At 67.1% G+C, this 115,343-nt stretch carries 88 protein-coding genes and 3 tRNA genes (2 of these 91 only partly in view); 38 read left to right on the top strand and 53 right to left on the bottom strand.

Annotation, left to right across the window (positions count from 1 at the left end):
* On the top strand, positions 1-553 hold the 3' end of the coding sequence (locus ACE37B_RS10395; protein WP_409923257.1) for a glycosyltransferase. 566 nt of this gene lie to the left of the window's left edge; only the last 553 of its 1,119 coding nucleotides appear in the window; the start codon falls outside the window, past its left edge; its stop codon occupies positions 551-553.
* A 27-nt stretch (positions 554-580) separates the two neighbouring features.
* Positions 581-1,162: a copper resistance protein CopC gene (locus ACE37B_RS10400; protein WP_409923258.1), complete on the top strand. Its 582-nt coding sequence runs from the start codon at positions 581-583 to the stop codon at positions 1,160-1,162.
* 69 nt (positions 1,163-1,231) lie between these two features.
* Here the strand turns inward: ACE37B_RS10400 and ACE37B_RS10405 are convergent, their stop codons facing one another.
* From ACE37B_RS10405 to orn, 3 genes are all read right to left on the bottom strand, one after another.
* Positions 1,232-2,206, bottom strand: a complete 975-nt coding sequence (locus ACE37B_RS10405) for an NAD(P)H-quinone oxidoreductase (RefSeq protein WP_409923259.1) — start codon at positions 2,204-2,206, stop codon at positions 1,232-1,234.
* 150 nt (positions 2,207-2,356) lie between these two features.
* Positions 2,357-3,304, bottom strand: coding sequence for a hypothetical protein (locus ACE37B_RS10410; RefSeq protein ID WP_409923260.1), 948 nt, complete (start codon positions 3,302-3,304; stop codon positions 2,357-2,359).
* Between the two features lie 6 nt (positions 3,305-3,310).
* Positions 3,311-3,883: an oligoribonuclease gene (gene orn / locus ACE37B_RS10415; RefSeq protein WP_409923261.1), complete on the bottom strand. Its 573-nt coding sequence runs from the start codon at positions 3,881-3,883 to the stop codon at positions 3,311-3,313.
* An 82-nt stretch (positions 3,884-3,965) separates the two neighbouring features.
* Between orn and ACE37B_RS10420 the strand changes: the two genes are divergently transcribed.
* Entirely contained in the window at positions 3,966-4,619 is a 654-nt protein-coding gene (locus ACE37B_RS10420) for a poly-gamma-glutamate hydrolase family protein (RefSeq protein WP_409923262.1), read from the top strand.
* Here the strand turns inward: ACE37B_RS10420 and ACE37B_RS10425 are convergent.
* From ACE37B_RS10425 to ACE37B_RS10495, 15 genes are all read right to left on the bottom strand, one after another.
* On the bottom strand, positions 4,616-5,743 hold the full coding sequence (locus ACE37B_RS10425) for a sensor histidine kinase (protein WP_409923263.1): 1,128 nt from the start codon (positions 5,741-5,743) through the stop codon (positions 4,616-4,618). The genes ACE37B_RS10420 and ACE37B_RS10425 overlap by 4 nt on opposite strands.
* Complete coding sequence (locus tag ACE37B_RS10430; RefSeq protein WP_409923264.1) at positions 5,740-6,429, bottom strand: response regulator transcription factor; 690 nt, start codon at positions 6,427-6,429, stop codon at positions 5,740-5,742. Before ACE37B_RS10430 ends, ACE37B_RS10425 begins: the two co-directional genes overlap by 4 nt.
* Before the next feature lie 132 nt (positions 6,430-6,561).
* The gene (gene pdxH, locus ACE37B_RS10435; protein WP_409923265.1) at positions 6,562-7,224 is read right to left on the bottom strand and encodes a pyridoxamine 5'-phosphate oxidase; all 663 of its coding nucleotides are present in this window, start codon (positions 7,222-7,224) and stop codon (positions 6,562-6,564) included.
* A 52-nt stretch (positions 7,225-7,276) separates the two neighbouring features.
* Positions 7,277-8,578, bottom strand: coding sequence for a serine--tRNA ligase (serS, locus tag ACE37B_RS10440; RefSeq protein WP_409923266.1), 1,302 nt, complete (start codon positions 8,576-8,578; stop codon positions 7,277-7,279).
* A gap of 173 nt (positions 8,579-8,751) precedes the next feature.
* Positions 8,752-9,681 carry a cytochrome c oxidase assembly protein gene (locus tag ACE37B_RS10445; protein WP_409923267.1) on the bottom strand — a complete coding sequence of 310 codons (930 nt, stop codon included), beginning with the start codon at positions 9,679-9,681 and terminating at the stop codon, positions 8,752-8,754.
* Between the two features lie 77 nt (positions 9,682-9,758).
* A complete protein-coding gene (locus tag ACE37B_RS10450; RefSeq protein ID WP_409923268.1) occupies positions 9,759-10,109 on the bottom strand; it encodes a cytochrome C oxidase subunit IV family protein in 351 nt (116 codons plus the stop codon).
* Positions 10,110-10,134: 25 nt separating this feature from the next.
* Positions 10,135-10,827, bottom strand: a complete 693-nt coding sequence (locus ACE37B_RS10455; protein ID WP_409923269.1) for a heme-copper oxidase subunit III — start codon at positions 10,825-10,827, stop codon at positions 10,135-10,137.
* Positions 10,820-12,817, bottom strand: coding sequence for a cytochrome c oxidase subunit I (gene ctaD, locus ACE37B_RS10460; protein ID WP_409923270.1), 1,998 nt, complete (start codon positions 12,815-12,817; stop codon positions 10,820-10,822). The genes ACE37B_RS10455 and ctaD overlap by 8 nt, the downstream gene beginning before the upstream one ends.
* Positions 12,818-12,834: 17 nt before the next feature.
* Complete coding sequence (coxB, locus tag ACE37B_RS10465) at positions 12,835-14,055, bottom strand: cytochrome c oxidase subunit II (protein WP_409923271.1); 1,221 nt, start codon at positions 14,053-14,055, stop codon at positions 12,835-12,837.
* 74 nt (positions 14,056-14,129) lie between these two features.
* A complete protein-coding gene (locus ACE37B_RS10470) occupies positions 14,130-15,383 on the bottom strand; it encodes a hypothetical protein (protein WP_409923272.1) in 1,254 nt (417 codons plus the stop codon).
* A gap of 13 nt (positions 15,384-15,396) precedes the next feature.
* Positions 15,397-15,975: a cytochrome c oxidase subunit 3 gene (locus ACE37B_RS10475; protein WP_409923273.1), complete on the bottom strand. Its 579-nt coding sequence runs from the start codon at positions 15,973-15,975 to the stop codon at positions 15,397-15,399.
* Positions 15,975-17,660, bottom strand: a complete 1,686-nt coding sequence (locus ACE37B_RS10480) for a cbb3-type cytochrome c oxidase subunit I (RefSeq protein ID WP_409923274.1) — start codon at positions 17,658-17,660, stop codon at positions 15,975-15,977. The genes ACE37B_RS10475 and ACE37B_RS10480 overlap by 1 nt, the downstream gene beginning before the upstream one ends.
* A 267-nt stretch (positions 17,661-17,927) precedes the next feature.
* On the bottom strand, positions 17,928-18,881 hold the full coding sequence (locus tag ACE37B_RS10485; protein WP_409923275.1) for a heme o synthase: 954 nt from the start codon (positions 18,879-18,881) through the stop codon (positions 17,928-17,930).
* Between the two features lie 164 nt (positions 18,882-19,045).
* A complete protein-coding gene (locus ACE37B_RS10490) occupies positions 19,046-19,750 on the bottom strand; it encodes a hypothetical protein (RefSeq protein WP_409923276.1) in 705 nt (234 codons plus the stop codon).
* 120 nt (positions 19,751-19,870) lie between these two features.
* On the bottom strand, positions 19,871-20,293 hold the full coding sequence (locus ACE37B_RS10495; RefSeq protein WP_409923277.1) for a LysM peptidoglycan-binding domain-containing protein: 423 nt from the start codon (positions 20,291-20,293) through the stop codon (positions 19,871-19,873).
* Between the two features lie 150 nt (positions 20,294-20,443).
* Here ACE37B_RS10495 and ACE37B_RS10500 point away from each other — a divergent pair, with 150 nt between their 5' ends.
* Complete coding sequence (locus ACE37B_RS10500; protein WP_409923278.1) at positions 20,444-21,460, top strand: alpha/beta fold hydrolase; 1,017 nt, start codon at positions 20,444-20,446, stop codon at positions 21,458-21,460.
* A 23-nt stretch (positions 21,461-21,483) separates the two neighbouring features.
* The gene (locus ACE37B_RS10505) at positions 21,484-22,185 is read left to right on the top strand and encodes an alpha/beta hydrolase (protein ID WP_409923279.1); all 702 of its coding nucleotides are present in this window, start codon (positions 21,484-21,486) and stop codon (positions 22,183-22,185) included.
* 130 nt (positions 22,186-22,315) lie between these two features.
* Here the strand turns inward: ACE37B_RS10505 and ACE37B_RS10510 are convergent, their stop codons facing one another.
* Positions 22,316-23,092 (bottom strand): enoyl-CoA hydratase/isomerase family protein, encoded by a 777-nt coding sequence (locus ACE37B_RS10510; protein ID WP_409923280.1) that lies wholly within the window; start codon positions 23,090-23,092, stop codon positions 22,316-22,318.
* Positions 23,093-23,234: 142 nt separating this feature from the next.
* Between ACE37B_RS10510 and ACE37B_RS10515 the strand changes: the two genes are divergently transcribed.
* Complete coding sequence (locus ACE37B_RS10515) at positions 23,235-23,711, top strand: sterol desaturase family protein (protein ID WP_409923281.1); 477 nt, start codon at positions 23,235-23,237, stop codon at positions 23,709-23,711.
* Positions 23,712-23,774: 63 nt separating this feature from the next.
* Here ACE37B_RS10515 and ACE37B_RS10520 read toward each other — a convergent pair whose 3' ends face one another.
* Both ACE37B_RS10520 and ACE37B_RS10525 read right to left on the bottom strand, forming a co-directional pair.
* Complete coding sequence (locus ACE37B_RS10520; protein ID WP_409923282.1) at positions 23,775-24,734, bottom strand: DegV family protein; 960 nt, start codon at positions 24,732-24,734, stop codon at positions 23,775-23,777.
* A 3-nt stretch (positions 24,735-24,737) separates the two neighbouring features.
* On the bottom strand, positions 24,738-25,448 hold the full coding sequence (locus tag ACE37B_RS10525) for a glycerol-3-phosphate acyltransferase (RefSeq protein WP_409923283.1): 711 nt from the start codon (positions 25,446-25,448) through the stop codon (positions 24,738-24,740).
* Between the two features lie 184 nt (positions 25,449-25,632).
* Between ACE37B_RS10525 and ACE37B_RS10530 the strand changes: the two genes are divergently transcribed.
* From ACE37B_RS10530 to ACE37B_RS10540, 3 genes are all read left to right on the top strand, one after another.
* Positions 25,633-25,705 (top strand) — tRNA-Glu (locus ACE37B_RS10530).
* 68 nt (positions 25,706-25,773) lie between these two features.
* A tRNA-Asp gene (locus tag ACE37B_RS10535) sits at positions 25,774-25,848 on the top strand.
* An 89-nt stretch (positions 25,849-25,937) separates the two neighbouring features.
* A tRNA-Phe gene (locus ACE37B_RS10540) sits at positions 25,938-26,010 on the top strand.
* Between the two features lie 63 nt (positions 26,011-26,073).
* On the opposite strand, the gene ACE37B_RS10545 is transcribed toward ACE37B_RS10540, so the two are convergent.
* On the bottom strand, positions 26,074-28,266 hold the full coding sequence (locus ACE37B_RS10545; RefSeq protein WP_409923284.1) for a cyclic nucleotide-binding domain-containing protein: 2,193 nt from the start codon (positions 28,264-28,266) through the stop codon (positions 26,074-26,076).
* 56 nt (positions 28,267-28,322) lie between these two features.
* Between ACE37B_RS10545 and ACE37B_RS10550 the strand changes: the two genes are divergently transcribed.
* Positions 28,323-32,036, top strand: coding sequence for a tetratricopeptide repeat protein (locus tag ACE37B_RS10550; RefSeq protein WP_409923285.1), 3,714 nt, complete (start codon positions 28,323-28,325; stop codon positions 32,034-32,036).
* Positions 32,037-32,052: 16 nt separating this feature from the next.
* Here ACE37B_RS10550 and ACE37B_RS10555 read toward each other — a convergent pair whose 3' ends face one another.
* From ACE37B_RS10555 to ACE37B_RS10575, 5 genes are all read right to left on the bottom strand, one after another.
* Positions 32,053-40,713, bottom strand: a complete 8,661-nt coding sequence (locus tag ACE37B_RS10555; protein WP_409923286.1) for an HYR domain-containing protein — start codon at positions 40,711-40,713, stop codon at positions 32,053-32,055.
* A 122-nt stretch (positions 40,714-40,835) separates the two neighbouring features.
* On the bottom strand, positions 40,836-42,935 hold the full coding sequence (locus ACE37B_RS10560; protein ID WP_409923287.1) for a 3-hydroxyacyl-CoA dehydrogenase NAD-binding domain-containing protein: 2,100 nt from the start codon (positions 42,933-42,935) through the stop codon (positions 40,836-40,838).
* Between the two features lie 95 nt (positions 42,936-43,030).
* A complete protein-coding gene (locus ACE37B_RS10565; RefSeq protein WP_409923288.1) occupies positions 43,031-43,636 on the bottom strand; it encodes a nucleoside deaminase in 606 nt (201 codons plus the stop codon).
* Between the two features lie 113 nt (positions 43,637-43,749).
* Complete coding sequence (gene aqpZ / locus ACE37B_RS10570; protein WP_409923289.1) at positions 43,750-44,511, bottom strand: aquaporin Z; 762 nt, start codon at positions 44,509-44,511, stop codon at positions 43,750-43,752.
* A gap of 131 nt (positions 44,512-44,642) precedes the next feature.
* Entirely contained in the window at positions 44,643-48,074 is a 3,432-nt protein-coding gene (locus ACE37B_RS10575) for an efflux RND transporter permease subunit (protein ID WP_409923290.1), read from the bottom strand.
* A 214-nt stretch (positions 48,075-48,288) separates the two neighbouring features.
* On the opposite strand from ACE37B_RS10575, the gene ACE37B_RS10580 reads away from it, so the two are divergent.
* On the top strand, positions 48,289-49,722 hold the full coding sequence (locus tag ACE37B_RS10580; protein ID WP_409923291.1) for an FAD-binding oxidoreductase: 1,434 nt from the start codon (positions 48,289-48,291) through the stop codon (positions 49,720-49,722).
* 61 nt (positions 49,723-49,783) lie between these two features.
* On the opposite strand, the gene pyrE is transcribed toward ACE37B_RS10580, so the two are convergent.
* From pyrE to ACE37B_RS10595, 3 genes are all read right to left on the bottom strand, one after another.
* Positions 49,784-50,404 carry an orotate phosphoribosyltransferase gene (gene pyrE / locus ACE37B_RS10585; protein WP_409923292.1) on the bottom strand — a complete coding sequence of 207 codons (621 nt, stop codon included), beginning with the start codon at positions 50,402-50,404 and terminating at the stop codon, positions 49,784-49,786.
* A 19-nt stretch (positions 50,405-50,423) separates the two neighbouring features.
* Entirely contained in the window at positions 50,424-52,067 is a 1,644-nt protein-coding gene (locus ACE37B_RS10590; RefSeq protein WP_409923293.1) for an L-serine ammonia-lyase, iron-sulfur-dependent, subunit alpha, read from the bottom strand.
* Positions 52,068-52,179: 112 nt separating this feature from the next.
* Positions 52,180-52,989, bottom strand: coding sequence for an acyl-CoA thioesterase (locus tag ACE37B_RS10595; RefSeq protein ID WP_409923294.1), 810 nt, complete (start codon positions 52,987-52,989; stop codon positions 52,180-52,182).
* Positions 52,990-53,028: 39 nt separating this feature from the next.
* On the opposite strand from ACE37B_RS10595, the gene ACE37B_RS10600 reads away from it, so the two are divergent.
* Positions 53,029-53,442: a hypothetical protein gene (locus tag ACE37B_RS10600; RefSeq protein ID WP_409923295.1), complete on the top strand. Its 414-nt coding sequence runs from the start codon at positions 53,029-53,031 to the stop codon at positions 53,440-53,442.
* Positions 53,443-53,547: 105 nt separating this feature from the next.
* Here the strand turns inward: ACE37B_RS10600 and purB are convergent, their stop codons facing one another.
* A complete protein-coding gene (gene purB, locus ACE37B_RS10605) occupies positions 53,548-54,858 on the bottom strand; it encodes an adenylosuccinate lyase (RefSeq protein ID WP_409923296.1) in 1,311 nt (436 codons plus the stop codon).
* The gene (locus ACE37B_RS10610) at positions 54,843-56,120 is read right to left on the bottom strand and encodes an adenylosuccinate synthase (RefSeq protein ID WP_409923297.1); all 1,278 of its coding nucleotides are present in this window, start codon (positions 56,118-56,120) and stop codon (positions 54,843-54,845) included. Before ACE37B_RS10610 ends, purB begins: the two co-directional genes overlap by 16 nt.
* A gap of 183 nt (positions 56,121-56,303) precedes the next feature.
* Here ACE37B_RS10610 and ACE37B_RS10615 point away from each other — a divergent pair, with 183 nt between their 5' ends.
* The 4 genes from ACE37B_RS10615 (at position 56,304) to ACE37B_RS10630 (ending at position 60,921) form a co-directional block, all read left to right on the top strand.
* Positions 56,304-57,725 (top strand): sulfatase, encoded by a 1,422-nt coding sequence (locus ACE37B_RS10615; protein ID WP_409923298.1) that lies wholly within the window; start codon positions 56,304-56,306, stop codon positions 57,723-57,725.
* Between the two features lie 82 nt (positions 57,726-57,807).
* On the top strand, positions 57,808-59,121 hold the full coding sequence (hisD, locus tag ACE37B_RS10620; protein ID WP_409923668.1) for a histidinol dehydrogenase: 1,314 nt from the start codon (positions 57,808-57,810) through the stop codon (positions 59,119-59,121).
* A 104-nt stretch (positions 59,122-59,225) separates the two neighbouring features.
* Positions 59,226-59,954, top strand: a complete 729-nt coding sequence (locus ACE37B_RS10625; RefSeq protein ID WP_409923299.1) for a response regulator transcription factor — start codon at positions 59,226-59,228, stop codon at positions 59,952-59,954.
* 1 nt (position 59,955) lies between these two features.
* A complete protein-coding gene (locus tag ACE37B_RS10630) occupies positions 59,956-60,921 on the top strand; it encodes a sensor histidine kinase (RefSeq protein WP_409923300.1) in 966 nt (321 codons plus the stop codon).
* Positions 60,922-61,180: 259 nt separating this feature from the next.
* On the opposite strand, the gene ACE37B_RS10635 is transcribed toward ACE37B_RS10630, so the two are convergent.
* Together ACE37B_RS10635 and ACE37B_RS10640 are read right to left on the bottom strand one after the other, a co-directional pair.
* Entirely contained in the window at positions 61,181-63,694 is a 2,514-nt protein-coding gene (locus ACE37B_RS10635) for an ATP-dependent Clp protease ATP-binding subunit (RefSeq protein ID WP_409923301.1), read from the bottom strand.
* Between the two features lie 184 nt (positions 63,695-63,878).
* A complete protein-coding gene (locus ACE37B_RS10640) occupies positions 63,879-64,667 on the bottom strand; it encodes a heme-dependent oxidative N-demethylase family protein (RefSeq protein ID WP_409923302.1) in 789 nt (262 codons plus the stop codon).
* A gap of 151 nt (positions 64,668-64,818) precedes the next feature.
* Between ACE37B_RS10640 and ACE37B_RS10645 the strand changes: the two genes are divergently transcribed.
* The 6 genes from ACE37B_RS10645 (at position 64,819) to ACE37B_RS10670 (ending at position 73,814) form a co-directional block, all read left to right on the top strand.
* Complete coding sequence (locus ACE37B_RS10645) at positions 64,819-67,956, top strand: DEAD/DEAH box helicase (RefSeq protein ID WP_409923303.1); 3,138 nt, start codon at positions 64,819-64,821, stop codon at positions 67,954-67,956.
* The gene (locus ACE37B_RS10650) at positions 67,953-68,669 is read left to right on the top strand and encodes an SWIM zinc finger family protein (RefSeq protein ID WP_409923304.1); all 717 of its coding nucleotides are present in this window, start codon (positions 67,953-67,955) and stop codon (positions 68,667-68,669) included. Before ACE37B_RS10645 ends, ACE37B_RS10650 begins: the two co-directional genes overlap by 4 nt.
* A gap of 3 nt (positions 68,670-68,672) precedes the next feature.
* Positions 68,673-69,518 carry an HAD family hydrolase gene (locus tag ACE37B_RS10655; protein ID WP_409923305.1) on the top strand — a complete coding sequence of 282 codons (846 nt, stop codon included), beginning with the start codon at positions 68,673-68,675 and terminating at the stop codon, positions 69,516-69,518.
* Positions 69,519-69,585: 67 nt separating this feature from the next.
* Entirely contained in the window at positions 69,586-70,536 is a 951-nt protein-coding gene (locus ACE37B_RS10660; protein WP_409923306.1) for an AAA family ATPase, read from the top strand.
* 36 nt (positions 70,537-70,572) lie between these two features.
* On the top strand, positions 70,573-71,694 hold the full coding sequence (locus ACE37B_RS10665) for a DUF58 domain-containing protein (RefSeq protein ID WP_409923307.1): 1,122 nt from the start codon (positions 70,573-70,575) through the stop codon (positions 71,692-71,694).
* A complete protein-coding gene (locus ACE37B_RS10670; protein WP_409923308.1) occupies positions 71,694-73,814 on the top strand; it encodes a transglutaminase domain-containing protein in 2,121 nt (706 codons plus the stop codon). Before ACE37B_RS10665 ends, ACE37B_RS10670 begins: the two co-directional genes overlap by 1 nt.
* Positions 73,815-73,829: 15 nt before the next feature.
* On the opposite strand, the gene ACE37B_RS10675 is transcribed toward ACE37B_RS10670, so the two are convergent.
* Entirely contained in the window at positions 73,830-78,635 is a 4,806-nt protein-coding gene (locus tag ACE37B_RS10675) for an Ig-like domain-containing protein (RefSeq protein ID WP_409923309.1), read from the bottom strand.
* Positions 78,636-78,877: 242 nt separating this feature from the next.
* On the opposite strand from ACE37B_RS10675, the gene ACE37B_RS10680 reads away from it, so the two are divergent.
* Genes ACE37B_RS10680 through ACE37B_RS10695 form a run of 4 tightly spaced genes read left to right on the top strand, consistent with a single transcriptional unit; the run spans position 78,878 to position 88,727 of the window.
* Positions 78,878-82,219: a hypothetical protein gene (locus ACE37B_RS10680; protein ID WP_409923310.1), complete on the top strand. Its 3,342-nt coding sequence runs from the start codon at positions 78,878-78,880 to the stop codon at positions 82,217-82,219.
* Positions 82,216-83,250, top strand: coding sequence for a hypothetical protein (locus ACE37B_RS10685; RefSeq protein ID WP_409923311.1), 1,035 nt, complete (start codon positions 82,216-82,218; stop codon positions 83,248-83,250). The genes ACE37B_RS10680 and ACE37B_RS10685 overlap by 4 nt, the downstream gene beginning before the upstream one ends.
* A gap of 54 nt (positions 83,251-83,304) precedes the next feature.
* Entirely contained in the window at positions 83,305-87,711 is a 4,407-nt protein-coding gene (locus ACE37B_RS10690; protein ID WP_409923312.1) for an FtsK/SpoIIIE domain-containing protein, read from the top strand.
* A 17-nt stretch (positions 87,712-87,728) separates the two neighbouring features.
* Positions 87,729-88,727, top strand: coding sequence for a hypothetical protein (locus tag ACE37B_RS10695; RefSeq protein ID WP_409923313.1), 999 nt, complete (start codon positions 87,729-87,731; stop codon positions 88,725-88,727).
* 42 nt (positions 88,728-88,769) lie between these two features.
* Here ACE37B_RS10695 and ACE37B_RS10700 read toward each other — a convergent pair whose 3' ends face one another.
* From ACE37B_RS10700 to cdd, 15 genes are all read right to left on the bottom strand, one after another.
* Complete coding sequence (locus ACE37B_RS10700) at positions 88,770-89,417, bottom strand: hypothetical protein (protein WP_409923314.1); 648 nt, start codon at positions 89,415-89,417, stop codon at positions 88,770-88,772.
* Between the two features lie 59 nt (positions 89,418-89,476).
* Positions 89,477-89,710, bottom strand: a complete 234-nt coding sequence (locus ACE37B_RS10705; RefSeq protein ID WP_409923315.1) for a hypothetical protein — start codon at positions 89,708-89,710, stop codon at positions 89,477-89,479.
* A 4-nt stretch (positions 89,711-89,714) separates the two neighbouring features.
* Positions 89,715-90,338: a hypothetical protein gene (locus ACE37B_RS10710; protein WP_409923316.1), complete on the bottom strand. Its 624-nt coding sequence runs from the start codon at positions 90,336-90,338 to the stop codon at positions 89,715-89,717.
* Positions 90,335-91,690, bottom strand: coding sequence for a hypothetical protein (locus ACE37B_RS10715; protein WP_409923317.1), 1,356 nt, complete (start codon positions 91,688-91,690; stop codon positions 90,335-90,337). The genes ACE37B_RS10710 and ACE37B_RS10715 overlap by 4 nt, the downstream gene beginning before the upstream one ends.
* 148 nt (positions 91,691-91,838) lie before the next feature.
* Entirely contained in the window at positions 91,839-92,243 is a 405-nt protein-coding gene (locus tag ACE37B_RS10720) for a hypothetical protein (protein ID WP_409923318.1), read from the bottom strand.
* A gap of 27 nt (positions 92,244-92,270) precedes the next feature.
* The gene (locus ACE37B_RS10725; protein ID WP_409923319.1) at positions 92,271-92,774 is read right to left on the bottom strand and encodes a hypothetical protein; all 504 of its coding nucleotides are present in this window, start codon (positions 92,772-92,774) and stop codon (positions 92,271-92,273) included.
* 76 nt (positions 92,775-92,850) lie between these two features.
* Positions 92,851-93,333 (bottom strand): hypothetical protein, encoded by a 483-nt coding sequence (locus ACE37B_RS10730; protein WP_409923320.1) that lies wholly within the window; start codon positions 93,331-93,333, stop codon positions 92,851-92,853.
* Positions 93,334-93,489: 156 nt separating this feature from the next.
* The gene (locus ACE37B_RS10735; protein ID WP_409923321.1) at positions 93,490-93,900 is read right to left on the bottom strand and encodes a heat shock protein transcriptional repressor HspR; all 411 of its coding nucleotides are present in this window, start codon (positions 93,898-93,900) and stop codon (positions 93,490-93,492) included.
* On the bottom strand, positions 93,900-95,027 hold the full coding sequence (gene dnaJ / locus ACE37B_RS10740; RefSeq protein ID WP_409923322.1) for a molecular chaperone DnaJ: 1,128 nt from the start codon (positions 95,025-95,027) through the stop codon (positions 93,900-93,902). The genes ACE37B_RS10735 and dnaJ overlap by 1 nt, the downstream gene beginning before the upstream one ends.
* 158 nt (positions 95,028-95,185) lie before the next feature.
* Positions 95,186-95,887, bottom strand: coding sequence for a nucleotide exchange factor GrpE (locus ACE37B_RS10745; RefSeq protein ID WP_409923323.1), 702 nt, complete (start codon positions 95,885-95,887; stop codon positions 95,186-95,188).
* An 8-nt stretch (positions 95,888-95,895) separates the two neighbouring features.
* Positions 95,896-97,752 (bottom strand): molecular chaperone DnaK, encoded by a 1,857-nt coding sequence (gene dnaK / locus ACE37B_RS10750; RefSeq protein WP_409923324.1) that lies wholly within the window; start codon positions 97,750-97,752, stop codon positions 95,896-95,898.
* Between the two features lie 247 nt (positions 97,753-97,999).
* Positions 98,000-98,395 carry a cytidine deaminase gene (locus ACE37B_RS10755; protein ID WP_409923669.1) on the bottom strand — a complete coding sequence of 132 codons (396 nt, stop codon included), beginning with the start codon at positions 98,393-98,395 and terminating at the stop codon, positions 98,000-98,002.
* A 298-nt stretch (positions 98,396-98,693) separates the two neighbouring features.
* On the bottom strand, positions 98,694-100,553 hold the full coding sequence (locus ACE37B_RS10760; RefSeq protein ID WP_409923325.1) for a flavin-containing monooxygenase: 1,860 nt from the start codon (positions 100,551-100,553) through the stop codon (positions 98,694-98,696).
* The gene (locus tag ACE37B_RS10765; protein WP_409923326.1) at positions 100,550-101,233 is read right to left on the bottom strand and encodes a nitroreductase family protein; all 684 of its coding nucleotides are present in this window, start codon (positions 101,231-101,233) and stop codon (positions 100,550-100,552) included. The genes ACE37B_RS10760 and ACE37B_RS10765 overlap by 4 nt, the downstream gene beginning before the upstream one ends.
* Positions 101,234-101,463: 230 nt before the next feature.
* Positions 101,464-101,943 (bottom strand): cytidine deaminase, encoded by a 480-nt coding sequence (gene cdd / locus ACE37B_RS10770; protein ID WP_409923327.1) that lies wholly within the window; start codon positions 101,941-101,943, stop codon positions 101,464-101,466.
* A 92-nt stretch (positions 101,944-102,035) separates the two neighbouring features.
* Here cdd and ACE37B_RS10775 point away from each other — a divergent pair, with 92 nt between their 5' ends.
* Together ACE37B_RS10775 and gpmI are read left to right on the top strand one after the other, a co-directional pair.
* A complete protein-coding gene (locus tag ACE37B_RS10775; protein WP_409923328.1) occupies positions 102,036-102,488 on the top strand; it encodes an FHA domain-containing protein in 453 nt (150 codons plus the stop codon).
* A 159-nt stretch (positions 102,489-102,647) separates the two neighbouring features.
* A complete protein-coding gene (gene gpmI / locus ACE37B_RS10780) occupies positions 102,648-104,297 on the top strand; it encodes a 2,3-bisphosphoglycerate-independent phosphoglycerate mutase (RefSeq protein ID WP_409923329.1) in 1,650 nt (549 codons plus the stop codon).
* A 59-nt stretch (positions 104,298-104,356) separates the two neighbouring features.
* Here gpmI and ACE37B_RS10785 read toward each other — a convergent pair whose 3' ends face one another.
* Together ACE37B_RS10785 and ACE37B_RS10790 are read right to left on the bottom strand one after the other, a co-directional pair.
* Complete coding sequence (locus tag ACE37B_RS10785; protein ID WP_409923330.1) at positions 104,357-105,655, bottom strand: hypothetical protein; 1,299 nt, start codon at positions 105,653-105,655, stop codon at positions 104,357-104,359.
* A gap of 241 nt (positions 105,656-105,896) precedes the next feature.
* The gene (locus ACE37B_RS10790; protein ID WP_409923331.1) at positions 105,897-107,750 is read right to left on the bottom strand and encodes an aryl-sulfate sulfotransferase; all 1,854 of its coding nucleotides are present in this window, start codon (positions 107,748-107,750) and stop codon (positions 105,897-105,899) included.
* A 178-nt stretch (positions 107,751-107,928) separates the two neighbouring features.
* Between ACE37B_RS10790 and ACE37B_RS10795 the strand changes: the two genes are divergently transcribed.
* The 4 genes from ACE37B_RS10795 (at position 107,929) to ACE37B_RS10810 (ending at position 111,165) form a co-directional block, all read left to right on the top strand.
* A complete protein-coding gene (locus ACE37B_RS10795) occupies positions 107,929-108,354 on the top strand; it encodes a hypothetical protein (RefSeq protein ID WP_409923332.1) in 426 nt (141 codons plus the stop codon).
* A complete protein-coding gene (locus ACE37B_RS10800; protein WP_409923333.1) occupies positions 108,354-109,790 on the top strand; it encodes an alpha/beta hydrolase in 1,437 nt (478 codons plus the stop codon). The genes ACE37B_RS10795 and ACE37B_RS10800 overlap by 1 nt, the downstream gene beginning before the upstream one ends.
* A gap of 42 nt (positions 109,791-109,832) precedes the next feature.
* The gene (locus tag ACE37B_RS10805; protein WP_409923334.1) at positions 109,833-110,333 is read left to right on the top strand and encodes a hypothetical protein; all 501 of its coding nucleotides are present in this window, start codon (positions 109,833-109,835) and stop codon (positions 110,331-110,333) included.
* Between the two features lie 76 nt (positions 110,334-110,409).
* Entirely contained in the window at positions 110,410-111,165 is a 756-nt protein-coding gene (locus tag ACE37B_RS10810; RefSeq protein WP_409923335.1) for a hypothetical protein, read from the top strand.
* 100 nt (positions 111,166-111,265) lie between these two features.
* Here the strand turns inward: ACE37B_RS10810 and ACE37B_RS10815 are convergent, their stop codons facing one another.
* Complete coding sequence (locus ACE37B_RS10815; RefSeq protein ID WP_409923336.1) at positions 111,266-111,421, bottom strand: hypothetical protein; 156 nt, start codon at positions 111,419-111,421, stop codon at positions 111,266-111,268.
* 188 nt (positions 111,422-111,609) lie between these two features.
* Between ACE37B_RS10815 and ACE37B_RS10820 the strand changes: the two genes are divergently transcribed.
* The 6 genes from ACE37B_RS10820 to ACE37B_RS10845 form a co-directional block, all read left to right on the top strand.
* Entirely contained in the window at positions 111,610-111,885 is a 276-nt protein-coding gene (locus ACE37B_RS10820) for a pentapeptide repeat-containing protein (RefSeq protein ID WP_409923337.1), read from the top strand.
* A 116-nt stretch (positions 111,886-112,001) separates the two neighbouring features.
* On the top strand, positions 112,002-112,151 hold the full coding sequence (locus ACE37B_RS10825) for a hypothetical protein (RefSeq protein WP_409923338.1): 150 nt from the start codon (positions 112,002-112,004) through the stop codon (positions 112,149-112,151).
* Positions 112,152-112,163: 12 nt separating this feature from the next.
* A complete protein-coding gene (locus ACE37B_RS10830; protein WP_409923339.1) occupies positions 112,164-113,603 on the top strand; it encodes a sensor histidine kinase in 1,440 nt (479 codons plus the stop codon).
* A gap of 32 nt (positions 113,604-113,635) precedes the next feature.
* Positions 113,636-114,304: a response regulator transcription factor gene (locus ACE37B_RS10835; protein WP_409923340.1), complete on the top strand. Its 669-nt coding sequence runs from the start codon at positions 113,636-113,638 to the stop codon at positions 114,302-114,304.
* Positions 114,305-114,381: 77 nt separating this feature from the next.
* On the top strand, positions 114,382-115,038 hold the full coding sequence (locus ACE37B_RS10840; protein WP_409923341.1) for a 7TM domain-containing protein: 657 nt from the start codon (positions 114,382-114,384) through the stop codon (positions 115,036-115,038).
* Positions 115,035-115,343, top strand: the beginning of a protein-coding gene (locus ACE37B_RS10845) for a sugar-transfer associated ATP-grasp domain-containing protein (protein WP_409923342.1). 546 nt of this gene lie beyond the right edge of the window; only the first 309 of its 855 coding nucleotides appear in the window; its start codon is at positions 115,035-115,037; the stop codon falls past the right edge of the window. Before ACE37B_RS10840 ends, ACE37B_RS10845 begins: the two co-directional genes overlap by 4 nt.

A 115,343-nucleotide genomic window follows, 5' to 3' on the forward strand; every position in this document is an offset into this window, starting at 1 on the left:
GTTGATGGGCTGCGGTGCCTTCACCGTCGCCGGGGAACGCGCGGCGGCGACCGTCGCCTTCGGCCCCGTGATCGCCGTGGATCGCGACGCGTATCTTCGCGCCGGTGGTCACGCTTGCCCTGACGTTCGCTCCCGGCACACCGAAGACATCGCGCTGGCACGGGCGGTCGGCGAGTCGGACCTGTTCGTAGGCCGGCCCGGAGAAACGACGTTTCGGATGTATCCGGGCGGCCTTGCCGACCTCGTACGAGGCTGGGGGCGCAGTCTCGCGACCGGGGCACGGTTCACCCCCTGGTGGCTTGCGCTGGCAACCGCTGCATGGATCGCGTCGCTCGCTGGTGGTTGGATCGCCGCACCGCTCGTCTACCCGCTCAGCGCGATCCAAGTCGCCGTGCTCGGTCGGCGAGCGGGCACGATCCGGCCGGCCGCGGCTGTGCTCTACCCGGTCCTGGTCGTGTGCTTCTCGATCATCTTCGTCCGCAGCGCGTTCGCGGTGGTGTTCGGGCGACAGGTGACGTGGAAGGGTCGCGGCGTCGAGACGCGCCCGGGATGAGCGGTGCGCTGCTGATTGAATGAGGCCATGCCCCGGTCCACTGTCGCATTCTCCACGCCGCCGAGACGTCGTTGGTCACTCCGGAGCCTCGCTCCGGCGATCGCCGCCACGACGTTGGCGTTGCTCGCTGCCACCGCCGGCACCGTCGCCGCTCATGACGAGATCGAGAGCTCGAACCCGCCGAACCGGGCGGTCATCGATGAACCGATTTCGTCGGTCGAGGTCGACTTCGGCATCGAGATCTCCGACAACGTGGAGTTGTTCCTCATCTACGACCGCGGTGACGGCACCTTCGAAGACATCGGCGGTGAGACCGTCCGTACCGGAGCGACGACCGCTCGGGTCGACTTCCCCGAACTCGACGAGAACGGCACCTACTTCGTTCGCTACATCGCGCCGGTTCCGGCAGACGGACACGTGATGCAGGGCGCGACGTCGTTCACCTGGGGCGATCCGAGCGGCAGCAGCGACGGATTCCCGTTGCTCCCGTTCCTCGCCGCAGCGATCGTCATCTTGGCGATCGGCGGTTGGTTCACCTACCGCCGAGCACTCGTCCCGGTCGACGACGACGCAGACGACGCCGTGTCACCCGCCGTCGACGCCACCTGATCACGACCTGCTCGCGACACCCGAGCGACCGGAGACCGTGGCGGACCTCACCGCGGACGGCAAACGGCTTCAGAGGTCGATCAGGATCTTGCCGACGTTGGCGTTGGACTCCATGTAGCGATGCGCATCGGCGATGTCGTCGATGGCGAATCGGGAATCGATCACCGGACGCAGCGCTCCCGATTCGAACAGCGGGATGATCTCGCTGATGAACCGTTGACAGAGCGCCAGCTTGCGTTCGAGTGGTCGGGCGCGAAGCGTCGTACCGATCCACGTGACCCGCTTCATCAGCAACAGCCCCATGTTGACGGGGGCCGAGCCACCGCCCATCAGGCCGACCTGGACGATCGCGCCGTCCATCGCTACCGCATGCAAGTTACGGTCGGCTTCGTCGCCGCCAACCACGTCGAGGATGACGTCGACGCCACCGGGAAGCTCATTTCGTAGTGCCGCCAACCAGTTGGCCGGGCTGCGTTCGAGGACCAGGTCGGCGCCGAGCGCACGACACGCGTCAGCCTTTCCGACCGAACAGGTCACCGCGATGCGAGCACCGATCGCCTTGGCGATCTGGATCGCTGCGGTGCCGACGCCGGACGCTCCAGCGTGCACCAGCGCCCATCGGCCGCTCGTCAGGCCGCCCTGCACGACCAGGGCATCCCACGCGGTCAAGAACACCTCGGCGATGGCCGCAGCGTCGGCCAACTCGACGGTGCTCGGCACCGGAAGCGCTTGGCGGGCATGCGTGACGACGCGTTCGGCGTAGCAGCCGCCCGACTCGATCCCCATCACCCGATCGCCGACCTGCCACTCCGTCACCTCAGCGCCGAGCGCAGCGACCCTACCGGCGAACTCGAGGCCCGGGATCTCGACCGCAGGGCGGCGAGGGTCGGGGTAGCCACCCTGGCGCTGGAGCGTGTCGGCACGGTTGAGGGCCGTGTGCTCCACATCGACCAGGATCTGGTCGGGACCGGACACCGGATCGTCGACCTCCTCGAGGCTCAGAACCTCGGGCCCTCCGTGTTCGTGCAGGACGACAGCTCGCATGCCAGCCGACGCTACCGCTCCTGGCCGCCCGCCCCGCAGTGCGAGGGACCGGGTGATGAGATGCGGGCTCAGAACCTCACAACGAGCCCGCATCTCATCGGCCGCGACCGTAGCGAGCAGCGACGATCCAGCCCGTCGATTATCCGATGATCATGGGGCAAGGAAGCCGATCACCGTCTCGAACACGATGTCGTCGGGCGGGCCCCCGGGAGCAACGGTGCGTACCTGGTGAGGCTGCTCGGTCGACGCCGTCCACAGCGCCACCATCACTTCGGCGAAATCTTCGCTCGGTTGGCCGCTCCACGCTTCGATGGAGTGGTCACCTTCCGAACGCCACGGCGTCGACGGGCCGTAGCCCCGAAAGCTGGTGTATGCAGCGCGTTCGTCGTCGTCGAGTCGTTCGGCATCGAGGACATGCGCCCACTCGTGCAGCAGCGTCACCACGAAATCCTCGACCGAGCGTCCGCGGTTGGCGAAGACGGTGATCGTCTTGGTGACGGGGTCCGTGGTTCCTCCGATGCTGGCGAACGGGCCCGACACTTCGACCGACCAGTCCGGGAACTCGGCTTGTGCGTCGAACATCGTCGCGGCGATCGAACGCGCCTGGGCGATCTTCGCTTCGACCTCCCCGATCGATTCGGCATCTGCCGCGAGCGTGAACACTCGAGAGCACGAGTCGCGGACACACACCGTGTGCGCGCCTTCGTCGTCGATCGTGACCCGCAACGAGAAACGTCCGTCAGCGTCGATCGTGAACGAGTCGATCACGGCGAGTTCGCCGTCGACGGTGACGATGTCGTCGACAAGGGCACCCGTGCCGGTGATCTCGGCGGTCGCGTTGGCCGGGCTCCACGCACGGTCGACGACGATCGGTGTCACCGGCAGCGTCGTCGCCGCGCTCGACCCGCTGCTCGATGTTTCGCGAGCGACTGATACATCGCCGCCAGCATCGTCGCCAACACCGGTGTGTTCGTCGACCACGGCATCGACGAACACGACCGGATCGGTCTCACTGCACCCCGCTGCGGTGAGCGCCAGCACGCCGGCGAACGCCACGACGGGGCCGGCCCGACCCCGGAGTCCGACGCGCCGAGTCACCGTCGATCAACCGTCGGTCGGCGGCGCGTCGTCGTTCACTGTCGGAGGTGCCACGAACACGTGCTCGCGGTAATAGACCAACTCGCGTACCGACTCGCGGATGTCGTCGAGCGCTCGATGCGAGCCATGTCCGTGCGGCCGCGACGACGCAACCTCGGGATACCACCGCTTGACGAGTTCCTTCACGCTCGACACGTCGATCGAGCGGTAGTGGAGGTACTCCTCGATCTCGGGCAGATACGCAGCGAGGAAGCGCCGGTCGGTGCCGATCGAGTTGCCGCACAGCGGCACCGTGCGCGCCTCGGGCACGTGCTCCTTGATGAAGGCGAGGGTCGCCACGCCGGCTTCTTCGAGCGTGACCGTCGACGCCGTGATCTGGTCGAGCAGACCCGACTTCGTGTGCATCTCGACGACGAACGGATCCATACGCTCGAGCGCGTCGAGCGGCGCCTGGACGACGAGGTCGGGCCCTTCCGCGACGATGTTCAATTCGTCATCGGTGATGAGCGTCGCCACCTCCACGATCACGTCAGACGTGTGGTCGAGTCCGGTCATTTCGAGGTCCATCCACACCAGCATGCGACGTGCATCGTAGGCCGAGCTGACGTCGACATGGTCGCACCGTTCCGCGCGGCGGACACGGCAGGTGCATGATGTGTCGATGTCGGAGTTCGCCAAGATTCTCGCTACGCCCGGCGTGGAGGAGATCTGCGAGCTCCGAGGCCGTCTCGGCTTCATGGCATACCACGGCGGCAACCTCGAATGGCTCACCGATGTGATCGCCACACATGCCGCTCGGCGCTCCCGTGCGTCGCTCTATGCCGTGATCCAGCCACCAGGGATGCGCGACCACCTTCCATCGACTCGCGTCCGACCGGAGGAGTCACCGGCGTTGGCCGAGTTCGTCGAGCACGTTGACGTCGTCGTCACGATTCACGGGTTCGGGCGTCGTGGGCTGTTCAGTTCGCTGCTGCTCGGCGGCCAGAACCGCTCGTTCGCCGAACACATCGGCGACGCGTTGCGTCGCCATCTGCCGTCGTATGACATCCGTACCGACCTCAACGCGATCCCCCAGCGACTACGCGGGCTCCACGACCGGAACCCGGTCAATCTGCCTCGCGAACGTGGCGTGCAGATCGAACTGCCGCCGCGGGTGCGCGGCACGAGTCCGATGTGGTGGGACTGGGAGCGCGATGACCTCACGCCCCATACCGAATGGCTGATCGATGGTCTCGTCGACGCCGCCAACACGTGGGCAGGTTCCGGTGCGACGGCGCCGGTCACGCTGCCCGTGACCGAGGCGTCGTCGAGCTAGCCCGCCGTTGCCAGCGTCGATGCGGCGCCGTGCACGTCGACGGGCAGGGTGACGAGGACCACGCCGCCGGGACCTTCGCCGAGGCTGACCGTCCCGCGGTGCGCGGCGACAATCCCCTTGGCGATCGACAGACCCAGGCCGGCGGTACCGGTTCGCGTGTCTCGGGCCTCGTCAGCGCGAGTGAACGGTTCGAACGCGTGGGCTCGGAAATCTGTCGGGAACCCCGGTCCTTCGTCGATCACCTGCATCGTTGCTCGACCGTTGCGCTCGGCGATGCGAACCAGCACGACAGAGCCGTCTGGCGCATACCGGATGGCGTTGTCCAGCAGATTGCGGATCACTCGGGCGAGCTGCGACCCGTCGACATCGGCCATCACCCGCGAGTCGGCGTCGAGCAGCAGACGTACCGAGCGCGGCTCGGCCAGCGGACGCAGCGTCTCCATCGCCTCGTCGGCGAGTTCGTTGAGGTCCAGACGCGTCGTGTTGAGGTGCAATGTGCCGCTCACCAGACGCGTGTACAACTGCAGGTCGTCGACCAGTGAGGTGAGCGCACGCACCTGACGTTCCATTCCGGACAGGTACAGATCGGGGTCGGGTGCGACACCATCGCGAATCGCTTCGACCGCGGCCCGCAGCGCAGCGAGCGGCGTGCGGAGGTCATGCGAGATCGACGAGAGCATCAGTGACCGTTCGTACTCGACCGCGTCGAGACGAGCGACCATCACGTCGAACATCTCCGCGGCCTCGCCGAGTTCGTCGTTGCGGCGCACACCCGTACGCGCCGTCAAGTCACCGTCGGCGACGCGCATGGCGGCGTCGCAGATCCGCTTGGCGTCGCGTGCGACCGGTCGGGCGAGCAGCACGGCGACAACGGCCGCTCCGAGCACCGCGGGGATGAGCACCCACATCAACAGCCGCAGGTCGTGGCTGTTGATGAACATGGTCTGCGCAGCGATCGCGATCATCATGATCGCGACGCCGAGGACCGCCAGCGTCGCCCCGAGGAATCGCCGACCCAATCGGTTCATGCCGTGCGCGCGATGTCGGATCGCCGACAGGTCGCCGTGAGACATCCCCGCCGGAGCCGCCGGAGCCCCGGAGAACGATGCGTCGGCCAGGCTCATGTCTCGAATCGGTAGCCCACACCCCACACCGTCGTAATCCAACGGGGCTTTTCGGGGTCGGCTTCGATCTTGTTGCGGATACGTCGAACGTGCACGGTGACCGTTGCAGGGTCCTGCCAGTCGGGCGACGACTGCCAGACGTGCTCGAGCAATTGGGCGCGTGAGAAGACCTGACGCGGCGAGCCGGCGAGGAAGGCGAGCACGTCGAATTCCTTCGGGGTCATGTCGATGATCTTGCCGCCGAGCTTCACCTCGCGGCTGAGAGGATCGATGAAGAGCCCGTCGTACTCGATCGGCTGAGGCGAAGCGACGCTGCGGCCGTTCGTTCGCCGAAGCACGCCGTTGACGCGTGCCGCCAACTCGCGCGGCGAGAACGGCTTGACCACGTAGTCGTCGGCGCCGAGTTCCAGGCCGGCGACTCGGTCGGACTCCTCGGCTCGAGCAGTCAGCATGATCACCGGGATGCTGCTCGTCGAACGCACCCGCCGGAGGATGTCGAGTCCGTTGACACCGGGCAGCATCATGTCGAGCACGATCAGATCGGGCGGCTCCGAATCGAGCAAGGCGAGGGCGGTGGAGCCGTCAGCGGCCTCCAAGACCTCGTGCCCGTCGCGGCGGAGATACCCCACGACGACTTCGCGCACCGTGGGTTCGTCGTCGACGACCAAGACTTTCGTTCCCGTCATGGAGAGAGCCTCGCCGGTCGCGACCCGGTGTTCAACACTCTCGACGGCCCGTTTTCACATTGGTTCCTCATCGCTCACCACCAAATTGGTGTCGGTGAGTGCGCCGCGCCAGGCACTCCCCGCCGCGCGGACTCACGGTGCGAGCCGTTCGATGATCCAGGCGGCCGCCGCAGAGGCCCCCGTCGAGTCGGACCGTCGGTAGCGAAGACGGTCGTGCAGACGACTCGGACGCCCCTGCCAGAACTCGAACTCGGTCGGCACCAAGCGCCAGCCACCCCAGAAGTCGGGTCGACCGACATCCAGATCGGCGAACTCTTCGTCGGCGACGATGACCCGCTCTTCGAGTTCGTCGCGACTCGCCAGCACCTCGCTCTGTGGTGATGCCCACGCCCCGAGGCGGCTCGTGCGGGGGCGAGAGGCGAAGTAGGCGTCGCTCTCCGCGGTGGATGCTCGCTCGACCGAACCCCGCACGCGAACCTGTCGATGCAGATCGAGCCATCCGAACACCGCGGACGCGTACGGATGTGCGTCGAGTTGACGGCTCTTCGCGCTGCGATAGTTCGTGAAGAACGAAAAGCCCGCAGCGTCGGCGCCTCGAACGAGGACGATCCGTGCGTCGGGAGCCCCGTCGAGACCGATGGTGCCGAGTGTCATCGCATTCGGTTCGGCCAGACCCGCGTCGTGCGCCTCGTCGTGCCACCGACGCCACTGCGTCATCGGGTCGGGGTCGAGGGCGTCGACGTCGAGGCCCGCCGTTTCGTACTGGACACGGCGCTCTCGGATGATGTCGCTCACCCGATCAGTCTTTCACCCCGTCGGTCGAGGCGGGACCACCAGCGTCGACCGATCAACGAATCTCGGTGATGCCGCGCATGTAGGGCAGGAGAGCCTCGGGAACGGCGACACTGCCGTCCTCGTTGCGGTAGTTCTCGATGATCGCTGCCCAGACCCGGGGCACGGCGAGCGCGGATCCGTTGAGCGTGTGTGCGAACTCGGTGCCCTTGACGGGTTTGCCGTCGGCGTCACGCCGCTTTACTCGGATGCCGGCCCGTCGGGCCTGGTAGTCGCCCAGCCAGCTCACCGACGACACCTCGAGCCAGGCGTCGGCACCCGGCGCATAGACCTCGACGTCGTACGTGCGGTGGTGGCTCTGGCCCATGTCGCCGGTGCAGATCTCGATCACGCGGTACGGGAGCTCCAGCTCGGCGACGGCGCGCTCGGCACGCGCCACCATGTCGTCGAGGAGATCGGGCGCCTGGTCGGCCGTCGAGTAGGCCATCATCTCGACCTTGTCGAACTCGTGAGAGCGCAGCATGCCCCGCGTGTCACGCCCGGCGGATCCGGCTTCTCGTCGGTACGACGAGCTGTGCGCCATCAGCCGGATCGGGAGTTCGGCCTCGTCGATGGTCTCGTTGGCATAGATCGACGTCAACGGTGCCTCCGCGGTCGGGCTCGCCCAGAGGTCGTCACGCTCGATCGCGTACGCGTCGTCGGCGAACTTCGGGAGCTGGCCGGTGGCGGTCAGGGTCGCGGTACTGACCAGCGACGGCGCCCGGATCTCCTCGTGGACATCGGCATTGAGGTCGAGTCCGAACTGGCACAGGGCACGTGCGAGGGTCGCACCCGCTCCTCGCTGCATCGTGAACATCGCGCCGGAGATCTTCGTCGCGCGTTCGCTGTCGAGGATGCCGAGATCCTGCGCCGTTTCCCAATGAGGCACACGCTGATGATCGGGGTAGTCGTCGAGCAACCCGATCGGTCCGATGACGACCGGATTGTCGGCATCACTCGCACCGTCGGGTGCCTCCGGATGCGGCATGTTGGGAATCGCGAGCAGCAATTCGTGCAGGGTCGCGGCGACGCTGTCGTATTCGTCGGCCAGCGCCTTTTCCTGGCCGCCGAGTCCACGGCTGGATTCCTGCACCGCTTCGGCATCGGCGACATTGCCCTCGCGCCGGAGTTGGCCGACTTCCTTCGACAGCCGGTTCACCTCGGCACGCAGATCGTCGCGCTCACGCTGGATGTCGACAAGACGCTGGTCGAGGCTTGCTGCACGGTCGACATCGTCGAGCAACTCGGGGGCCCCACGGCGTCCCAGCGCTGCCTTCACTCCGGCCGGGTCGGTTCGCAACAGGCGTTGATCGATCACGACGCCGAGGCTACCCGTCGGGCACAGCTCACCTGCCGACGCGTGACCCCGCCAACAAGCATCCGAACCCCAACACGTAGGGTCTGACCCCAGATGTTGATCACCTAGGGTCTGACCCCAGATGTTGATCACCTAGGGTCTGACCCCAGGTGTTGATCGACTCGCGGTGTTGATCAGTCTTCGAGCGGGGCGCGGCTTCCGGCGAACGCCTTCTCGACGTCGTCGGTGGTGAGCGGCGATTCGGTCGACGCCAGGATCTCCGCGTCGGGCATCGAACCCGGTCGGCGTGCGTAGTCGTGCTCGTTGCGATAGTCGACCGCGAAGCGCTTGAAGAAGATGAACACCACGATCGTCCACAAGAAGATCCCGCCGGCCAGTTTCATCGTCGCACCGGCGAGCTGCTGGTCGATCTCGACGCTCCAGCCGAACACTCGGACGGGAATGTCATACGACTTGTAGACGGTGCCCTCGGCGAACGTCAACCACGCAGCCGGAACCGTCGGCACGACCGACTGCAAGAACAGATAGATGCACTTGGCGAGCGGACCCATGCGGAATTCCGGGATCGGCCCGCAGACCGGCATCCACATCAGCAGCGAGAGCATCACGACGGCGAAATGCAAACCGTAGTGCAACGGCCCGTTCTCGACGGATGCGCTCACCATGCCCGGGATGTGGGTGACCATGATGACCACGTTGAACAGCACCGCGGCAACCACCGGACGAGCCAAGAAACGCACGGCCCGATACAGACCGCCGTCGCCGATCAGGACACGCATCAGCCACGTCGGCGTGGCGAGCAGCACGAGGGGCGGCATGAAGTAGCTCAGCACCATGTGTTGCAACATGTGCGCCGAATACAGGTACTCCTCGGCGATGTCGTGCATCGGCCAGTCGGAGGCGATCCACATCATCGCCATGGCCCCGGCGAAGGCGTACTTGTTCCCTCGCGTCACCACTGGCTCGCCGGGCGGCACGGCGTTGGGTCCGATCTTGCGGACCATGTAGACGTATGCAGACGTCAGGAAGGCCACCAGGACCCAGACCTCCGGGTGCCATTGGAAGCGCCAGGGATCTACCTGGTCGGCGAGTTGGGCGAGCACAGGAGCAGCCTAGATCTCGACGCCACGCAGGTCGCTTCGTGCAACCGTGACGTTTGGCGTACGGGCCGACACCGGCGTCAGCTGTCGAAGAACTGGAACGTCAACAGCGCAGCTGCGTAGACGCCGACGGCGAGAAACAGCCCAGCGTAGAACATCCAGGTGAAGATGCGGTTGTCGAACTTCAGGTGCATGAAGAAGCTGGCGACCACGAAGAACTTGATCACCATCAGTCCGAGCAGTAGCGGGATGAACAGCGGTCCGAGGTCGATGTAGCTCGCGGCGACTTCCGCCGCGGTGACCACCGCGAGGAACAGTGCGAGCACGATGTATCGATTGTCACTGATGTGCCCGTGCGAGTCATCGTGATCGGCGTGATCGGCGTGATCGGCGTGGTTCTCGGTGTCGGCGGGCTCTTCGACGGTGGTCATGATGCGGTCCTTGGTTGCAGCCGGATCAGGCGGGGATCAGGTAGACGAGAGTGAAGATGATGATCCAGACGATGTCGACGAAGTGCCAGTACAGGCCGACCATCTCGACGGTCTCGGCCTTGTTGCCCTTGATACGACCCTTCACCAGCATGCCCATCAAGGCCAGCAACATGATGATGCCGATCGACACGTGCACGCCATGGAAGCCGGTGAGTGTGTAGAAGCTGGACGCGAAGAGGCTCTCCGTGTAGCCGAGGCCCTCCCGGTAGAACGTGGTGAACTCGTAGACCTGACCGGCGACGAACAGCGCGCCGAGTGTGGCGGTGACCACGAGCCAGATGTTGGTGTTTCGGTCGTCCTTGCGGTGTGCGGCCGACACGGCGAGCACCATCGTCAACGACGACATCAGCAGCACGAACGACGACGCCGACGTGAACGGGATGTCCCAGAGCTGATCCGGACCCACGTCTTCGCTGTGCCGGTTGCGGTACAGCATGTAGGTCGAGATCAAGCCGCCGAACAGCAGACACTCCGAGCCCAAGAACAGCCACATGGCCAGCTTGGTGTTGGAGAGGCCGAGTGACGTCGGGTGCAGACCGTGCCCGTCATGGTCGCCGTGATCGTCACCGGCGTGCACATCGTGGTCGTGAACGTCGTCGAGATGATCGCTGACGATCTCTGCCGCGTCGCTCACGGTCTCCTTGACGAGATCAGACATTCGCCAGTTCCTTGCTCATCTCGCCGCCAGCGGTTGGCGGGTCGTAATCGGTCTCGTCAGCGTCGGCAGGTTCGAGCGCCCAGCCGAACAGGGCTGCGATGGCGATAGCTGCGCCAGCGATGATCAGCCACGTCGTGTAGATGACGCCGTACGCCATGATCGGCAGCGCGAACGCCAGGACCATCGGCCAGTACGACGGCGCCGGCAGGTGGATGTGCTTGTCGGCGTTGGCTTCCTCTTCGGCGACGAGTTCTTCGAGCGTGGCCCGCTGGACGTACTCGTGGGCGCCGTTCTGTCCGACGTCTTCGTACTTGCGGTGGAAGACCTCGTCGAGTGCGTGCACCGTCGGCTGACGATCGAAGTTGTGTTCCTTCGGTGGGCTCGTGGTGAGCCATTCGAGCGATCGAGCGTCCCACGGGTCGAGTGGCGCTGGCGGGTGCTTCCGGCTGACCCAGACGTTGATGAAGAACAGCAGGACGCCGATACCGAGCACGAAGGTGCCGATGGTCGCGACCAGGTTCCACATGCCGAGGTTGAAGAAGCCCTCGCCGGCGCGTGCCTCCGTCCAGACGTACATGCGGCGCGGCTGTCCCTGCAGGCCGATGATGTGCATCGGACCGAAGGTCAGGTTCATGCCGACGATCATCAGCCAGAAGTTCCACTTGCCCCAGGTCTCACTGAGGATCTTGCCGAAGATCTTCGGCCACCAGTAGTAGATGCCGGCGAACAAGCCGAGCACCGCACCGCCGAAGATGACGTAGTGGAAGTGCGCCACGATGTAGTACGTGTCGGTCTGCTGCGTGTCGGACGGAGCCACCGCGTGGGTCACGCCGGAGAGGCCACCGATGGTGAACTGCACGATGAGACCGACAGCGAAGAGCATCGCCGTGGTGAAGCGCAGCTTGCCGCCCCACATGGTGAGCGTCCAGTTGATGATCTTGACGCCGGTCGGCACCGCGATCGCCATCGTGGCCACCGAGAAGACGGCGACCGACACCGGCCCGAGACCCGATGCAAACATGTGGTGCGCCCACACACCCCAACCGACGAAGCCGATCGCCGCACCAGAGAACACGACGAACGGGTAGCCGAACAACGGCTTCTTGGAGAAGACGGGGAGGACCTCGGAGATGATGCCGAAACTCGGCAGCACCAGGATGTACACCTCGGGGTGCCCGAAGATCCAGAACAAATGCTGCCACAGCAGCGGGTCGGCACCTTCGGAGACGGTGAAGAACGTTGCGTCGTAGCTCCGCTGGAACATCAACAAGAACAGCGCGACGGTGATGACCGGGATGGCGAACAGGAGCAGGAACTGCACCACCAGCGCCATCCAGGTGAAGATCGGGACTCGCATCATCGACATGCCGGGCGCCCGCATGTTGAGCACGGTCACGATCAAGTTGATCGCGCCCACGAGCGAGGCGATGCCGGTGATCTGGAGCCCGAGCGCCCAGAAGTCGACACCGTTGGTGGGCGAGAAGGGCACGTCGGAGTTCGGTGCGTACATGAACCAGCCGCCATCGGCGGCCCCACCGAGGATCCACGAAGTGTTCAAGAAGATGCCACCGAAGACGAACACCCACAGGCTCAGTGCGTTGAGTCGGGGGAATGCGACGTCACGCGCTCCGATCTGTAGCGGGATCATGTAGTTGGCGAACGCTGCGGCCATCGGCATCACGAAGAGGAACACCATCGTGGTGGCGTGCATCGTGAACATCTGGTTGTACTTGTCAGCCGACAGGATCGACCCGTCAGGTCCCGCGAGTTGCAGACGAATGAGTCCGGCTTCGAGTCCACCGATGACGAAGAACGTCATCGCCACGACGCCGTACATGATGCCGATTTTCTTGTGGTCGACGGTGAACGCCCACGATCGCCATCCGGTCGTTTCGACCGGTCGGCGCAGATACCCGTAGGACGCCGCAGGCGTGACCGGGGCAGCGTCGAAGGCGAGTGTGTCGCTCGCTGGACGTTCGATGATGGCCATGATTCAGCTCTTTCTGATCACTTGCGCTCGAGGAGGTAGGCGAGCAGTTCGTCGATCTGGGTCTCGCTCAACGCCAGGTAGGGCATGCCGCGGAAAAGACCATCGGTCTCTTCGAGGCGCTCGGCGTCGGCATACATCGGCTTCTTCGCTGGCGAGTCGCGGAGCCACTCGCGCAGGTCGATTTCGTTCAGACACTCGTCGGTGACACCAGCGAGGTACTTGTCGCCGAACGATTCGGGATCCGACTCCCACACGTCTTCGCGACATTCGCTGTTCAGCAGGTCCCACGTGGCACCGGCGAAGGTGTTGCGGGTCATCAGGTTGGTCAGATTCGGAGCAGCGCCGGAATAGACCTGCAGGTCGGGACGAGCGATCACCGGCTGGCCAGCGTCGTCGGTCAGACCGTCGACCTGGTGACAGCGCGCACAGTTCGTGATGAACGACGACTGACCGGCGAGAGCGAGCTCGTCGGTCGGCGCCTCGTACGGCGCCGTCTGGTTGGCGACCCACGCAGCGAAGTCGCCCTCGGCACCAGGCGAGAGAGCGACGACTTCCATGCGCATGTTGGCGTGCGACAGACCGCAGAACTCTGCGCACTGACCGGCGTAGATGCCGGGCTGGTCGGCCTCCATACGCAGCGTGTGGATACGACCGGGGACCATGTCGCGCTTGCCGTTGAGCTTGGGGATCCAGAACGAGTGGATCACGTCACGGCTGGTGCCACGGATGAGCACCTTCGTCTCCGACGGGATCACCATCTGACCCGAGGTCACGATCGGCTCGGTGATGCCACCGGGCAGACAACCGTCTTGCACCGGGTAGTCGAACTCCCACCACCACTGCTGGCCGGTGACGTTGACGATGCACTCGGAGTCATCGGTGTCGGCCAGGTCCATGATGACGCTGACCGTCGGGATCGCGACGCCGAGCAGGATCACAGCCGGAAGGATCGTGAGAGCGACCTCGAGCTTGGGCTTGCCATGCGTCTGCTCGGGAATCGGCTGACCGCGGTCTTTGAACTTCCACACCACGAACGCAACGACGCTGAGCACGACGACACCGACGACGCCGGCGATGTAGAAGATGGGACGCTGCAGGTCGTCGATCTTCTGCGCATTGGGTCCGGCCGGTTGGAAGATGTCTTGCGGTGCGTTCTCAGCGCAGCCGGCGACGACGAGCCCCAGGGCAGCGACGCCCGCGAGCTGCAACTTGCGGCGCCGACGTTGAAAGGGAGTCACGGACTTCACGCTAGTTGCCGTCTTTGATTCGCGCATTCTCGTTCCCAAGTGATTTGCGGCGCCATCCCTGCGGCTCATGACACCACCAGCTTCAGTTTCGCGTCGTCGACGCCGGGCACGAAGATCCAGTACCCGTCGCCCTCTTCACCGCCCGGACCGTTGGCGTTCTCCACGCCGTTGAAGGCGATACTCGGCGGTCCGACGGTCAGCGTGAGGAGCTGTGCAGCTCCTTGCTCGATCAGCGACGTGCACAACTGCACCGGCTGTTGACGCATCTCACCGGTCGCTTCGTCTTCGACCTCGACCGTGCCGAGGTCGATGGAGAGGCGGCGGTCCTCGGGGGACTCGTTGCGGAAGATGATGTTGGTCGGGTTCGAGCGGGGGATCGCCATAGCCGTAGCGCCGGCTTCGATGGGTCCGGGTGGGTCGAACTCGAGCTCGCCATTGGCGAGGAGCGACACCGTGTAGGCACCCGATTTGGAGCCCACCGTCTGGCTGGCCTTCTTGTCGGCCTCCGGGAACTTCTCGGGACTCTCGCAGATGAGTCCGGCGGGGTGTTTGCCCTCGGCAGCGCCCTGCGCGTACTCCTCGGGGTGCGCCAAGGCCTCGGCTTGCCACACCGCCGTCGTCTCGAACTCGACGATCTCGCGCTCGCCGTCGACGCCGGCCGCCGCGCCTGCGACGACGATCGCCACGGCGCTGAGCGCCATCGTGCTCCCGATCGCTCCCGTCTTGATCGACGGCTTGAAGGCGAACAGGAACGCGACCGCAAGGATGACGGCCGCCATCACCGAGAAGGCGATCGTGGTGTTGGTCTTCGACGACAGCCAGAGCATCACGCGCGAGAACGAATAGACGATGACACCGATGCCGATGGCCGCCCCGACCGGGTACTCGAGCGCGTTGGACAGCCGGCTCCGCACCTCGTTGTTGTAGTGCGGATCGTTCGACGCCCGCTCGGCCCACGCCTGCACGACCCACTCAGCACCGGCGACCAGGAGCAGCACGAGGCCGACCACGGTGACGGCCTGGTACGAGACGAGCCCGACGACGAACACGACGCCGCCGAAGGCGAACGCCAAGGGCCACACGCTGTTGGCGGGGGCTCGCTGTGCAGACGCCGTCGATTCGGCGGGCATCGAGCTGTCGACGAAGACGTTCGAGTCGCGCAGCATCACGTTGAGCGTGGCCAACACGATGAGCACGACCGACGCGGACGTCAGCCCGATGGTGCCCATGACACCGTCTTGCGCGATGCCGTAGACGACGGTCATCACGGTCGCGAGGACCGAGGCGCCGATGAGGAATTTCGAACCGGTGGTGATCATCAGAAGGTGGATCTCACTTGGTGACGTAGACGACGAACCAGATGGCGGCGAAGGCCACCGCCATGGCGTACCAATAGATGGCGTGAGCAGTCAGGAGCTCACGGTCGCGTGTGCGTCCGCCCAGGAAGCGGAAGGTCGCGACGAGCGAGAAGATCACGCCGATGACGAGCAGCGCCATGTAGGTGCCGGTGATCGCGAAGAACATCGAACCGTAGGCACCGTCGGTCACGCTCAGATCCATCCGCGCATAGATGAACGCCTGTGCGTTGATCAGCAAGATCGCGACGAACGCTGTCGCTGCGAGTGCGAACACGGTGTTGGCCGTGTCGCTGCGCTGCGCCGACCAGATCGCCCAGTGTGCGAACGTGATGATGGCGATGAATGCAATGAGCATCACGTTCGACGGCACCTCGGGAATGGTGACGCTGCTCGGCAACCACGTGCCGGCTGAGTCGATCGCCTGCGTGCGCTGCAACGACCACACGGCGAGCATGCCGCCGGTGAGCATCAAGAGCGCAACCGACGCCAGCGTGGTGCCGACGATCAGTTGGTTGCGAGGGGCCGGGGGCGGACCGGCGGGGAGAGCTTCCATCAGTTCGCGCTGCCTTTCTGAGCACCCGCGCCGACGGGTTGTTTCCTGTCGAGCAGAGGTTCGGCGGAGGTCACCATCGGCACGTCGACGAAGTTGTCGCGCGGTGCCGGCGAGGTCGTCGCCCACTCGATGGTCTGCCCATCGAACGGGTCGTCGCCGGCGGGCGCATCGTCACCGCCGAGCATCGTCGTGACGAGCAGCCCGATGAAGGCGAGGGTCGTGAGCACCATCAACGCATGGCCCACGAGGACGAGGATGTTCCAGATCTGCAGGTCGCCGTCGGTGTAGCCGAGCCCGGCGGGCTGGTCGAGGAATCCGGCGATGTAGTGCGGGAACGAAGCGAGCACGGTGCCGAGAACGCCGAGCAGTGCGAGCGGCGCGACCTTCTTCAGATCGAGTTCACGGCCCCAGAGCTTCGGCGCCCAGTGGACGATCCCGCCCATCACGCCGAGAACGGTGCCGTAGACCACGTACACGAGCGTCGCCTCGCCGAACACGGTGTCGATCAGGGCGAGGTCGATGATGGGCTCGAGGGCCGCACCGACCATCCCGACCATGATCATGCCGTAACCGAAGAACGCGAAGATGAATCCCGCACCGACGTTCGGAGCGATCGTCTGGCCGTCGTCGTTGCGTTGCGGGCGAGCGAGGAACAGCGCCATCAGCACGAGCAAGCCGGCTCCAGCGATCGGGAGAAGGTGGAACATCGCCCACGGCAGCAGGTCGTAGATCTTCTGCTGGATGTCGTCGCTGTCGCCGAGGAACAGGTCCGAACCCTGCCAGGGCAGTTCGAACCGGAACTGCTGCGTGACGCCTGCGAAGGCAGCGACGCCGACGAGTGAGAGCCCGGCGAAGACGAGGCCACGCACCGGCGTGCGCTTGCGGAAGGTCGATGGGAGCAATTCGGCGAAGACGCCGAGCGCCGGAATCGCGAACAGGAACGTCGTGGGCTGCGTGAACACCCATCCTGCCCACGAGGTGATGCCCTCGTTGCCGCCAAAGGCCTCACGAGCGCCGCTGCGATGATCGACGAACAGGTAGATCAACGTGCCGAGCAACACGGGCATGACCAGCAGCAGACCCAGGCCGAACACCATCGTCGACCACGAGAAGAATGGCACGCGGCGCATCGTCATCCCCGGTGCACGAGTGGTGAGGACCGTCGTGACGAGCGAGGCGCCGACAGCTGCGAACGCAACGGCCATCAATGCGTGCGCTGCGAGGAACAGGTCGACCATGTCGGAATCGCCGCCGCCGAATCCGCCGTTGTTGGCAAGCGCCACGATGGAGAGCACCAAGCCGCCGAACCACAGGTAGACGCCCGTCGATGCGAGGCGGGGGAATGCCAACGATCGCGCTCCGACCTGGATCGGCATGACAGCGAGCGACAGACCGGCGACGAGCGGCAGGGCCACCCCGAACACCATCGCAACCCGCTGGCCGCTCAGGATCTGCACCCAGGAGTCGACATCGAGGGCGGCGTTGTCGCCGTCGAGACGTTCGATGGCGATGAGCAGATTGACGGCCACGGCGGCGAGCAGACCGAGCAGCCCTCCGCCGATGAACAAGCGTCCGATCTTCTTGTGGTCGGTGGAGGTCAACCACTCGACGGTGGCGGCCAATGGCCGCGCGAGCCCCGAAGGCTCGGACGAGGTGGCGTCGGGGCTGGAATCGATGGTGGTCATGTGGCGTTGAGACTCACTTGGCTGGGAGATCGCACAGTTCGCGCTGAGGATGAAGTCGCGCACAGCAGAGCGGAAGCGCAACGGCCCGAGACTAACTGTTCGCACTCGATTCAACCGAAATCTCGGCGAATTTCGTCGCCGGTCGACGGCTTGAGCGACCGAACTATCGCGCGAGCGCCAGCACGATCGCGCAAGCGGCCCGGTTGCGGTCGATGACGCCGGTCGAGTCCGTCACTCCCGGGATCGTCGACCTGCGGTCGGTTCCACTCAGGACACGCCGTGCTCGACGAAGACGTCGAGCATCATCGCAGCGAACAGCAACGTGACGTAACTGATCGAATAGCCGAACAGCCGCATACTCGCCGTGGCCGACGGATTGCGACCGAGCGCGATCGTGCCGCCGATGAAGACCGCACCGAGGACGATCGCTGCGATCCCATAGATGAGTCCGAGGCTGGCAACCGGCCACAGCGCCAGCGTCGCTGCGACCAGAGCGACCGTATAGATCACCATCTGGCGCACGACGTGTTCCATCGGGGCGACCGACGGGAGCATCGGCACCGATGCAGCGCTGTAGTCGTCGGCGTACTTCACCGCGAGCGCCCAGAAGTGCGGCGGCGTCCACAGGAACATCGCGAGGAACAACACGAGCGGTTCCCACGACAGCGAATTCTGTACGGCAGCCCATCCGACCAACACCGGCACGGCGCCGGCAGCACCGCCGATGACGATGTTCTGTCGGCTGGTGCGCTTCAACCAGAGGGTGTACACGCCGACGTAGAAGGCTGCCGCCGAGAATGCGAGCACCGCCGACAGCAGATTCGCGCCGGCCCACAGCACGGCGAACGCTGCGACCTGGAGCGCGAGCGCGAAGACCAGCGCGTTGCGGGCCGGAATGATGCCGGTGACGAGCGGTCGGCCCTGCGTGCGCTGCATGAGCGCGTCGATGTCTCGATCGACGTACATGTTGACCGCGTTGGCTCCGCCAGCAGCGAGAGTGCCGCCGATCAGGGTGATGATCACGAGTCGAGCTGGCGGCCACCCTTGCTGGGCCAAGACCATCGTCGGGATGGTGGTGATCAGCAGTAGCTCGATGATGCGAGGTTTGGTCAGCGCAACGTAGGCGCCGACGACGGTGGTCGGCGTGCGTCTGGGGGCGTGCGCCGCAACACCTCCGGGCGCAAGTCGCGACGGAACGAGGGGACGGGAGCCGACAGCCATGACCGCCACATCCTACGGACGCGCGAGCCTCCCGGCCTCGCCGAGCAGGCGAAGTCACCGAAGTTCCGACGTGCGCCCGCGGCCAGATGGATCGGCCCGGCGAATCGGCCGGTCGATTGGTGACAGCAGCAGGGCGACAGAGTGGGTCTGACCCACTCTGTCGTTCAGACCGTGGCCGGACTCACCATTTCGCGCTGGATCCACTCGTCGAGTACCGGGCCCGACTCGAAACTCGTGATCAACGCATAACGCGGCGCCGAACCCGTGTGGACCACGACGTGCCACAGACGTTGCGTGTCGACGACGAAGCGCGCGCCCTTGTGGAGGGGGATGCGCATCTCGGTCGTCGGATCGGGCAAGCCCTCCGCGTCGTTGTCCATGACGAGCATGTAGCTGTCGGGGTTGTCGGTGAGCTCGACCCACGAACGAACGACCCAGCCTTCGTCATCGGGGTTGAAGCGGTTGTTGTCGTCGCGATGCAGGCTGCGGATCGCTGCCTCCCGGTCCTGTGGCTCGAGCTTGATCGTGCGGACGCGGCCGAAATTCGCGCCGACGCCGTCGACGTAGTTCTTGATGCTCGGAGCGATCGCGGCGTTCGAAGTCCAGACCGCGTCTTTGTCGGTCTTGCCCTTGTCCCAGAAGCCTCGGCAGTCGAGTTCGCCATCGGCGGTCGCGATCGGCGCGAAGTTGGTGTCACCGCCCGACTTCCAGTCCATGTACTCCAACGCCTCGTACTCCGACGCCGGGCACTCGAAGTCAGCGTCGCGCAACTGCACCACGCCGGTGTCGGCGAGGACCTCGAGGCGGCGATGCGGCGTGTCGAGCGGAATCTTCACGCTCCAGTGGTCTGCGTTGGGCCAGAAACTCATGTGACGATTCTATGACGCTGCGAGTCGTCGCGAAGGGCCAAAGGTCACGGCCCGCACCTGCGGTGGACGCAGGGTGCTGCAGGCGACAGAGTGGGTCTGACCCACTCTGTCGTCGGGATGTCAGGGGACGGTGGTCGTCTCGCCCGGGGTGGGGAGTTCGCTGACGAGGACTATGTCGGTCGGGATCTGGATGATCAAGCCGGCCGGCACGTTGTCGGGGTTCTCGATGTTGTTCAAGTCGATGATCGATTGCGTCGGCACTTCGAAGGCTCTGGCGATCATCGCGAGCGACTCGCCCGGCTGGATCTCGTAGAATCTGACCTTGCCGGCGTTGGGGTCTTCGTCTTCCGGCACCGTCGTGGTCGTGGTGGTGACCAGCGGCGGCAGCGTCTCGCGTGACGCCTCGTCGGTCGTCCCACAGGCTGCGAGGCCGATCGCCGCCGCAAGACTCACCACACCGGCGGAGCGCACACCGTTCGGTCGCCGACGCGACGAGTCGACGTCGCTGGTCGTCGAGGCGTGACGGATCGAGGCGGCAGTCATCGCTCCCGATGATACGCGCTCGCACGAGCGCCACGTCAGCGCGGGCCTCGCGGCACTGCGCCTCTCGTGGCAGCTGATGGCCCATCCCGCATGTCGGCGGGTACACGTCGGCCTGTAGCGGATGCGACGTGCTCCGCTACGGTCCGCGTCGTGAGTACTACGGAGACGAACGGCACGAACGGCGCAGCGAGCTCCTCGACGGGCGAGACCACGATCCACCCGACGGATCCGGCGACGATTGAACTCGACGAGCACGGCGAATCGCCGTTTCCCGGCGCTCGGCGTCCCGACCGTCAGTACACCCTCGATGCCCACGGCATCGGTATCGCCGTCCACGAATGGGGCGACGCCGACGCTCCCCCGCTCCTGATGATGCACGGCGGCTTCGACTTCGCTCGCACGTTCGACGTGTTCGCTCCGAAGTTGGCCGCAGCGGGATGGCGCGTGGTGTGTTGGGATCAGCGCGGTCACGGCAGCAGCGAGCACGCCGAGATGTACTCCTGGGACGGCGACATGCGTGACGCCTTGGCGCTGTTCGATCACGTCGCCCCTGGCCGAGCGATCCCCGTCATCGGGCACTCGAAAGGCGGCGCGTTGATGACGCAGCTCGCCGACGCGCAACCGTTCCGCTTCCGCTGCCTCGTCAACATGGACGGCATCCCGTACAAGCGCAACATCCCCGACGTCGCCGAACACGAGCGCACGACGATGCTCGCGAACGACCTCGCCGGATGGCTCGACCATCGCCGCAAGACCGCCACCGCGTCGCGCAAACCCGGCACGCTCGACGAACTCGCTCGCCGCCGCGGCCGGATGAACCCGCGCCTTCCTCACGAGTGGTTGCGTCGTCTCGTCACGACCGGCGGCTTCGAGTCCGACGACGGCTGGCGCTGGCGAATCGACCCGGCGCTGCGCTTCGGCGGGTTCGGACCGTGGCGGCCCGAGTGGACGCTGATGCGCCTGCCGGGCCTACCGATGCCGTTCCTCGGCATCCTCGGCGCGCAGATGGAGGAGATGGGTTGGGGCACTCCGCCGGCGAAGGTCCAGCCCTACATGCCGGTCGACGGTCGCTGCGAGGTGCTCGACGACGTCGGCCACTTCGTCCACATCGAACAACCCGACCACGTCAGCGGTCTCGTCCTCGACTTCATCGGAGCTCCGTCGTGAACACGTCTCACGAACCCGCATCCATGCATGCAGCCGGTCAGAGCGGTGCCCACAAGATCGTCTGGCTGCGACACAACCGCATCGATCTCGCACTGCACCTGCTGCGCGTCGTCGCCGATCCGGCGACGCGTCCGCTCCTGCTGTTGCACGGCCTCGGTGACGCGTCGCCGACGAGTGCGCCGCACTGGGTCGAGCAGTGGCCCGGCACGATCGCGGCCCTCGACTTCACCGGGCACGGCGCGTCGACCGTGCCACGCAGCGGCGGGTACTCCCCCGAGTTGCTGATGTCCGACGCCGACCACGCACTCGCCGCGCTGACCGACGACGATCCGCAGCAGTCGATCACCGTGCTCGGCCGTGGCCTCGGCGCCTACGTGGCGCTGCAGTTGGCCGGCGCTCGTGCCAGCCAGATCCGCGGTGCGATCCTCACCGACGGACCCGGACTCGCAGGCGGCCCGACCGGGCCGAGTTCGCAGAGCTACTTCGCGCTACCGTCGACCGGCGCGGCGCCCGATCCGTACGCGCTCGTGGAACTGGGCCGCGACCTGCGGCCGACCGATTACGCCGTGTCGTTCGTGCAGCTCGCGATCGCCGGTTCGGGCATCGACTCCCCGATCTCGGTCGCCAGCAGCTTCCGTCCGAAGTGGCTCGACGCCGTCGCCGACATTCCCGGCGTGGCCGACACCACCGTCGCCGACGCGCTTGCGGCCTACGCCGCGATCTGACTCGCGGCCCACGCCGCATCTGATGGGCGGCCCACGCCGCATCTGATGGGCGGCCCACGCCGCATCTGATGGGCTTCCTACGCCGCATCTGATGGGCTTCCTACGCCGACTGCATCGTCGTAGGGTCGGCTCAGCGCGCGGCGAGGTAGGCGCGCGCGGCCGCGCGCGCTTCCGGGTCGCTCAGTGCCGCGCCGAGCAAGTCGGCGTCAGCCCAGGCGCCGACGGTGGAAGCCACGTTCTCGAGCGCTTCGTTGACCTGGCGCTTGGTCGCCTTGACCACCGACGGCGCCTTCGCGGCGAGTTGTGCGGCCAGCTCGTCGACCGCGGATTCGAGATCAGCTCGCGGCACGACCCGGTTGACGAACCCGATCGAACGCGCTTCGTCGGCATCGAAGGGTCGACAGGTCAACACGAGTTCGCGAGCGATCGCCGCCGGGATCTCGCGGACGAGTCGAGGGATGCCGCCCCACGCGAGTGGGATCCCGAGGTCGACCTCGGGAATCGAGAACACGGTGTCATCGGCAGCGATGCGCAGATCGCAGACCCCCGCCAGCACGACCCCACCACCGACACACGGCCCCTTGATCGCCGCGATCGTCAGGGCGCGCATGCGCTCCATCGCCTCGGCCATCTGGCGACCGAGATCGGCCTGATCGCGGCCGCTCATCGCGTCGCCTTCGAGGTTCGTCGACGACGCGAACTCACGCAGGTCGAACCCGGACGAGAAACCGCGGCCTTCGCCGGTGACGATCACGATCGACGCGTCGGTGGTGTCGAACCATCGGGCTGCGGCAGCGATTTCGGCGAGCGGGACGGTGCCGAGGGGGTTGAGCTTGTCGGGTTGCGCGAGCGTCAGCCGTCCGATCCGACCGTCGACCTCGGCGCGCAGGGTGGTGAAGTCAGCCATCACACGATCGTGGCAGGGCGAGCGGCCCGCATCGGGATCGGACGAGACGACCTGGTGCCCGGCACGGGCCCGCGCCGCACGACGAGCGGAGCTTGCGAGCAACCCTTCTCCTCCGCCACCGCGCCGAGATAGCGTCATCGACATGAGTTGGTCGGCTGTCGCCATCGCCATCGTGGCGTTCGTGCTGATGGAGCCGCTCACCGCCGCGACCCACCGCTGGGTGATGCACGGCATCGGCGAGTTCCTGCATCGCAGCCACCATCGTCCTCGGCGCGCTCGATGGGAGGCAAACGACTGGTACCCGGTCATGTTCGCGGCGATCGTCAACCTCGGCTTCGTCGCCGGGTTCAACTGGGACGGCTTCGGTGCGTTGGTTCCGGTCGGCGTCGGCGTCACCGCGTACGGCGCGTGCTACGCGCTCGTCCACGACGTCTACATCCACGGGCGCCTCGGCTGGTTCGCGAATCGTCGCATCGCGGTGTTCGACCGTCTGGCCGACGCGCACCGGATCCACCACCTCTACAACGCTGCGCCCTACGGGATGCTGGCGCCGGTGGTGCCGTCAGAACTGCGCGAGCGGGCGCTGCGAACCGACCGCAATCCCCTCGCCCGAGTCTGACCGAGCAGCGCTCGCCGCACGCAGGCGGTGATCCGTCTCGAATGATCTGTCGCGAGTCGCGGGTCAGAAGACGAACAACCCAGCGGTGCCCGGACCGGTGTGCGCGCCGACACTCGGCCCGATCCGGTACTGGATCACGTCGGCGACCGCCCGATGCCCGGTGACCCGTCGGGTGATCGCGGCCGACACCGCAGTGCTGGACGCGTCGGAGGTCCCGACCGCGATGCGGAGCCCGCTGGGGTCCGACGGCGACCATGCCAGCGCGTCGTCGACCATGGCCTCGACCGCCTCGTCCAGGTCGATGACGGTGGCCAGGACGTACAGGTCCGGTCCGGTCATGGCGATGATCGGCACCCCGGCCGTGGCGGCCTGTTCCACCGCGAGGTCCTGCGAGCGCCCCGACCGGTCGATGAGTTGCGGTACGCCGACGACGAACGACGTGTGCAACCCAGAGGCGCGCCGCTGCGCGACCTCGACGATCTTCTCGACGCTCGCTCCCGCCGCACGCGCCTCGGCGGCTGCCCACGCACAACACGAGATACCGAAGCTCGCGGTGCCGGTGTCGACGAGGTGGACCCGAGCGTCGACCTCGTCGGCGGCGAGACGTGCCGAGTTGAACGTGCCGCTCATCGACGCCGCGATGTGGATCGACACGATGTCGGTGGCGCCATCGTCGACGAGCGACTGGTAGGAGGCGACGAAGGCACCCGGCGACGGCTGACTGGTCGAGATCTCCGGCGAACGGCCATCCGCCCACGCCTCGTAGAACCGGTCGGCGTCGAGATCGACCCCTTCGAGATGATCGACACCGTCGACCGTGACGGTCAACGCGACGACCGAGATCCCGTACCGCTCCGCCAGCGCTGGCGGCAGCTGGCTGTTGGAGTCGACGACGATGCCGACCCGTTGCGCAGCGCCTCGCCCGGCCGCATCGCGCCGTGCCGCATCCGGTGCTGGATCGCGCCGTGCTGCATCCGGTGCTGCATCCGGTGCTGGATCGGTTGGCGATGGCTCAGAGGACACGGTTCAGCGTCCTTCGACGCGGTCGGCCGGGTTGCCGGCGGCGACGAAACGTCGGGCGATGATCGCGCTCGAGGCGAGTGCGCTGATCGGCAACAACGCCGACGGCTTCGGGCCCCACCCGTTGCGCCACCCCTTCGCCCACCACAACAGCCCACCACCGACCCAGCACGCGCTCGACACCATCGTCGCGGCGAACGACCGTTGCTTCCATGCCGGGATGGCGGCCGTGGCGGTGGCGACGGCGACGTCGATCGGGAAATACACCGGGAACGTCGCGAGGCACTGACCGACGCTGGTCGCGACACCCTTGCCGCCGTTGAACCCGTTCCAGACCGGATAGCAGTGCCCGGCGACCGAGGCGGTCCCGGCGAGATGGGCTCCGGCCGGACCAGCGAGCGCTGCGCCTGCGCCGCACGCGGCGACCCCCTTCGAGATGTCACCGGCCATCACCATGAGCCCGGCTTTGGGCCCGAGCACCTTCATCGCGTTGGCCGACCCGGGGTTGCCGCTGCCCGACGTACGCAGGTCGACGCCGTTGCCCATCGCTCGCGTCACCACGTCGGCGGTCGTGATCGTCCCGAGCAGATACCCGATCCCGACTGCGGAGGCCAGACGCCCCGAGCGAGTGCCGACGACGAAGCGACCCACCCGGGGGAGTCGCCGGAACGAACCGCGCCGTGATCGGCCGGATGAGCTACGCAGAGATCGCGGCATCGGCCCACCATAGAGCCGCGATCCGTCGCGCTGATCGCCTCGCCCCGACAACATTCGGAGAACGGCCCCACAGTGTCGCGGCACTCCGGAATCCACGGTCGCGCGGCATTCGCGCGTGGAACGTCGAAACGCTGCTGTTAGATTCATCTCGCTCTCAACGAGAAGAGGTCCACGCCTCGAATAGGCCCCCATCGTCTAGTGGCCTAGGACACCACCCTTTCAAGGTGGCGGCACGGGTTCGAATCCCGTTGGGGGTGCGGTGCGGCAACGCACTACACATACAGACATACACATGGCAGGTTGACATCTGCCGGGAACACCAACTGGTCCCGTGGTGAAGTCAGGAGTTCACGCCGGCCTGTCAAGCCGGAGGTCGCGGGTTCAAATCCCGTCGGGACCGCTACAGGGGCCACTCACCAAGCAATTGGCGAGTGGCTTTTGTTACATCTGGAGCGAAACCTCCGGCATACGGAGCGCAGGCTCCGGTTTGGTCTCGTAGCTCAGTTGGCAGAGCGCTCGCCTGAAAAGTGAGAGGTCACCGGATCGACGCCGGTCGAGACCACGACGAACACCTCGAACGCCCTGGTGGATCCTGAGATCCGCCAGGGCGTTCGCCGTGTAGTGGTCAACTCGATGCTTGCGAGAAACTCTTGTTGATCGCCGCGGCGCGATTCGCCGTGGCGCGAAGGACTCGGTCGTACAACTCGATGACGAGGTCGGGGGCCTCGGCCCGAAGCCGATCGTGCACCTCGTCGACGAGCACGAGCACCTCGAGATCGGTCTGTGCGGTGACCGTGGCCGTGCGCCGTTCCCCCGTGAGGAAACCCATCTCTCCGACGATCGCTCCCGGTCGCAGCGTCCGCAATCGAACGGTGCGGCCGGAGCGATCGACGAGCGACACGAGAACCGTGCCCGACACGACGACGATCAGTTCGTTGCTCTCGTCCCCCGCCGCGACGAGCACGCTGCCAGCCTCGAGCTGCCTCGTCTCGAACCATGCGAGCAACGCGGGCGAATAGATCTCATCGGTGTCACCGGATTCACCGGTCGGCGCTTGCTCGTCCGCCTCATCACCCGCGGTGCTCGGCGAGAGCCCGAGCAGGTGATCCTCTGCTCGCTCGAGCGCCCCATCGAGGTCGAGGGCGTGCGACGCTGCGAACGACGAGTCGGCTCGGCCGAGCACTGCTGCCGCACGATCGTCGAGGCCCGACCAGATCAGCATCGAGCCCGACGCCGCGACGTCGTCGGTGAGTTCTTCCAGCACGGCGAATGCCGACGAGTCGATGTCGGCGACACGAGTGAAGTCGACCACCACCACCTCGAGCGGCGGCTCCTTCTGAGCAAGAGATTCACGGATCCGCGAGGCGACACCGCTCACCGAACCGAAGAACAGCGAGCCGTGCAGCTCATACACAGCGAGACGATCGGCGAGTTCGGCGAGGCGCTCCTGGTCTTCCATCGAGCGTTCGACGACGCTGTGACGCTCGGCCCCGGTCGACATCAGGCGAACGGCATCGATCCGCGAGTACCGGATGACGAAGAAGACGCACGCAGCAACGAGGCCGACCACGATGCCCTCGAGAATCCCGACGAAACAGATCACCGCGAGGATCAGCACACTCACGGCCCGATCAGACCACGCAGCGGTCGACCGGAGCTGGCGCACCCAGTCGATGATGAGGCCGAGCCCCGCTCCGACGAGCAACCCGCCCGCGGAGAAGCGCGGCAGGTACCCGATGAGTTCGCTGCCGACCAGCGCGACGATCGCGGTGCCCCCACCCACGGCGAGCGGCGCCCACCGCCTGGTCACACCGAGGCGATCTGCCAGCGCCGAGTCGCCGACGCCGTGATAACCCACCAGGCCTCCGACGGGAGCAACGATCAGGTTCGCGATGCCGACCGTCTGCAACTCGGCGTCGAGATCGATCCGTTGCCGCAACAGCGACTGGATGCCGGCGATGTTGAGCAGCACGCCGAGCAGCGAGAGAATGACGACGACGCCGATCTGACCGGACGTGCTCGCCACCGCCGACCAGTCGGCGTCTGCGAACTCCCGCCCGATGAACGCTACCGACTCACCCGAGGGGAAGGGTCCGAGCAGCCAGCCGTCGGCCTCGACCGCGTCGAAGCTCGATGCCGAAGCGACGATTCCGAAGAACGCGAGCGTCGCGATCACCGTCGCGGCACTCGAGATGAGCGGGGGGATCCGGTGTGCCAACGGCACCAGCGCCACGACGAGGCCGAGCACGACCCCGGGAATCCAGAACCTGGCGACGTCGAAGCGCAGCAGCTCGTCGGCGTCGCCCAACGTCCACGACCGACTCGTCATGACGTCGACGCCGCCCTTCAACAGCAACCACCCGGTCCCGGCGAGGAACCCGGCGACGACGGTGGTGGGCATGAAGCGAACCGCACCGGCGAGCCCAGCCCGTCCGATCCCCCAGAGGACAGCGCCGGTGAGGCCGGTCGAGATCGTGAGCACCACGAACACGTCGCGAACCGGGTCGTCGGAGCCGCTCGCCACGATCGCTGCAACCGCTGGCACGAGCACGATCGCTGCGGTGTCTTGCACCACACCGAACGTCAATCGAAACCGCGTCCGCCATCCGAGCACCACCGTGATGGCCCCGGAGGCCAGGAGGAACGTCGAGGCGCCCCGGGCGAGCCCGTCGGCCGCCGATCCGGCGAACACCAAGGCAGCGAACGACGCCGACGCAGTGACCGAGTACAGCAGCAGTGCGGCCACGCCGAGCAGGTCCGACGCACTTGCTGCACTGCTGCGCGGCGGCTCCAATTCGATCGATCCGCCGCTGACCACCCGACATGTCTAGCCGCTCGGACCGCTGCGCTCGGCCGTCATGCGAGAATGCTGCCGTGCAAGCGGGCCGGATTCGAGACGAGTTGCTCGCCGCGTTGGTCCCCACTCTCACACTCCAGCTCGCTGCGTCGCCAGGCTCGACGCATCGAAGGGTCGACGGTTCGATGCTCTCCGCCGACATCTCGGGGTTCACGGCGATGTCCGAGCGCCACTCGGCACAGGGCAGGGCCGGTTCGGAGAAGCTGCTGACGATCATGTCGTCGTGCTTCACCGGCCTGATCGACGCGGCAACTGCACAGGGCGGCGACGTCCTCAAGTTCGGCGGAGATGCTCTCCTGATCCTCTTCACGGGCGGCGATCACCGTCGCAGATGCGCTGCGGCCGGCGTGGCGATGCAACGAGCGCTGCGGGAGTCGCCGGTCGCTCGACGCGCGCGCCTGACGATGACGGTCGGCGCCACGACGGGCTCATTCGACGTGGTGTTGGCGGGGTCCGAGCGCCGCGAGCTTCTCGTCGTCGGACGCTGCGCCGACCGCGTCATTCGACTCGAGTCGGCTGCTGCGACCGGCGAAACCCTCGTCGACTCGGCGATCGCCGAACAGTTCCCGCCTGCAGCAGTCGTCGGCGCCCATCACGGGGGATTCGTCATCGACCCCGAACTGACGTTGCCGGAGACGGCGACCGCTCGACCGTCGAGCGTTGGCTTCCCGCTCGAACCGTTCGTCCCCGGCCCGGTCGTCGAGCAGTTGGACGCGTTCGCCGATCTCGGCGGCGAACATCGCTTCGCGACCGTCGGCTTTCTCGAGGTGAGCGGCGTCAACGAGGCGCTCGACCGAGACCCCGCCGTCGCTGCCCGACGGATCGGTGACGTGATCGACGCGGTCGCCGAGATCTGCGACGGCCTCGGAGTCGCACCGCTCGAGACCGACATCTCGACCGACGGCTTCAAGTTCGTTCTGAGCGCCGGAGCGCCCCTCACACGCGGCAACACGAACGATGCGCTGCTGCGCTCGGCATTGCGCATCGTCGAGTTCGCGACCTCACTGCGTCTCCGCATCGGTGTCCAGACCGGGCGCGTCTTCGCAGGCTTCATCGGGCACCCGCAGCGTCGTACCTATTCGATGATCGGCGACTGCATGAGCACGGCTGCCCGCATGCTGACCGTCGCCGAGGATCGAGACGTGGTCGCCGTGGACGATGTCGTCAGCGGCACGCGCGTTCCATTCGTCACGGACGCGATCGAGCCGTTCGTCGTCAAGGGCAAGAACACGCCCATCACCGCCCACCGAATTCGGGCGGTGTCGAGCGCGCCAGCCGACATCGCGGCGGTCGCAACGCCTCGACCCGACCAGACCTCGGGGCTCATCGGTCGTGACGACGAGGTCGACGCGGCCGTGAGCGAACTGGAACTGGCCGGTGCCTGCGTCGAATTCGTGGGCGAAGCGGGCCTCGGCAAGACCGCGCTCGTCGACGCCGTGCTCGGTGCACTCGCCGGTCACGCCTCGCGCTCGAGAGATCGAGCGAGCGTGGGCCACCGCACCGCCAGGATCACTGCCCACGACAACGGCGCCGCTCCGTACGCCGACCTGGCGCCGGCAGTGCGCCACCTCGTCGGGCTCGACTCGTCGACCGACCTCGAGTCGGATCTCCAGACCGTCGTCGCCACACACGCGCCGGAGCTGGTCGGCGTGCTCCCGTTGATCGCTCAGGCCCTCGGCCTGGAGGTCTCCGACACTGCGACCACCACGGCGATCGAGCCGCGGTTCCGTCGAGACGCCACCGTCGCGGCGGTGGTCGCAGTGCTCGGCGCCATCGACCCCACGTCGACGAGTCTGCTCGTGGTCGACGACGCCCACTGGCTCGACGAGTCGTCGGCAGCGCTGCTCGCCGGCGTCGCGGCGAACACCACGGGTGCCGGACCGCGGGTGCTCATGACGACCAGGATCGCGCCATCCGCCGAGCATCGCGTTCGTCGCATCGACCTGGCGCCACTCGACGACGCCAGCATCAAGCAGCTCGCAACGTCGATGGATGGACGTGCGCTCTCCGACGAAGAACTCGACCTCATCGCCGACCGGGCAGCCGGCAACCCATTGCTCGCAACCGAGCTGGTCCGAGCCATGGCAACCGCCGATCTCGGCGCGTTGCCCGACTCCATCGAGCGACTGGTCGCGGTTCGTATCGACGCGCTCGCGCCGGCAGCTCGACGACTGCTCCGGATCGCTGCGGTCATCGGTTCGGAGTTCGACATCGACACCCTCGATGCCGTGCTTGCGATCGACGGGGCAACGATCGCCGCCACGCTCCGCGATGACCTCGGCGATCTGGTGCGGTCGATCGACGGTGAGCGTTGGGTCTTCGAGCGATCCGTCCACCGCGACGTCGCGTACGGAGGGCTTCCCTTCCGCGAACGCCGCAGACTCCATGCTCTGGTCGGGGAGCACCTCGAAGCAGCGGCGGCCGACCACGACGACCTCGACGCGCTCGCCGCCACGCTGTCGGTGCACTGGGCGAACGCCGGACGCCACGATGCGGCGTGGACGTGTTCGGTCGTCGCGGGGAACCGTGCCGTGCGGGCGTCGTCACCGCATGATGCGATCGGGGCCTACTCCCGAGCGTTGGAGTCGGCTCGGCACGCTCGATCGGTGACCGCACGTCAACGCGCCGACGTGGCGATCCGTCTCGGCGACGTCGCCGAGACAGCGGGTCGCTACGACGTCGCGGCTGCTGCGTACGAACGCGCCCGCCGAGCGCTCCCCGCCGACGATCCAGGACGACTCGGTCTGTTCCGCCGACGCGGCATTCTCCACGAGCGCGAGGGCCGCTATGCACAAGCGCTGCGGTGGTACGTGCGCGGCCAGTCTGTCGCCGACGAACGAGGAGACCGCACCGAATCGGTCGAGTTGGACGTCGCGATCGCCGGAATCCGATTCCGCCAGGCGCGCTACGAAGAGAGCGTCGCCGCGGCCACCGCCGCCGCCGACGACGGCGACGCGCCACCGAAGATCCGACTTCGAGCGTGCTACATCGTGCAACTCGCCGCTCAGTACCTCGGTGATCGCAGTCGCCGCGACCGGTACGGAGCTCTCGGTTCCGAGCTCGCCACAGCAGCCGACGATCCGGTGCTCGAAGCCAACCTCTACAACAATCTCGGCATCTCCGCCTACTACGAAGACGACCTCGACCACGCGGCCGAACTGTATGAACGAGCCGCTGCGCTGCGTACCGCCTCAGGCGACCTGATCGGCGCCGTGACGTCGGTGAACAACCTCGGGGAACTCCGGTCCGATCAGGGCCTCCTCGACGAGGCCGAGGCCCTGTTCGACGAGGCACTGCGACGCGCGGCTGCGGCGGGCTACGAGATGGCGGTCCACGTCGCCGAATCGAATCTCGGCCGGCTCGCCACCCGCCGCGGCGACCATGACAGCGCCCGCCGGCTGCTGACCGCCGCGTTGGCCGGCTTCGAGCGCATCGGCTCGGTCGGATTCGCGCTCGAAACCCGCCTCCGTCTGCTCCAGAACGAACCACCGGAACGGCTGTCGGAACGCTCGGTGCTCGACCTGCTCCGCGACGGCGAACGGCTGGGGGGAGGGGCGATCATCGAAGCACCCACTCGACGCCTGCTGGCTCGGCTTCGACGTGGCGCTGGCGACGTCGACGGAGCGAGGCATGCCCTCGAACGCGCACTCGCTTCGGCGCGTCGCGAGCACCTCAACGGTGAGGTGCGCACCTGCACCGACGAACTCGAGGCCATCGGTACCTTCGGCTGACCGCACGCGAACCGGGCTACTCCACCCGCGGTGGGGTGTCGGAGTGCGCGACCTTCAGGCGCCCTCGGTGTCGGGAGACCGCCACGAACGCCAGTCCCGCCAACACGAGCACCCACGCGTATCGCAGCGGAAGGCCACCGTTGCCCGTCGAGGGAAGCGCAGCGTCGACACCAGCTCGCCGAACCGTCAGCACGAACTCGGTGTCGGACGAGTTGCCGGATTCGTCCGTTGCGGTGCAGGTGATCGTGTTCGGCCCCACGGCGAACACACTGCCCGGGCCCGGGGTGCACGCGACGGACACGACACCGGAGTTGTCGGTCGCTGACGGCCGGGCGTAGTCGACCGAGCCATCGGACCCGGAGGCGATCACCGCAACCACATCGTCGGCTCGGTCGAAGACGGGGGCCTCGTCGTCGCGGACCACCACCTCGAATGACGCCCGGCCGACGTTGCCGGCTTCGTCCTCGGCGGCGCAGCTGACCTCGGTCCGTCCGATCGAGAAGCGGGTGCCTGATGCAGGAGCGCAACGAACGGAGATGCCGCCGGCGAGTTCGGCGAGTCGAGCGACGGTGGGTGGCCAGACGTCGGAGGCCGACGGCGCTCTCCCGATGAGCCCGTCGTCGGTCGCCGTGACCGTGTAGGTCACGAGCGCGTCGGGCCGTCCGGGGTCCGTCGTCACCTGTACCGAACCCCCCGATGGCACCACGATCGTCGGCGGCGTCGTATCAGGATCCGGGTCGGGGTCCGGATCGGGGTCGGGGTCCGGATCGGGGTCCGGGTCCGGATCGGGGTCCGGATCGGGGGCGGTCACGAGGAACTGCGAGGTGGCCGTGGCGCTCACGCCGATTGCGTCGATCCCGATGACGACGAGCGAATGCGGACCGGCCGCCGGCATCACGACGTCACCGTCGACGACCGGCTCCCCGTCGAGGGTGGCCGAGCAGGAGGTGATGCCGGTCGCCGCGTCGGAACAGCGGAAGTCGATGATGATCGCGACGCCGACGTCCACCGTCGAGGCATCGGCCGGGCTGAAGATCTCGACGACCGGAGGCGTCGTGTCGAACACGACCGTCTCGGTGCGGCGAGCACCCGACTCGGTCGTGAACGTGACCGTGTGACCGCCATCGCCGAGTACGGCAGGATCGAGGACGACCTCGGTCGATGCACTCCCGACGATGATGGGCCCTCCGTCGATCTGAACGTCGACCGCTCGCCCGAGCGCGGTCGCTGTCAACGTGACGGACGAGTCGAGCAGACCTCCGAGCGGCTGGGTCGACGAGACCTCGATGACACCCACCGGCGCCGGCGCAGTGGTCGCGGAGTACCCGCGCGCCTTGTTGGTGGTGAGTGACGTGTTGCCGTTGCCGTCGACCGCCTGGATGATGAGCTCGACCTCGCCAGGCTCGACGAGCGTCGAGCCGCTCCAGGTGTCGCCGTTCCCGCGGATCATCTCGACCCGCGTCCAGGGGCTCGACGTTCCGGCATCGACGGACACGAGCGCGAACACCCGCACCACGTTGTCGGCCACATCGTCCGTCACCGACGCGTCGATGACGAGAACATCACCCGCCGGCGTCGACTTGGTGGTGGACCGGACCGTGCGGAACGTCGGTGGCGACTGATCGGCATCGTCGCTCGGATCCCGATAGAAGGTCTCGATCTCGATCTCGTCGAACAGCCGCTGCGTGCCCGTGCCGTCGGCGTCGGTGCTCCTGAACGTACCGAGCACCGCGGTCACCGATTGACGCGGCCCCTCCGGAGTCCGGTACGACGACACGTACACCGCGGGCTCGGTGGCGATGTTGCCCACGTTCGGTTCGGCCTCGACATCGGAGTCGGCGACGATCGGGCGAGCCAGATCGGGATCCACCCCCACGATGTCGGAGGTGACCAGCTGCGAGATGACCGCGCCCTGAGCGATCCGCGAGGGCTCGAGTCCACTCGCGTCGACGCTACTCACGTCGTAGCTGACCGTGGGCAGGATCGGCGAGAACGGGGTGCTCTGCGTGCCGATCACGCCAGTGTCGCCGAGCGGCAGCGACGCGGCGAACACCGTGCCACCGTCCACCGCGACCGGAGCGAAGTCGGCTGCGACCGCCGTCGCCCCGACGTCGAGGTCGGTCCCGGGCCCGGGCGAGGTCGACGGACTGGGAGGAATCGGTGCAGGGGCCGGCGTCGCGTCGACGGCGAGTTGGTAGAAGGGAATGCCGTAGAAGGTCGCTTGTTGGAGCACCTTCTCGTCGAACGCTCCGTAGGTCGCCTGCTGCGTGCCGAGATACTCCTGCTTCGCGTAGAACAGCGCATCGCCCACCTTGACCGACCCATCGAGCCGATCGGCGTAGAGCACCATCAGTCGTTCGGTCAGCTCGACGCCCTCGGTCTCGCCGTACCCGAATCCGGTGTTGCCGACCCACACGGCGCCTTGCCGGGCGAACGCTTGCGCCCAGTCGAGCGCGATTCCGTCGGTGATGCCGGGGAACAGTTCGTCGGGTACCGACAAGCCGCTGTGGCATCCCATCGAGAACAGCGCTCTTGCCTCGAGACGCCCCGCGAGGGCGGCTGCGTCGACATCGGCGGTCGTGAACAGATCGGTCTCCGACCCGGTTGCGTTCTGGTCGGCCGGCAACGCCCGATAGTGGTCGAAGTGCGCATTGACCGACGAGATGTTCGGAGACGCATCGCCGCTCGGGAACAACGCGTCCGACAGGTCGTCGGCGGTCCAGGTCTCGTTGATCAGTTCGGCGACCGACTCGGTGTCGGGGAGCGCTGCGACGCTGTCGACGAGTTCGTCGGCACCGTCGGTGAGGAAGTCGTACCCGGTGATCAATGCGGTCGACGGATCGAGTTGGCCGTCGAAACCGATGAACGTGGCGATCTGACCGGCGATCTCCTCGGGGCGCTCGACGAGACGGCCGAGACCCACGTCGGTCACGTACAGGATTCGGTCACCGGATCGGATCGGATCGGTGTCGCCATAGGGGTCGTCGGTCAGGAAGTGACCGGTGCGCAACGCGCCGTCGAGGCTGTTGGATTCGGCGTCGAGGAACGTGTTCGCGTACGACCGCTCGTTGGCGATGGTCGTGTCGTCGGCGATGCGGGCCATCGGCACGATGTCGTCGTCACCGACGATCATGATCTGTTCGATATCGGTCGTCGGGTCGGCAGCACGAAGCTCGTCGACCAAGTCGTTGATCGCCGCGACGACCCGATTCGCGTTGCTCGGTTCGCAAGCGGCTGCATCGAGCGCGTCGTAGGCAGCACGTACCGCGTCGTCGCCCTCGACGGGCACGACCACCGCCGTCGTACCGAGCGACGGGTTGGTGACGTTGGTGTAGGCGACGAGGTCGTCGACGGCATCGAGGGCAATGGCCGCGTCGGGGCCGTACTTGCCGACGAGTCGCTCTTCGTTGACGAGGATCAAGGTGTCGACACCGGCCATCTGCGCCGCGGACGGGAGCGTCCCGCGGTCGGCGATCGATTGGTACGACTGCGGACGGCACGGCTGGGCTGCGGGCGCAGCGTTGGTGCCGACGAAGAGCGCGTACGGGTCGGGGCTCGTCGCTCCGGCGAATCCGCTCACCTGGATGTAGTAGGTACCCGCGGTACGAGCCGAGCGGACCGTCACCCGCTCGTTGTCGAGGTTGCGTCCCGCCGACACTGCGACGACCGGAAGATCGAGCAACGGAACGTCGCGCTGCACGACGGATCCGTTGTCGTTCCGGGCCGGATCGAGCGTGATCTCGGGAAGTTCCGACGGGTCGATCGAGCGCAGTGGCGTCGCCAATTCCACCGCCGGCGGGCCGTACACGACGAGGTCGTAGTCGGCGGGGAGATCGCTCAAGGCAACCGACAGGCGACTCCCCGCGGGCAGGTCGACGGCGAACAGGTCGACGTCGAGTGCGGTCGAGATGTGGCTGGCGTAGATGGTGTTCGCCGTCACCGAGACGATCCCGGAGTCGCCGGGGGCGTCGTTCGGCTCGAAGGCGTCGTCGATCCCCACCGAGATCACCCCCGATGCAGCGACCTCGGTGCCGACGATCGAACCGTCGGTCGTGATCGTGCTCGTCCCCAGTGAGACCGCAGGAATCACGTCGACGTCGATCTCGTAGCGCACGTCGGAGCGGACTCCCGAGAGAATCCACTCGAGTCGGTTGTCGTTCACGACCGGTTCGCCCGCTCCGTCCGGCAAGGCGTTGCCGTCGGTCGCGCGGATCTCGGTCGACCCTGGCGCGTACTCGGCGTCGTTCGGCAAGGTCGAACGGATGACGACGGTGCGGTCGAAGCCGAGCCCACCGATCACCTGGAAGGTGCTGGTGAACGTCTGCGGGGCCGAGGTCGCCTCGAGTGCGAGCGCATCGAGTTCGACATCGCTCCAGTCGTGGCCGTTCGTCCCCACCAGGCTCAGCAACACGTCGGCGAAGGTGAGATCGGTCGGACCGGTGATGGCTTCGAGCAGTTGGGCGAGCGTGGTCGCACCGTAGGCGTCGAGCTCACCGATCACGACCTCGTGCCAGTCCGACACCTGGGCGAGGGTCGCCCCGTTCCAGTCGACGTCGCCGGAACCCAAGGTCGGGTGCAAGGCGAGCAGATCGCCGAGCCGCTGACCGTCGAGCGCCGGGAGCAGCTGCTCGATCGATTGGGCAGCGAAGTCGGGACTGCTGTCGGGAAGACCCGCGAGGACCATGCCGTCGTGGCGGTCGAGGTCACGCAGCCGTACGTAGCCGTTGCGGATGAGGTTGTCGCGCAACTCGCCCTCTGCGGCACCGAGACCGGCCAGGAGATCGCCGAGGGTCACCCCGGTCAGCGCGTCGCCGAGGGTGCCGAGCGCGGTCCCGCCGACCTCGGTCCGTCCGGCGGGAAGGTCGCGCAGCGTCAGGTCGTCGGCGGTGAGGAAGCCTGCCAGCGTGCCGGCCGGACCACCTGCGAGTGTGGCGACCTGGGCACGGATCGCATCGGCGTCCAAGCCGTCGATGCCGACCAGGTCGGCGAGGCGAACGCCGGTGTTGGCGCCTTCGAACACGGCCAGCGTCGCGGCACCCCGCAACGCTCCCGCTCGTGCGGCGTCGTCGAGATCGAATTCGGCACCGCAGTCGATCCGGCCGCAATCGACGACGGCGTCGAGCTCGGCGACCGGAATCGAACCGATCGGAATGCTCCCGATCGGTGAGACGGCGAGGTCGATCGACCCGATCGGAATCGACCCGATGGGAATCGACCCGATCGGAATGCTGCCGATCGGAATACTGCCGATCGGAATCGAACCGATGGGAATCGACCCGATCGGAATGCTGCCGATCGGAATGCTCCCGATCGGAATCGAACCGATCGGTGACGCTGCCAGATCGATCGAGCCGATCGGGGTGGACGCGATCGACACGCCGGCAACGTCGACGCGGACGCCATCGACGCTCGCGATCGGAATCGACCCGATCGGAATCGACGCAATCGGAATCGAACCGATCGGTGCGGCCTGGAGGTCGATCGAACCGATCGGGATGCTGCCGATCGGCGAGGCGGCGATGCCCGGCCCTGCGGTCAGGTCGCCGAGTGCGATCTGACCGATCGTGATCGAGCCGATCGGAATCGACCCGATCGGCGTGCCGGCGATGTCGATCGACCCGATCGGAATACTGCCGATCGGAATCGACCCGATCGGAATCGACCCGATCGGAATACTGCCGATCGGAATCGACCCGATCGGCGTGCCCTGGATGGCGAGGTCGACGAGGGAGTCCTCTGCCGGGTCGGCCGGCGGGGTGGACGCGCAGTTGTAGGTCGGGCTGATGTTGCCGAGGAGATCGCACCAGGTCTGTCCGTTCGGAAGCGGCAGGTCGTCGAGTGACGTCGACGACAGCGCGATCGAACCGATCGGGATCGACCCGATCGGCGTCGCCGAGAGATCGAGCGTGCCGAGCGGCTGATCGTCGATCAGACCGGCATCGAGGACCTGCGCGAACGTCACGTTCTGCAGTGGTAACCCTTCGAACGCGGAACCGAGGAGCACCGATTCCCATCCGCCTTCGATCACGATGTCGGACAGCAGGATCGATTCGAGCAACTCCCGACCCACGCCGTCGGTCCCGGGGTCGATCCCCAGGCGAGACATCGTGGTGCGTTCGAGCACCTCGTTCGGAGCCGTCTCGGTCGACGCACCGTCGACGGTCTCGAGCGACGTGCTCGCCACGTTGGAGTCGGCGCCGCCGAACCCCTCGATCGCCTCGGCCGGAAGGAGATCGACCGGGATGCCGGTCTCGCCGGCGACCAGTGTGGCGCTCGACGAGAGCACGTTGACGACCAGGTCGGGATTGTCGACACCGGGCGCAGTCCGACTTCGAGTCCAGTACACCGCGCCCGCATCGGGACCGAGTTCGTTGTCGTCTCGTGGCGCGCCGATGAGCACCTCGAGGCCCGACACCGCGATGCCGTTGCCGAAGAAGGCGTCGGCTTCGCTGCGGTCGGAGGCCTGCAGGTACTGGGTCTCGACCCAGGTGCCTTCGCGACGCGTGATGATGTGGGCAGACCCCGTACGCCCGTTGGCGCCGGGCCGGTTCCCCGCATTGCGCGACGCCACGACGACCACGTCGCCGTCGATGTCCACGTTCGATCCGAACGCGTTCGCCACGTCGGCATTGGACGCCTTGACGAGTTGCGGCGAGCCGTACACCCCCGGACCGGTGGTCTGGTCGTAGAACCAGACGCCGCCCGATCCCTGGTGCGCACCGTGCCCGACCACGAGCCGTGCTCCGTCGACGGCCACCGATTCGCCGAACTGGGCGTCGCCGACGACGGGACCATCGGGAGACGTCAACGTGGTCGTGACCGCCGACGGCCATGCGCCACCATCGCGAACGAGGAGCCACACGGCGCCCTGATCGGCGTTCTCGAATTTGGAGCCGATCGCTGCGACGTCGCCGGAGATCGCGACATCGATCTCCTCGCGAGCCTCGGTCGACAGATCGACATCTGCGGTGACTGCCCAGGTCGTCGGTCCGGTTCGCTCGAAGATCTCGACCTTGGCGGTCGCACCGAGGCGAGCGATCGAGGCGACGGCGATGGTGGATCCATCGAGGTCGACGGCTCGCCAGCGGTCACCGACCGACACGTTGCTCACATGCGCAAAGGGAGATGCGTCGTCGGGGCGCTCGAACACGTCGACGCGCGACTGCGCGATGTTGGTCAGCGACTCGGGGCTCGCACTGACCACCACCAGCGTGTTGCCGTCGAGTGCGACGTCGTAGCCGAACTCGGCCTCGGACCAGAGCCCACCCGGAACATCGTCGATCACCTGATCGAGCACCCACGCCCCGTCGAGCGTCTGGCGGAGCACTTCGACGCGACCGGCTCCGTCGGGCTGCCCGACCGCAGCCGTCGTTCCCGACATGGCGACAGCGGTGCCGTACGCCTCGCTGAACAGCGAACTGGACGACAGCAGTTTGTTGTCGGCGGCCGGCTGGGCGACCTGCACGTGGTGGATCGATCCGCGGTGGAGTTGGGAGAACGCATTCAGGCCCGGTGCTCCGATCAGGAGTCCGTCGTTCGGCCCGAATGCCAGGGCGGCGCCGTAGCGGTGCCGAGGATCGGCGATCACGGGCGAGACGGCTTCGACGTGGAGATACTGGCCGGCCACGCCGTCGAGATCGAAGACCCCCACGCCGGTCGGGATCGACGTGTTGAAGTCGGGGCCCGGTGCTCCGACCGCGATCCGAGTGCCGTCAAGTGACACCGCCGCACCGAAGCTGGACTGCGCGACTCGCGTGTCGGGCACGATCTTCGGAAACGGAACGTACGCCGTGCCGTCGAATTGATAGACCCAGGCCGCTCCGGTGCCGGAGGACTCTCCCGGATGGCCGACGGCGATCGTCTGTCCGCCGTTGCTCACGGCGAGCGACGATCCGAAGCGCGTGTCACCGGCGGTGTCGACATCGGGATTCGTCAAGGTGACATCGGCGGGGCTGGTCGCCCAGCCGTTGGCGAAGTCTCCGATCCGCTGGAAGATCTCGACGATCCCGGCGCCGCCGTTCGCGTCAGGATGCCCGACGGCCATCGTGAACCTGTTGCCCGAGCGCCCGATCGAGATGCGGCTGTCGGCGGTCTGGGGCACCGTCGTGAGCGTGCGCAGCCGGGTCCCATCGGTCACACGGAAGACGTCGAGACCCACGCCGCCCGACAGGCTGTACAGGAAGTTCGCGTCGAGTTCGATGTCACGACGAGCGGTCGAGACGATCGCCGTCTCGGTGAAACTCGTTCCCGATCTCGTCCAGATCACCGTTCCGCCAGTCGACCCAGTCGACGACGACGATGCCGCGAACCGGTTGCCGTGCACCGCGACGGATTTGCCGAGGTTCACCCGATTGGGTGAGCCTCCGAACCCGTCGAACGTCCGCCGGTGCACCCAATCTGCCTCGACGTACTCGAAGATGTGAACCGCGCCGTTCGAGGAACCCACCTTCGGTTCCCCGACGATCGCCCAGTTGCCGTCGATGTCGACGTCCGCGCCGAATCGTGCGCTAAACACCGGATCACCGAAGATTCCCTCGAACGGAACCTGCAGCGCCTGGGCGGCCGGAGCGTTCGTGCCGCCGATGCCGGGAACGATGGTGGCGAACGCGACGGCGAGCGCAACCAGCGCCCGGAGCGCGGTCCCCCGTACGACACCGTCGACCCTCGAGTTGTTCATGTTCGCCCGCTTCTGTTCGTCCCGGGCGGAGCTTTGCCGCGTCGCGACGGCCAGGTCAACACACGAGCTACTCAATTTGCCCGAAATCGACCGCTCGGATTACTCAGTCGCTCCGCTCAGCGTCAGCTCGTGTACGTCTGCAGTTGCCCGCCGTCGGCAGCGAGTTGTGCGAGCAATGGCGACAGGTCCCAGTGCTTGCCGCCGAGCGACTCGCTGTAGCCCGTGATCTTGTCGACGATCTCGGCGAGGCCGATGCTGTCGGCCCAGTGCATCGGGCCGCCCCGGTAGAGCGGCCAACCGTAGCCGTTGACCCACACGACGTCGATGTCGCTGCCCCGGATGGCGATCTTCTCCTCCAGGATCTTCGCGCCCTCGTTCACCATCGGGTACAGCAGGCGTTCGAGGATCTCCTGATCGCTGATCTCGCGCTGCTCGATGCCCTTGCCGATCGCGAAGTCCTTGATCAGTTGCTCCACTTCGGGGTCGGGCGTCGCGGCACGGGTGTCGGGGTCGTAGGTGTAGTAGCCGCGGCCGTTCTTCTGGCCGCGCCGGCCGTTCTCGCACAGGATCTCGCGGATCGTCGACGACGACGAGGACTCTTCCTTCCAGCCGATGTCGAGGCCGGCGAGGTCGCTCATCGAGAACGGCCCCATCGGGAACCCGAACTCGTACAGGACCGAATCGACCTGGGCCGGTGTCGCGCCTTCGAGGATCATCCGCTCGGCCTCCGCGCCTCGCATGAACAACATCCGGTTGCCGACGAAACCGGGGCACACCCCGACCATCACGCACACCTTGTTGATCTTCTTGCCGATGGCCATCGTGGTCGCCACCACCGAATCGGACGACTTCGCGCCTCGGACGTTCTCGAGCAGCTTCATCACGTTGGCCGGCGAGAAGAAGTGCATGCCGATCACGCTCTCGGGTCGCGAGGTGACCGCGGCGATCTCGTCGATGTCGAGCGCGGACGTGTTCGAGGCGAGTAGCGCTCCCGGCTTGCAGATCTCGTCGAGTTCACGGAAGATCGACTGCTTCAACTCCATGTCCTCGAACACGGCCTCGATGACCATGTCGCAGTCGGCGAAATCGGCCTTGTCGGTCGAGCCGGTGATCAACGCCATGCGCTGCTCGACCATCTCCGCAGTGTTGGAACGTGACCGCTCGTAGTTCTTGCGGACGACGGCCAACCCGCGATCGAGCGACGCCTGATCACGTTCCACGATCGTGACGGGGATACCGACGTTCGCGAAGTTCATGGCGATGCCGCCGCCCATCGTGCCGGCGCCGAGCACACCGACACGCTGGACGTCGATGAGAGGGGTGTCTTTCGGGATGTCGGGAATCTTGTTGGCGGCGCGCTCGGCGAAGAACGCGTAGCGCTGCGCCGCAGACTGCGGGCCCGTCATCAACTCGAGGAACAGCTTGCCTTCGACAGCGAGCCCCTCGTCGAAGGGCAGGTTGGCCGCCGCCTCGATGCAGCGGATGTTGTATTCCGGAGCGAGGAAGCCGCGGGTCTTGCGAGCGATCGACGCACGGAAGTCGGCGAACAACTGCTCATCGCCCTTCGCGTCGGCGACCTTGTCGTCGCGGTCACGCACCCGCAGCAACGGCATCGCCTCGGTCACCGCACGAGCGGCGAAGCTGACCGCGGCGGCGCGCAACGCGTCGACATCGCCGTCGACCACGTCGTCGACCAGGCCGTCTCCGAGGGCTTCGGCGCTGCTGACATGGCGACCTGACGTCATCATCTCCAGCGCCTTCGGTACGCCGACGAGACGCGGGAGACGCTGTGTTCCACCAGCACCCGGGAGCAGGCCGAGGTTGACCTCGGGAAGTCCGAGCTTCGCCGACGCGACCGCCACGCGATAGTGCGCGCACAGCGCGACTTCGAGTCCGCCGCCGAGCGCGGTGCCGTGGATCGCAGCGATCACCGGAACCGGAGCGTCTTCCATCGCCGCTTGGACCTCCTGCAAGCCGACGGCCTGCGGCGCTCCGCCGCCGAACTCGGAGATGTCGGCTCCGGCGATGAACGTACGACCGGCGCAGATCACGACGATCGCCTGCGCGCCGTCGGCGACCGCCTGGGTCATCGCGTCGAACAACCCCTGGCGAACATGCCAGCTCAAGGCGTTGACGGGAGGATTGTCGACGACGACGAGGGCGACGTCGACGCCGGCCTCCTGCACACGTTCGAGACTGACGGATTCCGAGACAGCGGTCATTCCCACAGTCAAGCAGCCTCGCCGTCACCGCCCGAAAGCGACAGAGTGGGTCAGACCCACTCTGTCGCTGTCCCGACCACCTGCCGACCCGGCGGTCAGAGCAGCGGGCCGAGTTGGTCGATCGCGTCGTCAACCCTCGCCGCCAACCACACGTCGTCGAGATCACCGCCGGGAGCGAGACGATCGGCGAGCGACGCGAGCTCCGGCTCGCGGGTTCGCGCGACGCGAGCGGCGGTGCTGTCGGGCAACGTGCGCAACGTGAACGCGAGCGGGAGCAACCTGGCGAAGCGAGCCAGCATCCCGTCGAGCGGACCCGTTCGACCGGGACGCCGCGTCCTCGTGTACTGGTGGTGCGTCCAGAGATCGTCGAGGTCACCGAAGAACTCGTCGCTCGCGGCGAAGTGCACGTGCTCGACGTTCAGTTGGATGGCCGTGGCGGAGCACATCAGACACGGCTCCAGCGTGGAGTAGAGATGGAAACCACGAGCCGAGGACGACGGCATCGCCGCGAGCGCGTTGATCTCGGCGTGAGCGAGGAAGTTGCCCCCGACCTGGCCGACCGGCGGCGCGTTGTCGGTGACGCGATTGCGGCCGGTAGCGACGACGGACTGGCTGGACGGATCGATCAGCACCGCTCCGATGCCGTAGTTCCCGGCCGCGGCCGACGACCACGCTTCCTCGAACGCCACGCGCCACGGCACCCCGAGATCGTCGAGACGATCGGCGCGCCCGCTAGGGAGCGGTCGATCAGGGCCGTGGGACGTGGAGGGCATGGTCACGACGACGACAGAGTGGGTCTGACCCACTCTGTCGCTCAGGCGGTGGCGGGGTCGTGGCCGATCACGACGTCTTCGTCGTCGCCCAGGACGTAGCGGTGGATGGCGGCGCCGATCGCGGCACCGATGATCGGCGCCACCCAGAACAGCCACAGCTGTCCGAGCTGATCGCTTCCGGCGAAGATCGCCTGCGAGGTCGAGCGAGCCGGGTTGACACTGGTGTTGGTCACCGGGATCGAAATGAGGTGGATCAAGGTGAGGGCGAGGCCGATCGCGAGCCCACCCATGATCGGCGCCGCCTTCTTGGCCGTCGCTCCGAGGATGACGATCAGGAACATCGCCGTCAACACCACCTCGACGAGGAACGCCGCACCGAGGCCGTAGCCGCCGGGTGAGAAGTCGCCGTAGCCGTTCGAGGCGAACGCACCCGGTCCCTCACCGATCTCGTAGCCATCAGCTCCGGACGCGATGGTGAAGATGGTGGTCGCACCGAGGACGCCGCCGACGACCTGAGCGATCACGTACCCCACGGCGTCTTTCGGATTGAACCGTCCACCGACGACCATGCCGACCGTGACCGCCGGGTTGAAGTGGCCTCCGGAGATGTGCCCCAGGGCGTACGCGCCCGTGAGCACGGTGAGGCCGAACGCCAAGCTCACCCCGACGAACCCGAGCCCGAGGCTGCTGCCGTTGCCGCCGACACCGAAGTCGGCAGCGAGTACGGCGGCACCGCAACCTCCGAGCACCAACCAGAACGTACCGATCAGTTCGGCAACCAGCGCCTTGACGTTCATGACCATCACCTCTCACTCGGCTCCCACCCGGCGCGAGAGCACGAGCGAAACGCTACGCCATCCACACAGCGGAAGATGACATCCGTCACAGCCAGCGGAGCGACGGAGTGGGGTCGACCCACTCCGTCGCGTCGCGTTCAGCCGCCCAAGAACTCGACGAGCGCGTCGTCGACGACCGACGGGTCGATCCCGCACTTGGCCAACGAGTCCTTGGCCGATGCGATGGCCTCGGGATTCTGAGCCGGCAGATCGGCGAGCAACTCGTTCGCGCCATACGCCTCCACCGCTGTGGCCACGCCGCAGTTCGCGACCTGCGGATCGATGCCCTGACCCGCGAACACGTCGTTGCCGACCAGCAACCCGAACAAGGTGCTCTCCAGCAACCCGTCAGGGGCCTCGGTGGGGAACGTCGACGGATCGATTTCCGGACCCTCTGGCTCGGCCGGGGCTTCGGGCTCGGCCGGCGCCTCGGGCTCAGCCGGCTCGTCTTCCTCCTCCACCACTGGCGGAGGTTCTTCGCCGCGCTGGATCGCGATCGCACGATCGACCTGGTTCTGCGTGATACCGCAATCGAGCGCCGCTCGGCTGATCGGTTCGGCAGCGGCCGGCTCCGCCGTGGCCGCTCCCAAGTCGAGCAGTTCTTCGTCGCTGATGCGACTCGCCAAGGTCTCGATCGCGCAGTTCGCGACGTTCGGTGCGACGCCGACCTGTTCGCCCGTCAACAAGTCGAACAGCACGCCGCCGACGATCGACGTCGGGCGAGCGTCGCCGAACGTCGACGGATCGATCAGCGGCCCCGCCGGCTCGTCGGGAGCGTCCGGGTCGGGCTCGGGTGCGATGGTGGTCGGCGGCGGCTCGGTAGTGGTCGTCGTGGTCGTGGGGAGCGGCACCGCCGCATACGCGACTTCGTCGGCTTCGCCGGTCGAGGTGTCGGCGGCTGCGTACACCGCGATCGCACCCACGACGAGCGCTACGGCACCGACGGCCGCGCCGAGGGTCTGGCCGCCCGGCAACGTGGCCGCCATCCGCACCGACTGGCCCTCGACGACCGGCGTCTCCTGGGTGCCGAGCCAGCCCTTCTCGTCGACCCACACCGACAGCGGCGGCATCGCGACGAGCGCGGCGAGCAGGGCGATCGCGACGTTGAGCGTCACGATGATGCCGAAGTCACGCAGCAGCGGCAACGCCGAGCCGATCAGCACGGCGAACCCACCGATGGTGGTCATCGCCGACGTGAAGAACGCTCGGCCCGTCCGGGACGCGGCCTTGTCGGTCGCCTCGCGAGGTGATTGCCCTGCATGACGTTCTTCGAGATAGCGACCGAGGATCAACACGGAGAACTCGGCACACGTCGCGATCACGAGCGGACCCGACACCGTCGTCAGCGGGCTCAGTTCGAACCCGAGCAGACCCACGAACAGCGACGACGCTCCGACCGCCATCAGCACGGGGACGAGTGCCAGCAGCGCTCGCGTCAGGCTGCGGAGTCGCAGCACGAGGAACAAACCGGCGAGACACAGCGCGAGATAGGTCAGGTTCGCTCGGTTCGCCGAGAGGTTCTCGAGCAGGCCGATGCCGACCGTCGCGAGGCCAGCCGGTGTCGCCTTGATCGCATCCTGGCCCTCCGGCAGATCCGTCAGCAGAATGCTGTCGGCCGGAACCTCGAGCGCTGCGATCCGCGCGTCGAGGTCGGCCGCCAACTCGCCGACCAACTCGGCGCGTTGTTCCAAGCTCGCCTGAGCGAGACGGAGGTTGATCTGCGCAGCCGTGTTGTCATCTCTGAGGAGCGCCCGGGCGATCGCCGGGGTCGCTTCGCGAGCCGCATCGGCAGCGTTGACCATGTCGTTCGTGGTGGGAGCGAGCGGCGTCGCGCCGGGGATGTCGATGATCTTTTCGAGGGTTCCGACGAGACTCGAGGTGGCCACCACCTCAGGGCGCGCCTCGGCGGCAACGGTGAACTCGTACACGAGGTCGACGACCTCCTGGTCGAGCACGTTGTTCGCCGTGACGAGGATCCCGAGGGTCGTCGAGAACTCGGTGCGTTCCTCGAGGAACTCGATGTCTTCGACGGTCTGGCTGCCCTGGTCGATCCACCGGATCGGATCGGACTCGATCTTGGTTCGCCCTTCGACCAACACGCCGCCGACGAACAACACCGTCGCCAGTACGACGATCGGCAGGCCTGCCTTCGCGGGCAGACCGCCCAGCTTCACGACGAGCTTCTCGACCCGCGACTCGCCGCGATCGTCGGTGCGATCGGTCCACTCCCGGATCCCGAGGATCGCCGCCGGGACGATGATGCCGATTGCAACGAGCACCGTGACGCCGACGGCCAGCAGCACGCCGAAGTCGCGGATCATCGGCACCTTCGAGATCCGCAGTGCGAGGAACGCCAGGACGCCGGTGATCGTCGCCGCGATCAACGGTGGCGCGACGTTGGCGATCGACTCGGCGATGGGGTGCTTCTCGTTGTCGAGCACCACCTCCTCCTCGACTCGGTTGTGGACCTGGATCGCGAAGTCGATACCGAGACCGATCAGGATCGGCAGACCCGAGATGGTCACCAGTGACAGGTCGATGCCGATGAGCCCGAGGATCGAAAACGCCCAGACGACACCGATCAGCACGGCGAGCAACGGCAGCAGCCGCCAACGCACCTTGAAGATCAAGAACAGCACGATTGCCATGACGGCGACCGCGGCGAGCCCGAGCGTCAACATGCCACCCTGTAGGTAGTCGTTGATCTCGGCGAGGTAGATCGGCGACCCGGTGACCGTGAGATCGAATCCGTCGAACTGCGCCGTGTCGAGGATCTCGACGATCTTCTCGGTGCCGAGCGTGAGTTCCTCGAGCGTGGCATTGCCGTCGAGCACGACGCCGCCGACAGCGGTCGTGTGCACAGGGATGCCGTCGACGTTCGGGAACGTGCCCTGCAGCGAGAGCCGGATGACGCGCTCGTCGTCGGGCGGCGCGATCGGCGTGTTCGAGTCGTCGACGGTGTAGCCGTCGTTACCGAAGATCAAGACCTCGTTCCACGCGGGGTTGCCGACGTTCCACTCGCTCTGCGGGCCGACCGCACCACGACGGGCGAGGGAGATACCGACATCGGCGCTGCGGGCATCGGCACCGGCCTCGTCGCGGCCGAGGGCTCCGGTCAGCGCTTGCGTGCCGGTCGCCCCACCGACGAGGACGGAGCTGTACGTCAACGACGTGTATGGCGTGACGACGGAGAACACTTCCTCCACCTGCTCCAGCTCGCCGCTGATCCGCTCGAGCTCGGCCAGGTTGTCGCCGACGAAGAGATCGGTGACGTCGGCCTCGGAGCCCTCCTCCGCGGTGAAGAGCAAGATCACGGTCTCGCCACCGAAGTCGGCCTGGAACGACACGTTGTCGATGGCGATCTGGGAATCGGGATTGAGGTAACTGTCCTGTCCCGTGGCGAACTCGATGCGCGTCGCACCGATCGACAGCACGCCCGTCAGCACCACGACGACCGCCACGACGATCTTCCAGTGCTTGCCGAGTTGCACGCCCGCACTGCGCCAGAACTGTTCCATCTCGTTCCTCATCCCCTCGTCACGCCGGGTGGTACCGGCATCCCCTGTCGTCCAGCGAACTGGTTCGTCCGAGCCGGTTCGTGTCCGTCGATCACCGGTTCACCATTTCGCTGTTGTACTCCTCCACCGTCTCACGGGCGCACTGGCACACTCACTCGCCGGTGTACTCCTACACCCTACGCATCCGCGCAACGCTCGCCGAGAAACCGCGTGGCATGCTCGTCGAGTGGACGCACGACCGGACTCGAACGGCGACCCAACGCTGACGACGGCGCTGCTCGACGCGGTCGGCGCCGACGACGTGCTGATCGATGCCGACCTTCGCTCCGGTTACGAAACCGACTGGACCGGCCGGTACGGCGGCCCGTCCATGGCCGTGATTCGCCCGCGCACCACCGACGCCCTCGCCGCGGTCATGCGAGCGTGCAACGACCATGGTGCCGTCGTGATCCCGCAAGCGGGCAACACCGGCCTCGTCGGAGGCAGCGTGCCCCCGGCCGGGCAGGAGAGCGTGCCGGACAGCGAGCGCCCGACGGTGATCGTGTCGATGCGGTCGTTCGACGACATCGGGCCCGTGGATCGCGACGCCATGCAGGTCACCGTCGGCGCCGGGGTCACCCTCGCCCGCTGGCAAGCCGCAGCACGCGCTGCCGGCCTCGACGCGCCGCTCGACTTCGCCGCTCGCGACAGCGCGACGATCGGCGGAGCGATCGCGACCAACGCCGGCGGCTCGAGAGTCGTCCGCTTCGGGACGATGCGCCAACAGGTCGTGGGAATCGAAGCCGTCCTCGCCGACGGATCGGTGGTCGGCTCCCTGAGCCGGCTGCCGAAGGAAACAGCCGGCATGCACTGGCCGTCCCTGCTGGTCGGCTCGGAAGGCACCCTCGGCATCGTCACCCGAGCCCGCCTCCGGCTGGTCCCCCGGTTCGCGCACACGGTCACCGCGTTCGTCTCGCTCGAGTCGATCGGCGACGCGCTCGACCTGCTGCGTCGGTTGCGCACGCGCGGCGCACCGCTCGACGCCGTCGAAGTGATCCAACCCGAAGCGCTCGACCTCGTCGTCGACCACCTCGGCCGCCCGTCGCCCGCTGCACCGCCATCGGCGACCGGCACGGTCCTCATCGTCGAGTGCGCGGCGAACCACGACCCGACCGACGAGTTGGTCGCGACGCTCGCCGACGCGAGCATCGTCGACACAGCGATCGCCACCGACCCCCGACAGCGCGAAGCGATGCTCGAGTTCCGAGACCGCATGACCGAGGCGATCGCCGCGGCCTCGACGCGTCTCGGCACGCCGACGTTCAAGCTCGATGTCGCCGTCCCGCTCTCGGCGCTCGACGACCTGCTGTCGGAAGCCGAGCAGGCTGCGCTCGACGACGGATGCCGCCTCATCTCGTTCGGTCATCTCGCCGAAGGAAACATCCACCTGAACCATCTCGGCGCGCTCGACCCGGATCGCATCGCTCGGCGAGTGCTCGGCGAGGTCGCTCGCCTGGGCGGCACCATCTCTGCAGAGCACGGCATCGGCCGTGCCAAGGCCGCACATCTCCACCTGATTCGATCCGCCGATGACCTCCGGGCCCAGCAAGCGATCAAGACCGCACTCGATCCCAACGCGATACTGAACCCCGGCGTCGTGATCGAGACGCGCGAACGCTGACCACTCGACGCTGGTCACGGTCCCGCGGGCACCGCGACGGACTGGCAGCGGAACGGACGCGTCAGGTCCCGAAGCCGAACCCGAGGTCGGGCGCGGTCAGCAGCGGGCGATAGTCGATCCCGCGCTCGGCGGCCATGGCAGCGCAGGTCCCACCTCGGTCGACGATGACGCTCATCGACACCGGCTCGGCACCGAATGCCGCGATCTCGTCGACGGCCTCGATCAACGAGGTACCGCGAGTGGTGGTGTCTTCGGTGACCAGCACCCGATCGCCGGGCTGGAGTGCGCCCGCGATGCGTCCGGCGATGCCGCCCTGTTTTGCTTCCTTGCGCACGCTGAAACTGCGGAGGTGATGGCCCCGAGTGGCGAGCACCGCGGCGACGCCGTACGCCATCGGGTCGGCCCCCATCGTGAGGCCACCGATCGCATCGATCCCGTCGAGGTCGTCACCGAAGACCTCGACGATCGCGTCGGCGACGAGGAGGATCCCATCGGGACGGCAGGCGGTCTGTTTCGTGTCGAGAAACCACGAGCTGGTCGCGCCCGACTTCAACGTGAACTCGCCGAGCTTGACCGAATGCTCGTCCACGTGCACTCGGAGTCGATCGAGCGTCGGACTCAGCTCCGGACGGGCAGACGGCTCGGACGGCTCGGACGTGGCAGCTGCGGCATCGTCGGACATGCGCGCCACGGTATCCAGGTCAGCACTCGACGACGTTGACCGGGATGCGGACAGCGAGGCCGCCTTCGGCTGTTTCCTTGTACGCGGCGTGCATGTCGAGGGCGGTGTTCCACATCGTGTCGATGACATCGTCGAGCGAGACACGAGCGAGATCAGGATCACTCGACCGGGCGAGCAGCGACGCCGAGATCGCCTTGATCGCCCCCATGGCGTTGCGCTCGATACACGGAACCTGCACCAGGCCGCCGATCGGATCACAGGTGAGACCCAGGTGGTGTTCCATCGCGATCTCGGCGGCCATCAACGACTGGCGGACCGAACCACCACGGCACTCGGTCAGGGCGGCGGCCGCCATCGCCGAGGAGACACCGATCTCGGCCTGGCATCCACCGAGCGCGGCCGAGATCGTCGAACCCTTCTTGAAGATGGCGCCGATCTCCGCGGCGACGAGCAGGAACCGGATCGCCTCCGCATCGAGTTCGGCTCTGCCGTGCGTCGACGGATCGAGCATGCGCAGATGGTGGAACATGACCGCAGGGATCACGCCCGCTGCGCCGTTCGTCGGCGCCGTGACGACGCGACCGAACGCGGCGTTCTCCTCGTTGACCGCAAGCGCGAAGCAACTCACCAGCGCGACCGAATCGTCGAAGCCGACCGGCGCCGTTCGCAGCGACTCGAACCAGAGGTGCGGATCGTCGTTGGGCTCGGTCGGCCCGACCGCACCGGATCCGCCGGACGTGTCGGACGGGCCAGACGGGCCAGACGGGCCAGACGTGTCGGACGTGTCGAGCCGGCCGAACAGATCCGAGTACAGCCGCTTGGCCCGGCGAGTGACGCTCAAGCCACCGGGCAGCACGCCGTCGGTGGAGCAACCGCGCTGGATGCAGGCGAGCATGACATCGCGAATCGCCAGGAGGTCGGCATCGATCTCCTCGTCGCTACGCCAGGTGCGTTCGTTCATCCGAACCACATCGGCAATGGAGTGATCGCCGTCGACACACCATCGCTCGAGGTCGGCCGCCGAGTCGATCGGCGCCGGGAGTCGGGCAGGCGCAAGCGTGCCGCTCTCGGATCGAATCGCTGAGACGGCGATCCCGCCGCTGCGCGTCGGTTCGTCGTGTGTGATGAAGCCGCCACCGATCGAGTAGGCCGTGAACGAGATCGTCTCACCGGCCACGCTCGTCGCACCATCGTCTGCGAGATCATCCGCGCCTTCGGCGTCGCCAGTGGCCAGCGTCGCCGTGAACGTCATCGTGTTCGGATGTGCGTGCTCGGCCGTGGTGCCGTCGAAGCACAGGTCTCGGTCTCGGTCGAACGGCACGGCGTGCATCCCGCCGAGCAGCAACTGGCCGCTGCTGCGAGTGTCGGGTCCGACGCTCGTCACCAGATCGATGTCACAGCTCACGGGATCGTGTCCGGTCAGCCCCATCATCAGCGCCATCCCGGTTCCGTGGCCGCGACCGGTCTTGGCCAGTGAGCCGAACAACTCGACACGGACGGCCGTGACGCGACGCAATTCACCGGTGCTCACCAGCAGTTCGACGAACGCCAGCGCCGCTCGCCACGGACCGAGGGTGTGAGAACTCGATGGGCCGACGCCGATCTTCAACATGTCGAACACGCTGATCGCAGCGTGGCGCTCGTCGTCCGACTCCGGTTGCATGCGTCTCCCCGTTTCCCGTCGTTTCCCCGTCGTGTTGTCGATTGCTCGCCGTCGGTGGTCGGCGCCGGGCGTGCGCCGGTGCTGGGCGCCGGTCCTGAGTGACCGTACTGGTTCAGCGTCGACGGGTGTCTCGAACGAGCACTTCTTGCGCGATGGTGGCCACGTGGACGCCGTCGGGCGCGTACACGTGACCGACGGCGAGCCCGCGACCGTTGACGAGGTGAGCGCAGGCGAAGTCGTACAGGTGCCACTCGTCGGCGATCACCGGCCGGTGGAACCACACGGTGTGATCGAGGCTCGCCGCGAACCGGAACTGGTCGCTGTCGGGCTCGGCCGACATCGGGTGCACGTTGAAGACGGTTTCGGTCGGGAGATCGTCGGAGAGATACGTCATCCAACAGCGGTGGAGCAACTGCCCGTCGAGCGACGACGGATCACCGATCGGGTCGGCCACCTTCATCCAGGTGACCGTGCGACCGCCGCCGTCTCGCTGCGTGCCGGTGACCGCCGTCAGCGGCACGTCGGCTCGTTCGAACGCGGGGGTCCACGTCTCGCTGACCAACTCGTCCGGCCCGGGCACGGTGGGCATCGTCAGGGTCTGCACATCGGCGGCGTCCTCCGGCCGCTGGAACGAACTCTCCGCGTTGAGGATCGCGCCGATCGCCTGACGCGCCACGACGCGGCGCGTCGCAAAGCTGCGCCCGTTACGGATGCGATCGACTTCGTAGCGAATCGGCTCGGAGGCGTCACCGCGGCGGATGAAGTAGGCGCGAATCGAATGAGGTTCGAGTCCGGGCTCCACCGACATGGTCGCCGCCCGCAAGGCTTGCGCCACGATCTGCCCGCCATAGAGACCGCCCCACGGATATTGGGGTCCGGATCCGACGTGGACATCGTGACCATGCGCAGACAGTTCGAACACTGCATTGAAGGTAATGGATTTCGCCGCAATACTGATGTGATGGCGAAGAAGTTCAGGCGTTCAACGATGAGTCCGGAGCACAAGGCAGCCTTGGCGAAAGGCCGCGCCGAAGGCCGCGTCGTGCGCGAGTACCTCGAAGGGCTCCGCGCCACCAAGCCAAAACGTGGACGCAAGCGCACGCCCGAAACCATCACCGCGCAACTCAGCGAGATCGACGCGCAACTCGAGGACGCGAACCCGATCGACGAGTTGATGCTGGTACAGCGTCGGCGCGACCTGCAGGCCGAACTCGACCGGATGTCGGACTCGATCGACATGGAAGCTCGCGAAGCTGCGTTCGTCGAGGTCGCCAAGTCGTACAGCGAATCGAAGAAGATCTCCTACGCCTCGTGGCGCGAGGTCGGCGTCGAAGCGTCGGTGCTGACCAAAGCCGGCATCACCCGCTCGAGCTGATCCGTTCTCGCTCGCGGACCCTGGCGACACGAGCGTCCCCAGGGCTCGGGGTCGCCGTGACCTCGATCGCCGGGACCTCGATCGCCGGGACCTCGATCGCCGGAATCAGTCGAGTGCGTCGAGCGCGGTGAAGATCCGGTCGAGGTGGCGCAGGCTGCGGCGGAGATCGAACGCGCCGTCGAGGACGGCGTCGTCGACCTCGACGTCGGCTTCGAGCAGCGTTCGGAAGTCTCGTCCTTCATCCCACGCTTGCATCGCGTTGCGTTGCACGATGCGATACGCCTCGTCGCGCGTCTTGCCACTCTGGACCAACGACAGCAGCACGGGCTGGCTGAACACGAGGCCATGACTGGCGTCGAGATTGGCCTGCATTCGGTCGGCATCGACGACGAGTCCCTCGAGGAGTCGACGTAGGCGACGCATCACGTAGTACGCCAACTGTGACGAGTCCGGCAGGATGATCCGCTCGACCGAGCTGTGAGAAATATCCCGCTCGTGCCAGAGTGCCACGTCTTGCATGCCAGCCGAGAGATTGGAGCGGAGAACCCGAGCCAGACCGGAGATCGTTTCGGCCGAAATCGGGTTGCGTTTGTGTGGCATCGCCGACGAACCCTTTTGGCCCGGCTTGAAGCCTTCTTGGACCTCACGAACCTCGGTTCGCTGCAGGTGTCGAAGCTCGATCGCCATCAATTCGCACGTGGCACCGATCGACGAACAGGCATAGAGGAACTCGGCGTGACGATCTCGAGCGACGACCTGCGTCGCCGGCACCGGAGTCAGTCCGAGCCGCTCGCCGACGAAACTCTCGACCTCCGGGGGGATGTTGGAGTAGGTCCCGACGGCGCCGCTCAACTTCATCACCGACACCGCCTCGCGGGCGGCGCGAAGACGAGCGCGATCGCGGTCGACCTGCAGCGCCCAGAGCGCGACCTTGGTACCGAATGTCGTGGGCTCGGCATGGATGCCGTGCGTGCGACCGATCATCACGGTGTCGGCATGTCGACGCGCCATGGCGACGAGCGTCGCAACGAGGTCGCTGGCAGCATCGATCATGAGGTCGACCGCGTCGCGCATCGCCCAGCACAGCGCCGTGTCGCCGACGTCGGACGACGTCAGCCCGTAGTGGATCCACGAGCCCGCCGGGTCGTCGATCGCTTCCTGCACGACGTCGACGAAGGCGGCGACGTCGTGGTCGGTGATCTGCTCGCGAGCATGGATCCGCTCCACGAACGCTTCGTCGCTCAGCGGCGCTTTCGCACGGCAGATCTCCGCCGCCTCGGCGGGCACGACACCCACGGCGGCGTGCCCTTCGGTTGCCAGGAGTTCGACCTCGAGCCAGCGACCGAACCGCGCCGGGTCGGACCAGATCGCGTCCATCTCGGGGGTCGAGTAGCGGGGGATCATGAGCTCGCCCACATCAGGTAGTCGTCGCGCTCGGCACCGACACCGACGACGCGCACCGGAATGCCGACTTCGCGCTCGACCACGTCGATGAACGAGCGCGCCTCGGCCGGAAGGTCGCCAGGTTCCCGCGCCTCGCTCAGCGAGGTCCGCCAACCCGGCAACTCGACGTAGACGGGCTCGATGTCTTCCAACACGTCGTAGCGGTCGGGATAGTCGACGATCTCCTCGCCGCGGTAGCGATAGCCGACGCAGATCTTCACCGTGTCGAACCCGTCGAGGATGTCGAGCTTGGTCAGCGAGAGCTCGGTCAGCGAGTTCAGCCGAACCGCGTGCCGCAGCATCACCAGATCGAGCCAGCCACAGCGGCGCGCCCGACCGGTGACCGTACCGAACTCCTTGCCGACCTCGCCGAGTCGCTTGCCGTCGTCGTCGAACAGTTCGGTGACGAACGGACCTGCGCCGACCCGAGTGGTGTACGCCTTGGTGATCCCCACGATGCGATCGATGTCGCGCGGGCCCAGCCCCGACCCGACGCACGCACCGCCAGCCGTCGGATTGGAGGAGGTGACGTACGGATACGTGCCGTGATCGAGGTCGAGAAACGTCGCCTGCGCGCCTTCCAGCAACACGTGAGCACCGCGGGCGAGACCATTGTGCAACAGGCTGATCGTGTCGCAGACGTAGGGAGCGAGCCGCGCTCCCATCACGCCGTACCGCTCGACCATGTCGTCGACATCGAGCGGCTCGCCGCCCGCATCGGTGATCAGCTTGTTCTCGGCCGTGGCCCGTTCGCGGATCAACGTGGCGAAACGCTCGGGATCGATGACATCGCCAGCACGGATGCCGACGCGTCGCGACTTGTCGGCGTAAGCCGGGCCGATTCCCTTGAGGGTCGTGCCGATCTTGTCGTCGCCGCGCATCGCCTCGGCGATCGCGTCGTGGGCCTGGTGCCACGGGAAGATCAGGTGCGCACGGCTCGACACCTTGAGATCGGCACACGAGTTACCCCGCGCTTCGAGCATGTCGATCTCGCTGAACAGCGTCGGCAGATCGACGACCACACCGTTCGCGATGACCGGGATGACGTGCTCGTAGAGAATGCCCGACGGCACCAGTTGGAGCGCGTACTTCTCGCCGTCGACGACGACCGTGTGCCCGGCGTTGTGCCCTCCCTGGTATCGCACCACGAAGGTGTGCTCTTTCGACAGCAGGTCGATGACTTTGGCTTTGCCCTCATCGCCCCACTGGGCTCCGACGACGACGGTGACGGGCATGACGCTCCCCGCGAATTGCTGATGGTGCCGCCTGCTGATCGGCGGACCGGAACGTAGGCGAACCCTATCTCCTCGCCTCTCCCGCTCCCCGTTCCAGCACCAGCACCAGCACCAGCACCAGCAACGGCCGACGTTTCTGCGCATGGCGGTTCGCTGCCGGGCGATGCGGGGTAGAACGGACCGATGCGAACCGGGGATCCGACAACGTCCGAGTCACGACCGAACATCGTGTTCATCATGAGCGACGACCACGCGGCGCACGCGATCTCTGCGTACGGCAGCCGGATCAACTCCACGCCGCACCTCGATCGGATCGCCGAGGGCGGCATCCGAATGGATGCTGCGTTCTGCACGAACTCGATCTGCGCACCGAGCCGCGCGGCGATCCTGACCGGCACCTACAACCACGTGAACGGGGTCACCACGCTCGACACGCACCTCGACAACTCGCTGTGGACGTTCCCGAAGGCACTTCAGGCTGCTGGCTACCAGACGTCGATGTTCGGCAAGTGGCATCTCGGTCATGGCGCGGCGCACGACCCGACCGGTTTCGACCACTGGCGCGTTTTGCCAGGACAGGGGCACTATCACAACCCGGTGTTCCTCGACGCGGAGCTCGGCGTCGTCGAGCGAGGTGGCTACGTCACCGATCTGATCACCGACGACTGCCTCGACTGGCTCGATCGGCGTGACCCCGACCGACCGTTCGCGTTGTTCTGCCACCACAAGGCACCACACCGCTCGTGGGAACCCGACGCGAAACACTTCACGATGTACGACGACGTCGAGATCCCGTATCCCGACACGTTCCGTGACACGTTGGACGGCCGCGCAGAAGTCGTGCAGGCCGTGAAGATGCGGATGCTCGACCTCGACCCGATCGTCGACCTGAAGTCGCCGGTGCCACCTGGGCTCACGCTCGAGGAGGAGATCGACTGGCGCTACCAGCGCTATATCAAGAACTACCTCCGAGTGGTCGCTTCGATCGACGACAACGTCGGTCGCCTGCTCGATGAACTGGACGCCCGCGATCTCACACGCGACACGATCGTCGTCTACACGTCCGATCAGGGGTTCTTCCTCGGCGATCACGGCTGGTTCGACAAGCGCCTGATGTACGAGGAGTCGCTCGCCATGCCACTCCTCATCCGCTACCCCGCAGCGATCTCACCCGGCTCGGTGAGCGACGACATCGTGGTCAACGTCGACTTCGGGCCGACGCTGCTCGACCTGTGCGGCGTCGAGCCGGCACCGCATGTGCAAGGGCGATCGTTCGCCCCGTTGCTGCGCGGTGAACGTCTCGACGGCTGGCCCACCTCGATGTACTACCGGTACTGGATGCACAACGACGGCGCCCACGCCGTGCCGGCCCACTACGGCGTTCGCACCGCCACGCACAAGCTCATCTGCTACTACAACGACCCGCTGGATCAGCCGGGAGCGCGAGGCCCGGCGAACCCGATGGAGTGGGAATTGTTCGACCTGGTCGCCGACCCGATGGAGGTCGACAACCTCTACGGCCGACCGGGGACCGACGCGCTGACCGAGTCGCTGCTCGCCGAACTCACCCGACTCCAAGCCGAGGTCGGCGACACCCCGGCCTGAACGTTCCGTCGCCGAGCCCCGGGCGACAGAGTGGGTCAGACCCACTCTGTCGCTGGCAGATAGCGTCGACCGGGTGAGCGTGATGCGACGTCAGGTCTGGAACGACATGGATCGGTCGGCGCGGGCCGCGCTGATGGATCGAGGGCTCGACGAGATCTTCGACCCCGGCCTTCGCGCCTCGATCAGCACGCTGATCGAGGACGTGCGCGAGCGCGGCGACGCCGCGGTCTGCGACGCCCTCGCCACGTTCGACGGCATCGACGTCGAACCGTCGGGTCTGCGGGTCACCGACGACGAACTCGACTCGGCGGCGGTCAGCGACGCCGTCGACCGGTCGATCGACGACGCGATCATTCACCTCCGCTCCTTCAACGAGGCGCAGCTCGAGCGCGCCTCCGACTGGCAGATCGAATCGGAACCCGGCCTCACGGTCGGCGAGAAGATCACTCCGATCTCGTCGGCCGGATTGTTCACGCCCTCGGGGAAGGCCAGCTATCCGAGCGTCGCCTACCAGCTCGCCGTGCCGGCGGTCGTGGCCGGCGTCCCCGAACTCGCCCTCGTCGTCCCACCCATCCCCGGCGGCACGGGTGACGTCGACCCGGCCGTCCTGGTCGTCTGCCGGAAGCTCGGAGTGCGCGACGTGTTCCGGGTCAACGGGCCCGCCGGCATCGCGGCGCTCGGCTTCGGAACCGAGTCGATCCCGAAGGTCCGCAAGGTCGTCGGACCCGGCTCGCCCGCCGTCACCATCGCCCAGGTCGAGATGCAGCGCTACGGCGTGTCCACCATGATGCTGCTCGGGCCGACCGAGAGCCTGGTGATCGCCGACTCGACGGCCGACGCGGAACTGCTCGCCGCCGACCTGCTCATCGAGGCCGAGCACGGCGCCGACTCCTCCGTCGTCCTCCTCACGGATTCGTCGGCGCTCGCGGACGCCGTCGACGTCGAACTCGACCGCCAACTCGCCGTGCTCCCGAACATCCGATCCGACGCGGCGCGATCCTCGCTCGGCCCGAACGGGGGCTGTGTGCTCACCGACGACATCGGCGCCGCGGTCGCCATCGCCAACGAGTTCGCGGCAGAGCATCTGCAGGTCGTCGTCGCCGACAACGTGCTCGACGACGTCCTCGACGGTCTCGTGAACGCGGGCGAGATCCTCATCGGCCAGCACACACCGTTCAGCGCCGGCAACTTCATCATCGGGTGCCCGGCATCGCTCCCGACGAGTGGCTTCGCGCACGTGTCGTCCGGTATCACCGCCGACACGTTCCTGAAGCGCACCGCGGTCGCTCGCGCTGACGCACGAGCAGCGGCACGCATGGCGCCGTCGGTCATCGCGCTCGCGGAACACGAAGGATTCCCGGCGCACGCTGCCGCCCTTCGCCTGCGCCAAGGCTGAACGGGCGCCGGCGTCACGGTCCGGGCGTATCGGTTTGTGTCTGACACAAACCGATACGCGGGAGGTACCCGGTCGGCGTGGTGATCGGGCGTACTGTTGGAGCCATGACGGCAGTGCTCCTCGTTGAGGACGACGAGCGGATCAGCGAACCGCTCGTTCGCGTACTGCGCGCCGAAGACCTCGACGTCACCCACGTCGCCGGCGGTCAACTCGCGCTCGATGAGGTCGCCGCATCGCGGCCCGATCTCGTCCTGCTCGACCTCACGTTGCCGGACCTCGACGGACTCGACGTCTGTCGTCGGTTGCGAGTCGACCATCCCGACCTGCCGATCATCATGCTGACAGCCCGTGCCGAGGAGATGGACGTGATCGTCGGGCTCGGCGCAGGAGCGGACGACTACGTCGCCAAGCCATTCCGGCTCGCTGAACTCGTCGCTCGCATCAAGGCGCGGCTGCGCGTCGCCGAACAGACGCGCAGCCCGTCACGACCGACGCTCGTCCTGATGGGAGCCGGTATCGAACTCGACACGGCGAGCCGCCGCTGCCACGTCACCGACCCGAGCAACGGCGCTCGGTCGGAAGTCGAACTCACCACCAAGGAGTTCGACCTGATGCGCCTCCTCATGGCCGACCCCCGCGTCACGCTCAAGCGTGACGACATCATGGCGGCGGTCTGGGACGAGAACTGGTGGGGGTCGACCCGCACCCTCGACACCCACGTGTCGACACTGCGCAAGAAGATCCTCGACCGCACCGAACCACCGTCGAAGATCGTCACCGTCCGCGGCGTCGGCTTCCGATTCGAACCCGGCGACGACGACCGATCGGACTGACGTGCGCCGTCGTCTCGTGCTGTCGACGCTGGCGGTCGTCGTGGTCGTCATGGCCGTACTGCTCGCCCCGGTCGCCTTGGTCGTCAACGCAGCCGCCGACCCCGACGAGCAGAACGGACTGTTCGCGCGCATCGCGGTCATCGCGGTGTTCGCGCTCGCGGCGGCCGCAGCGCTGTCCGCCGTCCAGGCTCGACAACTCGCTCGCCCACTCGAACGGCTCGCTCGCAGTGCGGGCCGGGTCGGCGACGGTGACTTCAGCACCCCGGCACAGCCGTCCGGGATCGACGAGATCGACGACATCGCGCGATCGTTGCGACTCAGCGCCAACCGCGTCGACCGGATGCTGGAGGCCGAGCGCGGCTTCACTGCCGACGCGACACATCAGCTACGCACCGGACTCACCGGGCTGGCGATCCGGCTCGAACTCCTCGAACGCCACCACGACCCAGAGGTCGCCGCTGAGGCAGCGGCGATCCTCGAGCAGACGCACGAACTCAACTCGACCCTCGACGAACTCCTTGCCGTCGCGCGCAAGGGCAGCACCGGAGAGCGGGCGGTCGTGCAACTCGTCGAGATCGTCGATGATCACATCGACGACTGGCGCGTGCGATTCGACCGCCTCCGCCGCCAAGTCGTCGTGACCACCTCGGTGACCGCGCCGGTTCGCGCCACGCGTGGCCTCGTCGGACAGATCGTCGACATCTTGCTGGACAACGCGCTTCGCCACGGCGCGGGGACGGTCATGGTGCTCGTGGAGAAGGGATCGATCACCGTGTCCGACGAGGGTGCGGGCATCCGAGACGAGGCCGCGGGTTCGCTGTTCGAGCGGCCCACCGATCATCAAGCGGCGCACGGTCGAGGGCTCGCTCTGGCCCGGCGGCTCGCCGAATCCGACGGTGGGCGACTGGAACTGGCCGAGCGTCGACCGGCATGCTTTCGACTCACCTACGTGCCCGCCGACGCCTGATCGCTGTCGGGTCACCAGATCGCGCGGAGCGACACTCGATGCCACGCACCGTCGTCGGCCTGATCGACGGACGGGAGCGGGCGAAAAAGCCGAGAGCCCCGGGCGAACCCGGGGCTCCAGCGGAAGGAATGAACTCAGTCTGGCACACGATCGAGGCCGCCGTGGCAAGCGGGGGTCAAGAACTTGCCGAACACGTGAAGTGGGGTGACCGGCCTGCGACGGAGCGTGGCGACAGAGTGGGTCTGACCCAGTCTGTCGTTCAGCCGGCGGGTACGGCGGGGGTTGCGGAGACCGAGAGCCGATCTTCCGGGCCGGCACCTGCCGACACCGTGATCGTGCCGCCGTCGTTCAGCGAACCACCCAGGATCAGCACCGAGGCCGGGTCGGCGATCTCACGCTGGATGATCCGCTTCAACGGACGGGCACCGAACGCCGGGTCGTACCCTTCACGGGCGAGTTGCGCCATCGCCGCGGATCCGATGTCGAGATCGATCTTGCGATCGGCGAGTCGCCGACGCAGACGCTCCAACTGGATCTCGACGATCGGCAGCAGGTCGTCTTCGGTCAGCGAGCGGAAGCGGATGATGTCGTCGACGCGGTTGATGAACTCCGGCTTGAAGAACTCGCTCGGATCACCGGGCAGGTTCGACGTCATGATCAGCACGACGTTGGTGAAGTCGACCGTGCGTCCCTGGCCATCCGTCAGACGCCCGTCGTCGAGCAACTGCAACAGCGTGTTGAACACATCGGGATGTGCCTTTTCGATCTCGTCGAGCAAGACCACCGAATACGGACGACGGCGCACCGCTTCGGTCAGTTGGCCGCCTTCGTCATAGCCGACATATCCGGGAGGCGCGCCGATCAGTCGGGACACGGAGAACTTCTCCATGTACTCGCCCATGTCGATGCGCACCATCGCCCGCTCGTCGTCGAACAAGAACTCGGCGAGCGCCCGCGCCAGCTCGGTCTTGCCGACACCGGTCGGGCCGAGGAACATGAACGAGCCGATCGGACGATTGGGATCGGAGAGACCCGCCCGTGAGCGCCGAATCGCGTTCGCGACCGAGGTGACCGCCGCGTCCTGGCCGATGACACGCTCGTGCAGCAGTTCTTCGAGATGCACCAGCTTGGCGGTCTCCGATTCCATGAGCCGGGTGACGGGCACCCCGGTCGCCTTCGCGACGACCTCGGCGATGTCTTCCGCGTCGACCTCCTCTTTGAGCATGGCCTTGGTCGCCTGCAACTCGTCGAGGTGCGCGGTGGCCTCCTCGATGCGTCGCTCGATCTCGGGCACGCGTCCGTAGCGGATCTCGGCAGCGAGGTTCAGGTCGGTCTCACGTTCGAGCTGATTCCGCAGGCCTTCGAGCTCTTCTTTCAGCGAACGGATTGCGCCGATCGCCTGCTTCTCCTGCTCCCAGTGCTGCTTCATCTCGCCGATCTGCACGTTGAGGCCCGCGAGTTCGTCGTGCAGCGCGTCGAGACGCTCCTTCGACGCCTGGTCGCTCTCCTTTTCGAGCGCGACCTGCTCGATCTCGAGTTGCAGGATGCGGCGCTGCACCACATCGATCTCGGTCGGCAACGAATCGATCTCGATACGCAGCTTGGAGGCCGCTTCGTCGACGAGGTCGATCGCCTTGTCGGGCAGGAACCGAGACGTGATGTAGCGGTCGGACAGCACCGCCGCGCTGACGAGCGCAGAGTCCTGGATCCGCACACCGTGATGCACCTCGTAGCGCTCCTTGAGCCCTCGCAGGATGCCGACCGTGTCTTCGACCGACGGTTCACCGACGTAGACCTGCTGGAAGCGGCGCTCCAGCGCCGGATCCTTCTCGACGTACTTGCGGTACTCGTCGAGCGTCGTCGCACCGATCATCCGCAGCTCGCCGCGGGCGAGCATCGGCTTGATCATGTTGCCGGCGTCCATCGCGCCTTCGGCGCCGCCCGCTCCGACGATCGTGTGCAATTCGTCGACGAACGTGATGACTTCGCCTTCGGCATCGGTGATCTCCTTGAGCACCGCCTTGAGCCGCTCCTCGAACTCACCGCGATACTTCGCTCCAGCGAGCATCGAGCCGACGTCGAGCGAGATCAGTCGCTTGTTCTTCAGCCCTTCGGGGACGTCACCATCGGCGATGCGAGCCGCCAACCCTTCGACGATGGCCGTCTTGCCGACACCCGGCTCGCCGATCAGGACCGGGTTGTTCTTCGTGCGTCGCGACAACACCTGGATGGTCCGGCGGATCTCGTCGTCTCGGCCGATGACGGGATCGATCTTGCCGTTCGCGGCGAGTGCCGTCAGGTCTTGGCCGTACTTCTCGAGCGCGGCGAACTTGTCTTCGGGGTTCTGGTCGGTGACGCGATGCGAGCCGCGCACGTCTTTCAACACCTGCATCAACTCCTCGGAGCCGACGTCGAGGCGATCGTTCATCGCGAGCAGCAGATGCTCGACCGACAGGTAGTCGTCGCGGAAGTCCTTCTGATACTGCTGCGCGACCGCGACCTTGTTCTCGAGCTCCTTGCTCATCCGCGGCTCTTGTCCGCCGTACGCGTTGGGGAGCTTGGCGACCGCGTCGTCGACGCGGTTGCGGATCATCAGCGGGGCACGGCCGAGCTTGGCGAGCACGGCGGGGACGATCGTGCCTTCCTGGCGCATGATCGCACTCAGCACGTGATCGGGGGTCAGCTCGGGGTTCGAGCGCGCCTTCGCGTCGTCGATCGCCGCCGAGAACGCTTCTTGCGTCTTGACGGTCCATTTCTTCGGATCGATGGCCATGGGTGCCCTCCTGCCCAGCTCGCCTGAGCTCTGTCTCTCGCTTCGAGATCACCCGACGATCGGACGATCAATTGCTCACTCACCAAACTTGAGTCTTATCATATCAGGTTCGGAGTTATCCACAACCTCGCACCGTGACGATGACCGGGACGACGACCGGGACGATGACCAGGGATGCACGGCGTCAACTCGGCGTCGGGACGAGGTCCTTGTACGAACGGACGCCGGGGTCCATCGCCCCGACCGCCGCGGCGATCGCCTCGCGGTCGGCGCGGTCGAGTCGCGCGACCGGGATGATGTAGGTGCGGATCGTGAAGAGGACCGCGAGCGTCCGCTCGAAGCGGCGCAACGTCTCGCGCTCCACACGCAGATAGACGTCGTCGGATGCCGGATCGACGGTACGGCCGGTCGAGGGCGGTTCGAAGCCGTCGTGCGAATCGATCAGCCCCCAGCCCAAGCGCCAGAACGAGCGATCGGGTCGGAGGCGGTCGAGGAACGAATCGATCGCAGGTTGGAGTTGTTCGTTCAGGTCAGCGACCGGGTCGTGCACTTCGGCCATCGTGCGTCCGAGCTTCGATCGTAGGTCCCATCGATTCGGGAAGCACACCGAACCGCCGCCGAACACCAGACGTCCGTCGCGCTCGACCATGACCACCAGGTCGTCGGGGACGAGCCGGGCGGCGGCATCGAGCGGATGCAACGCCGGATCGAGCGCCGAGCCGACGTGGGCCGACACGGCGTCGGCGATCTCGTTCGACTCAGGCTCGATGTCGTCACGCACGACGAACACGTCGTCGCAGCGCGCCGCCATCAACTGCTGTTTCTCGGCGATCCAACCGGCTGCGTCGGGGCCGAACTCGAACCAGTCGGCCAGGTCCAGCGGTCGGACGCCCAACCTCCACCGGAATCGCCCGTCGACCACCACGCCCCGTTCGGCGAAGGGCCGATGAGGAAGTACATCGACCAACGGCACACCGCGATCCTACGCCGAGGCACAGGCCCATCGCCCGACAGACGCGTGGCGGACGGACGACGCGACGCGACCAGACCGAACCGGCGTTGCCCCTACAACCACGACGTGCGCCGAGCCGGGTGAATCACCCCCTCGGTACATTGGATCGTCGATGCCTGCGATGACACGTCACCGGCCGCCCTACGTGGCACAGGCAACGTGGCGGTCCGGCTCGTTGCACGTCTGGGGATGGAACGGATTCGACACGGCGAGCATGGCCTGGATGTACTCCGGGTTCCGCAAGGTGAATCACGACGGAAGCCGTACCGGTTGGCACGACTCGCCCATCTCCTACGGCGCGCTCGGACGACTCTCGATCGATATTCCCGGCCGCCCCGGGTTGACCGCTGCCTCCGTGCAACTCGACCCGCTCGGGGTCGCCGTCTGGCTGTCGGAACTCCCGACCGATCCGGCGTACGTGTCCGACTCGGTCGCTTGGTTCGCTCGCCTCGCTGCGCTCGCGCGACGCACGGTGTCGACCGGGCGGCTCACGCCGGTCGTCGCCGACGAGGGCCCGTTCGTGGTCGCTCGCTGGACACCAACCGTCGGCGACCCTGCGACGTCGACGGTCGCGGCCACGCTCGCCGAACTGGATGACACCAAGCCCTACGTGTGCTCCGCTGGCTCCGGCCACGACACGCGTCGGATGTTCGAGTTGCTCGTCGACGGGATCGCACGCTCGGTACTGGCGAACAACGGTTGGAAGGCCGAGCTCGGCCGCCAGCGCAAGCCAGCCGTGCAGGCGCTGCGCGCCACGTTCGGCGCACTCGCGAAGCCCGACCACGTCGTGCGCGGCGGCACCGACGACTTCGATCTGGCACTCGGTCGCCTCCGCGACGAACTCGACCGACACCGACGCTTCCTCGACGGCGAACCGGTCCTCATCCCCCGACTCCGCCTCCTCATGTCCGACGACCCGCACGATCCGTGGGGCGTGCGGATCGAGCTCGTCGACGATGCCGACCCGATGCGTTGGTGCACGGCCACCGACGTGTGGGAGCGCAACCCCGCCGCGGTCGAGGTGGCGGGCGGCGAACAGCACCTCGGCATCCTGACCGCGCTCCTCACCGACGTAGTCGAACGGATCGCGCCGGTGATCCCGGGGATGTCCGAACTGATCGACGTCGCCGAACCCGGTGGGGTCGAACTCGACCTCGGCCAGGCCGAGGACTTCCTCGACATCGCGCCGTTCGAACTGGAAAAGCTCGGCATCGAGTTGATCGGACCCGAGCGTCTGATCCGCACGTCGACGCGAGTGACGGGCGAGGCGACGCCAGCACCTGCCGACGACCGCAAGAAGCAGTTCGGACGTGAAGCACTCGTCGAATGGACCCTCGTCGTCGGCGACGAGCAGATCTCCGAGGCCGAACTCGCGCGGGCCGAGGAGGCGGGGTCGACCCTGCTGCACACCGGACACCGATGGGTGCGCATCGATGCCGACGAGATGCGCCGCAAGCGCGAGAAACTCCGCGAGCTGACGACCACGAAGTCGCGCGTCGGCGCGCTCGAACTCCTGCGGCTCGCCAACGACGACGACGCGACCGAGGACCTGCCGACCATCCGCATCCACGAACAGGGTGCGATCCTCGATGGCGTCACCGTCGGGTCCGACGATCAGCTGGGCACCGATCTCGGCGATCTGGGTGCGAGCGCCGGCGACTGGGTCCGCAACCTGCTCGAGGGGTTGCCCGACGAACGGCTCGAAGAGGTCCACGAGTCGCCCGAGTTCGTCGGTGAGCTCCGCCACTATCAGCGACGCGGGCTCGGCTGGATGCAGTTTCTCGCCCGTCTCGGTCTCGGCGGGTGCCTCGCCGACGACATGGGCCTCGGCAAGACCGCCACGACGCTCGCGCACCTGCTCGAACGTCCCGGCCCGCACCTGGTGGTGTGCCCGCTGTCGGTGGTGCGCAACTGGCGTTCGGAGGCGAACCGGTTCACGCCCAAGCTCGAGGTGACCGTCCACCACGGGTCGTCGCGTGACCAGCAGATCGAAGCGATCGCTGCGGCGATGAGCGAACGCTCCGACGACCTCACCGGCGACGCCGGTCAACTCGACGGCGACCGACCACGCGGCACGCGTCTCGAGGCGCATCCCGAGATGTTCGGCGTCGACCCGGCTCGTCAACTCGTCATCACCACCTACGGGCTGCTGCCACGCGATCTCGAACATCTGGGCGCGATCGATTGGACGACCGTCGTGCTCGACGAAGCCCAGATGGTCAAGAACCCGAACACGAAGGCCGCGCGAGCCGTCCGCCAACTGCAGGCTGCGCAGAAGCTCGCGCTGACCGGGACCCCGGTCGAGAACCGACTGAGCGAACTGTGGGCGATCCTCGACGCCGCAAACCCCGGGATGCTCGGCTCGCTCGAACGCTTCCGCAAGAACTACGCCTCACCGATCGAACGCAACCACGACCCCGACGCCGCCGGGCGTCTGCGTCGACTCACCGGGCCGTTCATCCTCCGTCGCACCAAGGCCGATCGGCGCCTGCTTCCCGATCTCCCCGACAAGATCGAACAGATCGCCTACGCCAAGCTCACCCGCGAACAGGCGACGCTGTATCAGCAGGTCGTCGACCAACTCCTCCACGACGCCGAACAGACCAGTGGGATGCGACGCCGCGGTCTCGTCCTCGCCGCGCTGATGCGCCTCAAGCAGATCTGCAACCATCCCGCCCATGCGCTCAAAGACGGGTCGCGTCTGGCCGGGCGCTCGGGCAAGCTGACCCGTTTCGACGAACTCGTCACCGACCTGCTCGATCAGGGCGAGCGGGCCCTCGTGTTCACCCAGTTCCGCGAGATGGGTGACCTGTTGCAACGCCACGTGATCGAACAGTTCGCGTTCGACGCGCCGTTCCTCCACGGTGGGGTGTCTCGGACGGGTCGCGACCGGATGGTCGACCAGTTTCAGGACGGGTCAGCGCCGCCGCTGCTGCTCGTGTCGCTGAAGGCGGGCGGGACCGGGCTCAACCTGACCGCTGCGAGCCAGGTCATCCACTACGACCGCTGGTGGAACCCGGCGGTGGAGGACCAGGCGACCGACCGCGCCTGGCGGCTCGGTCAGACGAGAACGGTCAACGTGCACAAACTCGTCTGCGAAGGCACGGTCGAGGAGAAGGTCAGTCAGGTCATCGACGACAAACGCAAGCTGGCGGCGCAGGTGATCGGCACCGGAGAGGGCGAAGCGTGGCTGTCCGAACTCTCCACCGACGAGCTCCGCGACCTGGTCACGCTGGAGGCACCCGAATGAGCCGGCCCCGCAAGCCGTTCGGCAACAACCAGCCCGGTCGGTTGCCCGCCACGATGATGAAGGTGCTGGCCGCCGAGATGAGCGACCCTGGGCGTCTTCGGCGTGCCAAGCAGTACGCCAACGACGGCTCGGTCCTCGACATCATCGTCGAACCCGGTGTCGTCACCTGCGAAGTGCAGGGATCGCGGGCCACGCCCTACGTCGCATCGCTCGCCGTCAGACGCGGGGGCGGCATGCCGTTGCGTCGCGACGTCGAAGCGACGTGCACTTGCCCCGACGACGCCAACTGGGATCAGCACGCGTGCAAACACGTGCTGGCCGCGATGCTCGTGTTCGCCAACGAGTTGTTGATCGAACCCGAACTCCTCGACGTGTGGCGAGACAACGACGTCGAAGCCGACACGGCCCCGCAACCCGATGAGCACGATGACGAGCCGTGGCCGAACGACGTCGGGGCCGACGATGTCGAACCGCGACGACGCCACCTACGACTCGTCCGCGACGGCATCGAGCAGGCACGCGAGGCGCGCCGGGCTGCCGCGCCCGAGCCGGTGTACGCGGACCCACTCGCCGAGTTCCTGACCGTGCCGGAGGGACGCCAGCTTCCCGAGATCCCCGACCTCGAACGAATCGAGCCTCGTCTCCCACGGCGCCCCGATCTGGCAGCGGTGCTGCGCGATGCGTACACGCACCTGCGCATCGAGTGGGATTGAAGCATGCACACCGCGCCGCTCGTCGCCATCGATCTCGACGGCACCCTGCTCGACCCGAACGGGGAGATCACGCCGCGATCGGTGTCGGCGGTCCATGCAGCTGCGGCAGCGGGCATGCGGATCGTGATCGCGACGGGCCGCCCGCCGCACATGGTCGCCCAACTCGACGACGTCCTCGCCGGCGCGGTCAGTCACGTGGTGGCGACCAACGGCTCGCTCATCTCGACGTTCCCGGCGCACCCCGGTGACGAGCCCCAACTGTTGCACCTGCTGAGCTTCGACATTCACCGCGCCCGCCGCATCGTCGGCGACCTTCGAGCCAGCGACGCCGGCTTCGGCTTCGCCCTCGCCACCGATCGAGGCTTCGGGCACGAGCCCGGTTTCGTCGAACGAATGCCCGCAGCCGTCCACGAACCGGCGATCAGCGACGTCCTCACCATCGACGGCACCGTCGCGTTCAAGCTCTTCGCGTTCCACGATCGGCGCAGTAGCCACGCTCTGCTGGTCGAGTTGCCGCCGCTCGTCAACCCGCACGACGACGCCGTTCACGAGGAGGTCTTCGGCGTCAGCCACATGGGCGCCGACGCGGTCGAGATCGGACCAGCATCGACCGACAAGTGCGCCGGGTTGCGATGGCTGTGCGAGCACCTCGACGTCGATCGCAGCGACGTCATCGCGATCGGCGACGAGCTCAACGACCTGACCATGCTGCGCTGGGCCGGACGCGGCATCGCCATGGACAACGCCGATCCCGAGGTCCGCGCGGTCGCCGACGAGATCGCTCCGTCGAATCGCGACGACGGCGTCGCTCAGATCCTCGAGGCACTCACCGCGGCCGTCGAACGCTGAGCGCGAGCACGTCAAGACCTGGTCAAGCCTCCCCCAGCGCAAAAGCAGCGGCACCTACACTTCCCACGTGGCAGGCAACACCTCGGTCGTCGTGAACGCACTGATCGACAACGTCGATCAGGTCATTCGGGGCAAGCGTGACACGATCCGTCTGGCGTTGTGCAGTCTGCTCACCGAAGGCCACCTCCTCCTCGAGGACGTGCCGGGTACCGGAAAGACCAGCTTGGCGAAGGCGATCGCGAACTCGATCGCCGGGACGTGGAAACGTGTCCAGTTCACTCCTGACCTGCTCCCCACCGACATCACCGGCGTCATGGTGTTCGATCAGCGAAGTGGACAGTTCTCCTTCCGTGAGGGCCCGGTGTTCACCAACGTGCTGATCGGCGACGAGATCAACCGTGGGAGCCCGAAGACGCAGTCCGCGCTGCTCGAGGTGATGGAAGAGCGCCAGGTCACCTCCGACGGCGTCAGCCGAGTCGTGCCGCGACCGTTCTTCGTGATCGCCACGCAGAACCCACGCGACTTTCAGGGGACCTTCCCGCTCCCCGACGTCCAACTCGACCGATTCGCCATGCGACTGAGCCTGGGCTACGCGGATCATGACACCGAGGTCTCGATCCTCGAAGGGTTCGCTCGCGTACATCGAGACGACGAACTCGAACCCGTGACCGACACCGACGAACTCGATGCGATCATCGCGGAGATCGATCGCATCTCGGTGGCGCACATGATCCACGACTACATCGTGCGCATCGCCACGGCGACCCGTCAGCACCCCGATCTGCGCCTGGGCGTGTCGACCCGCGGCACGCTCGCCCTGCTCCGCATCGCCCGTGCGTACGCAGCCACCGACGAACGCGACTTCGTCACACCCGACGACGTCAAGGCACTGGTCGGACCCGTGTTCGGCCACCGCATCCAATTGACCGCCGAAGCCGAGTTGCGCGGCCAGAACGCCGACTCGCTCCTCGCCGACATCACCGACACCGTGCCGGTGCCGCGCACCAGCGGTGGGTGATCGACGCCGCCGCCTCGGGGCCCGGGAGACGACAGCGTGCTGACACGCTCGGGACTCGGGGCGTTGATCGCCGCCGTCGTGCTGGCCGTGCTCGGTGTGTGGTGGCGCTACGAGGAGATGATCCTCGCCGCCATCGCGGTCGGAGTGCTGCTGCTGCTCGCCGTGTGGATCGCTCAGCGACCCTTACGCGCGACGGTGCAGCGACGCGTCACGACGATGCGAGTGCCGCGAGGTGATCCGATCCGACTGAGCTATCGCGTCCGCAACGACACCCGCTACCGCTCCGGCCGCGCGACGTTGATCGACCACTGCGACGAACAGGTCAGCACCACGACGATCGAACCCGTGGCACCGAACTCGGTCAGCGACGTCGAGGCGCAGATCCCGACCCGACGACGTGGCGTGTTTCCGGTCGGTCCGCTCGATGTCGAACGGATCGATCCGTTCTTCCTCGCTGTGGGTCGCTGGCGCGATGAACGCGACGGTGAGCGGCCGACCGCAGTGACGGTCCACCCCAAGATCTACGACTTGATCGGTCCCCAAGGCGCCGTGCGCGTCGTCGAGAACGAATCGATCATCCGACGCGCGGCGACCGATCCGATGTCGGGATTCGTGTCGATGCGTGAGTACGTCGCCGGCGACGACCCGCGCCTCATCCACTGGCCGACGACCGCTCGAACGGGCACGCTGATGGTGCGCGAGCACGTCGAGGTCCGCCGACCAGAATTCACCATCGTGGTCGACACGTCGGCCGACGTGGCGACGGCCGACGACTTCGAAGAAGCGGTCGACGTCGCCGCGACGTTGGCCGTGCACGCATTGCGAGGCGGCCTCGACGTCGTGGTCCGCACGACGGAACGATCGTGTTCGGGACGACCGACCGCACTCGTCAGCGACGCGCAGGTGCTCGACCTCCTGACCCCGGTCCAGCAGTCGAACGCCGAGAGCTTGCTCCCGGTCCCCGCACTCTTCGACCAGGGTTTCGGACGGACGGCAATCGTGGTCGTGACCGGGCCGGGTGGGCCGTCGAGCCGTGTGATGGCCATCGAACAGATGTTGACGGTCCGGATCGGAGCCGGAGCGACGGGCGGAACCGGCATCGCACTCGCGGCCGTCGACGCGGTCGACTTCGTCAATCGCTGGCGGACGGGTCCCTGATGGGAATCCCACGTGTGCGCATCGCGCTGATCTCAGCGATGGGGGCGATCATCGCGCTCGCTGCAGGCGGCATCTTCGACGAGCGCCGCTGGGAACTACTCGTCGTTCCCGTCGTGATCGGGGCGGCAGGAATCCTGTCGAGCGGTCGTGGCGGCCTGGTGCGTCTCGCGACGTCGTTCGCCGCCGTCGTCGTCGCCGTCGTGGCAGCGACGCTCCTCGCTGGCGGTGGGCTGGGTGATGCGGCGACCGCCTTCACCTCGGGGGCTCGACGGATGGTGTCGACCGACTGGCCGAGTCCGAGCCGGCCCGACCTGGTGGCCACGGCCGCCGCTGGGCTGGGATCGTTGCTGGCACTCGCGACAGCGCTCGCCCACCACGCTCGGCTGCACCTGACGCCGCTCGTCCCCGTCGCAACGGCACAGGTTGCCGTCAGTGCGTTGAGCGCGCCGCTCGGCCCACGGCTGCTGTGGCTCCTCGTGCTCGGAGTGCTCGCCATCGCCTTCGCCGCAATCCGCCCCGGCATGGCGTTGCCCGAGCGGCTGACGCTGCTCTCGGGCGAACGACGACTGATCCCGGTGGCTGCCGTCACGATCGGACTCGCTGGCGCCATGGCCCTGCCGATGGCATTCGACGACCGCGCCGATCCGCGCCAGAACGAGGATCCGGTCAGTTCGGCTGCACTGCTCGATCCGATCGAGGCGACCCTCGCATTGCAGGCGATCGACCCACCGATCGACCTCCACACGATCGACCTTTCAACCGACAGCGAGCTCCCCACGAGATGGCGGTCCGCGGCGCTCGTGAACTACGACGGCCGCCGGTGGACCCCGACGCTGACGCTGCGACCGATCGGGCGACGCCTCGACGCGACGGGGTCACCCGACATCGCCGGCTCGATCGGGTTCCTCGACGAAGACGTGCAACTCGTTCCGCTGCCGGGTGCTCCGGTCACCATCGAGACACGCATCGAAACCGACCCGGATCGCACGATCGTGCGGCTGTCCGATCGTCCGATCGTCGGCGAACGCGTCGACTTCACCGCTCGAGTCGATCCGTCGTTCGCTGACGTCTCCGCTGGTTCGGTCGCCACTCGAGAGATCGACGAATCGGTGTCCGGTCTCACCGCACTCGCAGAGTCGCTCCTCGACGACGCCGCCGACGGACCCGCACCGGTCGATGTGCTCGGCCGGCTCCGACTGCTGGAATCGACGATGAGCGAGGACTTCGTCCTCGACCCCGCTGCATCGGGAGGCGGACTGCAGCGAGCGTTGATCCTGCGATTCCTGCGTGACACGCGACGAGGCAACGCAGAGCAGTTCGCCACCGGATTCGTCTTGCTCGCTCGGTCGTTGGGCGTCGACGCACGCGTCGCGACCGGCTTCACCGTCGACCCGGCCAAGATCAGTTCGACGACCGACGGAGTCCGAATCCGACTGTCGTCAGCAGAGGCCGCGGTGTGGCCCGAGGTCGACGTCGGTGGAGGATGGCTGGCATTCGATCCGGTACCCACTGAGGCGATCTCCGACCTCGAGCCGGAGCCGCCCGAACCCCAGGTCCAGTCGCCGGCCGCCCCGCAGCCGCCGATCGAGCCGCCGCCTGACGCCGACGAGAACCCCACCGACGTCGACGACGATGCCCTCGCCGAGTCCGATCCGCTCCCAAGGTTCATCCAGTGGGCGTTGCGGGTCGCTGCGGTCACCGCGTCGATCCTGGTTCCACTGCTGCTCGCGGCGGCGCTCGTGCTGAGCCTCAAGTGGCGTCGGCGCCGACGCCGACTGAGCGGACCGCCCGATCAGCGGATTCGTGGAGCGTGGGCGGTGGCGACCAATCGACTCGTCGACGCCGGGCTCACGATCACGCCCGCCGCGACCAATGACGAGATCGCCGCCGATGGAACGCCCTACGCAGCGTCGGCAGAGCGCGAACTCCGCCGACTCGCGACGCTGGCGAGCGCCGTCACCTTCGGTGAGCCCGCGCGGCCTGATCTCCTCGCCGACGACGCGAACTCGTGCCTCGGCCAGGTCGAGACCACGATGGCCGCGTCTCGCACCCGTTGGCAGCGACTGCGTTGGCGGCTGAGCACCCGCAGTCTCCGGCGACGCACCACGTCGCCGGTGTGACGACCGCCTGGTCGCTCACTCCACCGTCGTGGGCGGAGCGACTGTGGTGGTCGTGGTGGTGGGCGTCGTCGTGGTCGTCGTGGTCGCCGTCGTGGTCGTCGTGGTCGCCGTCGTGGTGGTCGTGGTGGTGGTGTCCGGGACAGTGGTCGTGGTGGTGTCCGCGACGGTGGTCGTCGTCGCCGGCGTGGTGGCGATCACGGTGACCGTGGCGGTGCGAGACACCGCGCCCGACGTGTCGACCACGTTGTAGGTGAAGGTGTAGGTCCCCGGCGGAGCCGCAGTGACTTCGACGACGAGGCCGTCAGGGCCGTCGCTGACGATGCCCGAGGGGTCGGAAACGATCTGGGCGGTGATCTGGTCGCCGTCGGGGTCGCTCGCGGCGAGCACGACCTCGGCGACCTGACCGGTGCGGACGTTCGCTGTCTGATCGGCGGCGTTCGGCGCTCGGTTCTCGGCAGGCCCGGTGACCGACACCGACACCGACGGCGACACCGCACCCGACCCGTCGACGACGGAGTAGTCGAAGGTGGCGTTGCCGCGGCCGCCACCCGGCGTCACGCGCACCGTGCGGCCATCACCCAGGAGTTCGAGTGTTCCCGTCACGCCATTGGAGTACGTGACCGAGGACGGCACCGATTGGACGCGCAGCGAGCTGTTCGGCCCGTCGGGGTCGACGTCGTTGGCGACGATGTCGACCGACACCGGCGCCCCAGCCGACGCATCGATGGCATCGGGCTGCGCCTGTGGCGCCTTGTTGGTGATCGTGACCGAGATACCGACCTGCGTGGTCAGCCCACCGGGATCGGCGACGGTGACGGTCCAGGTGTAGACACCGTCGGCGACGGATTGCGTCGGGGCGACCACGACGCGAGCCGGGCCGGTCGACGCCCACCCCGGGGCGCCGGCCGATCCGATGATGGTCAGCGACTCGGCATCGCTGGCGAGGACGCCGACCGGGAGCTCGCGCGTCTCGTCACGGCCGAGCGAGATCGACTGATTCTGACCGACCGGATCCTGATTGACGTCGATCGTGATCGTGCCGGTCGCCCGCTGCCGGCAGTCGTTGACGACGGCGTAGCTGATGGTCACGTTGTTGTTCGTTCCGGCTGGCGGGGTGTACACGTTGCCCTGGTAGGACGGCGGGCCGGACACCTCGGTGACGACCCCGTTCGATGCATACGCCGACAGGTCGACCGTGATCGGCTGCTGATATCCGGTCTGCAGGAATGCGTCACGAGCGGTCGGCGTCGACTGCGCGCAGGTCGCCACGGCGATACGCAGCGCAGCCGAGTCGGTGAACTCGCCGTCGCTCACCTGATACTGCACGACCGCCGTGCCGGATTGCCCGGGATTCGCAGTGAACGTGATCGCCTGATCGCCGCTCACACGGGCAGTACCGAGGGTCGAATCCGGTCCGCTGATGATCGACAAGCTCAACAGGTCGCCGTCGGGGTCACTGTCGTTGAACAACACCGCCGACGTCACGGTCCCACCGTTGACGACCGACGTTGCATCGTCGACGGCGACCGGCGGTCGATTGAGCGGCTCGAGCACGGTCAGCGAGAACGTCGACGACGCCGTCAACAGATCCTCGTCGCTGATCGTATAACTGCCGCTCAGCGTGCCGACGAAGTCGACGGCTGGCGTGATCGTGACGACGCTGCCGAACAGCGACACCGATCCAGGCCCGCCGTCGAGCGTTGCCGACACGACACGCAGACCGCCGGGCGCTCCATCCGGGTCGATGTCGTTGGCGAGCAGATCGATCTGCGTCGGGACACCGGGGCCGGCAATGGTACGGCCGTCGGGACGAGCCTCGGGCGGCACCAGGATCGGCTCGACGATCGTGACCTGCAGCCGTCCCGTGGCGAGCGCACCGTCGCTGTCGGCCACCTGGTACTCGATCGTGGCGGTTCCGGTGGTCTGGCCCGCGGTGTAGGTGATCACGTTGCCGGAGCGCACCGCGGTGCCGATGAGCGGCCGCGTCGACGAGGTGACCCGGAGTTCGCCGTCTTCGCCGTCGGGGTCTTCGTCGTTCGCCAACACGTCGACGCGCTGAGACACACCGACCTCGACGGTCACGAAATCGTCGCGGGCGATGGGTGCCTCGTTGACGACTTCTGGCTCACGCACCGAGATGATGATCGAGGCGTCGTCACGCAGACCTTGAGAGTTCGCCACCTCGTACGTGCATCGGAACGCACCCGTCTGACCGAAGGGCGGGTCGTACCGAACCTGGCTGTCGGTGGTGACGGTCGCACGGCCACCGCCAGCGCAGCCCGGGGTCCCGACAAGACTCGGCCGTTCCCCCGAGGGGTCGCCGTCGTTGCGGAGCACGTCGATCGTGACCGGTTGGTTCACGAAGGTGAACGTGGAGTCGTCTTGCGCGTAGGGCGGCTCCGGAAGCGGTTCGGAGAGGACCGTCACCGTCACCTCACCGGCGACCTCGTGACCGTTCCCGTCGGTGACCGTGTAGGTGAAACGAGTGTTGCCCTCCACCTCGTCGTCAAATGCCGACGCGGTGAACTCCACCTGATCACGACCGACGATCCTCGCGGTGCCCCGACGTTCCGGCTGCGTGATGCCGATCACGGCCAACGGGTCGCCGTCGGGGTCGGTGTCGTTCGCGGTCACGTTGATGACCACGGTCTGGCCGACCACGGCCGTGGCGACATCAGGCGACACCACGGGCGGTCGATTCGGCTCGACGTCGTCGATCACGACGACGAGCACTGCGCCGCGAACGACGTGACCGTTTCCGTCGTCGACCTCGTATTCGAACGGAACGAACTCGGTGCTCCCGGCTCTCGCTGTGATGCCGAGTTGGTCGCCGCGGACTGCCACGTCCAACCCGTCGGGCAACGGGGTGACGACGGACAGGAGCATCGTGTCACCGTCGGGATCGAGGTCGTTGACGAGGACCGGCAGCAGCACCTCGGAGTTGCGGCGGGTCCGCACGGCATCGGGTCGCACGACCGGCGGCCGGTTGGCCTCGCCGAGCCGTGCGACCTCCACTTCGACGTTGACGTCGGCGCCCACGGCACCGAAGGAGTCGATCGGCCGATACGAGAACTGCGCAATCCCCTCGAAGCCGGCATCGGGCGCGAAACGCAGCGAGGGCAGCCCGGATGGTCCCTGCACCTGCTCGACGACGCCACCGCTCTGCGGCTGGGTGAAGGCGTCGATGTTGAGCACGTCCCGTTCGGGATCGACGTCGTTCAGGAGCACGTCGATCACCACGTCGACACTCGGCCCCGTCTGAGCGGTGTCAGCGGCGCCGACCGGCGGCTGGTTGGTGGCGTCAGCGGGAAGGAGTTCGATCACGACGTCGGCGGAGGCTTCGGTGCCGTCGCCGTCGGCGATGGTGTAGGTGAACCGATCGACACCGACGTAGCCGGTCGTGGGCGTGTAGATGATCGTGCTCGCCGTGCCGATCTCCACCAGTCCGTTGCCGGGCGTGTCGACATCGACGATCGCGATCGCCTCGCCGTCGGGGTCGTAGTCGTTGGCGGTCACCCTGACCGGCACCGGGTTCCCGGACCGAGCAGTCGCCTGGTCGTCGACCGCGACCGGTGGGTCGTCGATGCCGTTGTCGTCGGCCTCTTGCACGTCGGGTTCGTCGCTGACTCCGTCGTCGGAACCCAGCGACGACGAACTTCCGTCGGCGTTGCTCTCATCGATGACCTCACCCTGGTCGCCGAGCACCAGCAGCGCGCCGTTCTTGTCGATCGCCTCGATCCCCCACGGGTGCACCGACCAGACGAAGTCGCCGGCGGTGTCGTCGATCCACACGACGTCGACGGTCGCCGTCACGGCGAGTACGGCGTCGGCGGCCACGGCAACTTGCTGCGTCTCCAACACTTCCTGGCTTCGCCAGTCGAACCGAACCACCTGTGTCGGCCCTCGCCGCACGAGCGTTGCGACATCGCCCGCGATCGCCAACAGATCGCTGCCGTCGATGTCGAGTTCGGGAACGCTCACCGACCGCTGGATTCCGTTGGGCCCGACGCACCACAGGTCGTCGTTGGCCCCGACCCAGCCGCAGTCGTGCTGCGGCCCGGCTTGCTGCAGCACCAGTTCGCTGCCGTCGACCGAGGTCGGCAATGCCTGCCACTCGCCATCGCCGAACCGAACGCCGTTGTCGATCCGATCGAGGACCAGCGGGGCGGTACCGACCAAGGAGATCGCACCTCCGTTCGGACCCGGCGCGAGGCCCAGCGACTGGGTCGTGACTCCAGCGGTCGTCGCCCGCTCCAGATCACCGTCGACGAGGCTCCAGATGGTTCCGTCAGCGCCGAGCGCCACCATGGTCGCGGTCTCGGCACCATCGGCCTGGTCGGACTGGAACGGAATCTCGACCGCGTCAGCCCCCACCGGCAACAGCACACCCTCTCCGACGGTCGAATCCGCGACGACGAGACCGGATGCGCCGGCGCGAGCGAACGAGGTGCCCGAACCAAGCGCGGGCACGCCGCGGGCTGACCCGAGCCGAAGGTCGGCGGTGTCGATCTCGCGAACTTCCCCCACGGTGTCGTTCAACAGGTAGGCCTGGCCACCGCCTTCTGCGATGAATTGCCGCTGACCACCGGCGCCGGCATCGACGCTGGCGAGCGCTCGGCCACCGAACCCGTCGACCAGCACCGCCCGGCCGGTGGGCGCGTGCACGAACCATCGGGTCGCACGAGACGACGCCGCGTCGACCGCCGGCAGGCCGTCGGAGCGGAACACCACCACGAGCGCGGTGAGACACAGCGCAGTGGCGACCATCGCCGCGACGAGTTGTCGCCACGTGACCGCGATCGACGACGGCGTCAGGGACATGCGTCTCCAACGTTAGGGCGTCCGATGTGAGCGCACCGCGCCTCGCAGTGAGCGCGCGACTGCTCCGCGTGAGGGAGCGACGCGTCGAAGAACGGGTCGCGGGAATGGCGGAGTTCTCCCACGATCTGTCCATCGGCACGTCGAGATGACGACTTGAGCGATTTCTCAAGAAATCTTGAACCGACCCGGAGGGTTGCCGTGAGTGCGCCCGACGGGGAACCGATCGTCGTAGTCTCACGTCGATGGATGTGGTCGTGCGAACACCTCACGGTGACGCAGACATCGAAATCGTGAGCGCGCCGCCGACGGTGACGCTCGGCGACCTGCTGGCTGCCGTCAACGGTCAAGCTGCACCACCGATCGCTCGCGTCGACGGACGCATCGTGAGCACCGTCCAACCGCTGGTCGAGGCGGGGCTCGCCATCGGGTCGGTCATCGACGCGCGTTCGATCGACCCGGCCGCCAGCCCGGTTGCACCAAGCGCCGCCGCGACGGCACCGGCGCCGCCAGCACCGGCCATCAACCTCTTGCAGCTGACGGGGCGCGGGGCGGGAACCATTCGACGACTCGACCGAGGACGGTTCCGCATCGGGCCCGGACGTCGCCTCAACAGCATCGAGATGGACGACGCAGCAGTCGAGTCGTCGGCGTTCGAGGTCACCGTCGACAGCCGCGGGACGGTCGAGGTCAGCCCGGGACCCCGCATCGGCGGCGCACTGGGCGTGTTCACCCCGACGCTCGACGGCAGCCTCTTCGATCGACCGTTGCGCTGGACCGATGGCCGCCTGAGCGTCGGTGGTCGCCTCTTCGCCATCGAGGCGCCAGCGATCGAACCACCTCGCCGTCAGCTTCCCGAGCCCGACGCCTCTGGGGCCATCGGCTTCGAACGTCGCCCCTGGAACGCCACCGCCGAACACCTTCCGGTGGTCACCGCGCGGCGGCGGGCACACACCTACGAGCACGGACTGTGGACGAGGCGTTCGGGGGATCCCGGTGCGATGACGCTGCCGTTCGGTGTGCTTCCCGACGATCGCAGCGTCGCCACGATCGATCTCGACCGCGCCCGAGGCGTGGCGATCGTGGGTACCGATCGTTTCGGCGCCGCCCTCGCACGCACGCTTCTCGTCGAAGCCGTGACTGCGATGGGGCCAGCCGATCTGCGCCTCGCGATCGCTTCCACACCCGACCGCCTCGGCCAGTGGGATTGGGCCAAGTGGCTTCCACACGTTCGAAAGAGCGGTGACCCCACGGCCGCAGCACTGCTGCTGGCCGACGATCACGATCTCGCAACGTGGGCGGCCGGAATCACGTCGGCCGTCGCCGGCGACGACCACCCGACCCCGCCGAGCGGCATCGTTCGGGCAAACCCGCCGACCGTCACCGGAGCCGCCCCACGCGCCGACTGGCTCCCTCCTCAACCGGTCGCACCGACCGCTCGACCACCCGTTCTGCTCGTCCTCGACGACATCTCCCTGTGGAATCGTCGTGACTCGCCGCTCCGGTCGCTGCTCGTCGATCCGCCGCCACACCTTCGCATCCTCGCCATGTGCGGCGGGTTGCACGAGGCGCCAGGCTTGTGCTCGGTGCTCATCGAGGAGCGACTGCCCGAGGAACTCTTCGCTGCCGCGGAGGCTCCCTCGGGGAACACCGCCCTGTTCGGGTCGCTCGCCACGCTGCACGACCGGCTCGCGTCGCCTCCGAGCGTCACCGAAGACATCCGGCCAGCGCTCGTCGAGACGCACGTGGCACTCGAGATCGCCACGGCGCTCGCACCACTCGATGATCTCGACGTCGAACGTCCCGGTCCCGTTCCGACCGGCCTCGCGCCTCCGTCGTTGAGCGAACTGATCGACATCCAGATGGCGACCGCACGGCAGCCCAACCACGATCAATCGGGTCTCACCGTCACCGTCGGCCTCGTCGATCTCCCCGATGGCGACCGTCGCGACGGCACGCCGATCGAACGTCGTCCGGTTCGTGTCGACCTCGCTGCGTCGCGCGTCACCCTGGTGGCGTCCGACGACGCCGAGCTCATCGACACCTTGTTGGCAGCAATCGTGCTCGGAGCCACAGCGACGCGCCGCACCGACCAACTCGCCGTCCTCACGGTCGGACGACACCGGCCCGCTTGGCATGCGGAGATCCCTCACATCGCTGGCCACGTCGATCGCGCAGCTGCCGACGACCCCGCACGGCTCGTGCATCGCGTCGCTCACGTGCTGACCAGCCAGCCCGGGCTCGAGGTCCTCGTCGTGATCGAGGACGCGTTCGTGGCCGGCCAGCCAGTCCACGGGCGCCCGGTGTCGGCCCCGGTCGACCTGCTCACCGGGCTGCTCGAACTCGCCGACTCCTTGTCCAGAGTGCACGTGGTGATGACCTCGACCGAAGACGTCGCGTCGATTCCCGAATCGATCCGGAACCGATGTGGCATCGAACTCGCCGTCGGGCAGCACGCTGGCTCCCCACGCGGCGTCGTGTCGAGCACCGAGACAGCGGTCCACTTCATCGGACCGACAACGCTCGGCGCTGCCATCAGTGGGCCGCCGACGCTCGGGACGACGATCCCTCGCACACTCGCGATTCGCGCCAACGTGCACGGTCGCGCCATGACCCCATTGGAGCGGCGCGTCAATCGCGCGGCGAGCGTGCCGACCGCGAGTTTGCCCGATCCTGCGACGATCGAGATCGCGCAGCGCGTCGGGGCCGCAACGGCCTCCAACGCCGATGGCAGCAATGGCGTCGATGGCGTCGATGGCGGACTCCTGCCACCACCGCTGCCGACCTCGGTCAGCCATCTCTCCTTGCTCGCGCAGCACCCGGGTGATGGCGTGCCCATCGGCTTGCTCGACCGTCCGGAGCGAGCGATGACCGAGGCGTACTGGTGGCAGCCCGGTCGAGACGGCACGCTGCTCGCGATCGGCTCGCCACGCTCCGGCATGACCCAGTTGGCCGACTTGCTGGCGACGGGCATCGCAGCTCGCTACTCCGCCGATGATCTCGCTGTGTACGCGATCGAACCCCTTCCGCAGCGGCGACGCGCGTTCGCGGCGATGCCGCACTGCGTCGACGTCGTCACCACCGACGATCCGCACGGGGTCCGACGCATCGTGGCCACGGTCGCCGAACTGGTCGAACGACGTCGCAGCACGTCCACCTCGCCGCAACGAGATCCCGCCATCGTGCTCTTCGTCGGCGACCTCGCCCGGCTGGTCCGATGGCTGTCGGGTGACGGGGTCGGCGACATTCTGGAGACGCTCGCCAGTATCGGCTCCGACGGGGCCGACGTGGACGTCAACCTCGTCGCCGTGACGAATCGTGTCGACGATCTGGGGCCGATCGTGCGATCTGCCGGCGACCGATTGATCGGCTCGGTGGCCGACCCGAACGATCGAGCGCGTCTCGGCATTCCTGCTCCAGGACCCGCCGACCGTCATCCCGGACGGTGCTGGTCGGTGACCGCAGATCGACGCGTCCAACTGGCGATCCCACCCGACTCGGTCGAGCACGAGATCGCACGCCTTGCCTCGGAGTCGTCGTCACCCGCGTCGACCACGCCACCGACGCCGAAGGGGAGCACGAGATGAACGTGACCCGGGGCGACGGCGTCGGTATCGAGGTCGCCGACTCCTACATTCGCGCCGTCCGGCTTCGTCACGACACACCGGGTCGCGTGGCGGCCGCTGCCGAGTTGCCCTTCGTGTCCTACGACGACAGCGCCGCGCTCGACTCGTTCGTCTTGTTGCGCGCCGAACTGGGCGACCCGGTCGAACCGACCCGAATGGCGACGTTTCCTGCCTCAGCGACGCTGCAACGCATCGACGTCACCGGACGCTCCGGGCCCGAACTCAACGAACTGCGTGCGGTCGTCGATCGACGGCATGGGATCGACTCGACCCTCGTGATGGACGAAGGTCCGAGACGCTGGTTGCTGCTGATCCGATGGGAGGCGCTGGCGATTCGTCGGCTCGAGGATCTCGCCGAACGCGCCGGCTTCGTCGACGTGACCGTCGAGCCGAGCCCGGTGGCGCTCGCCCGAGTCGTGCCGTCGAACACGTCGTATCTCCAACGCTTCGTCGCACAAGGCGACGCCCATCACGCCGTGGTCCGCAACGGGTTGCCGGTCGCCGCGGTCGGCATGCACTCGACCGGTCGAACCGCTCCCGACATCACGACGAGCAACGTCGATGTCCCGGTCGCCTGGTTCGACGACCTGCTCACCGAGGATCAGCTGACCGAGATGGTGTCACGGGTGAGTCGCACCGCCGAAGCAGCATCACTCCTCGACCACGTCGACGGCACCTCGGCGCGGGCGACGACCAGCTCGGGCATGACCTCGCTCGGTGTCGCCGGCGACGCCTACCCGCTCTTTCCGGTCCACGACCTTCGTGCAGCACAGCGTCAGGGTGTCGCCTTGGGTGCGGCCGCTGGGGCCGCCGGGCTCGCCGGCACGCTCCGACCCGTCGACATGAACGCTGCCGTCGCTGCCAGCGTTCAGCAATTCGACCGTCCATGGGCGATCGAACGCCTTTCCGACCTTCCCGATCTCCCCGATGCCCCGTCGGCGGGAACACTCAAGCGTGTCACCAAGCGGCTCCGCCCGCGCAAGCACCGCTGACGGAGCATGCACACCGCCTGCTGGCATTGCAATCGGCACTAGTCTCACGCAGCAATGGAGTTGGTCGTCCGCACCGTGCACGGCGACGCCGAGATCACGGCATCGAACGACCACAGCGACGTCACGATCGCGGACATCGTCGCCGTCGTGACCGGCAACGCCGTCCCTCGATCGGTTCGCATCGACGGGCGATCGGTGCCGTCGGACACGCCGATAACGAGTAGCGGTGCGCTGGCAGGATCGATCATCGGCGTCGGCGAACCGACGGTCGATCACGATGCCGAGCCCGTGGCCGTGCTCGCTCAAAGCGCCGGACGAGGCAGCGGCGAGCAGGCGACGTTGTGTCCCGGTTCCTACGTTCTGGGGCCGTCCCGTCGCATCAACGCCAGCGAGTTGAGCGAGGCTCCCGTCGACGAGCCGACCGTGCGGCTCGACGTCGCCACGGACGGCTCGATCGAAGTCCGCCATCTCGTCTCCCGCCACGCCTCCGCTCCCGACGCTTCTGCTCCCGAGGCCTCTGCTCCAGCGGCCTCTGCTCCAGCGGCCTCTGCTCCAGCGAACAGGCACGAGGACGAACGGCGCGATCAGCCCGACCGTGACGAGCCGAGTGCCGGACCGACGGCGGCGGCTCGCCTCGACGGCGCGGTGCTCGGAGAGCAACCGGTGCCGTGGACCACCGGACCGCTGGCAGTCGGCGGCCGCGTCTACGAGATCCGACGGACCAACGATGCATCCACGCGGCGCACGGGCCGCCGAGTCGCCGGCGTGAGCACCGATGGGATGGTCGCATTCAACCGGCCTCCTCGCCGAGCGCTCATCGCCGAGGAAGCACCGCTGTCGGTTCCCGAGGGCGGTGACGACGTTCGCACGGGCCGCCGCTTTCCGTTGCTTGCGATGTTGGCACCTCTGCCCATCGCCGTCGCCATGGCCCTGCTGCTCGGGAGTCCACGCTTCTTGTTGTTCGGGCTGATGTCGCCGGTGATGGTCGGGGCCTCCTGGTTGTCTGACCGCCGCCAGCGCAAGCATGATCTGCACGAGTCGGCGGGCCGGAACTCGAGCGCCGAGACGGAGTTCCGCACTGCCGTCGCTGCTCGATACGCGAGCGAGCGTGCACGCCGCCGAGCCAACGACCTCCACATGGTCGACGTCGACGAGTTGTCGCGCCAGACGGCACCGCAGCTGTGGGCCCGACGACCTGGTGACGACGACGCCTTCGCCGTGACGATCGGCATCGGTGACATCCCCTGGCGCCCACCACTCGACCGAACCAGCTCGTCCATCTCGTCAGCTGATCGCATCATCGACGACGTCGGCGTTCTCCACTCGGTGCCGATCATCGCCGATCTTCAGAGTGAGCGCGGCGTCGGTGTCGTCGGCGACCGCGAGTTCACCGAGGCCTGCGCGAGCGGCCTGCTGTTGCATGCGTGCACCTCGCACGGACCGGCCGACCTCGACATCATCGTGCTGTCCTCGCCCGATCGAGTCGCCAGCTGGGAGTGGGTCAAGTGGATCCCGCATGCTCGCCTCGGCGGACAGCCACGGATCTACACCGACGAGGCGACGATCTCGGCGTGGGCGCTGGCCGTCGAACGAGGCTGGCAACGTCCCAGCCGCCCGTCGTTGCCGTCGCACATCACGATGGTCGTCGTCGATCAGCCCGACTGGTGGCGGAGCCGCACCGCACCGCTCCGATCGCTGTTCAGCGACCCGACGATGCCACTTCGATTCCTCACGCTGACCGATCTGGCCGAGGACGTGCCGGCGGTGTGCACCACGCTCCTCCTCGCCGACGCCGACGGCACCGCGACGGTCGATCATCTGCTCACCGGCGAACGGATCGTCGGCGTCGCACCGTTCGCCGTGCACGCGGATCGAGCGGTCGACATCGCCCGACGACTGGCACCGCTCGACGATCCCGATCTGGCGTTGAACGTCGAGTCGTCGCTGCCGTCGGTGGTGCCGATCGCCGAACTCCTCGGTCTCGACGCCATCGACAGCGACGCGATCCTGCAGCGATGGCGGAGCGGCGAACGACCGGCGCGGCCGACCGTGGTCGCGGGCGTCGCCGAGCAGGGACCCGTCCATCTCGACCTCATCGACGACGGTCCTCACGGGCTCGTCGCCGGGACCACCGGCGCCGGCAAGAGCGAACTGCTTCGCAGCCTGATCGTCGGTCTCGCCACGAATCTGCAACCCGACGAGATCAACTTCGTGCTCGTCGACTTCAAGGGAGGGTCGGCGTTCGACGCGTGCGCTGCGCTTCCCCACACCGTCGGAATGGTGACCGACCTCGACGAGCATCTCGCCGGACGCATGCTGCGATGTCTACGAGCCGAGCTCCAGCATCGGGAACACATCCTGCGCGCGGTCGAAGCGTCGTCGCTCGACGAGTACCAGCGAATCGATGGCGTCTCCCCGCTGCCTCGTCTCGTCCTGGTCGTCGACGAGTTCGCGTCCGTCGCTGCCGAACTCCCCGAGTTCTTGCCATCGCTCGTCGACATCGCTCAACGCGGCCGCAGTCTCGGCATCCACATGATTCTCGCCACGCAACGACCCGCCGGTGTCGTCGACAACAAGATCAAGGCGAACACGAACCTGCGGATCGCGTTGCGCGTGCAGGACGACGGCGACTCACTCGACGTGATCGGCACACGCGACGCTGCGAACCTGCCTCGACGAGCTCCCGGCCGGGCCTATGCCCGGTTCGCCGCCGGAGAGTTGACGCTGTTCCAGTCCGCGTATTCGACCGGAACGTCGTCGGAGGCGCGGTCTGCCTCGCTGCGAGTCGAGCCCTTCGTGATCGGGCGACCGCTCACACCGATCGAGACGCGTCTTCGGCGAATCGGTCGGGAGCCTGACGTCTCGACCGACCTCGGCCGCCTCGGCGCGCCCACCGACCTCGAGCGCCTCGTCGATGCGATCGCCGCCGCAAGCGACGCACTAGGCCAAAGCGATCAGCGGCCGCCCGCCCCGCCACCACTGCCGACGAACCTGGAACTCCGTGCGTTCTTCGACGCGCACCCCGGCGACGGCATACCGCTGGCGCTCGTCGACATGCCAGACGAGCAGCGACAGATCCCGCTGTTCTGGCAGCCGGGGGCGACGGGCAGCTTCATCGCCTACGGGATCGCCGGAGCCGGTACGTCGTCGGCGTTGCTGGTCGCCGCGCTGGGAATCGCCGAACGCTGCTCGGCCGAGGACGTGCACGTGTACGCGATCGACGCCGACACCAACTCGCTGGCCCCGCTCGCCGCGTTGCCACACTGTGGCGCGGTGGTCCGGGTGAACGAACCGGATCGGCTGATGCGTTTGGTGCGCAACCTCACCGATGAGGTGGAGCGCCGTAAGTCGCTGGCGGCCGAACTCGGTGGACCCGCTCGAGTGGCAGCGCGCGAACCCGCCATCGTGCTGCTGATCGACAACGTCGGCGGGCTGCGCCAAACACTCGACGACGACCGGGAGCAGGCCGGCACCTGGCCCGATCTGGAGCGCATCATCCGCGACGGGCAACCGCTCGGCGTCACAGCGCTCCTGACGGCGAAGCAGGAGCGAGCCGTTCCCACCTCGCTGGCGACGCAGATTCCGACCCGGTTCGTGATGCGACTCGGCGATCCGTTCGCGTACGCCGGCTTCGGTCTGCGACCGGGCGAGCTGCCGACCTTCCTCCCGGGGCGCGCCGTCCGACCCGACGATCGCGTCGAACTCCAACTCGTCTCGCCGCCCGACGACCTCGCTGCCCACATCGCAGCGCTCGGGATCGAGCAGCCGAGCGAGCACCGGCCGTTGCGTGTCGAGCCGCTGCCGTCCCACATCCTCGTCGAGCAGGTCGTCACCGCGTCGTCCATGGGTTCCGACGGGCTACGCGTCGCCGTGGGCCTCGACACCCAGACTGCCCGTCCGGCGCTCGCGGCGATCCCGTTCGGCGAGAACTTCTTCGTCACGGGCTCAGCACGAAGCGGCCGCTCGTCGGTGCTGTTGGCGATCGCTGCCGCGGCGCGACACGTCTCCAGCGACCTGCCGATCTTCGCCGTCACACCGCGTGGCGGCCCGTTGCGCTCAGCCCCGGCGGTCACCGACGCACCGAGCGAGCCCGCCGACGTCGCTGCGTGGGTCGAGCGCATCGCAACGACGCCCGGCCGCCGCTTGGTACTCGTCGACGACGCCGATCGAATCGGCGGGCCCAGTTTCGAGCGGCTCGGAGCGATCGTCGATGACGAGTTGATCGTCGTCATGGCCGGTCGATCCGACGGGCTGCGTTCCATGAACCACTGGTCGAAGCCGTTGCAACGAGGACGCAACGGGGTGCTGATCCGGCCCACGATGGTCGACGGGGAACTCCTGCGCACACCACTCGGCACGAGGCTTCCGCGTTTCGCTGCACACATGGGATTTCTGGTCGTCGACGGCGAGGTGACGCCGTTGCTGGCGGCCGTCGCAACGCCGCCGGAGGCCCGCTCGTGAGTCGCGGTCGCAGCGGGGTGGGCATCGAGATCGCCGGAACGGTGCTGCGCGGCGTCGTCACCGACGAGGACGCATCCGACGACGTGTTGCGGGTGAGCGAGGTCTCCGTCGACTCCGAGACCGACGCCGACGCGCTGCTCGATGGCTTCGTTCGGCTCCACGCGCAACTCGATCCGGAGGCCCGGCCGACCCGACTGGCCTGGTTCCCTCCCGGAGCGACACTGCAGCGACTCGACGTCACCGGGCTGGATGGTCCCGCCCTGAACGAGGTTCGTCATCGGCTCGACCGAGATCATTCGGTACCTGCCACGTTGCTCTTGGACGTCGGCGTCCGACGGTGGATGGTGGCGATCCGTTGGAATGCCGATGCCGCTCACCGGTTACAGCGGCTCGCCGAGCAGGCCGGTTTCGTCGAGGCCACGATCGAACCGAGCCCGATCGCGATGCATCGAGCACTCTCGCGATCCGTGCGAACCGTGCGCCGCGATGGATCGGCGAACTCGTCGTGGGCCGGGGTCTACGACGACGATCTCGTGGTGGTCGCGACGTCGATGCGTGCCGGGCAACGCGACTATCCCGCGCTGTCGTTGGGCAGCGTCGGACTTCCCGCGCGCGACCAGATCGTCGAGGAAGCGACGTTGCTCGCCGACGTCGCGAGCGCACTGTCACGCAACTTCCACGACCCGAGCGGAGAGACGGCCGCCGCCGATGCCGCCAGCCTCGGGGTGCAGATCGGCGATCGCCCGTTTCCGCCGTTCCCACCCCATGACCTGCGAGCAGCGCGACGGATCGGCGTCGCGATCGGGGCGTCGCTGGGAGCGGCGGGACTCTTCGGGCGGTTGCGACCGGTCGATGTCGTGACGGCCACTCGACCGATCATCGAATCTGCACGACGGCCGTGGACGCTCGAGCGTCTCGCCGAGGTGGAGGACCGGGACGAACGGCACCTGCCGAACCGATGGCAGCGAATGACCGCCCGCTTCCCGCGCCGGCCGCGACGCCGACGCGCCAACTGACAGCCCGCTTCCCCGTTCGACGCGCCACTGCGGCGCGATGCGTCATTCGCTCGGCACGTCCTGAGCACGAACCGCCAACACCGACGTCGACAACCCCAACTCCGCATTCAACGCAAACCGCCACACCGGCACCATCAACGACACCAAACTGAACCGATCGAACGACACCTCCCACCCCAACACCGCCGACTCCAACGACTCCACCGGCACCTCCAACGCCACCCCATCCAACACCCGCTGCGCCTCCACCCACACATGCTCCGCCTCCTGGGGACCCCCCGCAGGAAACACTTCACCCGACCACACGAAATCATCCACATCGAACCCCAACCCCACGAACACCCCCTGCGTCCGCACCACCGCCTCCTCGGCCGACAACGTCGCCGCCCCACACCGATCACAATTCGGATCGTTCCCACCCGTGAACCCAAACGAGAAACTCCCCGTCTGGAAACTGATCCCCACCCGACGAACCATCTCATCGCCCCGATCGTTCACACCCCCACGATCAGTCAACCGCAGCCCCAACGGCGTCTCCCCCACCCGCACACCGAACTCGCGATCCTCGATCCCCAAAAACTCCGCCCACCCCACCAACGTCGCCTCCGCATCAAACCCCTCCGGCGGCATCAACCGAAACACCTCCACCACCTCACGACCCTCCAAAAACACCCGATCCCCCTCCGACACCCCACCCGACGACGAACACCCCAACAACACCACCAACAACACTCCCCCCAGACGACCCATCACCGCGTCGCCACCTGCACCGTGTCGGGCAGGTACGCGAGCGACCCACCCCACTCACTCTGCAAGGTGAGATCGTCGAGCCCGTCGAACAGCGCCGGATCGGTATGCATCTGCTGGAGCAGATTCGAGATGAACCACTGCCGCTGATGCGGATCGGCCCAGTTCGTCGCATCGATCAGCTCGACGACCTGAGCGCGCCGACCTCCGGTCACCACCCCCAACGACACCACCATCCGCCTACGGCACACCCGGATCGAACTCGAGCGTCACCCGAAGGTGCACAACCTCGAACGTGAATCGCGGCGACCACGTGGGCGTCACCCCGTCGACCGCAGGCGCCGTGAACGGGAACACGTTCTCCCCCACCGGCGCAAAAGCACTGAGATCGACATCAGCCACGTTGCTCTCCCCAAACAACTCGTCGACCTCGTCCAGAAACTCGCCGATCGAACGACCACGCCACACCCCTTCACCCCACTCCGCTACAAACCGTTCGCCCGACTCACGCAACCCCACCGCCACCCTCACCGGGGACTCCTCCAACACCACCCTTCCGATCACGCCCGACACGTGACCCGGCATCGACGGCTTGGCCGTCTCACCCAACGCCCCCCGACCGAACGTGCCCTCCGTGCTCCGACCCGACGGAAACACCACCCGCAACCTCGCCGGCCCATCCAACTGCACGAAATCACTCACCCGCGAACCCAACCCCGCCGCTGTCTGCGGCTCACGAAAATCCCACACCACCACACCATCCACCACGTTCATCCCCTCCACACCATCACGATCACCAACGCCATCACACCCCACACCGCCCAACACCACCACGAACACCAGCATCCACCGCCGTGCGATCACCACCCTGTACTCCAGTCCACGTCGAGATCGACCGCCCACTCGGTACCGAAATGCATCAGCAGATCCTCCCACTGAGCACCCATGCTGAAGTCGTCAGCCCGATCACCGACGGGTACGTCGAGCACGTCGAGGATCACATCCGGGTGATGCTCGGCGAGGTCGACGTACACGGGCAACGTGTCCTGCTCGATCAACGCCCACCGATCATCGAATTGGGAAATGTTGCCATCCGGCAGCGGCGTCGTCACCGTCACCGTCACCTCACCGCCGGCGTGCGGAACCGACTGGCTGTACACCCAGGGAATCACGGTCACCTCACGCGGCGTGCCGACCCACTGACTCACGTCAACGTCCAACGGGAACAACTCCGGGTAACTCTTCGCGCCCGGAACCGAAGGCGCCCCGATCGCCGTCATGATGTAGGTCACCACCTCGCCCGTCAGTCGACGACCCCGCATCTCGTCGTAGTCGTTCCTGATGATGTGTCGTTGTTCACGGTAGAGAAGTTCGCGATTCCCCGCCCCGATCAACTCGACATCATCCGTTCGCCGACCGTCATCGATCTTCTGCCAGGCCGCGACCGTCGCCGCGCCGTCGCGGTACGCGTCCTCAGCGAAGAGCGCCTCGATCGCGAGCATTCCGCCGTGGTTGTACGCCTCATGAGCAGGTGCCATGTCCAGAAAGATCTCCTGCTGCATCCCGAGCAGAACCTGCTGATACCAGCGAAGTTCCTCCTCGGTGAACCCCGCGGCAAAATCCGTCGCAACCCACGCCGGCTGCGCCGACCCCGGCCAAGCACTCATCATCCGAGCGACGACTTGCGCCTTGTCGGCCAGATCAGCAAACGACTCGAGGTCCCGGAAACCGCCATAGAAGCTCGGCCCGATCATCGCCGCCATGCCCGCCCACCACAACGAGCCCGGTTCGGAACGGTAGAGATCGGCGTAGTACTCGTACACCGACTCGACGATGTGAGCATTCGCATCCAACCCCAACTGCGGGTTCCATTCGGTCGGATCGATACCAGCCGCTTCGTACGCTCGCTGCGTGTAGAACTCACGGACCTCAGAGGGAGAGCCACCCGAACCGATCTCGTCCGCGAGACTCGCCTGCAACAAGGCTGCGAAATCCGCAACCTGTCCCATGAGGTACGCGCCGCCAGTCGAGAAGCCGGAATCCGCCAACTCCATCGCCGCTGCCTTCGCTCCCAGAAGATCCGACAGCAACGTCAACTCCTCGACGAGTTCCGCTGCGACAACCTGGGCGGCGTACTCCAGACCACCGAGCGAGAGACCAGCGAGCGTCGCCAGATCACCACGAACGTCGTCGAGCCGGCCACGCTCAACGGACACAGCGTGTTCAGCCCCACGAACCACCAACGAATCAAGGCTGACCATCGTCATCGCTCACCCCGAAACGGCACAAACGGCCCTGCCGCACGGCCAGGCCGAACCTCCCACGCAGCCGCGGCTCGGGCTTGCTCGATGGACAGGCTGACGCTCATCCGATGTCGACCCAGTCGTAGGGCTTCGAAGGTTCCCGCGGCTCGCGCCCCGGCCACGGCAACGGTGCATCGGGATCATCGATCCGCGACAACAGCCAAGCACGATGACGGTTGGCCCACGACGAGTGCGCGATCCGCCACGCCGCGAGATCGTCCGCGAACTGTTCACACACTTGCGCCCGCCGCTCACACTCCTCGGCCAACGCTTCGCACTCACCGCGAAGCGACTCTGCGTTCAGCGCACCCGCAACGAACGCGTTGTCCACGACCGTTTCCAACCGTCCACCACGGACGCCATGCTCATCACCAGTCCGCCACAGCGCTCGGGACACGTCGCCCGCCTCGTCGGCCGCGTCGCGCATCCGCCGCGCTGCTGCCCGATACTCGAACGCGGTCGGCATCGCAGGTACTCAGCCGAGGCGTCACGTTCAGGCGTTGGACCAGCCGACGTTGGCGGCCTGGTCGAGATTGGCCCGCTGATTCGACACCGCCGTCTGCATCTCCGCCGTCGCCGCATCGACATCATCACCCGACTTCTTCAACGCCGCACCGAACTCGGCCAACACCGGCGTGAAACCTGCGTCGACCTGCCCCTTGATCGCCGCGATATCCGTATCGATCTGCGCCGTCCCCGCCGCAACCACCGACTTGAACTGCGTCATGTCGCCATCGAACGCCGTGCGGTTCGCACCCGTCCACTGCACACCACCCGCCTGACCCGCCAACGCGTTCATCTCATCATCGATCGACCGAGCCAACGCCCCCGCCTCCGACTGCATCGACGACAACGTCGCCTCGAACGCTGAGATCGCCGCCTGGATCTTGCCGTCCAACACCGACGCCTTCGCCGAGATCTCCACCCCCGCCGTCTGGAACGCGGTCGACAACTCGTCGAGTTGCGTGAGGTCTGCACCAACAATGTCATTCGCCATGGTCGTCTCCTGATCGTGAAGTTCTGGTCGTGTCGTTCGGTTCGTGTCGTCGTGTCGTGTCGAGCGATGCCGCCGGTCAACCGTTCATCACCGCATCGAACGCCGCGCGCTGATTCTCGACACTCGACGAGAAACTCGACGCAACCTGCTGCGCACTCGCACCAGCCGCCTCGACGTTCGAACCCAACTCCGTCATCGTCGACGTCAACGCACCATTCACCACCGACGACGCCTCACCAACGAACCCCTCGATCGCACCCTGGATCCGCACGATGTCGTCATCGAGCGTCGCAACGATGCCATCCATTCGATCACGATTCGCGCCCGTCCACGTCGTCGCCGCCGCCCGACCATTCAAACGAGTCATCTCCGCAGCGATCTCGTCAGCCAAACCCCGCGCCTCGGCATCGAGCACACGCATCTCGCTCGTGAACTCCTCCAACGCCGCCGCAACACGACGAGCAATCGCAGACGACTGCGACTGAAACGTCCCGCCCGCCTGCCCAAACCGCTGAGCAAGCGCCGACATCGCCCCCAGATCTCCACCGATAACAGCCATGGCCATCCTCTCGATCGGCCGTCAGCGAAGTAGGCCGACAGCGTGACACAACCCACCTTAGTGCGCTCGTGCACCGTCGTCGAGAGGCCGAGACATCAAGAAGGACCACCACTCGCCCCCCCATCGAGACCAGTCCACGACAGCGCGTGGCGGATGTCAGTCGCGGTCGAAAATTGACGGGCGCTGACCGAACACGGCCACCGCCTGCTTCAGCGGTACGAGATCCGCCCCACCCGACGTGGGTGCCGGACGCTTCTCCGCCTCACGGATGGCGTGCAACGCGATCTCGCGGGCCTGCTCGAGTTCGGCGCGCAGCCGGGCGTTCTCGTCTTCGAGGCGCATCACCCGGCGGATGCCCTCGAGGTTCATGCCCTCGTTGGTCAGCTCTGCGATGCGGCGCAACAACTCGATGTCGTCGTCGCTGTAACGCCGGTTGCCGCCTTCGGTTCGAGCCGGCGACACCAGACCTCGACGCTCGTAGATTCGCAGCGTCTGCGGATGCATGCCCGCCAGTTCGGCGGCGACCGAGATCACGTAGACCGCTCGATTTCTGGTTCGTTCGCTCATCACGTCTCCTGCGTCGCTTCCACCGTAGTGGCTGCGGCGAAGGCCTCGACGGCCGCTCGCTGCGCGTCGTTCAGTTCGGTGGGAACGATCAAGTCCACGGTGACGATCAGGTCACCCTCCATGTCGCCCTGGCGAGTCGAGCGAGTGATGCCTTTGCCCTTCACGCGATGACGGCTGCCGGGTTGCGTTCCGGGCCGAATCCGCAGGGTGACAGTGCTGCCGTCGAGCGTCGGGACGTCGATCGTGCCGCCAAGCGCGGCGTCGGCGAACGAGATCGGCACGGTCACGGTGAGGTTGTCGCCGCTGCGGCCGAATCGCTCGTGGCCCATCACCTTGAGTTGGACGAGCAGGTCACCGCTGGGGCCGCCGTTGCGCCCAGGGGCGCCGCGGCCCTTGAGTTTGATGGTCTGGCCGTCCTTCACGCCGGCTGGGATGCGCGTCTTCACCTCGCGCGGGCGCTTCTCGATGCCCGAGCCCCGACACGTGTCGCACGGATACTCCACCGTGACGCCATTGCCCTGACAGACACGGCAGGGCGACGACATCGCGAAGAATCCTTGGTTGTCGTCGATCACGCCACGGCCACCACAGTTGCTGCAGACCTTGGGGCTCGTTCCGGGCCGCGAGCCAGAACCGTGACACGTCGAGCACTGCGCGTCGGTGGTCAAGAACAGCGAGGTCTCGATGCCGTTGACGGCGTCGGCGAAGTCGACGGTGAGTTGCGCTTCGATGTCGGCGCCGCGGCGCGGTCCGACACCAGCCGCTGACCCACCACGGCCAGCCGGACCGCGACCACTGCGCCCGAACATCGAACCGAGGATGTCGCCGAGGCCGCCCGAGCCTGACATGTCGTCGACGTTGAACGAAAACCCGCCGGGGCCGCCCCGAGCGCCCATCGCGCGCACGTCGTCGTACTCCTTGCGTTTCGCCTCGTCGCCGAGCACCTCGTAGGCAGCGGAGACGTCTTTGAACTTCTCCTCAGCGGCAGCGTTGCCGGGGTTCTTGTCGGGATGCAGGTCACCGGCCAGCTTGCGATACGCCTTCTTGATCTCCTTGTCGGAAGCCGACTCCGACACGCCGAGGGTCTCGTAGTAGTTCTTCTCGAACCATTCTCTCTGCGGGCTCATGTGGTGCCGTCCTCCTTTCGTCGCTCGCTGTTCGTCTCCCCCGCCAACGCCTGGGGTCTGACCCCACGTGTTGAACGCCTGGGGTCTGACCCCACGTGTTGAACGCCTGGGGTCTGACCCCACGTGTTGAACGCCTGGGGTCTGACCCCACGTGTTGGTCAGTCGGTCGTCTTGACCATCGCAGCGCGCAGGGTCTTGCCTTTCCAGCGGTAGCCGCTGCGCAACACCTCGGCCACCACCGGCTCTCCGCCGGAACCGGGTTCGTGCGCCACAGCCTCGGCAACCTCGGGATCGAACGGTTGACCGTCGAGATCGATCGTGTCGAGGCCGTGCTTTTTCAGCTCGACCAGCATCTGGTTGAGCAGCGGGCCGACTTCGTCGGGATGACGAAGGTAGGCCGCCTCGGCAGCGTCGAGCACCGGAAGCAACGCTTCAGCCAAGCGGCCGGTCGCCCGGTCGGAGTCGGCCAACGCCCGTGACGCCGACTGCTTGCGGAAGTTGTCGAAGTCGGCCTGGATCCGCTGCGCGATCGACTTGAACTCGTTGCGTTCCTCCAACAGCGCGAGCACGTCGACGTCGGAGAGATCGATCTCGATCTCCGGCGACCCGTCCGCGTTCGCTGACGCGTCGGGGTCGTCACCATCGGGCACGGCCCGATGCATCGATGACGTGATGTCGTCGATCTCGCTGGCGCGAACATCTTCGTCGAAGTCGCCCTGCCCGCTACTCCCGTCGGCGGGCCCCGACGGCGCCGAGGCGGCATCCGCCGAGTCCGAACCGAAGTCGGGATCGTGGACGTCAGGGTCGTAGTTGTCGCCGGCGCCGGTGTTGCCCGGCCGGCCGAGTGGTTGGTCGGACATCACGTGGCTCAGTTCTCGTCGTCGACGATCTCGGCGTCGACGATGTCATCATCGTCGACAGAGCTGGTTCCGCCGTCACCGGTCGACTGACCGGATGCCGAGCTGCCCGCCGCTCCAGCGTCTTTCGCTGCAGCCTCGTAGAGCTTCTGGCTGAACGCCTGGCTCGCTGACATCAGCGTCTCGGTGGCCGTCTTGATCGCTGCCGAGTCATTGCCCTCGAGCGCCTTCTTCAAGTCGACGAGCGGCGTCTCGACCGCTTCTTTCTCCTCGGCAGTGACCTTGTCGCCCTGTTCGCGCAGCACCTTCTCGGTCTGGTACACCAGCGAGTCGGCGTTGTTGCGAACCTCGGCCTCGTCACGCCGCTTCTTGTCGTCTTCGGCGTGCGCCTCGGCATCTTTCACCATCTGCTCGATGTCGTTCTTGTCGAGCGTCGACTGGCCGGTGATCGTCATCGACTGCTCCTTGTTTGTAGCTCGGTCCTTCGCCGAGACGTGGACGATGCCGTTGGCGTCGATGTCGAACACGACCTCGATCTGCGGCACACCGCGCGGGGCGGGCGGCAGATCGACGAGCTGGAACTTGCCGAGCGTCTTGTTGTACTGGGCCATGTCACGCTCACCCTGCAGCACGTGGATCTCGACCGACGGCTGGTTGTCTTCGGCCGTGGTGAAGACCTCCGAACGCTTGGTCGGAATGGTCGTGTTGCGTTCGATGAGCTTGGTCATGACGCCGCCCTTGGTCTCGATGCCGAGCGACAGCGGGGTCACGTCGAGCAACAGCACGTCTTTGACGTCGCCGCGGAGCACGCCCGCCTGGATCGCTGCACCGATGGCGACGACCTCGTCGGGGTTCACCGTCTTGTTCGGCTCCTTGCCGGTCAGGCTCTGCACCAACTCGGTGACGGCGGGCATACGAGTGGATCCGCCCACGAGGATCACGTGATGCAGCTCGCCCTTCGACACACCGGCGTCCTTGAGCGCCTGCTCGAAAGGTACGCGACATCGCTCGATGAGGTCGGCGGTCATCTCCTGGAACTTGGCGCGCGACAGCGACTCGTCGAGGTGCAGCGGGCCGTCGGCCGTGGCCGTGATGAACGGCAGGTTGATCTGCGTCGACTGCGTCTGGCTGAGCTCGATCTTGGCCTTCTCGGCAGCTTCCTGCAGACGCTGGGCCGCCATCCGGTCGGCGCTCAGGTCGACGCCGTGCGCCGCCTTGAACTGGTCGACCAACCACTTGATGATGCGCTGATCCCAGTCGTCACCGCCGAGTTCGGTGTCACCGTGCGTCGACTTGACCTCGAACACGCCGTCGCCGATTTCGAGCACCGACACGTCGAAGGTGCCACCGCCGAGGTCGAACACCAGGATGGTCTCGTCTTCGGATCCCTTTTCGAGGCCGTAGGCGAGCGCTGCAGCGGTGGGCTCGTTGATGATGCGCAGCACCTCGAGGCCGGCGATCGTGCCGGCCTCCTTGGTGGCGGTGCGCTGGGCATCGTCGAAGTAAGCCGGCACGGTGATGACGGCTTGGGTGACGGTGTCACCGAGGTAGCTCTCGGCATCACGCTTCAGCTTCATCAGCGTGCGGGCGCTGATCTCCTGCGCGGTGTACTGCTTGCCGTCGACGTCGTCGGACTTCCAGTTCTCCCCGATGTGACGCTTCACGCTGCGGAACGTGCGATCCGGGTTGGTGATCGCCTGACGCTTCGCGACCTCCCCGACGAGAACTTCGCCGGTCTTGGAGAACGCGACGACCGAGGGGGTGGTTCGTGCGCCTTCGGAATTGGGAATGACGACGGGGTCACCACCTTCGAGGACCGAGACGACGGAGTTGGTCGTGCCGAGATCGATACCGACTGCTTTGGCCATGAAATGCTCCTTGCTGATGCTGACGAGATGGTCAGGGAAGTAGAGATCTTGAATTCGTGGAACTCAAGATAGGAGCGTTCCGGGGCGGAGGCAACATTGCAGTCAGAAAACTTGAGTCACCATGACTCAAGTCATGGCCTCCCGTGACGTCTCTGGCGAAGCGCCGGCGGTACTGGTCGATGTCCTGCCCTTTCGGCGTCGTGACGCTCGTCTGGGGTCTGACGCTCGTCAGGCGTCGTCACGCTCGTCAGGGGGACGGCAGGAGGTCCTCGGGACCCAAGGAGTCCGGGAGCGACTCGTCCATCGCGAACGGGGAGTCGAGGCCCTCGACGGTGCAGCACTGCACCACCGTCGACGCATCGGAGAACTCTCGGATCTTCTGCCGGCAACCCCCGCAGGGAGAGCCGGCTCGACTACTCGCGGTCACGGTGACGATCTGGGCGATCACCGGATGACCGTCGGTGCCGGCGACCATCGCAGCGATCGCTCCCGCTTCGGCGCACGTGCCCTCCGGGTACACCGCGTTCTCGACGTTGCAGCCGACGAAGGTCGCTCCGCCAGTCGTTCGGATCGCTGCAGCGACCGGATAGCTCGAGTACGGGCTGTGCGAGCGCGCCATCACCGCGATCGCCGCGTCGAGCAGCTCCTCGACGGGACGTTCGGCGGCGCGGGCACCAAGATCAGCGCGTCACAGGAAGTCTGCGTCGCCACCACCGAGATCGACCCCGTCTTCACCGCCGACAACGGCTTCCTCGACACCGGCTGCCCCCTGAACCTCACCGTCCGATGCGCGCGACGCGTGCTGCGTCCGTGGCACCTCGAAGACGTGTGTGCAGCCAGCCGCTGGCATCACCGAGGTCAACGCCACCTGCACCTGAGCGCACATTCGGTACCGGGTCCGAAACGTGCGCACGTGGACCCGATACCAGACGTGCGGCGGCCTACGTCATGACGAACGGGTCGAGGGCGTCGAGGGCGGTCGAGGCCCGGTCGCGCCAACGCCTGGCGCCGCCGTAGTAGGCGAGTGAACCCGGCTCGGCACCGCCATAGCCGTTGTAGTAGCTGACGCAGTCACGCAGTGCTGCCGACATCGAGTCGGCTCGGGCACAGTGTCGAGCCCAGCGTTCCTCGGCCTCGGCAGTCGGTTCGATCGTGTCGGCGCCACGCTCGCGGAGGAGCGTGAGCGTCCGCACCACGTGGTTGACGTGATCCTCGATCGAGTCGGTGAAGTTGAAGCTCCCGCCCCCGCCCTGCGGACCGGTGATGACGTACAGGTTCGGGAATCCCTCGTGGTGCACCCCGAGGAACGAGCGGGTGCCGCCGTCGGCCCACTTGTCGGTGATCGAGCGGCCGTCTCGCCCGCGGACCATGTCGAACACGTCGCTGGCGAAGAACCGGAACCCGGTGGCGAAGATCAGCACGTCGAGCTCGTACTCCTCGCCATCGTGGACCACGCCGCGTTCGGTGATCTGGCGAACGCCCTCGGGCGCGCAGTCGACCAGGTGGACGTGGGGCAGGTTGAACGAGGGCAGGTACTCGTCGTGGAACGTCGGCCGCTTGCAGCCGTAGGGGTACCACGGCTTGAGCGCCTCGGCGGTGGCCGGGTCGTCGACGACCGCGTCGACGCGGGCACGGATCTGCTCCATGATCCGGAAGTTCGTGTCGAGCAGCTTCTCGACGTACTCCTCCGTCGTGAGGTCGCCGTCGTGCTCCTTGCGTTCCTTCCAGTCGTCCATCTCGCCAGCGAGATAAGCGTCATTGGCCTGCAGCGCCGTGCGCCCGGCCGAGATCTTGGCGAACCGCGCACGCCGAGCGACGGCCCAGCCTGGTTCGGCGGCCCACTTCGCCCGTTCCTCGTCGGTCGTCTCACGCTGATCCCGGACGTCGACCGTGGACGGGGTGCGCTGGAAGACGAAGAGTTCGCCCGCCACCTTCGCCAGCTCGGGTACGGCCTGCACCGCGGTGGCGCCCGTGCCGATGACGCCGATGCGCTTCCCGGCGAGGTCGACGTCGTAGTTCCACCGCGAGGTGTGGAACGACTCGCCTTCGAACCGGTCGATGCCCGGGATGTTGGCGAGTTGTGGCGTGGTGAGGATGCCGTTGGCGAGGATCACGTGGCGGGCGTGCATCTCGTCACCGCGATCGGTGCGCACGGTCCAGCGCTGGCCGGTGTCGTCCCAGTCGACACCGGTGACGCTGGTGTGGAAGAGGCAGCGGTCGTAGAAATCGAACCGTTCCGCCATCCGTCGGCAGTAGTCGAGGATCTCGAACCCGGAGGCGAACTTGACCGACGGGACGTACCCCATCTCCTCGAGCAGCGGGAGGTACGAGTACGCCTCGACGTCACACGCCACACCCGGGTACCGGTTCCAGTACCACGTGCCGCCGACGTCACCACCTCGTTCGCAGAAGCGCACGTCGTCGAACCCGGATTGGCTGAGGCGATACCAGAGCAACAGCCCGGCGAACCCGGCGCCGACGACGAGGACCTCGCACTCGTCGTCGAGCGCCTCGCGCTCCACTCGTTCCGACGAGTAGTGGTCGACCAGGTAGCGGCTGAACTCGCCGTCAATCGCCAGGAAGTCGCCGGACCCCTCGCGCAGCTGCTTGTCTCGTCGATAACGATCGCGAGCGTCGTCGTCGAACGACGCGCCGGCGGGTTGCTCGGGCAGCGTCGTCAGGCGCTCGTCGTCGATCACCCGGTAGCCGGCACCCTGGACGCGAGGGTTCGCCGCCGCTCGCGTGTCGAACCGCTTGCGACCGGTCGCCGGGTCGATGCGGATCGCTTCTCGTTCGGTCATGTCGTTACTCCCGTCTCCCAGGGGACGCCGAACGAGTCGGCCGACGCCATCTCCGACGGCGGCCGCCGCGTGATCGGCCCATGACCACCGCCGATCGGCCAGCCGATCGGCACCACGGCGACCGGTGCCCACTCAGGGGGTGCGTCGACGATCTTCTGGACGTCCCGCTCGAACCGACAGTGCAACGTGGTCAGCACACAGCCGAGACCCTCGGCCCGGCAAGCGAGCAGTGCGTTCTGCACCGCCGGATAGACCGAGCCGCCGCCGACGAACGACACGCGGTCGAGGTGGGCGTCGGTGATCGTCATCCGATTCGGATCGGCGACGAAGACGAGGACCGCCGGCACCTCGTGGAAGTGCTCGGCGAGGTACGTCCCGGCCTCGAGGGTGCGTCGAGCGGACTCGCGGCGATCTCCCTCCGGGATCCGCTCGAGCTTGGTCGTGTACGTGTCGGCGTAGGCGTGCCACGGCCCGGCGTAGAGATCGGCCAGAGCCTGCTTGCGGTGGGAGTCGCGGACGACGACCACCCGCCACTGCTGCCCGTTGCCGCCGGTCGGTGCCCAACACGCCGCCTGGAGCACCCGATCGAGCACCTCGGTCGGCACCGGGTCCGGTCGCAACCGACGAACGGCACGCTGCGTGCCCATCAACTCGTACAGCACCTCGGCCTCTGACCCCATCAGCACGACCGTAGCCACACCACCCCACGACCGACGGAACGAGACCCGTTCGGGGTCAGACCCGAACGCGCCTCCGGTTGGCACGTCTCTGCTCTGACCCCGAACGTGCTGTCAGGGGAGGGGGCCGCTGGTGATGTGGTGGCCGGCGCGCTGGTGGCGGGCGGCCACTCGGAGTTCGGTGCCGTCCGGGGCGCGGACGGTGACCGGCCCGTTCGGCATCGTGACGCTGGTCAGCGTGTCGGCAGGAGGTCCTCGGGACCGAAGGAGTCCGGGAGCAACTCGTCCATCGTGAAGGTGGATTCGAGACCCTCGACGGTGCAGCACTGCACCACCGTCGACGCATCGGAGAACTCTCGGATCTTCTGCCGGCAACCACCGCAGGGCGAGCCGGCACGAGTGCTCGCGGTCACCGTGACGATCGTCGAGATCACCGGGTGACCGTCGGTGCCGGCGACCATCGCGGCGATCGCTCCGGCTTCAGCACACGTACCCTCCGGGTAGGCCGCGTTCTCGACGTTGCAGCCGACGAAGGTCGCTCCGTCAGTCGTTCGGATCGCTGCACCGACCGGATAGTTCGAGTACGGGCTGTGCGAGCGCGCCATCACGGCGATCGCTGCGTCGAGCAGTTCGCGGACCGTCTCGTCGAGGAGCGGTTCCGGGGCGGTCTCTCCACGGTCGGGGGTCGGCTGGGGCGTCGCGGCGTCGTTCACGTCGCCTACGTTGCCACGTCTCGACACGGTGCGGACGGCTCGTCGAGTCGAGCATCCGGCCGACGCCGCCGACGATGATCAAGAATGCATCCATGAGTGCACGGATGAGCGATTCGACGACCGCCCCCGTCCCTACCATCGTGGTGGATCCGACCGCTCCTCGGGCGCCCGATGGCGAGATCGACACCAGTGACGGCGGCGGGTACGTCTTGATCCTCGACGACGGTGGGACCCTCGCACTCGCCGCCGACCTGCTCCTCGGTCGCGAGCCGGCGACCCATCCCGACGTGCTCGCCGGTCACCGGCGAGGTCTGCTGCTCGTCGACGAGACGAACGCCGTGTCGCGACACCATCTGGCGGTGTCAGTGCACACCGGCGGCGTGGAAGTCACCGACCTCGCGAGCGCGAACGGCACGATGATCGTCGACAACACCTCGGGCACGACGTCGCACCTGGTGCCACGGCGAGCGACGCGCCTGTCGATCGGCGATCGGGTCCACCTCGGCGCACGCTGGTTCCAACTCGGCTACCGCCGCAACGTCTGACCCGCCCCGCCCCCAGATCGATCTCGACCCCGACTCGCGCCGTCCCACATCGATCTCGACCCGGATTCGCGCCGCTCGAAATCGATCTCGGCCCGGATTCGCGTCAACAGCTGGAACGGATCGGGGCCGAGATCGCAACCCGGTACGTAGTCTGGCGGGATGACGTCGTTCGAGCTTCGTCCGCATCCCTCGTTCACCGGTCGTCCCGGTCCGGTGCTGGTCGTCGTGGCCGACGGAGTCGGTGTCGCCCCGCCGGGGGCCAGCAACGCCGTCACCGAAGCGAACACACCCACGCTCGACGAGTTGACCTCGGGCGAACTGTCGACCGAACTCGCCGCGCATGGACCCGCGGTCGGCCTGCCGTCCGACGACGACATGGGCAACTCCGAGGTCGGCCACAACGCGCTCGGCGCCGGGCGAATCTTCGCGCAGGGCGCCAAGCTCGTGAACAAGGCGATCGAGACCGGGGCGATCTTCGACTCCGAGGTCTGGGCAGCAGCGATCGAACACGGCCGCGTCGGCACGTTGCATCTCATCGGCCTGCACTCCGACGGTGGCGTTCACTCGAGCCTCGAGCACCTGTACGCGCTGCTCCGACGCGCGACGAGCGAGGGCGTCACCAGTTGCGCCGTCCACATCCTCCACGATGGCCGAGACGTCGAGGCGCGCTCGGCGCTCACCTACATCGAACGCACCGAAGCCGTGCTCGCCGAGATCAACGCAGGCGGCCCCGACCGCAACTACCGCATCGCCTCCGGCGGCGGTCGCATGACCATCACGATGGATCGCTACGAGGCCGACTGGAAGATGGTCGAGCACGGCTACCTGTGCCACGCACACGGCGAAGGCCCCGCCTTCCGCTCGGCGGCCGAGGCTGTCGAGACGATGTATGCCGAGTCCGACACCGGCGACCAGTACCTCGGGCGTTTCGTCGTCACCGACGATCACGGGCCGGTCGGGCGCATCGTCGACGGCGACGCCGTGGTGCTCTTCAATTTCCGCGGCGACCGGGCGATCGAGATCTCGCGCGCGTTCGAAGAACCCGACTTCGACGTCTTCGATCGCACCGGAGCCAGCGGCGAGCCGGCACCGGACGTCTTCTTCGCCGGGATGTTGCAGTACGACGGCGACGCGCTGGTGCCAAAGCGCTACCTCGTCGCTCCACCGACGATCGACCGCGTGATGGGCCAGTTCCTGTGCGCGGAGGGGATCCGGAGCTTCGCGATCAGCGAGACGCAGAAGTACGGCCACGTCACGTACTTCTGGAACGGCAACCGGTCGGGCTACATCGACGAGCAACTCGAGACGTACGTCGAGATCCCGTCCGACAACGTGCAGTTCGACACCACCCCGGCGATGAAGGTGCGCGAGATCACCGACGGCACGATCGACCTGCTTCGGTCCGGCGAGTACCGATTCGGCCGACTCAACTTCCCGAGCGGCGACATGGTCGGCCACACCGGTCACCTCCACGCCACGATCGAGGCGATGGAAGTGATCGACGAGTGCATGCGCCGACTGATCGAGGTGATCGACGAACTCGACGGGGTGTTGATCTACACCGCCGACCACGGCAACGCCGACATCATGTTCACCGTCGACGCCGACGGCACCCGGCAGCCCAAGACCAGCCACACGCTGAGCCCCGTGCCGTTCGCGATCCACGATCCGAACTACGACGGCGAATACCACATGGTCGACGCTGCACCCGGGCCGTCACACGGGCTCGCCAACGTCGCGTCGACGGTGTTCAACCTGCTCGGCTACGAAGCGCCCGACGACTATCTCCCCGCCCTGATCGCGTTCTGATCGCAGGCGTAACGGTTTGTGTCTGACACAAACCGTTACGGGTCACGGGCGCGCGGTTGTCACAGGAGAACTGAGAGCGAGGCGATGATCTCGTCCAGCACGGCGAGCGCCGACGAGGGGGCCTCGACGTTCAGCTCGATCAGCAGACCGTCGTCGACCGGAACGAAGACCTCTCGGTTCAACCGGTCGTCGACGACAAGCTCCAGGAGGATCGCGTCGACGCCGTCGACGTCGAGCGAGGACTCGACATACCCGGCATCGAGCAGCGGCGTGATGATCTCCCTGATCGGCGGCGGATCGAACTGGCCCAAGAGGCGGACATCGAGATCCAGCGACGGGCTGGTCAGGGTCTCGGCGTCGACCATTTCGACGTCGGCCGGGACACGCAACGTCGGCAGCACGGCGTCGTACCCCTCGATGGCTCCGATCCCGACCGTCGTCGAGTGCGACAAGGGTCGCAGCGCTTCGGCGGACCCGCGGATCGAGCGAAGCAGCGCGTCGACCCCCGAGTCCCCGTACTCGGCGCCCACAGTCGTGAACAGGTACGTCCCGAGCCGGTAGACGAACCACGAGAGCGTGCGATCGTCGAGTTCGACCGAGTACTCGAAGGCGTCGACCCCGGCGAACTCCGTCGGACCGAAGCTGATCTCGCGGCCGCGCCCGTTCGGGTTGACCTGCTCGCGCATCGCGGCACCGAGCTCGGAGAGTGTCCCTCGGATTCGCAGTGGCACACGCACTGCCTTGATCTCGACGAAGGATCCATCCGGATGGGTGAGCACTGCGACGACGTCGTTGGCATCGTCGAGCACGTCGAGTTCTCGGGACTCGAGGATGCCACTCTCGCCCCAGGTCGTGGGACGCCCGACGTCGAGGATCTCGAACGTGCTGGCGATGTCGGCCGTGAACGCTCCGTCACCCAACTCGGTCGAGACGATCACCGCCTCTTCCGGCGGGTCCACGGCAACGGTCGTCGGGGCCGCGCCGCCCGACGCTGACGAACGAACGTCGAGCGAGTCGCCGTCGGCACTCCCCGACATCCGACAGTTCGCCTCCCCGACACCTCGAATCTCGACCGGGGACACGCCGTCGACCAGAATCGCGCAGCTCGCGCCGCCACCACCATCGGGATCGGGATCGGCATCGACCACGATCAGGCTGACGGAGAATTCGCCCTCGACGTCGATCTCGCGACGCCACGGCCCGTCGATGCGCTCGGTCGTCTGCTCACCATCGATGGTCGCCGTCAGTTCGGCGGTGCCCGATCCGGCGCCCGCCTCCAGCACCACCGAACGGGACCCACCAGCGCAAGCGGTCGCCGCGAACACTGCGAACGCGGCAGCAACGAAGTATCTCTTCACGCTGCCACCGTCCTCCGACGCCGTCAACCGATCGTTAACCGGCGATTCCGCAGCAACCCGGCGACTCCTCGCAGCTGCCGTGCATCCTCCCGCAGCAACCGGGCGATTCCCCGTGGCGGCGCGTTCGTGACAGCGATCGAGCGCAGCGGTGGACCGCCGACGAGCCGGCCCGCCGATGCGGGGCGTGCGGGCGGTACTGCCGGTGCTGGCAGTACTGCGGGTACTGGCAGCGCTGGCGGGGTCAGCCTCTCGGGATCCAGTCGTCGCCGACGTAGAACGTGTCGATGCGCTCGGAGCGGTAGGCGGTGTGGATGCCCGGCGCGGAATCGAGGCGCCAGACGATGTCGCCGCCATCGGCACCCTCGGGAACGACCTCGACCACGATCAAGCGCAGCGGATCTTCCGGATCGGGCGGGAACGTGCCGATGCCGCCGTGGGTGATCAGCACGTTGCCGTTGGAGAGCTCGTCGGCGTCACTGATGAAGCCGGCATACACCGGCACCCCCGGGGTCTCGTCCATCCGATGCTCCCAACGCTGCACCGCGCTCCACTCGGCCGGATCGTCGGACGCGTCGTCGACATCGACGATCACCGCACGACTGTACGGCAGGTTGTCGGGATCGTCCGGTGACGTGCCGGGCCGGAAGTTGCCGTTGTCGTAGAACACGATCGCACCGTCGGCGGTGACCTCGACCGCGTGCTGGTAGTACGGCAGGTCACCCGTGTACGGCATCGTCGCCCCGTCGCCGATGATCCAGCGGAGGTCGGCCTGCGGCCCCTCGTCGTCCAGGTGGTTCAAGGCGATGATCTGGTTCGTGTGGCGTGACGAGATCAGGATCGCGTCGCGGTCGGGGGCGTAGACGACGCTGTTCGCGTGCGTCCAGTCGCGCAGGTCGGATTCGGCGAACAGACCGAAGTTCTGGCACAGCGTGTTGCCAGGGAACTCCTCGATGTCGAGCACGTCCCACAGATCCCACGTGCGCACGACCTCACCTTCGGGCGTGAACTCGACGATGACGTCGGACAGCGCCGCCCATGCCTCGGGGTCGCCGGGGCAGAACAGTTCGCGCTGTTCGGGGGTCACCTCGTGGCGGGTCGTCGCCAACGCCAGCACGTTGCCGTTCGGCATCGGCCAGTTCTCGTGATGAACGCCTTCGAGGTCCATCCATGGCGCACGGACGGCGACCGGTTCGGCGTCGCCGGGATTCCCCCGCAGCGGATCGGTGAAGAAGGCGATCTGGTCGGGGTCGAGGTTCTCGAGGAGCGCCTCGTCGTCCACGGTGGTCGCATCGGCTTCGGCCGCCGTCTCGGCGGGTTGCGGTCGCCAGTTGTTGACGACGTTGCCGAGGGGGTCGATCTCGCGGATCCCGAACGGCCAATAGTGCGCGAGGAACGTGCCCGTTTGCGTCTGTTCGAGGCCGCCCAACGCGCCGGTGTTGCTGTAGTACCAGACGACCTCGCCATCGTTGTCGTAGCCGAGGAGATATTGGCTGGACGGCGCTCCCTCGGGCGTCTGCCACACGTCGAACTCGATGATCGTGATGCCGGGTGCGGCCCGATCGGCGTCGATCGTCAACTCGTGGTCGCCAACCCACTCCGGCAACGGGCCGGTCGTGAACTCGCTGTCGACGACCCCGAGGGACGCGCCGGCATCGTCGAACGACTCGACCGACACGGCGTAGGCCCGATCCGGACGCATCCCCACGAGCGGGATCACGTGCTCGGCGGCTACCGCCGCGGTGCGCGGCACCTCGACGACGTGATCGTCGGACGTGGCGGTCACTTCGACCTGGACGTCGAGCTCCGCGCCGATCGAGACGGCGGCCGCAAGCGGGGTGTACGGGCTCGGCTCGATGCTCACCGCGACCGGCTCGGGGATCATCTCGTCGGTTTCGTCGGCAACGACTGGCTCGCTGTCGGACTCTGCGTCCGACACGTCGGACTCGGACTCGGCGTCCGACACGTCGGACTCGGACTGGGTCGCCGGTGCTGGCACGTCGGTGTCGGACGTCGTCGCGTCGTCATCGGAGCCAGCGCAGGCGGCGAGCACGAGAGCGGCCACGAGCGCGGCCGCTGCAGAAGAGCGTGAGTTCATCGCCCTATTGTGCGCAGAGCCCGAGTCTTTGCGCACGATCACGCAGATCCCGCACGATGAGACGGGCGGGCCCGAGCGCACGCCGATGCTCTCCACAGATGGGGCGGTCGCACACGCGCCAGCGCCATGAACCGCCGGGCCGTACGCCACAACTCCCGACGTCATCTACCATGTCGCGATGCCGTCGGCAGCGGAGTTCCGGCTTGCTGCGACCCGCTTCGACGAGGTCGCCGATGACATCGCCGACGTTGGGCGAGCCTGTGATCGGTCAGGAGCACGCGAGGCGTTCGAAGGTCGGAGCAGCGTCGCCACGTCGGTCGATCTCGCGCTCGAGGCAATCGACTCGAGCGCGACCTCGGCCGTCTCTGCGTGTGCACATCTGGCCGCCGAGTGCCGCCGCCGAGCAGACGAATGCGAGGCCTTCGAGGCCGCGTTTCGGGAGTACTCGGCTGCGAACAGCCGGTGGTGGGCGCAGCGCTCCCGATGGCTTCTGGCCGAACGGGACGGCACCCCGGCCAACATCGTCGACTCGCTCCATCCCGGCACGCAACCCCGCCGCCCGACACCACCGCCGTTCTACGACGGTCCGAACGGAACCGGCTGATGGCCTTCGTCGGAGCCGACGCGCACGCACTCGGGGAAGCTCGCGCCGAACTGGACGCCGCGGCGCGCCGAAGTGGCGACGCCGCCGACTGGTTCTCGGGCGCAGCCGCATTGAGCGGATTGCTCGGCGACCCCGAGTGGGGCGGCACCGTCGACTCGACGATCGAACACGTCGATCAGCTCACCAACACGGCTCGCCAGACGGCCGAGTTGCTCGACGCGGTCCGGGAAGGACTCGCCGACGTGCACTGGTTCGGCATCGGCGCGCTCGCTGCGATCCGACGCGAGCTCGTCGACGTCGAACTGGCATCGCTCGGCATCGAACCGGATGAAGAGCACTCGATCGACCGCGTCGTCGCCGCCAACCGAATCCGCATCCGCGCCGACCTCGAAGCAGCGACCGACGACGACCGACGGCGTCTGCTGCAGAGCTGGTTGGATCCGACCGTCGATGCGATCACCGGCGAGATGACGGTGCCACAGGTGCTGCTCTACGACGGTTCTCTCGGTCGCGTGGCGATCGCCTTCGGTGGCGTGACGACTGCTGACGACGTGCTGGTGACCGTGCCGGGAACGGGCACGACGCTCGATGCGTACCGACTCGGAGACAGCTTCGGGTTGGAGGCGCGGCGAGCCGTCCTCCTTCGCGAGAAGGTCAACGACGTGGGCGGTGACGACGTCGCCGTGATCGCCTGGCTCGGCTATGACGCGCCCCAGTGGATCGCTGCGAACAACCCGGGCACGTCCGGAGCCGGCGAGCGCGGTGGACTGCTGCTGCACGACTTCGTCGACGGTCTGGTGCTGCGACCGACGCAACGGCTCACGGTCGTCGGACACTCCTACGGATCCTTCGTCGTCGGCGAAGCACTGAGCGACGGACTCGCCCCGCACAACACGATCGTGCTCGGAAGCCCCAGGATGGGCGTCGATCACGTGGGCGATTTCGAGCTACCGGAAGGGTCGGACGTGTTCGCGATGCGGGCGACGATGGACCCCGTCGGCACCCTCGAACGCTTCGGGATGTCGCCGACCTCGGTGTTCTTCGGCGCCGACCGGCTGCAGGCGCACACCGACACCTTCGTCTTCTCACATTCCGACTACTGGAGCGACGCGAATCTCACCCAGATCGCTCGCGCCGCGATCGATGGCGCCCCCGAGACGCAGCGCTTCACCAGCGTCGGCGACGTGGTCCACGAGAGTGTGATGGCTCCCGTCGCCGTGGCCGACGACATCGTCGATCAACTCCAGCGGCCCCTGCCCGGCTTCGCCGAAGACGTCGTCGACGACCTGCAGACGACGGGGCGAACGATGGTCGGCACCGCGTCCACGATCGTGGTGCACGGGATCGACGCCGGTATCAATGCGACCGTCGAGGCCACCGAATGGACCGGCGACCGGCTCTCAGAGGCAGCCGATGCCATCACGTTTTGGGACTGACCCGGATGACGAACGACGTAGGCTCGACACCTGGAGGTGGTCATGTGGATTCTTCGTCACCGGTTCGCCATCGCACTCACTGGGCTCTTCGCCCTGGCGGGGTGTTCGGTGTTCGGCCCTGACCTCACCTTCGACGAATCCGTGCAGGACGCACGCGACATGGCGAACGTCGTCGCCGCCGCACTCGGTGACCCCGACCGCGTCGAGCGAGTCACCATCGGCCCACTCACGTGCGGCGGTTCCAACCGATATGCCAACCTGACCGGATACCTCCCCCTCGACCCCGACGACACCGGCACCGACAACACCGACCCCGACGACACCGGCACCGACAACACCGGCCCCGGCGAGCCCGAACTCGACGCGGTCGCCGACGCCATCGCCCCATTCGGCTACAGCGAGAACAGCCGCGAAGACTTCGCGGTCGGCCCCTACCGACTCTGGGACGGACCCGACAACCGCACCATCTCCGTCACGATCGTCGCCGACGAAAACGCCGTCAGGATCTGGACCACCGGACGCTGCGCCCAACCTCCCGACTGACGCACCCAGCCGGCACCACCCACGCTCACCCAGACATGTTGACGTGTCGCTCGGGCCGCGCACCTAGCCTCGGGACATGAACTTCGCACCGCTCGTCGACGACTGGCCGACACAACGTGAAGTGCTCCGACGCATCGCGACGCATGTCGTGGCTCAAGCGCAGGTCCGCGAGACCGGGCACTTCTCGCTGATGGCACTTCCCGGCGGATTCGGCACACCACAGTTCGGAGCCCGCCGCACTCGGGTGCGCGTCGTCGGCGGGTCGCTCTTCGTCGAACGCGCGGGCGGCGAACGAGACGGCGAAGCGACCGCCACGACGGAGGTCGTCACCATCGCCGGATCGACGATCACCACGTTGTGCGCGGCGATCGGATTCACCCCGGACCCGAACCTGAGTGTCGGCCACGACACCCCACCGCTTGGCGACCCCGACGACATGCTGGTCGTCGAGTCGGCAACCGCTTTCGTTCTCGGCGATTGGTACACGCTCGGCCATCGGGCGATCGACGAGGCAGTGGCGTCGCTGCCCGACGCTCGTGCCTCGATCGCCCGCCTGTGGCCGGAGCACTTCGACCTGGGCATCGATCTGGCCGTCGACCACGCCCGCAAACCCGGGAGGCGCTGCAACCTCGGCGCCGCAGCCGGAGACGCAAGCCATCAAGAACCGTATCTGTACGTCGGACCGTGGGGCCCCGAACGACCCGAGCCGGAGGAATACTGGAACGCTCCGTTCGGCGCAACGATGAGCTTCGGCGAGCTCGACGCCGCCGACAACCCGCTCGCACTGGCCACGGAGTTCTTCCTCCACGGCATCGCTCTGCTGCGAAGCTGACGAAGAGCAACGCCCCGCCCTCGCTCGCCGCCCCGTGGCGGCGACTCGTAGCGTCCTCGCGTGATGGCACGACGACGCAACCGGTTTCCTAAGAACGTTCTCATGACCGACTCACGATCACCTCAGACGACACCTCCACGATCGACTCCATGAACGACCGCACCGGCTCCGATCCAGCCGACAACCCGGCCGCCAACCCGGCCGCCATGACGGCCGACAACCCGGCCGCCATGACGGCCGACAACCCGGCCGCCATGACGGCCTCTGAGACGGCCGCCGGCACCGCGAAGGTCGGCCTGCGCCGGACGACGCCTGCGCCCCCGCGTCAGCGTCTCGGCATGGTTGCCGCCGCCACCGCCGGCCTGGTCGCGGTGCTGGGTGGCTTGGCACTCGCTGACGCAGCGAGCAGCCAGCAACCATCGAACCTTCCGGTGATCGAGATCGGTGTCGACGCCGAGGTTCCGTCGAGCGAGGTTCCGTCGGGCGAGGTTCCGTCGGGCGAGGTTCCGTCGAGCGAGGTTCCGTCCAGCGTTGCTCCGTCGACGACCGGAGCCGAGCGCGATCCCGTCGTCACGACCGACACGGCCGCGATCACGACCGAGACGACCGGCGATGGATCGAGCGGCGACACGCAGACGGTCGGGGGGACCCAGATCCGGCCGGGAACGACGACGCCGGACACGGTCGTCCGCGTCGTGCAACCCCCACCCCCCGTCGTGATCGCACCGCCCTCGACTCCGGCGACAACACCCGCGACAACACCGGCCACCACACCGGCCACCACACCGGCCACCACACCGGCGCCGCCCCCGACGGCTACTCCGACCGCCCCGCCGGTGACCGTTGACGACGATGACGACGACGAGATCGACGATGATGACGATGACGACGATGACGATGACGGCGCGGACGACGAGTGGGATGACGAGTGGGATGACGAGTGGGATGACGAGTGGGATGACGAGTCCGACGATGACGACGACTGAGTCGGTCCGGCGTTGCGGCGTCCACGCCTGACCGCTCGGGCCCGCATTCTGGGTCTCACCACCCTCGTCGTTGCCGTCGCGCTCGCCGTGACCGTCGTCTTGCTCCGGCAGGTGTTGTTGTCCGAGCTCGACGAGCGCATCGACCGCGACCTCGCGCAGGAAGCGCAAGAGTTCGCAGAGGTCAGTCGGCTCACGGAGCGAGGTCCGGATCAGACGGCCGAGGAATTCGCTCGGCAGCTGCTCGAGAACTACATGGTCACGAACGTCCCCGCAGACAACGAGGTCCTCATCGCCGTCCAGAACCGGCAACCATTCCTCGAGTCGGCCGACCCACCCGGCAACATTCGCGCCGACGTCGAGTTCCTCTTCGATGTCACCGACCCGACGTTGGGCACGATCGACAGCGCTGCAGGTCCGGTCAGGGTCCTCGCCCAACCGCTCGTCGACTCCGGGCAACAGGCCGGGCTCCTCGTCGTGGGCTTCTTCCTCGACGTCGACCGCCAGCGGATCTCCGACACGATCCGCGACGCAGCGATCGTCGCACTCGCCGCACTCGCCGCCGCCGTCGCGTTGGCGTGGGTGGTCGCCGGTCGTGTGCTGCGTCCGGTACAGGTGCTCGCCGACACGGCCCGAGACATCACCGAGCACGACCTCTCCCGTCGGATCCCGATCCAGGGTTCCGACGAGTTCGCGGCGATGGTCGACAGCTTCAACTCGATGCTCGACCGACTCCAACGAGCCGTCGACACGCAGCGCCAGTTCCTCAACGACGCCGGCCATGAACTGCGCACGCCCCTCACGGTGATCCGCGGGCAACTCGAAGTCGCCTCGCTCACCGAGGATGCCGAGCGCAGCGACGAACGCACCGTTCGACCGCCCGACGCCACGACACCGATCGTGCTGAGAGAAGTCGACCGCATGTCACGCATCGTCGACGACCTGCTCGTGCTCGCCCGGTCGGAGACCGTCGAGTTCGTGCGCATGGCACCATTCGACGCCGACGAGTTCGTCACCAACACGTTCGAGTTGGTGCAGCAGTTGGGCGACCACGACTGGTCGATCGACGCGCTCCCGATCGGCATCGTCGTCGGCGACTCCGGTCGACTGACCCAGGCGATGCTGAACCTCGCGGCGAACGCCGCCCGCCACACCGCCGACGGTCGAGAGATCAGCATCGGCGGACAGCTCGATGCCGACGAGTTCCGCCTCTGGGTCGCGGACTCGGGCGACGGCATCGAGCCGGAGGAACTCCAGCGCGTGTTCCAGCGGTTCCATCGAGCAACGACCACCCGGTCGAGCGGCGGGAGCGCCGGACTCGGTCTCTCGATCGTCGATGCCATCGTCCGTGCGCACGGCGGAACGGTCAGCGTCGAGAGCGAGGTCGGCGTCGGCTCGACGTTCACGATCCGCATCCCACTCCACGAACTGTTGCCACCACCGGTCGCTCCCTGAGCGCGGCGACCCACGAACCAAGGACTTCCGACATGGCACGAATTCTGATCGTCGAAGACGAACCCGACATCGCCTCCTTCCTCGAAAAGGGCCTCACTGCCGCTGGGCACACGACGATGGTGATCGCCGACGGACGCGAAGCGGGCGCCGTCGCCCGCGACGACGCCTTCGACCTGGCGCTGCTCGACCTCGGGCTTCCCGGACTCGACGGCATGTCGGTGCTGCGCCAGATCCGAGCACGAGGCGAGCGGCTCCCGGTGATCATCCTCACCGCCCGCGACGAGTTGGAGTCGACGCTCGCCGGATTCGAAGGAGGGGCAAACGACTACGTGACCAAGCCGTTCCGCTTCGAGGAGATCCTCGCTCGCGTGTCGGTACGGCTCGCCGAGGCCGCGAAGACCGACGCCGGGCCGAGCCAGATCGTCGTCGGAAGCGCCACGCTCGACATCGGTGCCCGGACGCTGCGCGTCGAGCAGCGCACCGTCGAGTTGTCAGCACGCGAATTCACACTCGCCGAGACGTTCTTCCGACACCCTGGTCAGGTGCTCTCCCGAGAGCAACTCCTCTCGCGGGTGTGGGGTTACGACTTCGATCCGGGCTCCAACGTCGTCGACGTCTACGTCGGCTATCTCCGCAAGAAGCTCGGGACCGACGCCCTCGAGACCGTGCGCGGCGTCGGCTACCGCCTTCGCGACAGCTGACCGGTGCGTGGCGCTGACTGAGAGCATTCTCATCGCCGGCTCATCGTGAACACAGCGGCGCGGCACATCGTGGCGACGTGAACATCACTCCAGAGCAACTTCTCGTCTACCTCCCGCTCGGCGCCGCGATCGCCATCACGTTTCGCCAGATCATCGGCATCCGGGCGATCGGCACATTCGCCCCGGCGCTGTTGGCGCTGAACATCATGCAGATGGGCGCTCGCCAGTCCGGCGCCACCCTGCTGATCGCCACCGGCGCAGTGTTCTTGACCCTGCCGCTCATCGAGAAGCTGGCGCTTCCCCGATCTTCGAGGCTGGCGATCCAAGTCGTTGCCGTTCTCGCCGCACTCGTCGCCGCCGGAATGCTGCACGAGGACGGAAGTGCGGCGCCGATCGTCGTGCTCGCCCTCGTTCTCGAGCGCACCTGGGACACGATGCAGACGTCGGGCACGCTCGAGGCGATACGGCTCGGAGCGTCCACCGTCGCCATGGCGTACGCGATCGCAGCGCTGCTCGCGGCAAGCGGTCAGTGGATCGATCAGTCTCCGTGGTATCTGCTCGCCGCCTTCGGGGTTGCCGTGAACCTCGCGGTCGGGAGCTACCGCGGCCTGCGCGTCACCGAACTCCGGCGTTTCCGCCCGGTGCACTGCTCCGCCACGACGACGCAGCCGTTTGCTCCTGCGGGTTCGGCCTCGACGTACGGCGTCACCGCGGCGGCCGGGACCGTCCGATGATTCGTCGACGCCGTGCGCTCGGACTCAATGGACGCAACGCGCACATCGCTCGAAACAACCCGCGCTGGGCGATCGCCGAAGTGAAGGACAAGATCGTCTGCAAGGTGCGGCTCGCCGCTGCCGACATCGCGGTGCCTCCGACGCTGCACGTCGTCTCCTCGCGGCGCGAGATGCGGGCGTTGCCGTCGGCATCACTCCCCGACCGTTTCGTCGCGAAGCCGGCTCGGGGGAGTCAAGGCAAAGGCGTCGTGGTGGTGACCGGTCGCCGCGGCCACGACGTGTGGATCACCCCCGACGGCCTGCGC

It is taken from the genome of Ilumatobacter sp., from assembly GCF_046290335.1.
GTDB lineage: Bacteria > Actinomycetota > Acidimicrobiia > Acidimicrobiales > Ilumatobacteraceae > Ilumatobacter_A.

Bases quoted from the DNA above. Each gene is read 5' to 3' on its own strand.
- ACE37B_RS10420 (WP_409923262.1), top strand. From the start codon at position 3,966: ATGTCGGAGTTCGCCAAGATTCTCGCTACGCCCGGCGTGGAGGAGATC.
- ACE37B_RS10790 (WP_409923331.1), bottom strand. From the start codon at position 107,750: ATGAACTCACGCTCTTCTGCAGCGGCCGCGCTCGTGGCCGCTCTCGTG.
- orn (WP_409923261.1), bottom strand. From the start codon at position 3,883: ATGCTGGTGTGGATGGACCTCGAAATGACCGGACTCGACCACACGTCT.
- ACE37B_RS10760 (WP_409923325.1), bottom strand. From the start codon at position 100,553: ATGACCGAACGAGAAGCGATCCGCATCGACCCGGCGACCGGTCGCAAG.
- ACE37B_RS10690 (WP_409923312.1), top strand. From the start codon at position 83,305: ATGGAGTTGGTCGTCCGCACCGTGCACGGCGACGCCGAGATCACGGCA.
- ACE37B_RS10590 (WP_409923293.1), bottom strand. From the start codon at position 52,067: ATGCAACCGGAGTCGGACGACGAGCGCCACGCTGCGATCAGCGTGTTC.
- ACE37B_RS10800 (WP_409923333.1), top strand. From the start codon at position 108,354: ATGGCCTTCGTCGGAGCCGACGCGCACGCACTCGGGGAAGCTCGCGCC.
- ACE37B_RS10470 (WP_409923272.1), bottom strand. From the start codon at position 15,383: ATGATCACCACCGGTTCGAAATTCCTCATCGGCGCCTCGGTCCTCGCG.
- ACE37B_RS10735 (WP_409923321.1), bottom strand. From the start codon at position 93,900: ATGAGCGAACGAACCAGAAATCGAGCGGTCTACGTGATCTCGGTCGCC.
- ACE37B_RS10655 (WP_409923305.1), top strand. From the start codon at position 68,673: ATGCACACCGCGCCGCTCGTCGCCATCGATCTCGACGGCACCCTGCTC.
- ACE37B_RS10555 (WP_409923286.1), bottom strand. From the start codon at position 40,713: ATGAACAACTCGAGGGTCGACGGTGTCGTACGGGGGACCGCGCTCCGG.
- ACE37B_RS10515 (WP_409923281.1), top strand. From the start codon at position 23,235: ATGAGTTGGTCGGCTGTCGCCATCGCCATCGTGGCGTTCGTGCTGATG.
- ACE37B_RS10675 (WP_409923309.1), bottom strand. From the start codon at position 78,635: ATGTCCCTGACGCCGTCGTCGATCGCGGTCACGTGGCGACAACTCGTC.
- ACE37B_RS10400 (WP_409923258.1), top strand. From the start codon at position 581: ATGCCCCGGTCCACTGTCGCATTCTCCACGCCGCCGAGACGTCGTTGG.
- ACE37B_RS10575 (WP_409923290.1), bottom strand. From the start codon at position 48,074: ATGAGGAACGAGATGGAACAGTTCTGGCGCAGTGCGGGCGTGCAACTC.
- ACE37B_RS10650 (WP_409923304.1), top strand. From the start codon at position 67,953: ATGAGCCGGCCCCGCAAGCCGTTCGGCAACAACCAGCCCGGTCGGTTG.
- dnaJ (WP_409923322.1), bottom strand. From the start codon at position 95,027: ATGAGCCCGCAGAGAGAATGGTTCGAGAAGAACTACTACGAGACCCTC.
- ACE37B_RS10480 (WP_409923274.1), bottom strand. From the start codon at position 17,660: ATGACCACCATCGATTCCAGCCCCGACGCCACCTCGTCCGAGCCTTCG.
- ctaD (WP_409923270.1), bottom strand. From the start codon at position 12,817: ATGGCCATCATCGAACGTCCAGCGAGCGACACACTCGCCTTCGACGCT.
- ACE37B_RS10525 (WP_409923283.1), bottom strand. From the start codon at position 25,448: ATGCCGCGATCTCTGCGTAGCTCATCCGGCCGATCACGGCGCGGTTCG.
- ACE37B_RS10645 (WP_409923303.1), top strand. From the start codon at position 64,819: ATGCCTGCGATGACACGTCACCGGCCGCCCTACGTGGCACAGGCAACG.
- ACE37B_RS10560 (WP_409923287.1), bottom strand. From the start codon at position 42,935: ATGACCGCTGTCTCGGAATCCGTCAGTCTCGAACGTGTGCAGGAGGCC.
- ACE37B_RS10725 (WP_409923319.1), bottom strand. From the start codon at position 92,774: ATGGCGAATGACATTGTTGGTGCAGACCTCACGCAACTCGACGAGTTG.
- ACE37B_RS10475 (WP_409923273.1), bottom strand. From the start codon at position 15,975: ATGGAAGCTCTCCCCGCCGGTCCGCCCCCGGCCCCTCGCAACCAACTG.
- ACE37B_RS10600 (WP_409923295.1), top strand. From the start codon at position 53,029: ATGGCGAAGAAGTTCAGGCGTTCAACGATGAGTCCGGAGCACAAGGCA.
- ACE37B_RS10450 (WP_409923268.1), bottom strand. From the start codon at position 10,109: ATGACCACCGTCGAAGAGCCCGCCGACACCGAGAACCACGCCGATCAC.
- ACE37B_RS10610 (WP_409923297.1), bottom strand. From the start codon at position 56,120: ATGCCCGTCACCGTCGTCGTCGGAGCCCAGTGGGGCGATGAGGGCAAA.
- ACE37B_RS10670 (WP_409923308.1), top strand. From the start codon at position 71,694: ATGGGAATCCCACGTGTGCGCATCGCGCTGATCTCAGCGATGGGGGCG.
- ACE37B_RS10815 (WP_409923336.1), bottom strand. From the start codon at position 111,421: ATGGCGGCCGGGTTGTCGGCCGTCATGGCGGCCGGGTTGTCGGCCGTC.
- ACE37B_RS10490 (WP_409923276.1), bottom strand. From the start codon at position 19,750: ATGAGTTTCTGGCCCAACGCAGACCACTGGAGCGTGAAGATTCCGCTC.
- ACE37B_RS10765 (WP_409923326.1), bottom strand. From the start codon at position 101,233: ATGGGGTCAGAGGCCGAGGTGCTGTACGAGTTGATGGGCACGCAGCGT.
- ACE37B_RS10745 (WP_409923323.1), bottom strand. From the start codon at position 95,887: ATGTCCGACCAACCACTCGGCCGGCCGGGCAACACCGGCGCCGGCGAC.
- ACE37B_RS10455 (WP_409923269.1), bottom strand. From the start codon at position 10,827: ATGTCTGATCTCGTCAAGGAGACCGTGAGCGACGCGGCAGAGATCGTC.
- aqpZ (WP_409923289.1), bottom strand. From the start codon at position 44,511: ATGGTCATGAACGTCAAGGCGCTGGTTGCCGAACTGATCGGTACGTTC.
- ACE37B_RS10810 (WP_409923335.1), top strand. From the start codon at position 110,410: ATGAACTTCGCACCGCTCGTCGACGACTGGCCGACACAACGTGAAGTG.
- ACE37B_RS10430 (WP_409923264.1), bottom strand. From the start codon at position 6,429: ATGACGGGAACGAAAGTCTTGGTCGTCGACGACGAACCCACGGTGCGC.
- ACE37B_RS10835 (WP_409923340.1), top strand. From the start codon at position 113,636: ATGGCACGAATTCTGATCGTCGAAGACGAACCCGACATCGCCTCCTTC.
- ACE37B_RS10405 (WP_409923259.1), bottom strand. From the start codon at position 2,206: ATGCGAGCTGTCGTCCTGCACGAACACGGAGGGCCCGAGGTTCTGAGC.
- ACE37B_RS10795 (WP_409923332.1), top strand. From the start codon at position 107,929: ATGCCGTCGGCAGCGGAGTTCCGGCTTGCTGCGACCCGCTTCGACGAG.
- ACE37B_RS10635 (WP_409923301.1), bottom strand. From the start codon at position 63,694: ATGGCCATCGATCCGAAGAAATGGACCGTCAAGACGCAAGAAGCGTTC.
- ACE37B_RS10615 (WP_409923298.1), top strand. From the start codon at position 56,304: ATGCGAACCGGGGATCCGACAACGTCCGAGTCACGACCGAACATCGTG.
- ACE37B_RS10625 (WP_409923299.1), top strand. From the start codon at position 59,226: ATGACGGCAGTGCTCCTCGTTGAGGACGACGAGCGGATCAGCGAACCG.
- ACE37B_RS10680 (WP_409923310.1), top strand. From the start codon at position 78,878: ATGGATGTGGTCGTGCGAACACCTCACGGTGACGCAGACATCGAAATC.
- ACE37B_RS10720 (WP_409923318.1), bottom strand. From the start codon at position 92,243: ATGCCGACCGCGTTCGAGTATCGGGCAGCAGCGCGGCGGATGCGCGAC.
- ACE37B_RS10425 (WP_409923263.1), bottom strand. From the start codon at position 5,743: ATGAGCCTGGCCGACGCATCGTTCTCCGGGGCTCCGGCGGCTCCGGCG.
- ACE37B_RS10505 (WP_409923279.1), top strand. From the start codon at position 21,484: ATGCATGCAGCCGGTCAGAGCGGTGCCCACAAGATCGTCTGGCTGCGA.
- ACE37B_RS10805 (WP_409923334.1), top strand. From the start codon at position 109,833: ATGTGGATTCTTCGTCACCGGTTCGCCATCGCACTCACTGGGCTCTTC.
- ACE37B_RS10510 (WP_409923280.1), bottom strand. From the start codon at position 23,092: ATGGCTGACTTCACCACCCTGCGCGCCGAGGTCGACGGTCGGATCGGA.
- hisD (WP_409923668.1), top strand. From the start codon at position 57,808: ATGCGACGTCAGGTCTGGAACGACATGGATCGGTCGGCGCGGGCCGCG.
- dnaK (WP_409923324.1), bottom strand. From the start codon at position 97,752: ATGGCCAAAGCAGTCGGTATCGATCTCGGCACGACCAACTCCGTCGTC.
- ACE37B_RS10730 (WP_409923320.1), bottom strand. From the start codon at position 93,333: ATGGCTGTTATCGGTGGAGATCTGGGGGCGATGTCGGCGCTTGCTCAG.
- ACE37B_RS10705 (WP_409923315.1), bottom strand. From the start codon at position 89,710: ATGGTGGTGTCGTTGGGGGTGGTGACCGGAGGTCGGCGCGCTCAGGTC.
- ACE37B_RS10685 (WP_409923311.1), top strand. From the start codon at position 82,216: ATGAACGTGACCCGGGGCGACGGCGTCGGTATCGAGGTCGCCGACTCC.
- pyrE (WP_409923292.1), bottom strand. From the start codon at position 50,404: ATGTCCGACGATGCCGCAGCTGCCACGTCCGAGCCGTCCGAGCCGTCT.
- ACE37B_RS10495 (WP_409923277.1), bottom strand. From the start codon at position 20,293: ATGACTGCCGCCTCGATCCGTCACGCCTCGACGACCAGCGACGTCGAC.
- gpmI (WP_409923329.1), top strand. From the start codon at position 102,648: ATGACGTCGTTCGAGCTTCGTCCGCATCCCTCGTTCACCGGTCGTCCC.
- ACE37B_RS10775 (WP_409923328.1), top strand. From the start codon at position 102,036: ATGAGTGCACGGATGAGCGATTCGACGACCGCCCCCGTCCCTACCATC.
- ACE37B_RS10485 (WP_409923275.1), bottom strand. From the start codon at position 18,881: ATGGCTGTCGGCTCCCGTCCCCTCGTTCCGTCGCGACTTGCGCCCGGA.